This window comes from Pseudarthrobacter chlorophenolicus (genome assembly GCF_000962805.1).
Classification (GTDB): domain Bacteria; phylum Actinomycetota; class Actinomycetes; order Actinomycetales; family Micrococcaceae; genus Arthrobacter; species Arthrobacter chlorophenolicus_A.
The window spans coordinates 397,105-510,070 of record NZ_JZTW01000001.1; the positions used below are offsets into that span (position 1 = coordinate 397,105).

Annotated in this window: 117 protein-coding genes and 1 tRNA gene (2 of these 118 running past the window's edge); 70 read left to right on the forward strand and 48 right to left on the reverse strand. The window is 63.8% G+C overall.

Annotated elements, in window-relative coordinates:
• The 4 genes from UC32_RS01820 to UC32_RS01835 all read right to left on the reverse strand — a co-directional run.
• Positions 1-28 carry the 5' end (the start) of an NUDIX hydrolase gene (locus tag UC32_RS01820; RefSeq protein ID WP_045729553.1) on the reverse strand. It extends 941 nt beyond the left edge of the window, so 28 of the gene's 969 nt are visible here — the first part of the coding sequence; the start codon lies at positions 26-28; its stop codon lies off the left edge, out of view.
• A 10-nt stretch (positions 29-38) separates the two neighbouring features.
• Positions 39-2,288 (reverse strand): RNA degradosome polyphosphate kinase, encoded by a 2,250-nt coding sequence (locus UC32_RS01825; protein ID WP_015937887.1) that lies wholly within the window; start codon positions 2,286-2,288, stop codon positions 39-41.
• Between the two features lie 128 nt (positions 2,289-2,416).
• Positions 2,417-3,388 carry a mycothiol synthase gene (mshD, locus tag UC32_RS01830; RefSeq protein WP_045729554.1) on the reverse strand — a complete coding sequence of 324 codons (972 nt, stop codon included), beginning with the start codon at positions 3,386-3,388 and terminating at the stop codon, positions 2,417-2,419.
• A 32-nt stretch (positions 3,389-3,420) separates the two neighbouring features.
• Positions 3,421-4,119 carry a winged helix-turn-helix transcriptional regulator gene (locus UC32_RS01835; RefSeq protein WP_015937885.1) on the reverse strand — a complete coding sequence of 233 codons (699 nt, stop codon included), beginning with the start codon at positions 4,117-4,119 and terminating at the stop codon, positions 3,421-3,423.
• A 248-nt stretch (positions 4,120-4,367) separates the two neighbouring features.
• Between UC32_RS01835 and UC32_RS01840 the strand changes: the two genes are divergently transcribed.
• The 6 genes from UC32_RS01840 (at position 4,368) to UC32_RS01865 (ending at position 9,889) form a co-directional block, all read left to right on the forward strand.
• Complete coding sequence (locus tag UC32_RS01840) at positions 4,368-5,135, forward strand: hypothetical protein (protein WP_045729555.1); 768 nt, start codon at positions 4,368-4,370, stop codon at positions 5,133-5,135.
• 170 nt (positions 5,136-5,305) lie between these two features.
• The gene (locus UC32_RS01845) at positions 5,306-5,914 is read left to right on the forward strand and encodes a nitrobindin family protein (RefSeq protein ID WP_045729556.1); all 609 of its coding nucleotides are present in this window, start codon (positions 5,306-5,308) and stop codon (positions 5,912-5,914) included.
• 30 nt (positions 5,915-5,944) lie between these two features.
• Positions 5,945-6,667, forward strand: coding sequence for a flavodoxin family protein (locus tag UC32_RS01850; protein ID WP_045729557.1), 723 nt, complete (start codon positions 5,945-5,947; stop codon positions 6,665-6,667).
• A gap of 119 nt (positions 6,668-6,786) precedes the next feature.
• Positions 6,787-7,872, forward strand: a complete 1,086-nt coding sequence (gene ygfZ, locus UC32_RS01855; protein WP_045729558.1) for a CAF17-like 4Fe-4S cluster assembly/insertion protein YgfZ — start codon at positions 6,787-6,789, stop codon at positions 7,870-7,872.
• Positions 7,869-8,309 carry an ankyrin repeat domain-containing protein gene (locus tag UC32_RS01860; RefSeq protein WP_200896293.1) on the forward strand — a complete coding sequence of 147 codons (441 nt, stop codon included), beginning with the start codon at positions 7,869-7,871 and terminating at the stop codon, positions 8,307-8,309. The genes ygfZ and UC32_RS01860 overlap by 4 nt, the downstream gene beginning before the upstream one ends.
• A 50-nt stretch (positions 8,310-8,359) precedes the next feature.
• On the forward strand, positions 8,360-9,889 hold the full coding sequence (locus UC32_RS01865) for a DHA2 family efflux MFS transporter permease subunit (RefSeq protein ID WP_045729559.1): 1,530 nt from the start codon (positions 8,360-8,362) through the stop codon (positions 9,887-9,889).
• On the opposite strand, the gene UC32_RS01870 is transcribed toward UC32_RS01865, so the two are convergent.
• The 5 genes from UC32_RS01870 to UC32_RS01890 form a co-directional block, all read right to left on the reverse strand.
• A complete protein-coding gene (locus UC32_RS01870) occupies positions 9,851-10,567 on the reverse strand; it encodes a GNAT family N-acetyltransferase (RefSeq protein ID WP_045729560.1) in 717 nt (238 codons plus the stop codon). The two genes, UC32_RS01865 and UC32_RS01870, sit on opposite strands and share 39 nt — an antisense overlap.
• Positions 10,568-10,647: 80 nt before the next feature.
• Positions 10,648-11,673 (reverse strand): ATP-dependent 6-phosphofructokinase, encoded by a 1,026-nt coding sequence (locus UC32_RS01875; RefSeq protein WP_045729561.1) that lies wholly within the window; start codon positions 11,671-11,673, stop codon positions 10,648-10,650.
• A gap of 189 nt (positions 11,674-11,862) precedes the next feature.
• Positions 11,863-12,114: a PspC domain-containing protein gene (locus tag UC32_RS01880; RefSeq protein WP_015937875.1), complete on the reverse strand. Its 252-nt coding sequence runs from the start codon at positions 12,112-12,114 to the stop codon at positions 11,863-11,865.
• A gap of 3 nt (positions 12,115-12,117) precedes the next feature.
• The gene (locus tag UC32_RS01885; protein ID WP_045729562.1) at positions 12,118-12,417 is read right to left on the reverse strand and encodes a hypothetical protein; all 300 of its coding nucleotides are present in this window, start codon (positions 12,415-12,417) and stop codon (positions 12,118-12,120) included.
• 1 nt (position 12,418) lies between these two features.
• Positions 12,419-14,035, reverse strand: coding sequence for a PspC domain-containing protein (locus UC32_RS01890; RefSeq protein ID WP_045729563.1), 1,617 nt, complete (start codon positions 14,033-14,035; stop codon positions 12,419-12,421).
• Positions 14,036-14,160: 125 nt separating this feature from the next.
• On the opposite strand from UC32_RS01890, the gene UC32_RS01895 reads away from it, so the two are divergent.
• Together UC32_RS01895 and UC32_RS01900 are read left to right on the forward strand one after the other, a co-directional pair.
• On the forward strand, positions 14,161-15,594 hold the full coding sequence (locus tag UC32_RS01895; RefSeq protein WP_045729564.1) for an ATP-binding protein: 1,434 nt from the start codon (positions 14,161-14,163) through the stop codon (positions 15,592-15,594).
• Complete coding sequence (locus UC32_RS01900; RefSeq protein WP_200896294.1) at positions 15,591-16,271, forward strand: LuxR C-terminal-related transcriptional regulator; 681 nt, start codon at positions 15,591-15,593, stop codon at positions 16,269-16,271. The genes UC32_RS01895 and UC32_RS01900 overlap by 4 nt, the downstream gene beginning before the upstream one ends.
• Positions 16,272-16,353: 82 nt before the next feature.
• On the opposite strand, the gene UC32_RS01905 is transcribed toward UC32_RS01900, so the two are convergent.
• The gene (locus UC32_RS01905) at positions 16,354-17,571 is read right to left on the reverse strand and encodes a pyridoxal phosphate-dependent aminotransferase (protein ID WP_045729565.1); all 1,218 of its coding nucleotides are present in this window, start codon (positions 17,569-17,571) and stop codon (positions 16,354-16,356) included.
• 276 nt (positions 17,572-17,847) lie between these two features.
• Here UC32_RS01905 and UC32_RS01910 point away from each other — a divergent pair.
• From UC32_RS01910 to rplL, 9 genes are all read left to right on the forward strand, one after another.
• A tRNA-Trp gene (locus UC32_RS01910) sits at positions 17,848-17,920 on the forward strand.
• Between the two features lie 84 nt (positions 17,921-18,004).
• Positions 18,005-18,289, forward strand: a complete 285-nt coding sequence (gene secE / locus UC32_RS01915) for a preprotein translocase subunit SecE (RefSeq protein WP_043794078.1) — start codon at positions 18,005-18,007, stop codon at positions 18,287-18,289.
• Positions 18,290-18,403: 114 nt separating this feature from the next.
• Positions 18,404-19,207: a transcription termination/antitermination protein NusG gene (gene nusG, locus UC32_RS01920; RefSeq protein WP_045729566.1), complete on the forward strand. Its 804-nt coding sequence runs from the start codon at positions 18,404-18,406 to the stop codon at positions 19,205-19,207.
• Positions 19,208-19,335: 128 nt separating this feature from the next.
• Entirely contained in the window at positions 19,336-19,767 is a 432-nt protein-coding gene (gene rplK / locus UC32_RS01925) for a 50S ribosomal protein L11 (RefSeq protein ID WP_003803853.1), read from the forward strand.
• 178 nt (positions 19,768-19,945) lie between these two features.
• Positions 19,946-20,653 carry a 50S ribosomal protein L1 gene (gene rplA / locus UC32_RS01930; protein WP_015937867.1) on the forward strand — a complete coding sequence of 236 codons (708 nt, stop codon included), beginning with the start codon at positions 19,946-19,948 and terminating at the stop codon, positions 20,651-20,653.
• Positions 20,654-20,783: 130 nt separating this feature from the next.
• Positions 20,784-21,881: a GNAT family N-acetyltransferase gene (locus UC32_RS01935; RefSeq protein ID WP_045729567.1), complete on the forward strand. Its 1,098-nt coding sequence runs from the start codon at positions 20,784-20,786 to the stop codon at positions 21,879-21,881.
• Between the two features lie 8 nt (positions 21,882-21,889).
• Complete coding sequence (locus tag UC32_RS01940) at positions 21,890-23,008, forward strand: GNAT family N-acetyltransferase (RefSeq protein WP_045729568.1); 1,119 nt, start codon at positions 21,890-21,892, stop codon at positions 23,006-23,008.
• A 290-nt stretch (positions 23,009-23,298) separates the two neighbouring features.
• A complete protein-coding gene (gene rplJ, locus UC32_RS01945; RefSeq protein ID WP_015937864.1) occupies positions 23,299-23,892 on the forward strand; it encodes a 50S ribosomal protein L10 in 594 nt (197 codons plus the stop codon).
• A gap of 72 nt (positions 23,893-23,964) precedes the next feature.
• On the forward strand, positions 23,965-24,342 hold the full coding sequence (gene rplL, locus UC32_RS01950; protein ID WP_015937863.1) for a 50S ribosomal protein L7/L12: 378 nt from the start codon (positions 23,965-23,967) through the stop codon (positions 24,340-24,342).
• A 124-nt stretch (positions 24,343-24,466) separates the two neighbouring features.
• Here rplL and UC32_RS01955 read toward each other — a convergent pair whose 3' ends face one another.
• Both UC32_RS01955 and UC32_RS01960 read right to left on the reverse strand, forming a co-directional pair.
• Positions 24,467-24,964 carry an aminoacyl-tRNA deacylase gene (locus UC32_RS01955; RefSeq protein WP_045729569.1) on the reverse strand — a complete coding sequence of 166 codons (498 nt, stop codon included), beginning with the start codon at positions 24,962-24,964 and terminating at the stop codon, positions 24,467-24,469.
• Positions 24,964-26,163: an acetyl-CoA C-acetyltransferase gene (locus UC32_RS01960; protein WP_045729570.1), complete on the reverse strand. Its 1,200-nt coding sequence runs from the start codon at positions 26,161-26,163 to the stop codon at positions 24,964-24,966. Before UC32_RS01960 ends, UC32_RS01955 begins: the two co-directional genes overlap by 1 nt.
• 250 nt (positions 26,164-26,413) lie before the next feature.
• Between UC32_RS01960 and UC32_RS01965 the strand changes: the two genes are divergently transcribed.
• The 9 genes from UC32_RS01965 to UC32_RS21045 all read left to right on the forward strand — a co-directional run bounded on the left by UC32_RS01965 (position 26,414) and on the right by UC32_RS21045 (position 44,123).
• Positions 26,414-26,887 carry a hypothetical protein gene (locus UC32_RS01965; protein WP_082071859.1) on the forward strand — a complete coding sequence of 158 codons (474 nt, stop codon included), beginning with the start codon at positions 26,414-26,416 and terminating at the stop codon, positions 26,885-26,887.
• Between the two features lie 307 nt (positions 26,888-27,194).
• Positions 27,195-30,704, forward strand: coding sequence for a DNA-directed RNA polymerase subunit beta (rpoB, locus tag UC32_RS01970; RefSeq protein WP_015937859.1), 3,510 nt, complete (start codon positions 27,195-27,197; stop codon positions 30,702-30,704).
• 100 nt (positions 30,705-30,804) lie between these two features.
• On the forward strand, positions 30,805-34,704 hold the full coding sequence (locus UC32_RS01975; protein ID WP_045729571.1) for a DNA-directed RNA polymerase subunit beta': 3,900 nt from the start codon (positions 30,805-30,807) through the stop codon (positions 34,702-34,704).
• A gap of 419 nt (positions 34,705-35,123) precedes the next feature.
• Complete coding sequence (rpsL, locus tag UC32_RS01980) at positions 35,124-35,498, forward strand: 30S ribosomal protein S12 (protein WP_011692814.1); 375 nt, start codon at positions 35,124-35,126, stop codon at positions 35,496-35,498.
• 1 nt (position 35,499) lies between these two features.
• Positions 35,500-35,970: a 30S ribosomal protein S7 gene (rpsG, locus tag UC32_RS01985; protein WP_013601837.1), complete on the forward strand. Its 471-nt coding sequence runs from the start codon at positions 35,500-35,502 to the stop codon at positions 35,968-35,970.
• Positions 35,971-36,039: 69 nt separating this feature from the next.
• The gene (fusA, locus tag UC32_RS01990; RefSeq protein WP_045729572.1) at positions 36,040-38,154 is read left to right on the forward strand and encodes an elongation factor G; all 2,115 of its coding nucleotides are present in this window, start codon (positions 36,040-36,042) and stop codon (positions 38,152-38,154) included.
• A gap of 263 nt (positions 38,155-38,417) precedes the next feature.
• Positions 38,418-39,608: an elongation factor Tu gene (gene tuf / locus UC32_RS01995; protein WP_015937856.1), complete on the forward strand. Its 1,191-nt coding sequence runs from the start codon at positions 38,418-38,420 to the stop codon at positions 39,606-39,608.
• Between the two features lie 517 nt (positions 39,609-40,125).
• Positions 40,126-43,968 carry a hypothetical protein gene (locus UC32_RS02000; RefSeq protein ID WP_235423564.1) on the forward strand — a complete coding sequence of 1,281 codons (3,843 nt, stop codon included), beginning with the start codon at positions 40,126-40,128 and terminating at the stop codon, positions 43,966-43,968.
• Positions 43,969-43,997: 29 nt separating this feature from the next.
• The gene (locus tag UC32_RS21045; protein ID WP_261618682.1) at positions 43,998-44,123 is read left to right on the forward strand and encodes a hypothetical protein; all 126 of its coding nucleotides are present in this window, start codon (positions 43,998-44,000) and stop codon (positions 44,121-44,123) included.
• A 55-nt stretch (positions 44,124-44,178) separates the two neighbouring features.
• On the opposite strand, the gene UC32_RS02005 is transcribed toward UC32_RS21045, so the two are convergent.
• A complete protein-coding gene (locus UC32_RS02005; protein ID WP_045729574.1) occupies positions 44,179-45,618 on the reverse strand; it encodes a GH1 family beta-glucosidase in 1,440 nt (479 codons plus the stop codon).
• 433 nt (positions 45,619-46,051) lie between these two features.
• Between UC32_RS02005 and rpsJ the strand changes: the two genes are divergently transcribed.
• From rpsJ to map, 23 genes are all read left to right on the forward strand, one after another.
• Positions 46,052-46,360 (forward strand): 30S ribosomal protein S10, encoded by a 309-nt coding sequence (gene rpsJ / locus UC32_RS02010; RefSeq protein WP_003803825.1) that lies wholly within the window; start codon positions 46,052-46,054, stop codon positions 46,358-46,360.
• Positions 46,361-46,377: 17 nt separating this feature from the next.
• Positions 46,378-47,028 (forward strand): 50S ribosomal protein L3, encoded by a 651-nt coding sequence (gene rplC / locus UC32_RS02015; RefSeq protein ID WP_015937852.1) that lies wholly within the window; start codon positions 46,378-46,380, stop codon positions 47,026-47,028.
• Between the two features lie 4 nt (positions 47,029-47,032).
• The gene (gene rplD, locus UC32_RS02020; RefSeq protein WP_045729575.1) at positions 47,033-47,653 is read left to right on the forward strand and encodes a 50S ribosomal protein L4; all 621 of its coding nucleotides are present in this window, start codon (positions 47,033-47,035) and stop codon (positions 47,651-47,653) included.
• Positions 47,650-47,955: a 50S ribosomal protein L23 gene (gene rplW / locus UC32_RS02025; protein WP_011692807.1), complete on the forward strand. Its 306-nt coding sequence runs from the start codon at positions 47,650-47,652 to the stop codon at positions 47,953-47,955. The genes rplD and rplW overlap by 4 nt, the downstream gene beginning before the upstream one ends.
• Positions 47,956-47,984: 29 nt before the next feature.
• Entirely contained in the window at positions 47,985-48,824 is an 840-nt protein-coding gene (rplB, locus tag UC32_RS02030) for a 50S ribosomal protein L2 (protein ID WP_015937850.1), read from the forward strand.
• 12 nt (positions 48,825-48,836) lie between these two features.
• Entirely contained in the window at positions 48,837-49,118 is a 282-nt protein-coding gene (gene rpsS / locus UC32_RS02035) for a 30S ribosomal protein S19 (protein WP_003803803.1), read from the forward strand.
• A gap of 38 nt (positions 49,119-49,156) precedes the next feature.
• Positions 49,157-49,522, forward strand: a complete 366-nt coding sequence (gene rplV, locus UC32_RS02040) for a 50S ribosomal protein L22 (protein WP_009358304.1) — start codon at positions 49,157-49,159, stop codon at positions 49,520-49,522.
• The gene (gene rpsC, locus UC32_RS02045) at positions 49,523-50,353 is read left to right on the forward strand and encodes a 30S ribosomal protein S3 (protein WP_015937849.1); all 831 of its coding nucleotides are present in this window, start codon (positions 49,523-49,525) and stop codon (positions 50,351-50,353) included.
• A complete protein-coding gene (rplP, locus tag UC32_RS02050; RefSeq protein WP_015937848.1) occupies positions 50,354-50,770 on the forward strand; it encodes a 50S ribosomal protein L16 in 417 nt (138 codons plus the stop codon).
• Between the two features lie 2 nt (positions 50,771-50,772).
• Positions 50,773-51,102, forward strand: coding sequence for a 50S ribosomal protein L29 (rpmC, locus tag UC32_RS21095; RefSeq protein ID WP_015937847.1), 330 nt, complete (start codon positions 50,773-50,775; stop codon positions 51,100-51,102).
• Complete coding sequence (rpsQ, locus tag UC32_RS02060; RefSeq protein WP_015937846.1) at positions 51,099-51,404, forward strand: 30S ribosomal protein S17; 306 nt, start codon at positions 51,099-51,101, stop codon at positions 51,402-51,404. Before rpmC ends, rpsQ begins: the two co-directional genes overlap by 4 nt.
• Before the next feature lie 466 nt (positions 51,405-51,870).
• Entirely contained in the window at positions 51,871-52,239 is a 369-nt protein-coding gene (gene rplN / locus UC32_RS02065) for a 50S ribosomal protein L14 (RefSeq protein WP_003803789.1), read from the forward strand.
• 3 nt (positions 52,240-52,242) lie between these two features.
• Complete coding sequence (gene rplX / locus UC32_RS02070) at positions 52,243-52,605, forward strand: 50S ribosomal protein L24 (protein ID WP_015937845.1); 363 nt, start codon at positions 52,243-52,245, stop codon at positions 52,603-52,605.
• Entirely contained in the window at positions 52,605-53,186 is a 582-nt protein-coding gene (rplE, locus tag UC32_RS02075) for a 50S ribosomal protein L5 (protein WP_015937844.1), read from the forward strand. Before rplX ends, rplE begins: the two co-directional genes overlap by 1 nt.
• Before the next feature lie 79 nt (positions 53,187-53,265).
• A complete protein-coding gene (gene rpsH, locus UC32_RS02080) occupies positions 53,266-53,664 on the forward strand; it encodes a 30S ribosomal protein S8 (RefSeq protein ID WP_015937843.1) in 399 nt (132 codons plus the stop codon).
• Between the two features lie 18 nt (positions 53,665-53,682).
• Positions 53,683-54,219: a 50S ribosomal protein L6 gene (gene rplF, locus UC32_RS02085; protein ID WP_045729576.1), complete on the forward strand. Its 537-nt coding sequence runs from the start codon at positions 53,683-53,685 to the stop codon at positions 54,217-54,219.
• A 2-nt stretch (positions 54,220-54,221) separates the two neighbouring features.
• On the forward strand, positions 54,222-54,605 hold the full coding sequence (rplR, locus tag UC32_RS02090) for a 50S ribosomal protein L18 (protein WP_015937841.1): 384 nt from the start codon (positions 54,222-54,224) through the stop codon (positions 54,603-54,605).
• Entirely contained in the window at positions 54,602-55,318 is a 717-nt protein-coding gene (gene rpsE, locus UC32_RS02095; protein ID WP_045729577.1) for a 30S ribosomal protein S5, read from the forward strand. Before rplR ends, rpsE begins: the two co-directional genes overlap by 4 nt.
• Before the next feature lie 2 nt (positions 55,319-55,320).
• Positions 55,321-55,527 (forward strand): 50S ribosomal protein L30, encoded by a 207-nt coding sequence (rpmD, locus tag UC32_RS02100; protein WP_015937839.1) that lies wholly within the window; start codon positions 55,321-55,323, stop codon positions 55,525-55,527.
• Positions 55,528-56,013 carry a 50S ribosomal protein L15 gene (gene rplO, locus UC32_RS02105; protein ID WP_015937838.1) on the forward strand — a complete coding sequence of 162 codons (486 nt, stop codon included), beginning with the start codon at positions 55,528-55,530 and terminating at the stop codon, positions 56,011-56,013.
• 228 nt (positions 56,014-56,241) lie between these two features.
• On the forward strand, positions 56,242-57,552 hold the full coding sequence (gene secY, locus UC32_RS02110; RefSeq protein WP_045729578.1) for a preprotein translocase subunit SecY: 1,311 nt from the start codon (positions 56,242-56,244) through the stop codon (positions 57,550-57,552).
• Between the two features lie 5 nt (positions 57,553-57,557).
• Positions 57,558-58,127 carry an adenylate kinase gene (locus tag UC32_RS02115; protein WP_200896302.1) on the forward strand — a complete coding sequence of 190 codons (570 nt, stop codon included), beginning with the start codon at positions 57,558-57,560 and terminating at the stop codon, positions 58,125-58,127.
• Positions 58,128-58,199: 72 nt separating this feature from the next.
• On the forward strand, positions 58,200-59,027 hold the full coding sequence (gene map / locus UC32_RS02120) for a type I methionyl aminopeptidase (protein WP_045729580.1): 828 nt from the start codon (positions 58,200-58,202) through the stop codon (positions 59,025-59,027).
• 46 nt (positions 59,028-59,073) lie between these two features.
• On the opposite strand, the gene UC32_RS02125 is transcribed toward map, so the two are convergent.
• From UC32_RS02125 to UC32_RS02145, 5 genes are all read right to left on the reverse strand, one after another.
• The gene (locus UC32_RS02125) at positions 59,074-59,298 is read right to left on the reverse strand and encodes a helix-turn-helix domain-containing protein (protein WP_045729581.1); all 225 of its coding nucleotides are present in this window, start codon (positions 59,296-59,298) and stop codon (positions 59,074-59,076) included.
• Positions 59,298-59,789 (reverse strand): DUF2975 domain-containing protein, encoded by a 492-nt coding sequence (locus tag UC32_RS02130; protein WP_045729582.1) that lies wholly within the window; start codon positions 59,787-59,789, stop codon positions 59,298-59,300. The genes UC32_RS02125 and UC32_RS02130 overlap by 1 nt, the downstream gene beginning before the upstream one ends.
• Positions 59,790-59,882: 93 nt before the next feature.
• Entirely contained in the window at positions 59,883-61,232 is a 1,350-nt protein-coding gene (locus UC32_RS02135; protein ID WP_045729583.1) for an ABC transporter substrate-binding protein, read from the reverse strand.
• A gap of 70 nt (positions 61,233-61,302) precedes the next feature.
• Positions 61,303-62,223 (reverse strand): carbohydrate ABC transporter permease, encoded by a 921-nt coding sequence (locus UC32_RS02140; protein WP_045729584.1) that lies wholly within the window; start codon positions 62,221-62,223, stop codon positions 61,303-61,305.
• The gene (locus tag UC32_RS02145; RefSeq protein ID WP_200896295.1) at positions 62,220-63,179 is read right to left on the reverse strand and encodes a carbohydrate ABC transporter permease; all 960 of its coding nucleotides are present in this window, start codon (positions 63,177-63,179) and stop codon (positions 62,220-62,222) included. The genes UC32_RS02140 and UC32_RS02145 overlap by 4 nt, the downstream gene beginning before the upstream one ends.
• Before the next feature lie 217 nt (positions 63,180-63,396).
• Between UC32_RS02145 and UC32_RS02150 the strand changes: the two genes are divergently transcribed.
• The 8 genes from UC32_RS02150 (at position 63,397) to truA (ending at position 68,747) form a co-directional block, all read left to right on the forward strand.
• Entirely contained in the window at positions 63,397-64,452 is a 1,056-nt protein-coding gene (locus tag UC32_RS02150; RefSeq protein WP_045729586.1) for a P1 family peptidase, read from the forward strand.
• 167 nt (positions 64,453-64,619) lie between these two features.
• On the forward strand, positions 64,620-64,841 hold the full coding sequence (gene infA / locus UC32_RS02155) for a translation initiation factor IF-1 (RefSeq protein ID WP_009358723.1): 222 nt from the start codon (positions 64,620-64,622) through the stop codon (positions 64,839-64,841).
• Between the two features lie 69 nt (positions 64,842-64,910).
• A complete protein-coding gene (rpmJ, locus tag UC32_RS02160; protein ID WP_009358722.1) occupies positions 64,911-65,024 on the forward strand; it encodes a 50S ribosomal protein L36 in 114 nt (37 codons plus the stop codon).
• Between the two features lie 186 nt (positions 65,025-65,210).
• A complete protein-coding gene (gene rpsM, locus UC32_RS02165; RefSeq protein ID WP_003803743.1) occupies positions 65,211-65,585 on the forward strand; it encodes a 30S ribosomal protein S13 in 375 nt (124 codons plus the stop codon).
• A gap of 54 nt (positions 65,586-65,639) precedes the next feature.
• Entirely contained in the window at positions 65,640-66,041 is a 402-nt protein-coding gene (gene rpsK / locus UC32_RS02170) for a 30S ribosomal protein S11 (RefSeq protein ID WP_009358720.1), read from the forward strand.
• 127 nt (positions 66,042-66,168) lie between these two features.
• A complete protein-coding gene (locus UC32_RS02175; protein ID WP_013601812.1) occupies positions 66,169-67,179 on the forward strand; it encodes a DNA-directed RNA polymerase subunit alpha in 1,011 nt (336 codons plus the stop codon).
• A gap of 69 nt (positions 67,180-67,248) precedes the next feature.
• Positions 67,249-67,821 (forward strand): 50S ribosomal protein L17, encoded by a 573-nt coding sequence (rplQ, locus tag UC32_RS02180; protein WP_045729587.1) that lies wholly within the window; start codon positions 67,249-67,251, stop codon positions 67,819-67,821.
• Between the two features lie 32 nt (positions 67,822-67,853).
• Entirely contained in the window at positions 67,854-68,747 is an 894-nt protein-coding gene (gene truA, locus UC32_RS02185) for a tRNA pseudouridine(38-40) synthase TruA (protein WP_045729588.1), read from the forward strand.
• 127 nt (positions 68,748-68,874) lie between these two features.
• Here the strand turns inward: truA and UC32_RS02190 are convergent, their stop codons facing one another.
• Positions 68,875-70,542, reverse strand: a complete 1,668-nt coding sequence (locus UC32_RS02190; protein ID WP_045729589.1) for a sensor histidine kinase — start codon at positions 70,540-70,542, stop codon at positions 68,875-68,877.
• A 257-nt stretch (positions 70,543-70,799) separates the two neighbouring features.
• Between UC32_RS02190 and UC32_RS02195 the strand changes: the two genes are divergently transcribed.
• The gene (locus tag UC32_RS02195) at positions 70,800-71,594 is read left to right on the forward strand and encodes a response regulator transcription factor (RefSeq protein WP_045729590.1); all 795 of its coding nucleotides are present in this window, start codon (positions 70,800-70,802) and stop codon (positions 71,592-71,594) included.
• Here the strand turns inward: UC32_RS02195 and UC32_RS02200 are convergent.
• The 20 genes from UC32_RS02200 to UC32_RS02285 form a co-directional block, all read right to left on the reverse strand.
• Entirely contained in the window at positions 71,591-72,100 is a 510-nt protein-coding gene (locus tag UC32_RS02200) for a hypothetical protein (protein ID WP_045729591.1), read from the reverse strand. The genes UC32_RS02195 and UC32_RS02200 overlap by 4 nt on opposite strands.
• Before the next feature lie 92 nt (positions 72,101-72,192).
• A complete protein-coding gene (locus tag UC32_RS02205; protein ID WP_045729592.1) occupies positions 72,193-73,077 on the reverse strand; it encodes a type II secretion system F family protein in 885 nt (294 codons plus the stop codon).
• An 8-nt stretch (positions 73,078-73,085) separates the two neighbouring features.
• Positions 73,086-74,018: a type II secretion system F family protein gene (locus tag UC32_RS02210; RefSeq protein WP_045729593.1), complete on the reverse strand. Its 933-nt coding sequence runs from the start codon at positions 74,016-74,018 to the stop codon at positions 73,086-73,088.
• A complete protein-coding gene (locus tag UC32_RS02215) occupies positions 74,018-75,514 on the reverse strand; it encodes a CpaF family protein (protein ID WP_045729594.1) in 1,497 nt (498 codons plus the stop codon). The genes UC32_RS02210 and UC32_RS02215 overlap by 1 nt, the downstream gene beginning before the upstream one ends.
• Positions 75,514-76,710 (reverse strand): AAA family ATPase, encoded by a 1,197-nt coding sequence (locus UC32_RS02220; protein WP_045729595.1) that lies wholly within the window; start codon positions 76,708-76,710, stop codon positions 75,514-75,516. The genes UC32_RS02215 and UC32_RS02220 overlap by 1 nt, the downstream gene beginning before the upstream one ends.
• Complete coding sequence (cpaB, locus tag UC32_RS02225) at positions 76,707-77,462, reverse strand: Flp pilus assembly protein CpaB (RefSeq protein WP_045729596.1); 756 nt, start codon at positions 77,460-77,462, stop codon at positions 76,707-76,709. Before cpaB (UC32_RS02225) ends, UC32_RS02220 begins: the two co-directional genes overlap by 4 nt.
• 23 nt (positions 77,463-77,485) lie before the next feature.
• Positions 77,486-78,445 (reverse strand): TadE/TadG family type IV pilus assembly protein, encoded by a 960-nt coding sequence (locus UC32_RS02230; RefSeq protein WP_045729597.1) that lies wholly within the window; start codon positions 78,443-78,445, stop codon positions 77,486-77,488.
• On the reverse strand, positions 78,433-78,807 hold the full coding sequence (locus UC32_RS02235) for a TadE/TadG family type IV pilus assembly protein (RefSeq protein ID WP_045729864.1): 375 nt from the start codon (positions 78,805-78,807) through the stop codon (positions 78,433-78,435). Before UC32_RS02235 ends, UC32_RS02230 begins: the two co-directional genes overlap by 13 nt.
• 94 nt (positions 78,808-78,901) lie before the next feature.
• The gene (locus UC32_RS02240; RefSeq protein WP_045729598.1) at positions 78,902-79,108 is read right to left on the reverse strand and encodes a Flp family type IVb pilin; all 207 of its coding nucleotides are present in this window, start codon (positions 79,106-79,108) and stop codon (positions 78,902-78,904) included.
• 265 nt (positions 79,109-79,373) lie between these two features.
• Complete coding sequence (locus UC32_RS20195) at positions 79,374-79,586, reverse strand: Flp family type IVb pilin (protein ID WP_082071861.1); 213 nt, start codon at positions 79,584-79,586, stop codon at positions 79,374-79,376.
• Positions 79,587-79,594: 8 nt separating this feature from the next.
• Positions 79,595-80,467, reverse strand: coding sequence for a type II secretion system F family protein (locus tag UC32_RS02245; protein WP_045729599.1), 873 nt, complete (start codon positions 80,465-80,467; stop codon positions 79,595-79,597).
• A 10-nt stretch (positions 80,468-80,477) separates the two neighbouring features.
• Positions 80,478-81,428 carry a type II secretion system F family protein gene (locus tag UC32_RS02250; RefSeq protein WP_052690501.1) on the reverse strand — a complete coding sequence of 317 codons (951 nt, stop codon included), beginning with the start codon at positions 81,426-81,428 and terminating at the stop codon, positions 80,478-80,480.
• Complete coding sequence (locus tag UC32_RS02255; protein WP_045729600.1) at positions 81,428-82,882, reverse strand: CpaF family protein; 1,455 nt, start codon at positions 82,880-82,882, stop codon at positions 81,428-81,430. The genes UC32_RS02250 and UC32_RS02255 overlap by 1 nt, the downstream gene beginning before the upstream one ends.
• Positions 82,879-84,078 (reverse strand): AAA family ATPase, encoded by a 1,200-nt coding sequence (locus tag UC32_RS02260; RefSeq protein WP_045729601.1) that lies wholly within the window; start codon positions 84,076-84,078, stop codon positions 82,879-82,881. Before UC32_RS02260 ends, UC32_RS02255 begins: the two co-directional genes overlap by 4 nt.
• Positions 84,075-84,842 carry a Flp pilus assembly protein CpaB gene (cpaB, locus tag UC32_RS02265; protein WP_045729602.1) on the reverse strand — a complete coding sequence of 256 codons (768 nt, stop codon included), beginning with the start codon at positions 84,840-84,842 and terminating at the stop codon, positions 84,075-84,077. The genes UC32_RS02260 and cpaB (UC32_RS02265) overlap by 4 nt, the downstream gene beginning before the upstream one ends.
• Positions 84,843-84,862: 20 nt before the next feature.
• The gene (locus tag UC32_RS02270; RefSeq protein WP_045729603.1) at positions 84,863-85,870 is read right to left on the reverse strand and encodes a TadE/TadG family type IV pilus assembly protein; all 1,008 of its coding nucleotides are present in this window, start codon (positions 85,868-85,870) and stop codon (positions 84,863-84,865) included.
• Positions 85,858-86,256, reverse strand: a complete 399-nt coding sequence (locus tag UC32_RS20200; protein WP_082071864.1) for a TadE/TadG family type IV pilus assembly protein — start codon at positions 86,254-86,256, stop codon at positions 85,858-85,860. Before UC32_RS20200 ends, UC32_RS02270 begins: the two co-directional genes overlap by 13 nt.
• 82 nt (positions 86,257-86,338) lie before the next feature.
• Positions 86,339-86,569 carry a Flp family type IVb pilin gene (locus tag UC32_RS02275; RefSeq protein WP_327077613.1) on the reverse strand — a complete coding sequence of 77 codons (231 nt, stop codon included), beginning with the start codon at positions 86,567-86,569 and terminating at the stop codon, positions 86,339-86,341.
• Positions 86,569-86,769: a Flp family type IVb pilin gene (locus UC32_RS02280; protein ID WP_045729605.1), complete on the reverse strand. Its 201-nt coding sequence runs from the start codon at positions 86,767-86,769 to the stop codon at positions 86,569-86,571. Before UC32_RS02280 ends, UC32_RS02275 begins: the two co-directional genes overlap by 1 nt.
• A 278-nt stretch (positions 86,770-87,047) precedes the next feature.
• Complete coding sequence (locus UC32_RS02285; protein WP_082071867.1) at positions 87,048-87,713, reverse strand: prepilin peptidase; 666 nt, start codon at positions 87,711-87,713, stop codon at positions 87,048-87,050.
• 297 nt (positions 87,714-88,010) lie between these two features.
• On the opposite strand from UC32_RS02285, the gene rplM reads away from it, so the two are divergent.
• Both rplM and rpsI read left to right on the forward strand, forming a co-directional pair.
• A complete protein-coding gene (rplM, locus tag UC32_RS02290; RefSeq protein ID WP_015937805.1) occupies positions 88,011-88,454 on the forward strand; it encodes a 50S ribosomal protein L13 in 444 nt (147 codons plus the stop codon).
• Between the two features lie 39 nt (positions 88,455-88,493).
• Positions 88,494-89,000, forward strand: a complete 507-nt coding sequence (gene rpsI / locus UC32_RS02295) for a 30S ribosomal protein S9 (RefSeq protein ID WP_015937804.1) — start codon at positions 88,494-88,496, stop codon at positions 88,998-89,000.
• Between the two features lie 52 nt (positions 89,001-89,052).
• Here rpsI and UC32_RS02300 read toward each other — a convergent pair whose 3' ends face one another.
• The 3 genes from UC32_RS02300 to UC32_RS02310 are packed head-to-tail and all read right to left on the reverse strand — an operon-like array spanning position 89,053 to position 94,044.
• Positions 89,053-90,954 (reverse strand): glycosyltransferase family 39 protein, encoded by a 1,902-nt coding sequence (locus UC32_RS02300; RefSeq protein WP_082071869.1) that lies wholly within the window; start codon positions 90,952-90,954, stop codon positions 89,053-89,055.
• Positions 90,923-92,809, reverse strand: a complete 1,887-nt coding sequence (locus UC32_RS02305; protein ID WP_045729607.1) for an ArnT family glycosyltransferase — start codon at positions 92,807-92,809, stop codon at positions 90,923-90,925. Before UC32_RS02305 ends, UC32_RS02300 begins: the two co-directional genes overlap by 32 nt.
• Positions 92,806-94,044, reverse strand: coding sequence for a bifunctional glycosyltransferase family 2/GtrA family protein (locus tag UC32_RS02310; protein WP_045729608.1), 1,239 nt, complete (start codon positions 94,042-94,044; stop codon positions 92,806-92,808). Before UC32_RS02310 ends, UC32_RS02305 begins: the two co-directional genes overlap by 4 nt.
• 184 nt (positions 94,045-94,228) lie before the next feature.
• Here UC32_RS02310 and glmM point away from each other — a divergent pair, with 184 nt between their 5' ends.
• Positions 94,229-95,590 (forward strand): phosphoglucosamine mutase, encoded by a 1,362-nt coding sequence (gene glmM, locus UC32_RS02315; RefSeq protein ID WP_045729609.1) that lies wholly within the window; start codon positions 94,229-94,231, stop codon positions 95,588-95,590.
• A 59-nt stretch (positions 95,591-95,649) separates the two neighbouring features.
• Here the strand turns inward: glmM and mscL are convergent, their stop codons facing one another.
• The 3 genes from mscL to coaA form a co-directional block, all read right to left on the reverse strand.
• Positions 95,650-96,039: a large conductance mechanosensitive channel protein MscL gene (gene mscL / locus UC32_RS02320; RefSeq protein ID WP_015937798.1), complete on the reverse strand. Its 390-nt coding sequence runs from the start codon at positions 96,037-96,039 to the stop codon at positions 95,650-95,652.
• A 90-nt stretch (positions 96,040-96,129) separates the two neighbouring features.
• Entirely contained in the window at positions 96,130-97,008 is an 879-nt protein-coding gene (locus UC32_RS02325) for a M15 family metallopeptidase (protein ID WP_045729610.1), read from the reverse strand.
• Between the two features lie 5 nt (positions 97,009-97,013).
• Positions 97,014-98,009 carry a type I pantothenate kinase gene (gene coaA, locus UC32_RS02330; protein ID WP_015937796.1) on the reverse strand — a complete coding sequence of 332 codons (996 nt, stop codon included), beginning with the start codon at positions 98,007-98,009 and terminating at the stop codon, positions 97,014-97,016.
• A 104-nt stretch (positions 98,010-98,113) separates the two neighbouring features.
• Between coaA and glmS the strand changes: the two genes are divergently transcribed.
• The 8 genes from glmS (at position 98,114) to UC32_RS02370 (ending at position 111,038) form a co-directional block, all read left to right on the forward strand.
• Complete coding sequence (gene glmS, locus UC32_RS02335) at positions 98,114-100,006, forward strand: glutamine--fructose-6-phosphate transaminase (isomerizing) (protein WP_045729611.1); 1,893 nt, start codon at positions 98,114-98,116, stop codon at positions 100,004-100,006.
• A gap of 231 nt (positions 100,007-100,237) precedes the next feature.
• Complete coding sequence (locus tag UC32_RS02340) at positions 100,238-100,585, forward strand: holo-ACP synthase (RefSeq protein ID WP_013601780.1); 348 nt, start codon at positions 100,238-100,240, stop codon at positions 100,583-100,585.
• A 28-nt stretch (positions 100,586-100,613) separates the two neighbouring features.
• Positions 100,614-102,224: an NAD(P)H-hydrate epimerase gene (locus UC32_RS02345; RefSeq protein WP_045729612.1), complete on the forward strand. Its 1,611-nt coding sequence runs from the start codon at positions 100,614-100,616 to the stop codon at positions 102,222-102,224.
• Between the two features lie 69 nt (positions 102,225-102,293).
• Positions 102,294-104,552 (forward strand): glycogen debranching protein GlgX, encoded by a 2,259-nt coding sequence (gene glgX, locus UC32_RS02350; protein ID WP_045729613.1) that lies wholly within the window; start codon positions 102,294-102,296, stop codon positions 104,550-104,552.
• Positions 104,549-106,879, forward strand: coding sequence for a malto-oligosyltrehalose synthase (treY, locus tag UC32_RS02355; protein WP_045729614.1), 2,331 nt, complete (start codon positions 104,549-104,551; stop codon positions 106,877-106,879). Before glgX ends, treY begins: the two co-directional genes overlap by 4 nt.
• Positions 106,876-108,645: a malto-oligosyltrehalose trehalohydrolase gene (treZ, locus tag UC32_RS02360; RefSeq protein ID WP_045729615.1), complete on the forward strand. Its 1,770-nt coding sequence runs from the start codon at positions 106,876-106,878 to the stop codon at positions 108,643-108,645. Before treY ends, treZ begins: the two co-directional genes overlap by 4 nt.
• Before the next feature lie 106 nt (positions 108,646-108,751).
• Complete coding sequence (gene mgrA / locus UC32_RS02365; RefSeq protein WP_045729616.1) at positions 108,752-109,792, forward strand: L-glyceraldehyde 3-phosphate reductase; 1,041 nt, start codon at positions 108,752-108,754, stop codon at positions 109,790-109,792.
• A 160-nt stretch (positions 109,793-109,952) separates the two neighbouring features.
• Complete coding sequence (locus UC32_RS02370) at positions 109,953-111,038, forward strand: inositol-3-phosphate synthase (protein WP_045729617.1); 1,086 nt, start codon at positions 109,953-109,955, stop codon at positions 111,036-111,038.
• Between the two features lie 77 nt (positions 111,039-111,115).
• Here UC32_RS02370 and UC32_RS02375 read toward each other — a convergent pair whose 3' ends face one another.
• On the reverse strand, positions 111,116-111,742 hold the full coding sequence (locus UC32_RS02375; protein ID WP_045729618.1) for a MerR family transcriptional regulator: 627 nt from the start codon (positions 111,740-111,742) through the stop codon (positions 111,116-111,118).
• 79 nt (positions 111,743-111,821) lie between these two features.
• Between UC32_RS02375 and UC32_RS02380 the strand changes: the two genes are divergently transcribed.
• Positions 111,822-112,343, forward strand: a complete 522-nt coding sequence (locus tag UC32_RS02380) for a DUF2306 domain-containing protein (RefSeq protein WP_045729619.1) — start codon at positions 111,822-111,824, stop codon at positions 112,341-112,343.
• Between the two features lie 15 nt (positions 112,344-112,358).
• Here the strand turns inward: UC32_RS02380 and UC32_RS02385 are convergent, their stop codons facing one another.
• Positions 112,359-112,688, reverse strand: a complete 330-nt coding sequence (locus UC32_RS02385) for a hypothetical protein (RefSeq protein ID WP_235423565.1) — start codon at positions 112,686-112,688, stop codon at positions 112,359-112,361.
• Positions 112,689-112,736: 48 nt separating this feature from the next.
• Positions 112,737-112,966, reverse strand: partial view of a formate--tetrahydrofolate ligase gene (locus UC32_RS02390; protein ID WP_045729620.1) — the 3' end only. The gene runs 1,447 nt beyond the window's last position; 230 of the gene's 1,677 nt are visible here — the last part of the coding sequence; its start codon lies beyond the right edge, outside the window — the gene reads right to left on this strand; the stop codon is at positions 112,737-112,739.

A 112,966-nucleotide genomic window follows, 5' to 3' on the forward strand; every position in this document is an offset into this window, starting at 1 on the left:
GGTCTTCTACGAGAGCATCGCTCGACAAAGCCGGGGCCCTAACGCCGGCTCAGGCTGCGCTGCCGGGGGCGCGAGGCGAGCAGCCAGGACTGTACGTCTTCAAGCGGCTTGCCGTCCTCCCCGAGGTGGTGGCGGATCCAATGGCCGTCGTTGTCCAGGTGCCAGCTGGACGTTTCCGGTGCCAGGTAGCGCTGCAGCAGGTCGAGGACGTACGTGATGTCATCGGCGCTTGCCAGCTGCACCAGGGCCTCCACCCGCCGGTCGAGGTTGCGGTGCATCATATCGGCCGAGCCGATGTACACCACAGGGTCTCCGCCGTTGGCGAAGGCAAATACGCGGGAGTGCTCCAGGAACCGGCCCAGGATGGACCGGACGGTGATGTTCTCGCTCAGGCCCGGAACGCCGGGGCGCAGCGAGCAGATTCCGCGCACCACCACGTCGACTTTCACGCCGGCCTGGGACGCGCGGTAGAGGGAGTCGATGATGGCTTCGTCAACCATCGAGTTGACCTTGATCTGCACGCGGCCCGGCTTGCCTGCCCGGGCGTTGCGGATCTCGGTTTCGATCCTGTCGATCAGCCCGGACCGCACGGAACGCGGAGCCACCAGCAGCCGCTTGAACGTCGATTTGGGAGCGTAGCCGGACAGCTGGTTGAACAGCTTGGACAGGTCCTGGCCCACCTGCTCGTTGGACGTCAGGAGGCCGAGGTCCTCGTAGTACCGTGCGGTGCGGGGGTGGTAGTTGCCGGTGCCGATGTGGCAGTAGCGGCGCAGGCCATCCACTTCCTGGCGGACCACCAGGGACAGCTTGCAGTGCGTCTTCAGGCCCACGATGCCGTACACCACGTGAACGCCGGCCTGTTCCAGCTTGCGGGCCCAGGAGATGTTGGCCTGTTCATCGAACCGGGCCTTGATTTCCACCAGGGCCAGCACCTGTTTGCCGGCCTCCGCGGCGTCGATGAGCGCATCGACGATGGGGGAGTCGCCGGAGGTGCGGTACAGCGTCTGCTTGATGGCCTGCACCTTGGGATCCGCTGCGGCCTGCTCCAGGAAGGCCTGCACGGAGGTGGAGAACGAATCGTACGGGTGGTGAAGGAGGATGTCGCGGCGGCGCATGGCGGCAAAGACGTTGGCGGCCTTGGACGTCTCGGACTCATTCAGGTACCGGGAGGTGTGCGGTACGTGCTTGGGGTAGTGCAGGTCGGCGCGGTCGATTCCGCCAATGACGGCGAGGCCGCGGAGGTCCAGCGGAGCCGGTACCGAATAGACCTCGGACTCCTCCACGCCGAGTTCGCGGATCAGCAGCGCCCGGATGTTCGGGTTGATGTCATTGGTCAGTTCCAGCCGGACGGGCGGGCCGAACCGGCGGCGCAGCAGTTCCTTCTCGAGAGCCTGCAGGAGGTTCTCGGCGTCGTCCTCCTCAACCTCCACGTCCTCGTTGCGGGTGACGCGGAACGTGTGGTGTTCCAGGACTTCCATGCCGGGGAAGAGCTTGTCCAGATGGACGGCGATGACGTCTTCGAGGGCAATGAACCGTGCCACGCGTCCGGCCACGGCGCCTGCGCGCGGGCCGTCAATGGAGATCAGGCGCGGGAGCTGGTCCGGCACCTTGACGCGGGCGAACAGCTCCTTGTCGCTCACAGGGTTCCGGACCACCACGGCCAGGTTGAGGGACAACCCGGAAATGTAGGGGAAGGGGTGTGCCGGGTCCACCGCGAGCGGCGTGAGGATGGGGAACACCTTTTCGGCGAACATGACGCTCAGCTGCTGCTGGGCGGCGTCGTCGAGTTCGTCCCAGTGCATCAGGTGGATGTGCTCATACGCCAGGGCGGGACGGATCTGTTCGGCGTACACCTGGGCGTGGCGCTGCTGCAGCCTGTGGGCTTCGGCGCTGATCTGTTCCAGCACTTCCACCGGGCTCAGGCCGGCCGGGGAAGGAACGGCCAGTCCGGTGGCGATACGGCGCTTCAGGCCGGCCACCCGGACCATGAAGAACTCATCGAGGTTGGAGGCGAAGATGGAGAGGAAGTTGACCCGCTCCAGCAGGTGCAGGGTGGGGTCCTCAGCCAGTTCCAGCACCCGGGAGTTGAAGCTCAGCCAGCTCAGCTCGCGGTCCAGGAAACGGTCCGGGCTGATGTCCCCTTCCGGTTGCAGGTTGGGCGCGAACTCCGGGATGTCGATGCGGTCCTGCGTAGCCCGGGAGGCCGGAACCTCGGAGGACCCGAAGCGGGCACGGACCGGGGTTGCAGCATCCTGGGACGTGGCTGTTCCGGACGGTTCCGGGTTCATGGGATCTCCTTTTACCTGGCGCTTGATGCTGGCGCTTCCGGCCTGCGCGGTTCTGTTTCAACCTTACAAGCATTCACCGCGGTGGAGCCCCTGATGACCGCCCCCGCCGGGTGAATCAGCCGGCTTGCCTAACCTTGCTTCACCGGCCCGTACATGACGTCCATGTCCCAGCGGGTGAACCCCAACCTGCGGTAGAGCGAGACGGCCGGTGTGTTGTCCGCGTCCGTGTACAGCATTACGGCGTGCAGCCCAAGGTCCTGCAGGTATTTGATGCCGGCAAGCGTCAGGGCCTTCCCCAGGCCGGAACCCTGCGCTTCAGGTGCCACGCCCACTACGTAGACTTCGCCGATGGCGGGATGCGATCCGTGCCTGGGATGGACCTTCGTCCAGTGGAACCCCAGCACCTGGCCGGCGGCGTCCACGGCGAGGAGGAACCCTGCGGGGTCGAACCAGTCTTCCTCCATGCGTGCCGCCAGGTCCGCCCGGGTGAGGCTGCCCTGTTCGGGGTGGTGCGCGAAGGCCGCACTGTTGACGGCCAGCCACGCGTCCTCGTCCCGGCCGGGCACGAACGGCCGCAGCGACACACCTTCCGGAAGTACTGCCTCGGGAAGGTCCGCCTCCGCCGTCGTCATCCGCATCTTCCACAACTCCCGCACCGGGGCGTAGCCGTACCGTGCGGCGAGGTCGGCGGCGGCCTCGTGGTTGCCGTGGGACCAGGCCTTCAGGCCGTCGAAACCCCGGCGGTCCTGCAGTGCCCGCACCAGCCGGTCAGCCACTCCCTGGTTCCGGTACGAAGGGTGCACCGCAATTTCCAGCACACCGCTGTGGTCCGGTTCCTCCACTACGACGGCGAACCCTGCCAGGTCCTGGCCGGTGGCCGGATCCGAGTCCTCATCCGGGGCGTACAGGGCCAGGGTCAGCAGCGAGTGGTCTGCAGAATCGCCGGCGCGCATGGTCACCAGTGTCTGCTCGGAGATCGAGGGATTGCCGTCGGACTCTTCGGCCGCAGCCAGGAGGTCGCGGCAGTCCTTCAGGAGTTGCCGGTCAACCCCGCCTTGGACAACATGGACGGGCCATTTCTCGGGGTGCGCTGGAGTCATGAAGCTAGGCTACGGGATCAGGCGCCAGTGGCTCAGGCTTCGGTCAGTTCGTCTTCCTGCTGCCGCACCAGGGTCAGCCGGTAGCCAACGTTCCGCACGGTGCTGATCAGGTTCTCGTGGTCGGCGCCCAGCTTGGCGCGCAGGCGCCGGACGTGGACGTCAACGGTGCGGGTGCCGCCGTAGTAGTCGTAGCCCCACACCTCGGTCAGCAGCTGCTGCCGGGTGAAGACGCGGCCCGGGTGCTGGGCCAGGTACTTGAGGAGCTCGAATTCCTTGAACGTCAGGTTCAGGGGAGCGCCGTTGACCCTGGCGGTGTAGCTCGCCTCATCGATGACGACGCCGGCGGCGCGGATTTCGCTGGGAGCGTCATCCTGCTCCGGGACGGCGCGGGCCACGGAGAGCCTGATGCGCGCTTCAACCTCGGCGGGCCCGGCGGAGTCGAGGACGATGTCATCCACCGCCCAGGCCGATGAAACAGCGGCCATGCCGCCTTCAGTCAGGATCAGGACCAGCGGTGCGCTGAGGCCGGTGGCTTTCAGGAGCTGGGTGAGGGACCGGGCGCCAACAAGGTCCTTGCGCGCATCCAGCAGGACGATGTCGCAGGGGTCCGTTTCGAGGAGCGCGGTGGGCTCCGCAGGGAGGATGTGAACGCGGTGGTTCAGCAGTTCCAGGGCAGGCAGGATGTCTACCGACGAGCCGGTGCTGTTCGTTAAGAGCAGGATGTGCGACATTGTTCCTCCATGGGCTGTCCGCGCATCATCGGGCGACTGAGCTGATGCTTGAGTATACCCGGCAGGCCCTCCCGAACCAGAGATTCCAGCGCCCCGGCAGTCCATTTTGCGACATATGCCGTTCATATAGGGCAGGATTGGGCGGGGGCGGACACGCCCTTTGAAGAGGCGGTTCCACGCCTAGTGCCAATGCCAGGACGGGATGACAGCGCAGTGAGTGCAGTAACGATTCACAGGCCGGTTTCCATATGACGGCGGACCTGCAGGCGCCTGCCCGCTCTCTTGGTTCCTGGACCATCGGTGTCGTCGGCATCGCCGGCCTGGCCGCCATCATCGCCGGTGTTTACGTCTCCCGTGAAGCCTTGGCCGCCGTTGCCGTAGTAATTGCCCTCGCAGTGGGGATCGGCTGGCCGCACTTCCTCCGGATTCCGGCCAAGAAAACACTCGCGGCCGTCATCGCACTGCCCGGTGCCGGGTCTGCCCTGGCCGCCTTGTGGGCGCCTGCGCCCGGTTACCTGGACTGGACCCCCGGTTTCGTAGCGGTGGGCATGATGGCCGTCTTCGTAGTGCAGCTCATCCGCGGTACGGGCCAGGCGCAGCGGCTGGAGTCCACCCTGGGCTGCTGCGTGGGCGTGCTGCTTTCCTGCCTGGGCGCGGGATGGGTTGCCGGCGCCCGGTTCAACGGCGTCCGCGAGATGCTGCTGGTGGCCGCGATCAGCGCAGCAGTGGCCCTGCTTGCCGGGCTGATCCGCTGGCCGGACAACGTCATCGCCCCGCTGTGCATCGTGCTTGCCGGTCTGGCTGGCCCGCTTGCCGGGCTGGTGCTCTCAGACATCGCTGTCCTGCCGGCAGCCATCTTCGGCGTGGTGGTGGGTGCGGTCCTTGCAAGTTTCCGGCGCCTGGTCACCCTGCGGGGTGCGCCGTTGAACTTTGCGGCGGCCCTCGGCATGGGCCTTGCGCCGGTCTCGGCCGTCGGCTCGCTCGCTTACTTCATAGACAAACTACTCATCTTCTGACGGGTTAGGATGGCATCATGTCCGTACTTGCATTTGAAATCTTCTTCCTTGTCCTGCTCGGCATTGCGAGCCTGTCCATGGCTTGGTTCGCCGGCTTTGTGGTCTACCGCCTCTTCAAGGGCCAGAAGTAAACCAGCCTTCCGATCCCGCAGTTTCTCGAGGTAAACGCCGTGCCCATTGAGATTCCCACAGATCTGACTCCGGAACTTGTTCCCCTTTCCTGGCTCATTGGTGAGTGGGAAGGCCGTGGCCGCCTTGGCAGCGGTGACGAGGATTCCGAGCACTTCCTGCAGCACGTCTCCTTCACCCACAACGGTCTGCCGTACCTGCAGTACCGGGCGGAGAGCTGGCTGACGGACGACGACGGCACGCGCCTGCGGCCCCTTACGGTCGAGACCGGCTTCTGGGCACTGGAGCGCAAGCAGCTTGACGCCGACGGCGGCCCCGGCCTGGTGCCCGCGGACATCGTGCCTGCGCTCAAGAGCGCCGACGAAGTGGAAGCCCTGCGCAACAGCGAGGGCGGATTCGACATTTCGGTGTCCATCTCCCACCCGGGCGGCATCTCCGAGCTGTACTACGGCCAGATCAAGGGCCCGCAGATCCAGCTCACCACCGACATGGTGATGCGCGGCAGCCACTCCAAGGACTACAGTGCCGCCACGCGGATCTTCGGTCTGGTGGACGGCAACCTGTTGTGGCGGTGGGACGTTGCAACGGGAGGGGACGCGGGCAAGGGGCTTGAAGCCCATGCCTCGGCGTTCCTGGCGCGGGTTTCATAACCAGAAGGTCCACCAGCAGGGAGAAGCGCCGTGGCAATCGAAGGAACACCCGGAACCTACAGCGATCTCAAGGCTGTCTTCTTCAACGGCACGCTCAAGAAGTCGCCGCAGACCTCCAATACTGACGGCCTGATCAACATCAGCCGGCTGATCATGGAGAAACAGGGCGTAAGCACCCGGGTAATCCGCACGGTGGACCACGACATCGCCAGCGGGGTCTACCCGGACATGACACAGTACGGGTGGGCCACCGACGAATGGCCCGAGCTCTACCCCGCGGTCCAGGAAGCTGACATCATGGTGGTGGCCGGGCCAATCTGGCTGGGCGACAACTCATCGCAGACCAAGAAGCTGATTGAACGCCTCTACGCCCATTCCGGTGAACTCAACAGCAAAGGCCAGTGGGCGTTCTATCCCAAAGTGGGCGGTTGCCTGATCACGGGCAACGAGGACGGCATCAAGCACTGCGCCATGAATGTCCTCTACAGCCTGCAGCACATCGGGTTCAGCATTCCGCCGCAGGCCGACGCCGGATGGATCGGGCCGGTTGGCCCCGGCCCCAGCTACCTCGACGAAGGCTCGGGCGGGCCGGAAAGCGACTTCACCAACCGGAACACCACCTTCATGACGTGGAACCTCCTGCACCTGGCCCGGACCCTCAAGGACGCCGGCGGCTACCCGGCCTACGGAAACCTTCCCCAGGAATGGACCGCCGGGACCAGGTTCGACTTCGAAAACCCCGAGTACCGGTAGAAACTCAACCACCCCGCAATACCCCGCAGGCCAAGCAAGGGACCAGGGGCACATGGCCCGGGTCCCAGGTTCCGGCGACACCGCGGAATACAGACTGACTGAAGGACGTTCTCCCCAATATGACTACTCCCAGCCCCCTTTTGTCGCGCCCCGGAGCTGTCGAGGCGGCCGGTGCGGATGCCGGCGTCGCGGCCCACTATGGCGAGCCTCTCCGGGAGCAGCGTGCCCTCGCGGCCGGAACCGCCGTCGTCGACCTCTCCTCCCGCGGCGTTGTCACCGTCACCGGGCCGGACCGGCTGAGCTGGCTGAACACGCTGTCATCCCAGCAGGTGACGGCCCTCCAGCCGGGGGAGTCCAGCGAACTGCTGCTCCTGAGCGTGCAGGGACGCATCGAGTTTGATGCGCGCATCGTTGATGACGGCGGCACCGCCTGGCTGATCGTTGAAGGCGCCGAAGCCGCTCCGCTGGCTGAGTACCTCAACAGGATGAAGTTCATGCTGCGGGTGGAGATTGCGGACGCCTCGGCCGACTGGGCAGTGGTGGGCAGCACCGCCGCCGTGCCCGAGTGGGCCTCGCTGGTGGCCTGGCAGGACCCGTGGCCGCACGTCTCTGCCGGCGGCTACTCGTACGCCACCGTTGCCGAAGAGAGCCATCCCGGGCTGGAACGGCCGTGGTTCGAGTACCTCGTCCCCGCCGCCGAACTGGAACAGATGGTGGCGGACCGGCCGCTCGCCGGCGTCATGTCGTCCGAAGCGCTGCGCATCGCTGCCTGGCGTCCCCGGATCGGAGCCGAAACCGATGACAAGACAATTCCGCATGAACTGGACCTGCTCCGCACCGCAGTCCACCTGGCCAAGGGCTGCTACAAGGGCCAGGAAACCATCGCCCGCGTCCACAACCTGGGGCACCCGCCGCGGCGCCTCGTGTTCCTTCAGCTGGATGGTTCGCAGCACACGCTCCCGGCCGCCGGCAGCGTGGTCCTTGCCGGAGACCGCAAAGTGGGAACGGTCACATCCGTGGCGCAGCACTACGAGATGGGGCCGGTGGCGCTGGCGGTCATAAAGCGGTCCGTAGCCCCGGATGAAATACTGACGGTCCTGGACGGGGACGAGCCGTACACCGCCGGACAGGAACTCATCGTTGCCCCCGACGCCGGCCAGGTGGTGGGGCGCCAGACCGGATTCCTCAGGGGGCCACGCGCATGACAGAACACGGAAACGCCACACCGGGGCAGCACGCCGCCGCAGCCGGGGTCACAGGAGCAGGGCAGGACGACGACGCCGTCGCTTTGGCCCACAGCCTCTTCCAGGCAGCCAGGGACGGGAACACCGAACTGCTCCGCGCCTACCTCGGCGCCGGTGCGCCAGCCACCCTCACCAATGCCGCCGGAGATTCCCTCCTGATGCTGGCCGCCTACCATGGCCACGCCGACACGGTGCGCCTGGTGCTCGAACACGGTGCCGAGGCAAATACCGCCAACGACCGCGGCCAGACGCCGCTGGCCGGTGCGGCGTTCAAAGGGTATACGGACGTAGCCCGGGTCCTTCTGGACGCCGGCGCAGATCCCGACGCCGGAGCGCCGTCGGCGCGCGCGGCCGCGCAAATGTTTGCCCGCCAGGAGATCCTCGACCTCCTGGGCTGAGCCCCCCGGGTCCGCCCGGCAACCACATAATGACTTTGAAGGATGACCGGATGGAAAACGTAGAAAAGCCCTGGGCGGCACTGTGGTCGCTGGTGATCGGGTTCTTCATGATCCTGATCGACAGCACCATTGTGTCCGTGGCCAACCCGCGGATCATGGAGGGCCTGGGCGCCGATATCAACTCCGTGATCTGGGTGACCAGTGCCTATCTGCTGGCCTACGCAGTTCCCCTGCTGATCACCGGCAGGCTTGGCGACCGGTTCGGGCCCAAGAAGCTGTACCTGCTTGGCCTGGTGGTCTTTACCCTGGCTTCACTGTGGTGCGGCCTGGCCCAGGACGTGGAGACCCTCATCGCTGCCCGGGTGCTGCAGGGCCTCGGAGCTGCGGTGATGACACCACAGACCATGGCTGTCATCACCCGCATCTTCCCGCCGGACCGCCGTGGTGCCGCCATGGCCATCTGGGGTGCCACCGCCGGCATGGCCACGCTGGTGGGCCCCATCCTGGGCGGCGTCCTGGTGGACAGCCTGGGCTGGGAGTGGATCTTCTTCATCAACGTTCCCATCGGCGTCGTCGGTTTCATCCTCGCGGTGCGCAACGTGCCCGCGCTCAGTACCCACCCGCACCGGTTCGACATTCCCGGTGTGCTGCTCAGCGCAGTTGGTGTCTTCCTGCTGGTCTTCGGCATCCAAGAAGGCGAGACGTACAACTGGGGAACGATCACCGGGCCCATCAGCGTCTGGTCGCTGATCATCGCCGGGATCATAGTCCTCGCAGGATTCGTCACCTGGCAGCGCTTCAACAAGGGGGAACCGCTGCTGCCGCTGGGCCTGTTCCGGGACCGCAACTTTTCGCTCGCCAACCTTGGTATCACCATGGTGGGGTTCACCGTGACGTCCTTTGGCCTGCCCCTGATCTTCTACTACCAGATGGTCCGCGGACTGACACCGACGCAGTCCGCCCTCCTGATGGTTCCCATGGCCCTCATCTCGGGCGGCATGGCCCCCGTGGTGGGAAAGATCGTGGACCGGGTCAACCCCAAATACCTGGCGGCCGTTGGCCTGACGCTGATGGCGGTGGCCCTGGTGTGGAACGGCCTGCTGATGCAGCCGGACACGCCCATCTGGCTGTTCCTGCTTCCCAGCGCTGTCCTGGGATTCGCCAACGCCGGCATCTGGGCGCCCCTGAGCACCACCGCCACCAGGAACCTGCCGCCGCGGCAGGCCGGCGCCGGCTCCGGCGTCTACAACACCACCCGCCAGTTCGGTGCGGTGCTGGGCAGCGCGGCCATTGCCGTCCTGATTCAGTCACGGCTGGCGGCTGAGCTCCCGGCCGGCCCCGGCGGCCAGGCCGGCGGGGCGGGCGAGGGCATGGCCATGGGCGGTTCCCTGCCTGAATTCCTGCACGCAGGATTCTCGACGGCGATGGCGCAGTCCATCCTGTTGCCCGCCGCCGTGGTGCTGGCCGGGGCAGTGGTGGTGCTGTTCTTCGCCAAGCCCAAGCCCGTTCAGGGATGGGGCGCCGCTGAAGAACCTGCTCCCTCAGCCAAGGTGGACGCTGGTCTGGATTCCGCCGGCTGACAAGCCGAGCCGGCGGGCCAGCGCCAGCGATCCGGTGTTGCTGACGTCAGCCCGCCATTGCAGCGTCAGCCCGGCGGCCAAGGCCTCGTGGGACGCGATGGAAGCGGCGAGCGTCCCCAGCCCGCGGCGCCGCCACTCAGGATCCACCAGGACCCCCAGCTGGGCCAGCAGTCCTTCCCACTCTGCGTAGGCGCCGCAGGCCAGGGGAACCCGCTTGCCGTCGAGCTCGTGGACGATGGTGAAGCGGTTCTCAAGGTCGGATAGCCCCACCTCGTTGACGTCGTCCGGCGGGCAGCGGCCCTCCAGCTCGATCGCTTCGGCGTTACCGTGTGACACGGTCATCTCCTCAGAGGGCTGCTGCAGCGGCAGGTCGTCGGCGAAGAACAGTGCCGCCGCGCCCAGGCCGTGGCCGCCACGGTCCCGGGTCAGGGTCAGCAGGGTGACGTGCTGGGCCATTTCGGCATCAGGGATGTCGGCGGCCGCGTCAATGACGTCCTGCGGCCCCACCAGCACGGAACTGCCGAACAGCCTGACGAACTCCACCGTTCCGGCCGAGTCATCGGCCCGGACGATGCGCTCCCCGGAGGCAAGCGCAGAGCCGAAAGCGTCGTCGTCGAGGCCCAGGCGGCGGGCCCAGGCAAGCTGGATGATGGCGGCAGAGCCGGGATCGAGTGTCATGGTCCCAGCCTAGGGCGCCGGACGCTGTCCCGGCCGGACACCATGCCTGGAGGCTGGCCCGGCCGGGCACTGTGCTGTGCCTAGCCGAACAGGACTGCGGCTTCGTCGTACCGGTTTTGCGGCACGGTCTTGAGCTGGCCCAGGGCTTCCTCGAAGGCGACGTGCTGGATGTCGGTGCCCTTGAGCGCCACCATGGTGCCCCAGAAGCCTTCCACCACGGAGTCGATGGCGGCCATGCCCAGGCGGGTGGCGAGGACGCGGTCGAAGGCGGAGGGGACGCCGCCGCGCTGGATGTGGCCCAGGATGGTGGCGCGGGTTTCGATGCCCGTACGGGCTTCGAGCTCGGGCGCGAGCTGGTCGGCGATGCCGCCCAGGCGGGGCCGGCCGAAAGTGTCCAGGCCGCGCTCGGAGTGCGGGGATTCCATGTGTTCGGGCACGAACCCTTCGGCGACGACCACCAGCGGCGCGCGGCCGCGGGCGTGGGCTTCCTTCACCCATTCGGTGATCTGCTGGATGCTGACCTTCTGTTCCGGAATGAGGATGGCGTGGGCGCCGGCCGCCATGCCGGCGTGCAGGGCAATCCAGCCCACGTGCCGGCCCATGACCTCGGCGATCATGCAGCGGTGGTGGGATTCGCCGGTGGTCCGGAGCCGGTCGATGGCCTCGGTGGCAATCTGCACCGCGGTGTCGAAGCCGAAGGTGTAATCGGTGGCATCGAGGTCGTTGTCCACGGTCTTGGGGACGCCTACGATCTTCAGGCCGGCGTCGGTCAGGCGCTTGGCCGCGGCGAGGGTTCCCTCACCGCCGATGGCGATGATGGCGTCGATGCCCAGCCGGTCCATGTGGGCTTTGATGACCTCGGGGCCGCCGCCGTTTTCGAACGGGTTGGTGCGGGAGGTGCCCAGGATGGTGCCGCCCTGCTTGGCGATGCCGCGCACCATGGTGCGGGGGATGTCGATGATGTCGCCCTCCACCACGCCGCGCCAGCCGTCGAGGAATCCGACGAACTCGTGGCCGTGGATGGCGATGCCCTTCAGCACGGCGCCGCGGATGACCGCGTTCAGTCCGGGGCAGTCGCCACCGCTGGTGAGGATTCCAATTTTCATGTTTCGGCTCAAATCCTGGAAGAGGGTCTACTGGCAGAGCGCCACGCTGAGCTCACCTAGAAGTGTAGTGGGAGGTGTGGGGTACGACACAAACCCGTTACACGCGGGTGAACGGGGTATCACCAGGGCGGGCACGGCAAAGGCCCCCGCCGTTGTGAACGGCGGAGGCCTTTGGACGTCGTATGCAGGTCAGCTGAGGGACCGGCGTTCCAGGAATGTCTGCAGCGGAATAACGTTCCGCTGGTCCGGAAGGATGGCCCACGCCAGGAGGTAGAAGACCACTGCGGGGCCGGGGAGGAGGCAGAACACGAGGAACGCGATGCGGACAAAGGCTACGTCCACGTTCGTCTTGGCGGCGATCCCGCCCAGGACGCCACCCACCCAGCGCTGCGGGCCGCGTTGCAGGCCGAAGCCCCTGACGATGCTGAAAAACTTGTCCATGGTTCAAGACTTCCCTGTTGTCGGTTGGTTGTCACGTTTCCGGGCGGAGAGCAGGCCGCCCACCACCAGTGCGGCGCCCGCTCCAATCATGAGCCCGATCAGGACGTACGTGGCGTTGAGGGTCACGATGCCCAGCTGGGCAACAATGATCAGGGCGGCGAGGGCCAGGACGATCAAGCCCCACACCACCGTCCCCACCCTCGTGGTGGAGGGGGCGGCAGGGTCTGTGCCCGCCGTCGTCGTGCTGTCCGGGTAGTACCCGCTGCGGCCCGAAGGATCCGGTGCCTGGTTACTGGTGCTCATCTCAATTGCCTTCCTGGATGGTGACGTTGCTGAAGGTGCCGTCGATCTGGACCACCAGGTGGCTGCCGGGCCGGTCGGAGTTGTAGGTGCTTTCCCGGGTAGTGGTTCCGCCGCGCTGCCCGGATGCTTCGTTGAGGTTCCCCATGGTCATGTCCGCTTTGATATCCACGGGCACGTCTTGAGGGATCAGCACGGTCACGTTGCTCGCGGTGATGTCCAGGGGGATGACGACGTCGGCGCGCAGCGGGGTGCCGCCCGCGAGGTTTGTCAGGTCCACGGTTCCGCGCCCCGCGGTGATGTCGAAGCCGCGCGTGGCTTCCGTGATGCTGGCCGGTGCCCAGTCAACCTGCTGGAACCGCATCCTGTCGCCATTGCCCACCACGTTGTACACGCCGCCCGCTATCAGCGCCACCACGGCGAAGAAGCTCAGGATGCCGGCTGTCCTGCCGCGCAGGCCGGCGATGAGGATGCCGAGGCCCAGGACAGCTGCGGCGCTGGCCCAGACGATGGCGTTGGCTGAGTCGCCCAGGTCGATCACATTGGTGACGTCGAGGGCCTTGAGGCCGCCGCCCACCAGGAGTGCAGATCCGGCGGCGACGGCCACCGCGGGAGCGCCGGGACCGGCCGGCCGTGGTTTCGGAGTACGCTGCGGCGCGCGGGCGCCGCCGTAGGGGCCGCCGCCCTGGAACCCGCCGCCGGTGCCGGAACCGCCGCCGGAGTAGGAGCCGCTGCCGGAAGTGCTGCCGCCGCCGTAGGAGGGCATGGAGGGGGAAGCGGGGCCGGCTCCGTAGGAGGTGCCCGTGGCGGAGAACGGTGCGGTTCCGGGATTGCCTGCTGCATAGGCGGTCCCTGGGGCGCCTGCCGCGCCCGGCGTACCGTAACCGCCGGGCGTGCCGTAGGCGCCCGCTTGCGGGGCTGCCATCGCTGGCCGGCCTGCCTTGTTGCGCTGCGAGAGGTAGTAGATGAGGTAGATGGCGCCGCCCACCCAGAAGACCGTCCAGAGGAAGCCGCCGAAGCCGTTGTGCGACCAGCCCCAGAAGCCGCCGCCCAGCCCGGTCAGGCCCAGGATCGTGGCGATCAGGGATCCTGTCATCCCGGTGGTCCACCGGCCTGCGGCGGCCTCCTGGACGTGGATCCGCCCGTCGGGCTCCGGGAGCAGCGCCCACGCGAGGCCGTACACCAGCACGCCGATGCCGGCGAACAGGGTGAGGACGATGAAGACGCCGCGGATGATCAACGGGTCCACGCCCAGCTTCTGCGCGATGCCGCTGGACACGCCGCCAATCCAGCGGTCCCCGCCACGCCGGATGCCATGGCCGCGGATCCAGGAGAAGAAATCGGCCTCACCCGGGGCGGTGTGTGCGGTGCCGGGACGGCCCGTGTAATCCTTCCCGGCACCGGGAAGATCAGCACCGGGAAGATCGGCGCCGGGGACCTCAGTGCGGGGCAGTTCAGAGCCGGACTGGCCTGCAGCTGGCTGACTGGATTCGGAGGCCCGGGAGCCTTCGGACGGGTCCGGCGTAGTCGGCGCGGACGGCAGGGGTTCGGTGGGCCGCGGTGCGCCGGGCAGAGGCTCGGTGGGCTGGCCGTCGTCGGGGAGGGGGGTCTGCGAGTTCATACCTCAATCCTTCCGTTCAGCCCGCCCGGCGCTCTACTGGGGGATACCCTGAGCCGTCCCTGAGTTGCCCCCGGTTCCGGCCGGATCCGGGTCCGGGAAACCCTGATCCATGCTTGGATTGAACCATGACAACCGTCCCCGCCAGGCCCCCTTTGGCCCGCAGCAGCGACCGTGTGATTGCCGGTGTCTGCTCGGGCCTGGCCGTTCATCTCGGCTGGCCGGTGAAAAACGTCAGGGTGGGCATGGCGCTTGCAACCCTTGCGGGCGGGGCGGGCCTCGTCTTTTACGCCTGGCTGTGGATCATGGTTCCCACCGCGGATGAGGCCGCCCGGCGCAATGCCCGGCGGCCGGCGTCGCCCATTGCCCCCGCGGTGAGCCAAGCGCCCGCCGCCGCCGTGTCCGGAACTTCTCCGGCGTCGCCTCCTGCTCCACAACCCGGCCCGGTGCCCTTTGGCCAAGCACCATTGAGCCAGCCACCTTTGAGGCAGGCGTCCGACGACGACGCTTCCCTGGGCGCGGACCGCCCGGGAACGTCGGGGTCGCCAAGGCCGGCCGAGGCACCGTGGTTCCGGTGGCAGAGCATGAAATACGGCAAGGAAATCCTCCTCGGCTGCGGGTTGCTGCTGGTGGCCGGGATCATGATCGCGCAGTTGCTGGGGGTCGACGTGCCGCTGGGAACCCTCATTCCTGCCGCTGCCGTCCTGGGCGGCGCGTCCATCGCCTGGATGCAGCTGGATGAAACGCGGCGGGCCGGTCTGGTGGACAAGACGAAGGCGGACCAGGCGGGCGGCTGGGCACGGCTCGCGGCCGGCCTGGCGCTGGTGGTGGCCGGCGTGCTGGTGATGGTGTCCGGTTCCGGCTCGTGGGAGCAGACCTGGCTGGCGCTGCTGGCCTCCGTGGCGGTGCTCGGTGGCGTGGTGCTGGTCCTGTTGCCGTGGGCGCTGAAGTTCTGGCGGGACCTGGAGACCGAGCGTGCCGGCAGGATCCGGGAAACTGAACGGGCCGAGATCGCCGCGCACCTGCATGATTCGGTGCTGCAGACGCTCGCGCTGATCCAGCGCCGGGCCGGCAGCGAGCACGACGTCGTCCGGCTGGCCCGGGCGCAGGAACGCGAGCTTCGCGGCTGGCTGTTCCAGGATCCCGGCAGGGAAGCGGGGCAGCTTTCGGACCGGATCAAGGCCGTGGCAGCCGAGGTGGAGGACCTCCTTGGCAATGCCGTTGAGGTGGTCAGCGTCGGTGATGCCGCCATGACCGAGGGCCACGAGGCCATGGTCCAGGCAAGCAGGGAAGCCATGCTGAACGCCTCCCGGCACGGTGGCGGCGCTGTTTCCGTGTACCTCGAAGCATCCGACGGGCAGGCCGAAATTTTCATCAAGGACCGCGGTCCGGGGTTCGAACTGGCAGATGTGCCTGAAGACCGGCTGGGCGTACGGGAGTCCATCATCGGCAGGATGAAGCGGCACGGCGGATCCGCTGCCATCCTCAGCACCGGGGACGGCACAGAGGTCCGCCTCCGGCTGCCGGCTGCAAGCACGGACAACGTGGAAGGAAAGTCATGATCGTCACCCAAGGGGCAGCCGCGCAGGCCGCCGGCACCGTCCGTGTGGTCATCGTGGACGACCACGCCATCTTCCGTTCCGGGCTGAAGGCCGATCTCGATGCCAGCATCCACGTGGTGGGGGAGGCAGCCACCGTGGAGCAGGCGATCGCCGTCATCGCCGAACAGCGGCCCGACGTCGTGCTGCTGGATGTGCACCTTCCCGGCGGATTGGGCGGCGGCGGCCGTGAGGTCATTGCAGGATCGGTTCCGCTGCTGGGCACTACCCGTTTCCTGGCCCTCAGCGTGTCCGATGCTGCGGAGGACGTCGTGGCAGTTATCCGGGCAGGGGCCCGGGGCTATGTCACCAAGACCATCTCCGGGGCCGAGATCACCGACGCCGTGTTCCGGGTTGCCGGCGGGGACGCCGTCTTCTCGCCCCGCCTGGCAGGTTTCGTCCTGGACGCCTTCGGGACCGCACCGGCAGACATCGCCGATGACGAGCTGGACAAACTCTCCGCCCGCGAACTTGAAGTCATGCGCCTGATCGCCCGCGGGTACAGCTACAAGGAGGTGGCCAAGGAGCTCTTCATCAGCATCAAGACTGTAGAAACCCATGTTTCCGCGGTCCTGCGGAAGCTCCAGCTCTCCAGCCGGCACGAACTTACCAAATGGGCCGCGGAGCGCCGCCTCCTCTAAACCAAAGTTGCTCCATCACTTTTGGTCCCTAAAAGGGTGGTTTAGGGACCAAAAGTGATGGAGCAACGGGTGTTGGGGGAAGTTACTGGGCCTTGCCGAGGAAATCCTGCAGGCGCTGCACGCCGGTGGCGAGGTCGTCATCGCCCAGGGCGTAGGAGAGGCGCAGGAAGCCGGACGGGCCGAACGCCTCGCCCGGAACCACTGCCACCTCCACTTCGTCCAGGATCAGGGAGGCCAGCTCGGCGGAAGTCTGCGGCGTTGCGGTGCCGGCGGCAGTCGGGAATTCCTTGCCCAGCAGCCCGCGGACGTCCGCGTACACGTAGAAGGCGCCCCTCGGCGTCGGGCATTCCACGCCTTCAATGGCGTTCAGCCCGGCAACGATCGCCTTCCGGCGGCGGTCGAAGGCCACTTTCATCTCATCGACGGCGGTCAGCGGGCCGGAGACGGCGGCCAGGGCCGCGATCTGCGGAATGTTTGACACGTTGGAGGTGGCGTGCGACTGCAGGTTCGTGGCGGCCTTGATGACATCCGCCGGGCCGATCATCCAACCGACGCGCCACCCGGTCATGGCATAGGTCTTGGCCACACCGTTGAGGATGACCACCTTGTCTCCGAGTTCGGGCACGGCCGTGGCGATGGAGGTGAAGGGAACGCCGTCGTAGGTCAGGTGCTCGTAGATCTCGTCGGTCACCACCCAGATGCCCTTCGAGGCTGCCCAGTTGCCGATTTCGGCCACCTGCTCGGGGGAGTAGACGGCGCCGGTGGGGTTCGACGGCGAGACGAACAGGAGGATCTTGGTCCGGTCCGTCACGGCTGCTTCGAGCTGTTCGACGGTCACCAGGTAGCCCTGCTCCGGCCCCGCAAAAACCTCGACCGGAACGCCGCCGGCCAGGCGGATAGCTTCAGGGTAGGTGGTCCAGAACGGGGCGGGGACAATAACCTCGTCGCCCGGATCCACCAAGGTGGCGAACGTGTTGTAGACGGCCTGCTTGCCGCCGTTGGTCACCAGCACCTGGGAGGGGTCGACGGCGTATCCGGAGTCCCGGAGCGTCTTCTCGGCGATGGCCTTCTTCAGTTCGGGAAGCCCGCCGGCGGGGGAGTAGCGGTGGTACTTCGGCTGCCCCGCGGCCTCGATGGCCGCCTGGACAATGTAGTCCGGGGTGGGGAAATCCGGCTCGCCTGCGCCGAAGCCAATCACCGGACGCCCAGCAGCCTTCAGCGCTTTAGCCTTGGCATCAACGGCCAGGGTGGCGGATTCGGCAATTGCGGATATGCGCTGGGAAACGCGGGCGGCAGACATGGCAGGTCCGTTCTACGCTTGCAGCCGGATGGCTGGAATGTGGGATTCGACGTTTTCTACTCTATGCTGTTCACCGGACCCTCCGGGGTGCCGGAGGTGAAATGTGACTGGCCCGCCAGGCACGGATACCCCGGCTTGCGGAGGGGCCGAAACGGGTCGGTTTTACGAACGCGAAGATGTTGCCGTAGACTGATTCACCGGTGTTGAAACACAGATGATGGCGTGCGCCCCAGTGAAAGCTGGTGGATCTCCGTCGCTGGCTGGTTTTCACTCCATAGGGTAGTGGCGCAATTGGTAGCGCAGCGGTCTCCAAAACCGCAGGTTGCAGGTTCGAGTCCTGTCTGCCCTGCGCAAGCTGCCCCGGGCAACAAATCCGGGGCAAGCGCAGCAACCATGGTTCTGATCAGGGGCCGGGTAATCCACCATTGCAAAGATGAGCGAGGACCAGGTGACCGAAACAGCTGCCAGCAGCTCCAAGGGCCGCCCAGCTAAGAAGGATGCCAAGGCAAACATCTTCGCCCGTATTGCACTTTTCGTCCGCCAGATCATCGGCGAACTGAAGAAGGTCGTTGCCCCCACCCGCAAGGAACTGATCAACTACACGCTCGTGGTGCTGGTGTTCGTGGCCATCATGATGGTCATCGTCAGCCTGCTGGACATCGGTTTTGGAACCGCTGTCGGCTGGCTCTTCGGCGGGACAGGCCCCACGGACAACTAAGGCTGCAGGGTCCGCAGGCTGCGCGCTCCATCCGGGAAACCGGAGGGAAGCGCCGGTGTGCGGAATTGAGCCATTTAAATAGGCATGTTAGGCAATGAGGAAGCAGGAGACCAAGTGTCTGAGCAGGAGCTCGAGGTAACCGGGACTGAGCAGGAAGAGGCCGTGGACATCACCGCAGAAATCGGTGAAGAGTCTGAGGTTGAGTCCTCCGCGCCCGAATCCGATGACGCCGATGCCGACGCGGAGGCTGACAGCGAAGCAGAGTCCGGCGATGCCGACGCTGACGCCCTCGCCGCCGCGGCAGCCACCGCTGCCGTTGACCCGGCAGATGAATTCAAGGCCAAGCTGCGCCGCCAGGAGGGTGACTGGTACGTCATCCACTCCTACGCCGGTTACGAAAACCGCGTGAAGGCCAACCTTGAGACCCGCATCCAGACCCTGGACATGGAAGATTACATCTTCGAGATCCAGGTGCCCATGGAAGAGGTCGTCGAGATCAAGAATGCCCAGCGCAAGGTCATCAACCGCGTTCGCATTCCCGGCTATGTCCTGGTCCGCATGGACCTGACCGACGCCTCCTGGGGCGCCGTGCGCCACACACCCGGTGTCACCGGCTTCGTGGGCAACGCCCACAACCCCGTGCCGCTGCGCCTCGACGAGGTCTTCTCCATGCTCGCGCCGGTCTTCGAGGAAGAGCAGGCCGAGAAGGGCAAGCCGGTCAACAAGCAGCACCAGGCCCCGGTGGACGTCGACTTCGAGGTCGGCGAGTCCGTCATCGTCAAGGAAGGCCCGTTCGAGACCCTTCCCGCTACGATCTCCGAGATCAAGGTCGAATCCCAGACCCTCGTGGTGCTGGTTTCCATCTTCGAGCGCGAAACGCCCGTCACCCTGGCGTTCAACCAGGTCACCAAGATCTGATTACCCGAGAATTCGTTCCGGCGCCGCCCGCTTAGCGGTTCCGGAACGGCAGGCCGCCTTGCCATGGCGGCCAAGAACCTGGGCCACGCTCCTGTGCCCCAGGAAGTTATTGAGAGAAGGACCCTACATTGGCTCCCAAGAAGAAGGTCACCGGCCTCATCAAGCTGCAGATCCAGGCAGGTGCCGCTAACCCGGCCCCGCCGATCGGTCCCGCACTTGGCCAGCACGGCGTCAACATCATGGAATTCTGCAAGGCGTACAACGCTGCAACAGAAGCCCAGCGCGGCAACGTCATCCCCGTGGAAATCACCGTCTACGAGGACCGTTCCTTCACGTTCATCACCAAGACCCCGCCGGCTGCAGAGCTCATCAAGAAGGCTGCAGGCGTTGCCAAGGGTTCGGCTACCCCGCACACCGTCAAGGTTGCCAAGCTGACCCAGGCACAGGTCAACGAGATCGCCTCCACCAAGATGGAAGACCTCAACGCCACCAGCCTCGAAGGCGCAGCGAAGATCATCGCCGGCACCGCCCGCTCCATGGGCATCACCGTCGAGGGCTAGGACCCCTACCGCCGCATGACGCCGCGCATCAGCATGGCGCCACGTGGCACCGCCGGAATTCCGGCACCACCAACAACTGAAATGCCGGTCACCCGGGACGAGTAACCGTCCGGATTACCGGCTGTGGCAGGGCCCAGCGCGGTCCGCAGACCACAACTGCACAAGGAGAAAGAGCAGCATGGCAAAGCGCAGCAAAGCATATGAGGCAGCAGCCGCCAAGATCGACGCGGAGAAGTCCTACGCGCCGTTCGAGGCAGTGACCCTCGCCAAGGACACCAACCCGTCCAAGTTCGACGCCACCATCGAGGTTGCTTTCCGCCTCGGCGTGGATCCCCGCAAGGCTGACCAGATGGTCCGCGGTACGGTCAACCTGCCCCACGGCACCGGTAAGACCGCCCGCGTCCTGGTCTTCGCCACGGGCGACAAGGCTGAGGCCGCAATCGCAGCCGGCGCCGACTTCGTTGGCTCCGACGACCTGATCGAAAAGATCGCCGGCGGCTGGACCGACTTCGACGCCGCCGTTGCCACCCCTGACCTCATGGGCAAGGTTGGCCGCCTCGGTAAGGTCCTGGGTCCCCGTAACCTGATGCCGAACCCCAAGACCGGCACCGTGACCCCTGACGTCACCAAGGCTGTCAACGACATCAAGGGCGGCAAGATCGACTTCCGCGTCGACAAGCACTCCAACCTGCACTTCATCATCGGCAAGGTGTCCTTCGACGCCGTCAAGCTGGCTGAGAACTACGCAGCAGCACTGGAAGAGGTGCTTCGCCTGAAGCCTTCCGCTTCGAAGGGCCGCTACATCCAGAAGGCCACCGTTGCCACCACCTTCGGCCCCGGCATCTCCGTGGACCCGAACGTCACCAAGGTGCTCACCGAGGCCTAAGCCCTCAACAGCATCCGCCCCAGGGCACAGGAACGGGCCGTCCGGCATTCAGCCGGGCGGCCCGTTCCGCGTTAAACAGGTGTTATGCGCCCGTAACCCGCAGCCGCCGACAGCTGGCTAGGCTGTGGTCATGACGCCGCCAAACGCCCTGGTGATCACCGCCGTCACGGTGCCGGGCAACCTGGACGGAAGGGAAGACGCCCGGGACTTCCTCGCCTGCCAGGCCATGCGCGAGGCGCAGGAGCTTGAGACGTGGGGCAACCTGGACCGCGGCTACACCCTCGCCGAAGAACTTGAGCACTGGCGCGGTACCCCCTATGAGGCCCGGCACCTGTTCGTGGCCCGCATCGGCAACGAGACGGCGGGCATGTGCTCGGTGACCCTGCCCCTGCGGGAGAACCTCCGGACCGCGGGCATCAACGTCCTGGTGGTCCCGGCATTCAGGCGGCGCGGACTGGGCAGCCAGCTGCTGCGTTTCGGCGAAGCCTTTGCCCAGGACAACAGCCGGACATCGCTGGACGGCTACTTCGAACTTCCAGCCCGGCTGCTGGACACCACGGGTCCGCTGCTGCCAGCCAAATCAGGGGCGGGCGGACTACCGGCAAATGAGCCGTCAACCGCCTTTGCGGCGGCCTCCGGTTACGAACTCGAACAGGTTGAGACCTCCAGCAGGCTGCCGCTTCCCATACCGGCGGACCGGGCGGCGGCACTGGAAGCTGACGCTGCGGTGCACGCGGCGGACTATGAGCTGGTGGGATGGGCGGATACCTGTCCCGGCCACCTGGTGGAAGACTACGCGCTCCTGAACGCGCGGATGAGCGTTGACGTGCCCACGGCCGGCCTGGACTGGGAAGGCGAGATCTGGGATGCCGCACGGGTGCGGCGCGACGAGGAAGCACTGGCGCGGAGCGGTGTCCAGGCACTGGTTGCGGCGGCCCGGCACCGGCCTACCGGCGACCTGGTGGCCTACACCGTCCTGAACTGGCGCCCGGAGGTTCCGGCCACCGTGCTGCAACAGGACACCCTGGTGTCTGGCGAACACCGCGGCCACCGCCTGGGGATGCTGATCAAGCTCAGGAATTTGGCGGCGGCGCAGGCCAGATGGCCTTCGGCCCGCTCGGTTTTGACGTGGAACGCCAGCGAAAACCAGCATATGCTTTCGATTAATATTGCGCTTGGATTCAGGCCTGCCGGCTTTGAAGGGGAGTGGCAGAAACGGCTGGGATGATGCCCCGAATGGCAAAAGACGTGAAGATCGAGCAGCTCTGGATTCCCGACTCCCTTGAAGCGCCGGACGCTGCCGATTTCCTTGCCGCCCTCGAAGTGGGCAGGAAAGTGCGGATGGCTACCTGGGGGAGTGACGACCTTGCCTACGGTCCCCTCGAGAAGCTCCTCGAATTCGAGGATCCGTACGAGCGGCAGCTGATCCTCGTCGCCAAGGTGGACGGCGAAATCGTCGGCACCGTGGACATTGCCCTGCCCCTGACCGACCACCTGGACCTCGCGGAATTCACCCTTGACATCCTGCCTGAATTCCAGCGGCAGGGCGTGGGGCGGCGGCTCCTGGAGGCCGCCGAGCAGCTGGCCCGCGGCGAGGGCCGCACCATGATCCTGGTGGACACCAACCATCCCGGCGCATCGCTGGACGAGTTCGAGCAGGCCCTCCTGGTGCCGGGAACGGGGCCGGGCTTCGTCCCGCTGGACAGCCGTGAGGTGGAGTTCGCCCAGAAGACCGGATACACGCTTCAACACATCGAGCAGTTCAGCGCCTGCATCCTGCCACTGGATTCGAAGCTTGTGGCGGACTTGCAGGCAGAGGCTGATGACGCCAACAACGGCCGCTACCGCCTGCACCACTGGACCGACCGCTGCCCGGACCGCTGGCTTGAGGCCGTCGCGGCACTCGAGAACCAGGCCGGTGCGGACGTGGACCCTGATCTTGACGTCCCTGTGGAGCAGGAGATGGTGTTCGACGGCGGCATCCTGCGCGAAGCCGAGGACGTCGCCATCGCGCAGGGCCGGCGTACGGTGGTGACCGCCGTCGAGCACCTCGCCTCGGGCACGCTGGTGGGACTGACCACCATCACCGTGCTGGCACACCGGGCAGACGTGGTGTTCCAGGACGACACCCTGGTGCTGCAGGAGCACCGGGGCAACAAGCTGGGCCTGCTGATCAAGGTCTCCAACATGGAGCGGCTCACTGAGCAGTTCCCGGACGCACGGGTCATCTACACCTGGAACGCTCCGGACAACAGGTACCTCCTCACGGTCAACCAGCAGCTCGGCTTCCGTATCGCAGGGGTCACCGGGATTTGGCAAAAGGAGCTGCCGAAGCTCCGTACCAGCACCAGCTGAGGCCCGATTTGGCGTCCTGCCGCGGGCTCCCGTAGACTTGGAGGACCAAAGACCGTCGGTTGTTGGAAATCCACTCTTTCGAGCATTGCTCAACTCTGCAGTTGTGCGCGGGAGACCAAGTGGTTTTCTGGACGAAGGACCCTGACATAGGGCGGCCGGCGCAGGTGAACGAAGCAACGCTCCATGGAAACATGTTGAGCCAAGCCCCGTGCATCTGCGCGGGGCGTTTTTAGTTTTAGCTCACCTGAGCGGGACCCTCGAATACCGGCACTATCCCCGGAAGGAGGGTTATGGCAACGCCTACTAAGGTTTCAGCAGTAGCTGAGATCACTAACGATTTCAAGGAATCGAACGCCGCTGTCCTGACCGAATACCGCGGGCTCACCGTTGCACAGCTCAAGCAGCTGCGTGTTTCTCTCGGCCAGGACACCAAGTTCGCGGTCGTCAAGAACACCCTGACCGCAATTGCAGCCAAGGAAGCCGGCGTCGAAGCATTCGACGGCCAGCTTGCCGGCCCCACTGCAATCGCGTTCATCAAGGGTGACGCAGTTGCCGCTGCCAAGAGCCTGACGGATTTTGCCAAGGCCAACAAGCAGCTGGTCATCAAGACCGGTTACTTCGAAGGCAAGGCACTGGATGCCAGCGAGGTCGCCGCCCTGGCTGCCCTCGAGTCCCGTGAGCTGCAGCTCGCCAAGGTTGCAGGCGTCCTCAAGGCTCCTGCTGCCGCAGCTGCACGCATCATCGATGCGCTGCGACTCAAGCTTGAAGAAGAGAACGGTGCACCGGCAGCTGCCGAAGCGCCGGCCGCTGAAGAGTCTGCTGACTCTGCAGCTGAAGCAGCAGCCGAGGCACCCGCCGAGGCTCCCGCTGCCGAAGAGAACTAATTCTCTTTACCCCACCAGACTCCGGCGGTACTGCCCAGTGCGGGACTGCCAACAACAGGAAGGACGCCTACCATGGCGAAGCTCAGCAACGAAGAGCTCATTGAAGCTTTCAAGGAACTGACCATCATCGAGCTCTCCGAGTTCGTCAAGCTCTTCGAAGAGACCTTCGAAGTAACCGCTGCTGCTGTAGCCGTTGCCGGCCCCGCCGGCGGTGGCGCTGCTGAAGAGGCTGAAGAGAAGACTGACTTCGACGTCATCCTCGAATCTGCCGGCGACAAGAAGATCGCAGTGATCAAGGAAGTTCGCGCCATTACCTCCCTCGGCCTCAAGGAAGCCAAGGACCTGGTTGACAGCGCACCCAAGGCTGTTCTCGAAGGCGCCAACAAGGAAGCTGCCGAGAAGGCCAAGGAGCAGCTCGAGGCTGCAGGCGCCACCGTTACCCTCAAGTAACAACGGCTCTTCACGGAAAACCCCGTCCCACTGCCTGGCAGTGGGACGGGGTTTTTTGCGTCCGGGCCCCAACTGGGTAGCAGCAGGTGTCGTTATGAGCCCTCTTAAGGACACCTGCTGCTACTTACATGGGGTCCGAGATGTCGGCGACGACGGCGCCGAGGGCGGACGTCAGGGCGTCGGCATCGACGAAGGCGCTGTAGCCGTGCGCGCCGGCACCCATCGATATCCGCCGTCCCGTGATGGTTGCGTCGGCGTACACGGGCCACGGGCTGGTGCTCCCCAGCGGGGTGATGGTTCCACGTTCATAGCCCGTTGCCTCCAGGGCGATGTCCGCCGGCGGCAGGGACAGCTTGTTGACGCCCACCAGCTGCCGCAGCTTGGGCCAGGAGATCTGACGGTCACCGGGTATCAGGGCAAACAGGAATGTCCCGTCCTTGTGCTTCACCACCAGGGATTTGACGATGTCCGCGGGCGGGATGCCAAGGATCCCGGCCGCCTCTTCCAGGCTCCTGGCGGCCGGACGCTCCACCACATCCACCTGCAGGCCGCGGGCTTTGGCGTCGGCCAGGAACCGTTCGCGTCCGACGCCGTCCGTTCCGTTTGCTGGATGGCCCGCCATCAGTCGCGGTAGAGCAGGAGCGCTTCGCCCTGCCCTCCTCCGCCGCACAGGGACACCGCTGCCTTGCCGGTTCCGCGGCGCTTCAGCTCGTGCGCGGCGTGCGCAGCGAGGCGCGCTCCCGACGCTCCAATGGGGTGGCCCAGGGCGATGGCGCCGCCGTGGATGTTGCACTTCTCGAGCGGATAGTCGAGGTCCTTCAGGGACTGCACTGCTACGGAACCGAAGGCCTCGTTAATCTCGATGAAGTCCAGCTCGGCTGTGCTCCAGCCAGCCTTGCCCAAGGCGTTCTTGATGGCATTCGAGGGCTGCGAATGCAGCGAATTGTCAGGCCCGGCCACTTGGCCCGGCTTACCCACCACCGCAAGGTAGTCCAGCCCGTGCTCTTCGGCATAGGCCCGCGATGCAAGCACCAGGGCTGCGGCGCCATCGGAGAGGGGTGAAGAGTTGCCCGCCGTTATGGTGCCGTCGGTAACGAAGGCGGCGCGAAGTCCGGCGAGGGACTCCACCGACGAATTGGGCCGGACGCCCTCGTCCGTGTCCACTACCAGGGGCTCGCCCTTCCGCTGCTTGACGCTGATGGCGACGATCTCGTCGTCGAACGTTCCGTTCTTGGCGGCCAGCGCCGCACGCTTGTGGGACTGGGCCGCAACGTTGTCCTGTGAAGTCCTGTCGATGCCGAGGGCAAGGTTGCCTGTTTCGGTGGACAGGCCCATCGACTGGCCGTCGAAGGCGTCTGTGAGCCCGTCATGGGCGGCCACGTCAAGCGCCTGGATGGAACCGTAGGTCCAGCCCTGCCGCGATCCCGGCAGGATGTGCGGAGCCCGGGTCATCGACTCCTGGCCGCCGGCCACCACCAGTGCGGCTTCGCCGGCGCGGATCATCCGGGCCGCGTCGATGACGGCGGTGAGCCCCGACAGGCACACCTTGTTGATCGTCACAGCCGGGACATTCCAGCCGATCCCGGCGGCGATGGCGCTCTGGCGGGCAGGATTCTGGCCCGCACCCGCCTGCAGGACCTGCCCCATGATGACCGCTTCCACGTCACCCACTGCAGCTCCGCTGGCGTCCATCGCTGAGCGGATGGCGTGCGCGCCAAGGTCTACTGCTGTGAAGCTGGCCAGCTGGCCGTTGATCCGCCCCTGCGGGGTGCGGACTGCTGCAAGGATGACAACGTCGCTGTTGCCGGGGGAGTTGCCCATGGTTATCTCTTCCGATCTCATCCGGTGTAAGCCACCAAGGCTATCGTGACCCTGGTCACCCATCTATACAAACGCGGCGGTGCCCATGTGCATTCCGGGACGGTGCTGCCACCTGCAGCAGGGGCAATTGGAAGACGGCAGGGGAGAGGTCCCCATGACCCGAATGTGCGCGACGGCGGCAGCATCAGTAGGGTGGACGGCGGAAACTCATGCAGGGAGCAGCCATGCCGCACCCGGGACGGATGGAGCAATGACAGTGAAGAAGATCCTCGCCCTGGCAGCGATTGTCGGCGTCGCCGGGCTGACCGCCTGTTCGGTGTCGGCGCCCGCTCCGGCCGAAACGGCTGACGCGGGCCAGTCCGCCAGCCCGGATGCCAGCAGCACCGCCCCTGCCAGTGACGGCCCGTCGGCATCCTCCGCCATGTCCGGCGGCGCCAAAGAAGCCTGCGAACGCTTCAATGCCCTCTTTGCCGACTACGCCGCGGTCCCCGCCGGCGACGCCAACGGCTATGAAGACATCTACCTGAAGGCTGAAGACGCCAAGGACACAGTCACCGGTGACCTCCAGGGCCTCTTCGCCTCGCTCAGCCTCCTGGCCATTGACCACTCCAGCGCGGCCGAAAGCGGCGGCGAGCCCGCCCAGGCTTCCAAAGACGCCGTGCGTGACGCGGTGTTTGCCAACTCGGGGACGTGCTCCGCCGAAGGCGTGACGCTGAAGCTCTAGGCGGCCGCCGTTAGCCCGGAATATGGCTGGAAACGGGTGCTTGCAATCCTGCGCGAAGTGGGGTAGACACATAGGTTGTTTTGCCGTATCGTAGATATTTGCGTCTTCCCTGTTTACCTTCAGCCTTCATATAGCGGTGGGCTTTGCCTGGCAGCTGGCAATCAACGTGCCGTCGATACGTCACATCACAGCCAGCCGGGCCCCGGGTCATATAGCGGAACCGGATGGTAGCGCTGCGGAGTAACTTCTGCAGGGTGCACAGCGGGGGAGATCTGAAAACGCCTGAAGGTCTGTGGAAGGATCCCTCTTGGTCGCCTCGAGCACCTCTAATAACGAAACCGCTAACACCGCCGACAGCACTGATGGTGCCACTCGCCGGCTCTCATTCGCAAAGATTCACGAACCCCTTGATGTTCCGAATCTGCTTGCCCTGCAGACGGACAGCTTTGACTGGCTCGTCGGCAACGAACGCTGGCAGGCACGCGTAGCGAAGGCCGTCGAAGAAAACGATCTCAGCGTCGCTACGACGTCCGGCCTGTCGGACATCTTCGAAGAGATCTCCCCGATCGAGGATTTCCAGGGCACCATGTCCCTGAGCTTCTCCGATCCGGAGTTCGCTGACCCCAAGTACACCATGGCCGAGTGCAAGGACCGGGACGCCACCTACTCGGCTCCGCTGTACGTCAAGGCCGAGTTCATGAACAACAACACGGGCGAAATCAAGCAGCAGACCGTGTTCATGGGCGACTTCCCGCTGATGACCGAGAAGGGTACCTTCGTGGTCAACGGCACCGAGCGTGTCGTCGTCTCCCAGCTGGTCCGTTCGCCGGGCGCCTATTTTGAGCGCGCCGCTGACAAGACCAGTGACAAGGACATCTTCACTGCCAAGATCATCCCGTCCCGCGGTGCATGGTTTGAGCTCGAGATCGACAAGCGCGACCAGGTCGGTGTCCGCCTCGACCGTAAGCGCAAGCAGTCCGTCACGGTTCTGCTGAAAGCCCTCGGCTGGACCGAAGGCCAGATCCTCGAAGAGTTCGGCCAGTACGACTCCATGCGCGCAACGCTGGAGAAGGACGCCACCGAAACCCGCGAAGACGCCTTGCTGGACATCTACCGCAAGCTGCGTCCGGGCGAGCCGCCCACTGTCGAGGCTGCCCAGTCGCTGCTGGACAACCTGTACTTCAACTCCAAGCGCTACGATCTGGCCAAAGTTGGCCGCTACAAGATCAACCGCAAGCTGGGCATCGACCGCTCCCTTGGCGACAAGGAAGCCTCGGTCCTGCACGTTGAAGACATCGTTGCCATGATCAAGTTCCTCGTTGCGCTGCACGCCGGCGAGAAGACCATCAAGGGCACCCGTGACGGCCAGGAAGTGGATCTGCGCGTCGAAATCGACGACATCGACCACTTCGGCAACCGCCGCATCCGCGCCGTCGGCGAGCTCATCGAGAACCAGGTCCGCACCGGCCTGTCCCGCATGGAGCGCGTTGTCCGCGAGCGTATGACCACCCAGGACGTCGAGGCGATCACGCCGCAGACCCTGATCAACATCCGCCCCGTCGTGGCAGCCATCAAGGAGTTCTTCGGAACTTCGCAGCTGTCGCAGTTCATGGACCAGAACAACCCGCTCTCGGGCCTGACCCACAAGCGCCGCCTGTCGGCCCTTGGCCCCGGTGGTCTGTCCCGTGACCGCGCCGGCATGGAAGTCCGTGACGTGCACCCGTCCCACTACGGACGTATGTGCCCCATCGAAACTCCTGAAGGCCCGAACATTGGCCTGATCGGTTCGCTGGCATCCTACGGACGCATCAACCCGTTCGGCTTCATCGAGACGCCGTACCGCCTGGTCAAGGACGGCGTCGTGTCCGACGACGTCCAGTACCTGACGGCCGACGACGAGGCTGAGGTCCTGATCGCCCAGGCCAACGCGCCGCTGGACGAGAACAAGCGCTTCGCTGAAGAGACCGTCCTGGTCCGTGCCCGCGGTGGTGGAGGCGAGCCTGTTCTGGTTCCCGCCGCCGACGTCGAGTTCATGGACGTCTCCCCGCGCCAGATGGTGTCCGTGGCTACGGCCCTGATCCCGTTCCTCGAGCATGACGATGCCAACCGTGCACTCATGGGTGCCAACATGCAGCGCCAGGCCGTGCCGCTGGTCCGTTCCGAAGCCCCGTTCGTGGGTACCGGCATGGAGCGCGCCGCAGCCGTCGACGCCGGTGACGTCACCATCGCCAAGAAGGCAGGTGTGGTCACCGAGGTCTCCGCCGAGCTGGTCATCATGCTCAACGATGACGGTACGGAAACCAACTACCGCATCAACAAGTTCGCACGCTCCAACCAGGGCAACTGCTACAACAACCGTGTCCTGGTTAACGAAGGCCAGCGCCTGGAGGTCGGCGGCATCATCGCTGACGGCCCGGCAACGGACCAGGGCGAGCTCGCCCTTGGTAAGAACCTGCTCGTGGCATTCATGTCATGGGAAGGCCACAACTTCGAGGACGCCATCATCCTCTCGCAGCGCATCGTTGCCGAGGATGTCCTTTCCTCCATCCACATCGAGGAGCACGAGATCGATGCCCGCGACACCAAGCTTGGTGCCGAGGAAATCACCCGTGACATCCCCAACGTGTCCGAGGAAGTCCTGGCAGGCCTGGACGAGCGCGGCATCATCCACATCGGTGCCGAGGTTGAAGCCGGCGACATCCTGGTCGGAAAGGTCACCCCGAAGGGTGAAACCGAACTGACCCCGGAAGAGCGCCTGCTGCGCGCCATCTTCGGTGAGAAGTCCCGCGAAGTGCGCGACACCTCCCTCAAGGTGCCGCACGGCGAGTCCGGCACCGTCATCGGTGTCCGCGTCTTCGACCGCGACAACGACGACGAGCTGCCCCCGGGCGTGAACCAGCTGGTCCGCGTCTACGTGGCCGCCAAGCGCAAGATCACCGACGGCGACAAGCTCGCCGGCCGCCACGGCAACAAGGGTGTTATCTCCAAGATCCTCCCGATCGAGGACATGCCCTTCCTTGCCGACGGCACCCCCGTTGACATCGTCCTGAACCCGCTTGGTGTTCCGGGCCGTATGAACGTGGGCCAGGTGCTCGAAACGCACCTCGGCTGGGTTGCGAAGACCGGCTGGAAGATCGAAGGCGAGCCCGAGTGGGTCAAGCAGCTGCCGAACCTGCCCCGCGAGAGTGGTCCCACCACTGTTGCAACGCCGGTGTTCGACGGTGCCCGCGAAGAGGAAATTACGGGCCTGCTCGATTCCACCAACGTGACCCGCGACGGTGACCGCCTGATCAACTCCTCCGGCAAGACCCGCCTGTTTGACGGCCGCTCCGGCGAGCCGTTCCCGGATCCGATCTCGGTCGGCTACATGTACATCCTGAAGCTCCACCACCTGGTGGACGACAAGATCCACGCCCGCTCCACCGGCCCGTACTCCATGATCACGCAGCAGCCGCTGGGTGGTAAGGCACAGTTCGGTGGCCAGCGCTTCGGTGAAATGGAAGTGTGGGCCCTCGAAGCCTACGGCGCCGCCTACACGCTCCAGGAACTCCTCACCATCAAGTCCGATGACATCCACGGCCGCGTCAAGGTCTACGAAGCCATCGTCAAGGGCGAGAACATTCCGGAGCCGGGCGTTCCCGAATCCTTCAAGGTCTTGATCAAGGAAATGCAGTCGCTGTGCCTGAACGTGGAAGTGCTTTCCACGGACGGAACCACAATTGAAATGCGTGACTCTGATGACGCAGTCTTCACGGCTGCGGAAGAACTGGGCATCGATCTGTCTCGCGCAGAGCCCAGCTCCGTAGAAGAGGTCTAGCAGGCCCGGTCCGACGGCGGGTGCCCACCCGCCGTCGGACCTGACCTCCCTCATTCGTCAAGACTTCAGAATTTAGAGAACAAGAGAGAACAGGGACCATATGTCCAGCGAATCCTCCTTCGGCCTCATGCAGATCGGCCTCGCCACCGCGGAAGACATCCGTGGCTGGTCTTACGGCGAGGTTAAGAAGCCGGAAACCATCAACTACCGCACGCTCAAGCCCGAGAAGGACGGCCTCTTCTGCGAGAAGATCTTCGGCCCGTCCCGTGACTGGGAATGCTACTGCGGCAAGTACAAGCGCGTGCGCTTCAAGGGCATCATCTGTGAGCGCTGTGGCGTCGAGGTCACCCGCGCCAAGGTACGCCGTGAGCGCATGGGCCACATCGAGCTCGCCGCTCCCGTCACCCACATCTGGTACTTCAAGGGTGTTCCGTCCCGTCTGGGCTACCTCCTTGACCTGGCTCCGAAGGACCTTGAAAAGGTCATCTACTTCGCTGCCTACATGATCACCAGCGTTGACGAGGCTGCCCGCCACGAGGAACTGCCCAACCTGCAGGTTGAGCACGACATCGAGAAGAAGCAGCTCATCGACAACCGCGACGGCGACATCGCTGCTATCGCCCGCGACCTCGAAGGCGAAATTGCCCGCCTTGAGGGCGAAGGCGCCAAGGCTGCCGACAAGAAGAAGGCCCGCGATTCCGCCGACCGCCAGATGGCCAACGTGCGCAAGCGCGCCGACGCCGACATTGAGCGCCTCGAGCAGGTCTGGGACCGCTTCAAGAACCTCAAGGTTGCCGACCTCGAAGGCGACGAGGGCCTGTACCGCGAACTGCGTGACCGTTACGGCATGTACTTCGAAGGTTCCATGGGCGCCGAGGCCATCAAGAAGCGCCTTGAGGGCTTCGACATGCAGGCCGAATCCGACCTGCTGCGCGACATCATTGCCAACGGCAAGGGCCAGCGCAAGACCCGTGCCCTCAAGCGCCTGAAGGTGGTCAACGCATTCCTGACCACCAACAACAGCCCGCTCGGCATGGTCCTCGACGCCGTCCCGGTGATCCCGCCGGAACTGCGCCCCATGGTCCAGCTGGACGGTGGCCGCTTCGCGACCTCCGACCTCAACGACCTGTACCGCCGTGTGATCAACCGCAACAACCGCCTCAAGCGCCTGCTTGATCTGGGTGCTCCGGAGATCATCGTCAACAACGAGAAGCGCATGCTTCAGGAAGCTGTTGACAGCCTCTTCGACAACGGCCGCCGCGGCCGTCCGGTCACCGGACCGGGCAACCGTCCGCTGAAGTCCCTGAGCGACATGCTCAAGGGCAAGCAGGGCCGTTTCCGCCAGAACCTCCTCGGCAAGCGCGTCGACTACTCGGGCCGTTCGGTCATCGTCGTTGGCCCGCAGCTGAAGCTGCACCAGTGCGGCCTGCCCAAGCAGATGGCCCTGGAGCTCTTCAAGCCGTTCGTGATGAAGCGCCTGGTTGACCTCAACCACGCACAGAACATCAAGTCGGCCAAGCGGATGGTTGAGCGTTACCGCCCGCAGGTGTGGGACGTGCTCGAAGAGATCATCACCGAACACCCGGTGCTGCTCAACCGTGCACCTACCCTGCACCGCCTGGGTATCCAGGCGTTCGAACCGCAGCTTGTGGAAGGCAAGGCCATCCAGCTTCACCCGCTGGTTTGTGGTGCCTTCAACGCTGACTTCGACGGTGACCAGATGGCAGTACACCTGCCGCTGAGCCCCGAGGCGCAGGCTGAGGCGCGCATCCTGATGCTGTCCTCGAACAACATCCTGAAGCCGTCCGATGGACGCCCGGTCACCCTGCCTTCGCAGGATATGATCATCGGCCTCTACCACCTGACCACCAAGCGGAAGGGTTCAGCCGGCGAAGGCCGGATCTTCGGTTCGGTATCCGAAGCCATCATGGCGTTCGATGCCCGCGACCTGCACCTGAACTCCCAGGTCAAGATCCGCCTCGAAGGCTTCGTGCCCTACGCCGGTTGGGAAGCTCCCGAAGGCTGGGAGCAGGGCCAGCCCGCAATCGTGGAAACCTCCCTGGGCCAGGTTCTCTTCAACGAGACCCTGCCCGCGGACTACCCCTGGGTTGAGGCTGTAGCGGACAAGGGCGAACTGTCCAGGATCGTCAACGACCTCGCTGAGCGCTACCCGAAGGTTGTTACCGCGGCAACGCTGGACAACCTGAAGGATGCCGGTTTCTACTGGGCCACCCGATCGGGCGTCACGGTTGCCATCTCCGACATCGAGGTTCCGGCTGCCAAGCCTGAGATCCTCGCCGGTTACGAGGAACGCGCTGCCAAGATCCAGGGCCAGTACGACAAGGGCCTGATCGACGACGACGAGCGTCGCCAGGAACTCATCGAGATCTGGAACAAGGCCACCAACGACATCGCCGCAGTGATGCGTGAAAGCCTGTCGCCGATGAACACCATCAACCGCATGGTGTCTTCCGGTGCACGTGGTAACTGGATGCAGGTCCGTCAGATCGCGGGTATCCGTGGCCTGGTGGCCAACCCGAAGGGTGAGATCATCCCGCGCCCCATCAAGTCCTCCTACCGTGAGGGCCTGTCGGTGCTGGAATACTTCATCGCCACGCACGGTGCCCGTAAGGGCCTCGCCGATACCGCCCTGCGTACCGCCAACTCGGGTTACCTGACCCGACGCCTGGTGGACGTCTCGCAGGATGTCATCGTCCGTGAAGAGGACTGCGGCACCGAGCGTGGCCTGGTCACGCCGATCGCCGTCGCCGACTCCAACGGCGAGCTGGTCCTGGACGAGAACGTCGAGAACAGCGCTTACGCACGTACGCTGGCCGTCGACGTCGTGGACTCCGAGGGCAACGTCCTCGCAGCTGCCGGCACCGACTGCGGCGACGTCGTTATCGACGAGCTCTTCAAGGCCGGCATCACCGAGGTCAAGGTCCGTTCGGTCCTTACCTGTGAGTCCAGCGTTGGTACCTGCGCCCTGTGCTACGGCCGTTCGCTGGCCACCGGCAAGACCGTGGACATCGGCGAGGCCGTTGGCATCATCGCCGCACAGTCCATCGGTGAGCCCGGTACCCAGCTGACCATGCGTACGTTCCACACCGGTGGTGCAGTGTCCGCCGGCGGTGGCGACGACATCACCCAGGGTCTGCCCCGTATCCAGGAGCTCTTCGAAGCCCGTACTCCGAAGGGTGTTGCACCGATTGCCGAAGCAGCCGGCCGCATCACCATCGAAGAGTCCGAGCGCCAGATGCGCCTGGTCATCACCCCGGATGACGGAACGGAAGAGATCGCTTACCCGGTCCTGCGCCGTTCACGCCTGCTGATCGAAGACGGCGACCACGTCACCGTTGGCCAGAAGCTGATCAACGGTCCGGTGGATCCCAAGCAGGTCCTGCGCATCATGGGTCCGCGTGCAGCACAGAAGTTCCTGGTGGACGAAGTGCAGGGCGTGTACCGCAGCCAGGGCATCGGTATCCACGACAAGCACGTCGAGGTTATCGTTCGCCAGATGCTGCGCCGCGTCACGGTCATCGAGTCCGGCGAATCGGACCTGCTGCCCGGCGAGCTCGCCGAGCGCAGCCGTTTCGAGGATGCCAACCGCCGCGTTGTGTCCGAGGGCAAGGCGCCGGCATCCGGACGTCCGGAGCTCATGGGCATCACCAAGGCGTCGCTGGCAACCGAGTCCTGGCTGTCCGCAGCTTCCTTCCAGGAGACCACCCGCGTCCTGACGCAGGCGGCCATGGAAGGCAAGAGCGATCCGCTGCTGGGCCTCAAGGAGAATGTCATCATCGGTAAGCTGATCCCGGCCGGCACGGGTCTCCCGCGCTACACCGAGGTCACCGTGGAGCCCACTGAAGAAGCGAAGGCCAACCTGTTCACCGGCCCCAGCGCATTCAGCGACTTCTCGTACGACACCCTGGGCGGTGACGGAGCCCCCGAGTTCCACGCCATCCCGCTGGATGACTACGATCTGGGCAACGACTTCCGCTAAAACGGCAGTTAGTCCCTCCTAGGGTTTGGCCCCGCACTTTCGAGTGCGGGGCCTCTCCCGTTAACCGGGCTTTGCGCCCGGTTACCGGGGGCAGTGGAGGACGACGACGGCGGGCCGCTCCCGCCGTCGTCCGCCTTACACCCGATTAAGGCCCAGGATCAAGCCGTGCTAGACTTTTCTGTAATTGTTCTGTGTGGCAGTGGATGAAGGCCGCCGCAGCATCATTTTGGTTTTGTTCTCATGATGCTGGGTGTGAGCTTGTTTCCGGGTTGCGGGTAAGGTGCGCAACGAATGCCACCCTTTTGCACGCCTAGGCAAGATTCGAGCCGCCAGGGCTGCAGGGACAACGCCAAAACCGGAGCAGAGACGGCTGACGCCTGAATGCTCCGGTAGAGATCAAACCAACGGAGAACACGAGAGTGCCTACGATTAACCAGCTGGTCCGCAAGGGCCGCACGCCGAAGGTCAAAAAGACCAAGGCTCCTGCCCTGAACGGCAGCCCGATGCGCCGCGGTGTTTGCACCCGCGTCTACACCACCACCCCCAAGAAGCCGAACTCGGCTCTGCGTAAGGTTGCACGTGTGCGCCTCAACGGTGGCGTTGAAGTTACCGCTTACATCCCCGGTGTTGGCCACAACCTGCAGGAGCACTCCATTGTGCTCGTTCGCGGTGGTCGTGTGAAGGACCTCCCGGGTGTCCGCTACAAGATCGTCCGTGGCGCCCTCGATACCCAGGGTGTGAAGAACCGTAAGCAGGCCCGCAGCCGCTACGGCGCAAAGATGGAGAAGAAGTAATATGCCTCGCAAGGGTCCGGCCCCCAAGCGGCCGCTCGTACAGGATCCCGTTTACGGCTCCCCGCTGGTAACCCAGCTCATCAACAAGGTGCTCGTTGACGGCAAGAAGTCCACGGCAGAGCGCATTGTCTACGGTGCCCTCGAAGGTGCACGCGCCAAGTCCGGCGGCGACCCCGTGGCAGCACTGAAGAAGGCCATGGACAACGTCAAGCCCTCGCTTGAGGTCCGCTCACGCCGCGTTGGCGGCGCCACCTACCAGGTTCCGGTTGAGGTCAAGCCGGGCCGCTCCACCGCACTTGCCCTGCGGTGGCTGGTTGGCTACTCCAAGGCCCGCCGCGAAAAGACGATGACCGAGCGTCTCCAGAACGAAATCCTGGATGCGTCCAACGGTCTCGGTGCCGCTGTGAAGCGTCGCGAAGACACCCACAAGATGGCCGAGTCCAACAAGGCCTTCGCACACTACCGCTGGTAATACTCCCCGGACGCCGCCGGCTCAACCGAGCCGGCGGCGAACGTGTAGTCCATCCCAAAAGGAGACCCCGTGGCACAGGACGTGCTTACCGACCTTAGTAAGGTCCGCAACATCGGCATCATGGCCCACATTGATGCCGGCAAGACCACCACCACCGAGCGCATCCTGTTCTACACGGGTGTGAACCACAAGATTGGCGAAACGCACGACGGCGCTTCGACCACTGACTGGATGGAACAGGAAAAGGAACGCGGCATCACGATCACGTCGGCCGCCGTGACCTGCTTCTGGGAAAACAACCAGATCAACATCATCGACACCCCCGGCCACGTGGACTTCACTGTTGAGGTTGAGCGCTCCCTGCGCGTCCTCGACGGTGCCGTTGCTGTCTTCGACGGCAAGGAAGGCGTTGAGCCGCAGTCCGAGACCGTGTGGCGCCAGGCTGACAAGTACAACGTCCCGCGTATCTGCTTCGTCAACAAGATGGACAAGCTGGGTGCTGATTTCTACTTCACCGTGGACACCATCATCAGCCGCCTCGGCGCCAAGCCGCTGGTCATGCAGCTGCCCATTGGTGCTGAGAACGACTTCATCGGCGTCGTGGACCTGCTCTACATGCGCTCCCTGGTCTGGCCCGGCGATGCCAAGGGTGACGTCACCATGGGTGCCAAGTACGAGATCCGCGAGATCCCGGCTGACCTCCAGGAAAAGGCTGAAGAGTACCGCGCAGCGCTCGTTGAGACCGTTGCAGAGTCCTCCGAGGAACTCATGGAGAAGTACCTTGAAGGCGAAGAACTCACCGTAGACGAGCTCAAGGCCGGCATCCGCAAGATGACGATCAACTCCGAGCTCTACCCGATCTTCTGTGGCTCCGCGTTCAAGAACCGTGGCGTTCAGCCGATGCTCGATGCAGTTGTCGACTACCTGCCGAACCCGCTCGACGTCCCGCCGATGGTCGGTCACGACCCCCGCGACGAAGAGAAGGAACTGACCCGCGCACCTTCCGCTGACGAGCCTTTCTCCGCACTGGCCTTCAAGATCGCCGCGCACCCGTTCTTCGGCCAGCTCACCTTCATCCGCGTGTACTCCGGTCACGTGGAAGCAGGCGCCCAGGTGGTCAACTCCACCAAGGGCAAGAAAGAGCGCATCGGCAAGCTGTTCCAGATGCACGCCAACAAGGAGATGCCCGTTGAGGGCGCCACCGCCGGCCACATCTACGCTGCCATCGGCCTCAAGGACACCACCACGGGCGACACCCTGTGCGACTCTGCAAACCAGATCGTGCTTGAGTCCATGAGCTTCCCGGAGCCCGTGATCTCGGTTGCCATCGAGCCGAACACCAAGGGTGACCAGGAGAAGCTCTCCACGGCCATCCAGAAGCTCTCCGCTGAGGACCCCACCTTCCAGGTGTCCCTCAACGAAGACACCGGCCAGACCATCATCGCCGGCATGGGCGAGCTCCACCTGGACATCCTGGTGGACCGCATGCGCCGCGAATTCAAGGTCGAGGCAAACGTGGGTAAGCCCCAGGTTGCCTACCGCGAAACCATCAAGCGCGCCGTCGAACGCCACGACTACACGCACAAGAAGCAGACCGGTGGTTCGGGCCAGTTCGCAAAGATCCAGATTGCGATCGAACCGCTGGACACTGCCGAGGGCGAGCTGTACGAGTTTGAGAACAAGGTCACCGGTGGCCGCGTTCCGCGCGAATACATCCCGTCTGTCGACGCTGGTATCCAGGATGCACTGAACGACGGCGTCCTGGCCGGTTACCCGGTTGTGGGCATCAAGGCCACGCTGGTTGACGGCGCGTACCACGATGTTGACTCCTCGGAAATGGCGTTCAAGATCGCCGGCCGTATGGCTTTCAAGGAAGCCGCACGCAAGGCGAACCCTGTCCTGCTCGAACCGCTGATGGATGTCGAAGTCCGCACCCCTGAGGAATACATGGGTGAAGTTATCGGCGACATCAACTCCCGCCGTGGCCAGATGCAGTCCATGGAAGATGCACAGGGCGTCAAGGTCATCCGTGCGCACGTTCCGCTGTCCGGCATGTTCGGCTACATCGGTGACCTGCGTTCGAAGACCCAGGGCCGCGCTGTGTACTCCATGACGTTCAACAGCTACGCGGAGGTCCCGAAGGCTGTCGCCGACGAGATCATCCAGAAGAGCCGCGGCGAGTAGTCCGTACAGGGCACTTAAAGCGAATACCTCGGGTGCGCGGCCGGAAACGGACAGCGCAGCCGGTGCAGGTGGCCGGGGCCGGCGGGACCCATCCCGGTGAAGCCGGCTCCAGGCCATCTGCACGAACAGGCTCAGGGGATTAGTATTAGTTCCTGAATCTGCAATTTCACCAATCCAAAGCCCCCAAGTAGACTTGCCTGAGTTTCTGCCGCGAAAAGCGCGGTTGAAGGGCAAGCCATTTGAAATCGTTCTAGGAGGAACCTGTGGCAAAGGCAAAGTTCGAGCGGACTAAGCCGCACGTCAACATCGGCACCATCGGTCACGTTGACCACGGTAAGACGACGCTGACGGCCGCCATTTCCAAGGTGCTGTACGACAAGTACCCGGATCTCAACGAGAAGCGCGACTTCGCGTCTATCGACTCTGCTCCCGAAGAGCGTCAGCGCGGTATTACCATCAACATCTCCCACGTGGAGTACCAGACCGAGAAGCGTCACTACGCACACGTAGACGCCCCCGGTCACGCTGACTACATCAAGAACATGATCACCGGTGCTGCCCAGATGGACGGCGCAATCCTCGTGGTTGCTGCTACCGATGGCCCCATGGCTCAGACCCGCGAGCACGTTCTGCTCGCCCGCCAGGTTGGTGTTCCCTACCTGCTGGTCGCGCTGAACAAGTCCGACATGGTTGATGACGAAGAGCTCCTCGACCTCGTCGAAATGGAAGTTCGTGAGCTGCTCAGCTCGCAGGGCTTCGATGGCGATGAGGCTCCGGTTGTTCGCGTCTCCGGCCTCAAGGCCCTGGAAGGCGACCCGGTTTGGGTCAAGTCCGTTGAGGACCTGATGGCAGCTGTCGACGAGTCCGTTCCGGACCCCGTACGTGACCGCGACAAGCCGTTCCTGATGCCGATTGAAGACGTCTTCACCATCACCGGCCGTGGCACCGTTGTTACGGGTCGCGCCGAGCGTGGCACCCTCGCCATCAACTCCGAGGTCGAGATCGTTGGCATCCGCCCGGTCCAGAAGACCACGGTTACCGGTATCGAGATGTTCCACAAGCAGCTCGACGAAGCATGGGCCGGCGAGAACTGTGGCCTGCTGCTCCGTGGCCTGAAGCGCGACGATGTCGAGCGTGGCCAGGTTGTCGTCAAGCCGGGTTCCATCACCCCGCACACCGACTTCGAGGCCAACGTCTACATCCTGTCCAAGGACGAAGGCGGACGCCACAACCCGTTCTACTCGAACTACCGCCCGCAGTTCTACTTCCGCACGACGGACGTTACCGGCGTTATCACCCTGCCCGAGGGCACGGAAATGGTTATGCCCGGCGACAACACTGAGATGACCGTTGCGCTCATCCAGCCGATCGCTATGGAAGAGGGCCTCGGCTTTGCTATCCGCGAAGGCGGCCGCACCGTTGGTTCGGGACGCGTCACCAAGATCATCAAGTAACTCTTGCTGATCACCGGATAGCCGGGATTCTGTCCCGCTAATCCACAGAAGGCCCCGCTGCAGTGTGCAGCGGGGCCTTCTTTTGCTACCGTTAATCCAGTCAATGGATAAATCGCGAAACTCCTGCACTTCCTTCTTGAAAGGCCATCTCATGCCGGACGATTCGTACGAGGCAGGCTACCGGGCCGGTCACCTTCAGGGCTGGCTGGACGCCATGGCTAAGGTAGCCGGCAGCCAGGCGACAGCATCCTCAGTTGCACCGGCCGATCCGGTGCATGCCCCGGCCCCGGCTTCAGTGGCGCGGCCTACGTTCGCCCCGCCGACGGTTACGGCTGCTGCACCTCAGCAGGCTCCTGCGCCTCAGCCCGCTGCCGTTCCGCCAACCCGCCCTGCAGCACGTCCGCAGCCAATGCCCGTGGGAAGCGCTGCGACCCCACTGCCAAAGCCCACAACCCAGCCGGTTCCATACCGCGGATACGCTGATGGCCCGTCCCGGCCGGCAGAATCTGCCGAAGAGGTGGCAGCACGCCGGGAGCGGCGTGACCGCCAGAACATCAACGTCACGCTCTATGTGGCGAGCCTGCTGCTCGTTGCCGCAGCGGCCCTGTTTGTGGGAACGGCACTTCCGCCGATGATGAGGTTCGCAGGCGTCTGCTCGGTGGCTGTCCTGTTCTACGGTTCCGGATTCATCCTGCACCACCGCGTCCCGCGCCTGAAGCCTGCCGCGGTGGCCTTCGCTGGCACCGGGCTGGCGCTTGTCCCTGTCGTCGGCCTGGCCCTATACAGTTTTGTCTGGCAAAACGGGCCGGCGGCTTGGCTGGCCACTTCGCTCATTGGCACCCTCGCCTACGTTGCAGCCGCCCTTCGGTTGGAAAGCCGAGTGCTGGCCTATCTGTCGCTGACGTTCCTCGTATCCACCGCTTGGTCGGGTATGGCGGTCCTGGGTGCCGCCCTTGTCTGGTACTTCGTAATGCTCATCGCCCTGGCAGTCCTGTTCACCCTGCTGAGCCTGGTCCGGCCGGGCTGGCTTCCCCCGCTTTTCCTGCGGCCGCTGGTAACTATCCATCCCGTCGTGGTGCCGGCCGTTGCCGTGGCTGCAACTTTCCTCCTGAGCACCAGCCTGGCCGAGTACGCACTGATCATCGGGCTCAGCGGTGGATATTTCGCCACCATGGCCGCCGTACCCGGAGCAAGCTTCAGGCTCCGCCACTTCTATGCGGCCCGTGTTGCGCTGACAGTAGCCGGCGCGGTGGCTGTCCTGGAGTTCACCGACTCCGCGAGGGGCGCCCTGCTGGCCGCCGGTGCCCTGCTTGCCGTGCAGGCCATCGGCGTCGCCGTGGGCGGCGGCCGCCTGGAGGCCTGGCTCATTCCCCGTCGGCCTAAGGGGGAAGAGAAAGCATCGGCTGCGACCGCGGCCAGTCTTCGCCCAAGCGAAGCATTGGCACCTCGTTGGCGTGCTGACGTCATGCTGACCCACCTTGTGCACTGGGCGTTGACGGCCGCTTTTGCGGGCGGCACTGTGCTCAGCAGTATTGCCGGTGCGTGGATGCCCGATACCGGAGCCATTCCGCTGTGGGTGCCGGTACTGCTGCTGCTCCTGACGAGTTTTGCCATCGCGGTTCGGCTGCGCCGGGCGGCGGAGTTCCTGCCGTTTGCCGGCATTGCCCTGGCGGGAGTTGTCAGCCGGGTGATGGGGGAGTGGGAGTTCGCCCTTATGGTGCTCCTCACCGCGATGTTCTGGCTGATGCGGGGACTCCGTGAAAGCGGTACGCAGCGCCAGATCCTTCTTTTCAACACCAGGATTGCAGGCACGGTTGCCGTTCCCGCCGTGACGGCCGCCTTGACGGAGGGGCGCGTGCAGGGGCAGGCGGTGTGGTTCAGTGTTGTGGCAGTAGCCGTGGCACAGCAGTTGCTGTCCGCGTGCCTGCAGCGCTGGAGCCGCAGGGAATTTGCACCCCAAGCTACGCTGATTGGCTTCTCTGTTCTGGGGGCGGTGGGGGTGGCTGTTCTCGCCGCCGTGGACGCGTCGCAGGGACAATCGCTGACGTGGAACGGGATTCTGCTGCAGCTCGGCGCAGCCGTAGCCGTGGGCCTGCTGCTGGTACCGCGGCCGGACGGGGAGCCCGCCTGGAGCCCTCGCGCAGGGGAAGTGGTGCCGCTGGTGCTGGCAAGCGTGATGGTGGAGTTCGCTTTCAGGTGGATTACGCCGGATGCAGGGAACATCGCACTTGCTGTGCTGGTGGCATACCTCGCCGTCACAGGGATCCGGCTGCGGGCCCGGCTGCACCGTTGGGGATATTGGTGGCTTTGCCGCATCGCCGCCACATTGCTGGCGCTGACGCTGTTTGACAGGCTGGTAGGCTCCGCGGGCGCGCCACTTATAGGCGGCGAAGCTGTTGACCCCGCCACGGTGCTGGTTGCGGTGTTGGCCATCCAGATGGCCGTGGTGCTGGTGTCGTTCCGGCTTGGGCGTTCTCCGCGTGGCGCGGCCGTGGATGCGGGTGTGGTTCTGGCGGTACAGCTCATCGGGTGCACAATGCTGTGGCCGTTGACGGAGGGGAGCTGGCAGCATCTGGTCATCCCGGGGGTTGCTGCGCTGTCGTCTGCTGCTGCCGGGCTGTTGCTGCTCGGGCAAAAGGGCTCGGGGTTGTTCGCGCCAGCGTCATTGCTCGTTCTGATGGGGCTGTCCGTTGGCAACCTCAGCCTGGTCGAGGTGTTGCTGGGCATCTTTGCTGCCTTCGCCGCGGTGATGGTGGCAGCAGCTGCCCGGGCTGTGGAGAAGGGCTGCTACTTTATTGCAGCGAGGGTGCTCACCGCGGCCCTGGCCGTGGTCCTCAGCTACGACGTATCGGCCTCCCCGGACGTTGTGTCGCTGACCTTTGCCGGCGTTCTTGCCGCGCAGCACGCTGTGCGGTGGCTGATGCGCTCCCGCCTCCAGACGGTTCCCTTCCAGCAGGCGGCGGTGTGGATCACCCTCGCAGGCCAGGCTGCCCTTCCACTGGCCTACTTTGGCAGTTACGGAGCAGCCGGCACCGGCAACGAACGCTGGATCCTCCTGGTGGAGTTGGGGCTGGTTCTTGTTTCGGGCATCGTTGCCAGAACCCTGTTCGCGGCGCGCGGTGCACTCTACTTCGCAGCCTTTGCCATACTGGGCGGCGCGCTGGCACTGAGCCCGCTTGTAGCGCCTGCAGCGTCCGCTGTGCTGGGTTATACCGGAGTGGCACTTCTCCTGCTGGCGTTGGCGCTTGCAGCTGCAGCGGCTGGAGCGTTGTGGTCCCGGCGGATGCCGGTTCCCTCCGGAACTGAGCACTGGCTGTGGCTGGCTGCCGCACTGGGGTATAGCCTCAGTGCCCTGGTACTCGCTCCGCGGGCCGATGCGTGGATCGCTGGCTTCGCTGTCCTGGTGCTTGCCGCTATCCTCTTCTGCGCTTCCCACGTTGAGCGGTCTGCGGTGCTGTACGCGCCGGCGTCGGCCGCCTTCCTGGTGGGTACCTTCCTGGTGGTCCGGGAGGTGGCAGGCGGAAGTCCTGATCCGTGGGCGGCCTATGCACCCTGGCTCGGTGCCGGCGTGGCGGGAGTTGGCCTTTATGCCCTGCGCGTGGCGAGGTCCGCCAGGCTCGCAGCAGACCCCCTGCGCAGATGGTCCCTGGCCGGCGCCGCGTTGGCCGGGCTCATCCTGGCCACGGTTGTGGGGCTCCCCGCGGACGCTACGGCCTGGGTTGCCGCCACCGCTCTGGCGGTTGCGGCAGGTATCTGCATCGCGGAAGCCCCTGCGGAACTGCGCCGGGTAGTTTCCGAGGCAGGTGCTGTGGTGGTGATGGCCGGAGTGCAACGCGCGGCGATTTTTGAACTGGACGGCCGCCGGAGTTTCAGCTCCGGTTTGCCGGATCCCTTCTGGGCAGCGCAGTGGTACGTGGTGCTGGGGGCGGCACTTGCGTTTCTTCGCTACCGCGCCGGACAGCCCAAGGCCGGGCGCGGGATCACCGTGGCGGCAGCCGTCCTGCTTACCCTGACGGGGGCCGGAACCGTGTTCGGGGGCACTGCCGGGCAGCAGCTGTGGCTCCTGGTGCTGCTCGCTGTACTGCTCGTCGGAGGGCTTCTCGCCGGTGAGAAGATCTTCGTCAGGTGGGGCGCGGGCGGTGTTGCCGCCTGCATTCTTTGGGCGATGCGCGGGTACACGTTCGTACTCCTGGCGCTCATCGCCGTCGGCCTTATTGCTTTTGCCGTATGGCGGCTGAACCGAAGCACCGGTGCGGAGCCCGCGGAGAACGCTCGAAATTCAGGGCCGCCAGCGCCTCCAGTACCTTCTGAAGCGGGCAGTGATGCAGGCAACGACGCTCCGGCCAGGAAGGTGCCCTGATACTGTTGCAGCATTGAGAGGAGCTCATCATGGGATGGCTTATTTTCCTGATCGTTGCCGCTGCCGTGGTGGCCGGAGTCTTCTGGGCGAAGAAACATTTCCGCCACGAGATCGACCGGGCAAAGCGGATCAACAGGGCCAACAAGAACCAGTAACCGGTCCCGGCAGGACTTCCGCGCTGCAGAACGGTTCGCCCGGCGGACCGGCCGACTAACCGGGGGACTGTACCCTGCGGGCCCGGGAGAGGGCCTGGTACCAGTAGAACGATTGCTTGGGTGTACGCTCCTGGTTGCTGAAGTCGACGTGGACCAGGCCGAACCGCTGTGAGTAGCCGGCGGCCCACTCGAAGTTGTCCATGAGGGTCCAGACGAAATAGCCGCGCAGGTCCACTCCCGCGGCAATCCCGCCCGGGGCCGTCGCTTCGAGGGCGGCGCCCAGGTGCGAGGCCAGGTAACTGACACGCTCGCTGTCCTGCAGGGTTCCGGAAACCGTGTCCGGTTCGGGGAAGCTGGCTCCGCCTTCCGTGATGTAAACCGGCGGGAGGGCCGCACCGTACCGGTCCCTCAGTTCCTGCAGCAGGACACCCAGGTGCCCGGGGGCCACAGGCCAGCCGAAGCCCGTATTGCTGAACTCCGGGTAGCCCACCTCATGGAACGGCAGCCGGGCCACGGCTTTGTGCATGTCCGCGGGAATTGAGGTGACACCCCGCCCCATGGCCACTTTGACCGGGAAGTAATAGTTCAGCCCGTAGAAATCGAGTGGCTGATGGATGGTGCGCAGGTCGGAATCGGAGATGCGCCCGATCGAGCGCAGCCACGGCCGGGCATAGACCGGAAGGCTGGGGTAGCGGCCCAGCAGCACCGGGTCTGCGTAGATCCTGTTCATTAAGAGGTCGTACAGGTGCGCCACCACACGGTCTCCGACCTTGCGGGACGCCGGCCGGATGGGCGCGTGCAGGTTAGTGACACCGATTCCGCCCCGGACGCCCGCCGCGCGGAGTGCCTGGACGCCCAGCCCGTGGGCCAGGAGTTGGTGGTGGATGGAGGGGAGCGCATCGAACATCAGGGCCTTGCCAGGAGCATGGACGCCGAGGGCGTAGCCGTTGAGCGTCACGGAGACCGGCTCGTTGAGCGTGACCCACTGCGAGACGCGGTCGCCGTACTGTTCCCCGGCGGCAGCTGCGTACTCGCCAAAGCGTTCCGCGGTTTCCCTGGAGAGCCAGCCGCCGCGGTGTTCCAGCGGCAGCGGGGTGTCCCAGTGGTACAGGGTGGCCATTGGGGCGATCCCGGCTTCCAGCAGCTGATCGATCAGCCGGTCGTAGAAGTCGAGTCCCTCCGGATTGAGCCTGCCGCGGCCATCGGGTTGGATGCGGGGCCAGGCGAGGGAGAACCGGTAGGAGTCGACACCGAGCTCCTTCAGCAGCGTGACGTCCTCGGGCAGACGGTTGTAGTGGTCGCACGCGACGGCGGGGGAGTGGCCGTCAACGATGGCGCCGGGCTTTTGGGCAAAGGCGTCCCAGCCTGAGGGGCCCCGGCCGCCGTCGGCCAGCGCGCCTTCGATCTGGAAGGCTGCCGCAGCCACGCCAAGGGTGAACGACGGCGGCATGCGGCTGGCCAGTTCAGTGACGGATTCGGTGCTTTCCAGCGTCATGTCCCCATCATCCATTCGCCGGGCAACCGGGGCAATGGGTGGGTGGGCAACAGTCTGGAATGATCCCCGACAGACGCAGCGCGCGGGCCGATGCAGGCGATTGGCGTATGCCGCAGATATCCGGCATACTAGATGAGTTGTTCAAGCGCTTCTTCGTGTCCCGATCCGGATAATGCCGGGTGTCAGGGTCCAAGTGGAAGCCCAAACATAACCCACCCCAATGGAAAATGCGGATTTGTTTGCGTGTACAGCGCGACACGCCCGACCGCGGGGGTCGGTTGCGCCGGCAAGGTGAGGAACCCGGATTTATCCGGATTCAGTTTGTGCGGCGGATGGTGGTTACGACCTCAATTGCTTCGGCAGCCATACAACAGGTAAGTGAACAGGGCAGCCCTAACCCGGGGAAGCACAGACTGAAAGAGAGTCAGGCGACATGGCGGGACAAAAAATCCGCATCCGGCTGAAGTCATACGACCACGAGGTCATTGACGTTTCAGCACGGAAGATCGTTGAGACGGTCACGCGCGCAGGCGCAACGGTAGTTGGCCCCGTGCCGCTGCCCACGGAGAAGAACGTGTACTGCGTTATCCGCTCTCCGCACAAGTACAAAGACAGCCGCGAGCACTTTGAAATGCGCACGCACAAGCGTCTTATCGACATCATCGATCCCACGCCCAAGGCTGTCGACTCGCTCATGCGCCTCGACCTGCCGGCCGACGTGAACATCGAAATCAAGCTGTAGGGAGGTGCTGAGAAACTATGACCGCAACCCGTAACGTAAAGGGCCTGCTGGGCACGAAGCTCGGCATGACCCAGGTCTGGGACGAGAACAACAAGCTCATCCCCGTCACTGTGGTCCAGGCAGACTCGAACGTCATCACCCAGCTGCGCAACGCAGAGGTCGATGGCTACGTCGCCGTTCAGATCGGCTACGGCCAGATCGATCCCCGCAAGGTCACCAAGCCGCTGGCTGGTCACTTTGAAAAGGCAGGCGTCACGCCTCGCCGCCACGTCGTCGAACTCCGTACCGCAGATGCTGCCGAGTACGAGCTGGGCCAGGAGCTCTCCGTTGAGCTGTTCGCTGCCGGCCAGAAGATCGACGTCATCGGCACCACCAAGGGTAAGGGCTTCGCCGGTGTTATGAAGCGTCACGGCTTCCACGGCGTTGGAGCTTCCCACGGTGCCCACAAGAACCACCGTAAGCCCGGTTCAATCGGTGGCGCATCCACCCCGAGCCGCGTCTTCAAGGGCATGAAAATGGCCGGCCGCATGGGCGCCGTGCGTCACACCACGCTGAACCTCACGGTCCACGCGGTTGACGCCGAGAAGTCGCTGCTCCTGATCAAGGGTGCCGTCCCCGGCGCCCGCGGCCAGGTCGTCTTCGTACGTACCGCCGTGAAGGGAGCCTAGTTCAATGGCTAACACTGTCCAGGTTGACCTGCCTGCCGAGATCTTCGACGTCCAGACCAACGTGCCGCTGCTGCACCAGGTTGTCGTTGCCCAGCTCGCTGCTGCTCGCCAGGGTACCCACAAGACCAAGACCCGCGCTGAAGTTTCCGGTGCAGGACGCAAGCCGTTCAAGCAGAAGGGCACCGGCCGCGCCCGCCAGGGTTCAATCCGTGCTCCGCACATGACCGGCGGTGGCATTGTCCACGGTCCCACCCCGCGTGACTACAGCCAGCGGACCCCCAAGAAGATGATTGCTGCTGCACTGCGCGGCGCACTGTCTGACCGGGCCCGCAACGGACGCATCCACGTTGTCGCCGACCTGGTTGAAGGCACCAAGCCCTCCGCCAAGACTGCACTGGCAACGCTGCGCGGCGTTTCCGACCGCAAGAACCTGCTGGTCGTCATCGAGCGCGCCAACGATGTTGCTGCACTGTCCGTGCGCAACCTCGCCGGTGTCCACGTTCTGTACGCAGACCAGCTGAACACCTACGACGTTCTCGTCTCTGATGACGTTGTCTTCACCAAGGCTGCTTACGAAGCATTCGTTGCCGCTAAGGCAGCTAAGAACGAGGAGGATGCCAAGTGAGTGCAGCCACCATCAAGGATCCCCGCGACGTCGTGCTTGCACCCGTCGTGTCGGAAAAGAGCTACGGCCTGATCGACGAGGGCAAGTACACCTTCCTGGTGGACCCCCGTTCGAACAAGACCGAGATCAAGCTGGCCGTGGAGAAGATTTTCTCCGTCAAGGTCGAATCGATCAACACCATCAACCGTGCCGGTAAGCGCAAGCGCACCAAATTCGGATGGGGTACCCGCAAGAACACCAAGCGTGCGATTGTCACCCTCAAAGAAGGCACCATCGACATCTTCGGCGGTCCGCTCGCGTAGCGGAGACCACTTTAACGAGGAAATAAATTATGGGAATCCGTAAATACAAGCCGACTACCCCGGGCCGTCGTGGCTCGAGCGTAGCGGACTTCACCGAAATCACGCGGTCGACGCCGGAAAAGTCGTTGGTACGTCCGCTGCCCAAAAAGGGCGGCCGTAACAACACCGGTAAGATCACCACCCGCCACAAGGGTGGCGGACACAAGCGCCAGTACCGTCTGATCGACTTCCGTCGCCACGACAAGGACGGCGTTGACGCCCGCGTTGCTGAAATTGAGTACGATCCGAACCGTACGGCTCGCATCGCCCTCCTGCACTACGTTGATGGCACCAAGCGCTACATCATCGCCCCGAACAAGCTGTCCCAGGGCGACTTCGTAGAGGCCGGCCCCAACGCTGACATCAAGCCGGGCAACAACCTGCCCCTGCGCAACATCCCCGTGGGTACCGTTGTGCACGCAGTGGAGCTGCGCCCGGGCGGCGGTGCCAAGATGGGCCGCTCCGCCGGTGCATCCATCCAGCTCGTTGCCAGGGAAGGCCGTTTCGCCCAGCTGCGACTGCCCTCCGGTGAAATCCGCAACGTTGACGTGCGCTGCCGCGCAACCGTCGGCGAGGTCGGCAACGCCGAGCAGTCGAACATCAACTGGGGCAAGGCCGGCCGCATGCGCTGGAAGGGCGTCCGCCCGACCGTCCGTGGTGTAGCCATGAACCCGGTTGACCACCCGCACGGTGGTGGCGAGGGTAAGACGTCCGGTGGACGTAACCCCGTCAACCCGAACGGTCAGCGTGAAGGCCGCACGCGCCGCCCCAACAAAGAGAGCGACAAGCTTATTGTTCGTCGCCGTCGTACTGGCAAGAACAAGCGATAGGAGCCTGGAAACATGCCACGCAGCCTGAAAAAAGGTCCTTTCGTTGACCAGCACCTCTTTGTGAAGGTAGCCAGGGAAAACGAAAAGGGCACCAAGAACGTCATCAAGACCTGGTCCCGCCGTTCGATGATCATCCCCGACATGCTCGGACACACGATCGCCGTACACGACGGACGCAAGCACATCCCGGTGTTTGTCACTGAGTCGATGGTCGGGCACAAGCTCGGCGAATTCGCTCCCACGCGGACATTCCGCGGCCATGTCAAGGACGACCGTAAGGGCAAGCGCCGCTAGGCGCCTGCACTTACGTCAAAGACGAGAGAAGGAAAGCAATGGAAGCCAAGGCAATTGCGCGCCACATCCGCGTAACGCCTATGAAGGCCCGGCGCGTCGTCAACCTTGTTCGTGGTTTGCAAGCGAATGAGGCTCTGGCAATTCTGAAGTTTGCCCCCCAGGCAGCTTCGGAGCCGGTATTCAAGGTAGTTCAGTCGGCAATCTCCAACGCCCGGGTCCTCGCAGACCGCGACGGCGTTGCGTTTGACGAAGGCGACCTCATCATCAGCGAAGCGTTTGTTGATGAAGGCCCGACCATGAAGCGGTTCCAGCCGCGTGCCCAGGGTCGTGCATTTCAGATCAAGAAGCGCACCAGCCACATCACCGTGGTAGTCGCTACCCCGGAGAAAGAGGAGGCTCGCTAAGTGGGACAGAAAGTAAACCCGCACGGGTTCCGACTCGGCATCACCACCGATCACGTATCGCACTGGTTCGCTGACAGCACCAAGTCCGGACAGCGGTACAAGGACTTCGTTCGCGAAGACATCCGCATCCGCCAGCTCATGTCCACGGGCATGGAGCGCGCCGGCATCGCCAAGGTCGAAATCGAGCGCACCCGTGACCGTGTCCGCGTGGACATCCACACGGCCCGCCCGGGCATCGTCATCGGCCGCCGTGGAGCAGAAGCAGACCGCATCCGCGGCGAGCTCGAAAAGCTCACCGGCAAGCAGGTCCAGCTGAACATCCTCGAGGTCAAGAACCCCGAGATGGAAGCACAGCTGGTTGCCCAGGGTGTTGCAGAGCAGCTGACCTCGCGTGTGGCTTTCCGCCGCGCGATGAAGAAGGCCATGCAGTCCGCACAGCGTGCCGGTGCCAAGGGTATCCGTATCGCTTGCTCGGGCCGTCTGGGTGGCGCTGAAATGTCCCGCTCTGAGTTCTACCGCGAAGGCCGTGTGCCCCTGCACACCCTCCGCGCGAACATCGACTACGGCTTCTACGAAGCCAAGACCACCTTCGGCCGCATCGGCGTGAAGGTCTGGATCTACAAGGGCGACGTCACCGCCAAGGAACTGGCCGCACAGGCTGCTTCGGCACCGTCCCGCGGACCCCGCTCCGACCGTGGCGGACGTCCGGGTGGCGCTGACCGTGGTGACCGCCGTCGTCGCAACGACCGCCCGGCCGCTGACGCAGCTCCTGCTGCAGAGGCTCCGGCAGTTGAGGCTGCACCTGCAGCAGCAGAAGGAGGACAGGCTTAAATGCTTATCCCACGTCGAGTCAAGCACCGTAAGCAGCACCACCCGGGTCGTTCCGGCGCTGCTACGGGCGGCACCGAGGTCTCGTTCGGCGAGTGGGGTATCCAGGCTCTGAGCCCGGCATACGTCACCAACCGTCAGATCGAATCTGCCCGTATTGCGATGACCCGCCACATCAAGCGTGGCGGTAAGGTCTGGATCAACATCTACCCGGACCGTCCGCTGACCAAGAAGCCTGCCGAAACCCGCATGGGTTCCGGTAAGGGTTCACCGGAATGGTGGGTCGCCAACGTCAAGCCGGGACGGGTTCTGTTCGAACTCTCCGGTGTCAATGAAGAGGTAGCTCGCGAGGCACTGCGCCTGGCAATCCACAAGCTGCCGTTGAAGGCACGCATTGTGCGTCGCGAAGGTGGTGAGTAGAAATGGCAGTAGGATCCAAGGATCTGGCTCCCGCGCAGCTGGACGGTTTCGACAACGAGCGTCTCGTAGAAGAACTCCGTAAGGCTAAGGAAGAGCTGTTCAACCTGCGTTTCCAGTCCGCCACCGGTCAGCTGGAGAACCACGGTCGCCTGCGTGCAGTAAAGAAGGACATTGCACGCATCTATACCGTTCTCCGCGAACGCGAGCTGGGCATTCGTGCCGAGGTTGCCGCACCGGTTGTGGAAGCCAAGGAAGAAAAGAAGTCCAAGAAGGCTGCAACCAAGAAGGCCGAGAAGGCTGAAACGGCTGAGTCCGAGGAGGACGCCAAGTGAGTGAAAAGGACCAGAACGTGACCGAATCTGCTACTGCAGCCACGGCTGAGCAGCGCGGTTACCGCAAGACCCGTCGCGGCTACGTGGTCTCCGACAAGATGGAAAAGACCATCGTTGTCGAGGTTGAAGACCGCGTAAAGCACGCACTGTACGGCAAGGTCATCCGCCGCACCTCCAAGGTCAAGGCACACGACGAAGAGAACACCGCCGGCATCGGCGACCTCGTTGTCATCGCCGAGACCCGTCCGCTGTCCGCCACCAAGAACTGGCGGCTCGTGGAAATCCTCGAAAAGGCCAAGTAGCACCTGCTGCTGGCTGGAAGCCCCTGTTCCCTTTCCGGGAACGGGGGCTTCCTCGTTTAATCAACAGGTGAGGGACGACGGCGGCGGGCCGGCCACGCGGGGGAGCGGCACCCTGGGTGGGGCGAACGGCTGCCCTGCGTGACGTCGTCGTACGTCCCGCCCTGCTTGCGGGGCAGGACATACTGGTGATATGGGAACTGGCGAAAAGCATGCTAGGATATTGAGTTTGTATGGCGCCTTTTGTGCGCCGTCATCAACCTCGTAAACAAGCGTGCCACAGCACAGTGCCCCTGTGCGCCCGGGATCCGTCCCGGATTGGATGGGAGCAACTGCTTCTGGCACAGGCGTTTAGGCCTGGTCTGGCAAAATCCAGGCGGGTCAAGAGACACCCCGATCAACCGTTCCGCAAGGCTCATTCCGTAGCTAGACCACGGCCTGAGAACCGGCGCGACGCAAGGAGTAAATAGTGATTCAGCAGGAGTCGCGACTGAAGGTCGCCGACAACACGGGTGCTAAGGAAATCCTTACCATTCGCGTTCTCGGTGGATCCGGCCGTCGCTACGCAGGCATCGGCGACGTCATCGTCGCCACCGTCAAGGATGCAATCCCGGGCGGCAACGTAAAGAAGGGCGATGTTGTCAAGGCAGTCATCGTCCGTACGAAGAAGGAACGCCGCCGTGCGGATGGTTCCTACATCAAGTTTGACGAGAACGCAGCTGTGATCCTGAAGAACGACGGTGACCCCCGCGGTACCCGTATCTTCGGACCGGTTGGTCGTGAACTCCGTGACAAGAAGTTCATGAAGATCGTTTCTCTGGCTCCGGAGGTGCTCTAGTCCATGGCTGCAAAGATCAAGAAGGGTGACCTGGTTCAGGTCATCACTGGCGCCAAGGCTGAGCGCGGCGGCGACCGCGGCAAGCAGGGCAAGGTTCTGCGCGTCTTCACCGACACCAACCGCGTGCTGGTTGAGGGTATCAACCGCGTCACCAAGCACACCCGTGTTGGACAGTCGCAGCGCGGCACCAAGACCGGCGGCATCGAGGTTGTAGAGGCCCCGATCCACATTTCCAACGTGGCCCTGGTTGACCCGTCGACCAAGAAGCCGACCCGTGTGGGCTTCCGCCTCGACACTGTGGAGAAGAACGGTGTCAAGAAGACCGTCCGTATCCGCGTGTCCAAGAGCTCCGGGAAGGACATCTAATGACTGAGACTCTCGAGACTCCGGCAACGAAGATCGTTCCTCGTCTGAAGACCAAGTACGCAGAATCCATCAAGGCAACGCTCCAGGATGAATTCAAGTACGAGAACGTGAACCAGGTGCCCCGCCTGGTGAAGGTTGTTGTGAACATGGGTGTTGGAGATGCCGCCAAGGACTCCAAGCTGATCGACGGCGCTGTCCGCGACCTCACCCAGATCACCGGCCAGAAGCCGCAGGTTACCAAGGCCCGCAAGTCGATCGCACAGTTCAAGCTGCGCGAAGGCATGCCCATCGGTGCACACGCAACCCTGCGTGGCGACCGCATGTGGGAATTCGTGGACCGCCTCGTTTCGCTGGCCCTGCCCCGTATCCGCGACTTCCGCGGCCTCAGCGGCAAGCAGTTCGACGGCAACGGCAACTACACCTTCGGTCTGACCGAGCAGGTTATGTTCCACGAAATCGACCAGGACAAGATCGACCGCGTACGCGGTATGGATATCACGGTCGTCACCACCGCCAAGACCGATGACGAAGGCCGCGCGCTGCTTAAGGCGCTTGGTTTCCCGTTCAAGACCGAAGCTTAATTAGCTACGTAAAAGGTCCGGCCGCACAGCTTCCTGAAGCCTGCGGCGGAAACCGTTACGAGGAAGGGCAAGAGCCCAAATGACAATGACAGATCCTGTCGCAGACATGCTTACGCGCCTGCGTAACGCAAACTCGGCATACCACGACTCCGTGTCTATGCCTTACAGCAAGCTGAAGGCTCGCGTTGCTGACATCCTCAAGGCCGAAGGTTTCATCGCCGGCTGGAAGGAAGAAGACGCCGAGGTTGGCAAGAAGCTGACCCTCGACCTGAAGTTCGGTCCGAACCGCGAGCGTTCCATCGCTGGCGTCCGCCGCATCTCCAAGCCGGGTCTCCGCGTTTACGCGAAGTCCACCAACCTGCCGCACGTGCTGGGTGGCCTGGGTATCGCAATCCTGTCCACCTCTTCCGGCCTCCTGACTGATAAGCAGGCCGGCAAGAAGGGCGTGGGCGGCGAAGTCCTCGCGTACGTCTGGTAACGGGAAAGGAAGAGAATAATGTCACGTATTGGACGTCTCCCCATCACCGTTCCTGCCGGCGTTGAGGTCAAGGTTGACGGCTCTGTCGTCAGCGTCAAGGGTTCCAAGGGCGAGCTGAGCCACACTGTGGCCAGCCCGATCGAGGTTGCACTTGACGACGCCACCCTGACCGTCACCCGCCCGAACGACGAGCGCGCCTCCCGTTCACTCCACGGCCTGACCCGCACCCTGATCGCCAACATGATCCAGGGTGTTACCGCAGGCTACGAGAAGAAGCTCGAAATCGTTGGCACCGGTTACCGCGTGCAGGCCAAGGGCTCTGACCTTGAGTTTGCCCTCGGCTACAGCCACCCGGTCAGCGTTTCGGCTCCTGACGGCATCACCTTTGCAGTAGAGGGACCGACCAAGCTCTCTGTCTCAGGCATCAACAAGCAGCAGGTCGGCGAGGTTGCTGCCAACATTCGCAAGCTGCGGAAGCCTGACCCGTACAAGGGCAAGGGCATCCGTTACGCCGGCGAAGTCATCCGCCGCAAGGTCGGAAAGGCTGGTAAGTAACCATGGCCATCGCCATTAACAAGAAGCGTACGAACAAGAGCAAGGCTGCTGGTCGCAGCCGCCGCCAGCTTCGTATCCGCAAGCGCATTTCCGGTACGGCTGTCCGCCCCCGCTTGGTGGTCAACCGCTCCGCACGCCACGTATTTGTCCAGGTTGTCGATGACACCATTGGCCAGACCGTAGCAAGCGCGTCCACCCTGGAAGCCGACCTCCGTGCATTCGACGGTGACAAGACTGCCAAGGCCAAGCGCGTTGGCGAGCTCGTTGCCGAGCGTGCCAAGGCTGCCGGCGTCGAGGCTGTTGTGTTCGACCGTGGTGGTAACAAGTACCACGGCCGCATCGCAGCCGTCGCTGACGGTGCTCGCGAAGGTGGGCTGTCACTGTGACCGAAGCAAACAACGAAAAGGACACTGTGTCTGCAGATCAGAAGGCACCCGAGGCCGCAGCTGCTGAGACCACTGCCCCCGCCACCGACGATCGCCGTGGTGGCGCCCGTCGCGGTGAGCGTGGCGACCGTGGCCAGGGCCGTGGCGACCGCGGTGGCCGTGGCGGCCGCGATGGCGGCCGTGACGCCGAAAAGAACCAGTTCGTAGAGCGCGTTGTCACCATCAACCGCGTTTCCAAGGTCGTCAAGGGTGGTCGTCGCTTCAGCTTCACCGCACTCGTCGTCGTTGGTGACGGTAACGGCATGGTTGGCGTCGGCTACGGCAAGGCCAAGGAAGTTCCCGCAGCTATCGCCAAGGGCGTTGAAGAAGCCAAGAAGTCCTTCTTCCGCGTACCGCGCGTCGGCAACACCATCCCGCACCGCGTGCAGGGTGAAGCTGCTGCGGGCGTCGTTATGCTGCGTCCGGCTTCCGCCGGTACCGGTGTTATCGCCGGTGGCCCGGTCCGTGCAGTACTGGAGTGCGTGGGTATCCACGACATCCTCTCCAAGTCGCTCGGTTCCTCCAACGCCATCAACATCGTTCACGCGACCGTTGATGCCCTGAAGCGCCTCGAAGAGCCGGCAGCTGTGGCAGCACGCCGCAACCTGCCGCTGGACGAAGTTGCTCCGGCCGCACTGGTGAAGGCTCTCCTGGCTCCGAAGGCAGGTGTGTAACCATGGCTAAGAACCTGGTTCCCTCCGACGCAAAGTTGGAAATCACCCAGATCAAGGGCGTCATTGGCGTCAAGCAGAACCAGCGCGAGACCCTGCGGTCCCTCGGCCTGAAGCGCATCGGACACACCGTTGTCCGTTCCGCCGACGCCGTGACCGTGGGCATGCTCAACACGGTTCCGCACCTCGTGAACGTTGAGGAGGCGAAGTAAATGGCAGAGAAGACTGCTGAACAGGGTCAGGCTGCTGAGAAGCAGAACGCCCTGAAGGTTCACCACCTGCGTCCCGCCCAGGGTGCCAAGACCGCCAAGACCCGCGTGGGTCGTGGCGAGGCCTCCAAGGGTAAGACCGCCGGTCGCGGTACCAAGGGTACGAAGGCCCGCTACCAGGTAAAGGCTGGCTTTGCCGGCGGCCAGCTGCCGCTGCACATGCGCCTGCCCAAGCTGCGCGGCTTCAAGAACCCGTTCCGCGTTGAGTTCCAGGTTGTAAACCTGGACAAGCTCAACGAGCTGTTCCCCGAAGGTGGCGCTGTCACCGTGGAGAACCTGGTCGAAAAGGGTGCCGTTCGCAAGAACCAGCCCGTCAAGGTGCTGGGCACCGGCGACATCACCGTCAAGGTTGACGTCACCGTCCACGCATTCTCGGCCAGCGCCGCAGAAAAGATCGCTGCTGCCGGCGGAAGCACCACCGCCCTCTAGGGACGGTGGGGCGCGAGCCTGTAGTTGAACTCCCGGAGACCGGGGCCCTGGCCCTGGTCACCGGGAGTTTTTTCATCCGCCCAACCGTTCCACTAGGCGCATTTGCTGTGCCATCCGGCGCAGTCGCGGTACCTCGGATTGTTCGCATGGCGCATACACCCGTTAGACTCGGTTGTTGGGATTCATAGATCCCCATCACACACTCTTCTTCACACCACAGGAGGACGCTTGCTTAGCGCATTTGGCCGGGCCTTTCGCACGCCTGATCTGCGACGCAAGTTGTTGTTCACGCTGGGAATCATCACCATCTTCCGCTTGGGTGCCTTCATTCCCTCGCCTGGTGTGAACTACCAGAATGTCCAGCAATGCTTGCAGAACGGACAGACGGCAGGTGGGCTGTACCAGCTCGTGAACCTGTTCAGCGGCGGTGCCCTGCTGCAGGTGTCCATCTTCGCCCTAGGCATCATGCCGTACATTACGGCCAGCATTATTGTGCAGCTCCTCCGGGTGGTCATTCCCCGGTTCCAGCAGCTGTACGAAGAGGGCGCGTCGGGTCAGTCCAAGCTGACCCAGTACACCCGGTACCTCACCATCGCCCTGGGCCTGCTCAACGCCACCACCCTGGTGTCCCTGGCCCGCTCCGGCCAGCTTCTGCCCGGGTGTGCGCTGCCGATCATCCCGGATGAAAGCATCATCACCACCATCCTGATCATCATCACGCTCACGGCCGGCACCGGCCTGATCATGTGGATGGGCGAGCTCGTCACGGAAAAGGGCGTCGGCAACGGCATGTCCCTCCTGATCTTCACGTCCATCGCGGCAACGTTCCCCACCTCCCTTGGCGCCATCTGGACGTCGCAGGGCCCGGGAACCTTCTTCATCGTCCTGGCCGTCGGCCTGCTGACCGTGGCCCTGGTGGTCTTCGTTGAACAGTCCCAGCGCCGCGTTCCGGTCCAGTACGCCAAGCGGATGATCGGACGCCGGACCGTTGGCGGCACCAGCACCTACATTCCCATCAAGGTGAACATGGCCGGTGTTATCCCGGTAATCTTCGCTTCCTCCATGCTTTACCTGCCCGGCCTGATCTCGCAGTTCAACCAGCCGAAGCAGGGCGAGCAACTCCAGCCGTGGGTTGAATGGATCAACAACAACCTGACCCGTGGCGACCACCCGATCTACATGGCGCTCTACTTCGCCCTGATCGTGTTCTTTACCTACTTCTACGTCGCGATCACCTTCAACCCTGAAGAGGTCTCGGACAACATGAAGAAGTACGGCGGCTTCATCCCGGGCATCCGGGCTGGCAAGCCGACGGCTGATTATCTGCAGTACGTCCTCTCCAGGATCACCCTGCCCGGCGCCCTGTACCTGGGCTTCGTGGCACTGATCCCGCTGGTCGCCCTGGTCCTGATCAATGCCAACCAGAACTTCCCGTTCGGTGGCACCTCGATCCTGATCATGGTGGGCGTTGGCCTGGAGACCGTGAAGCAGATTGATGCGCAGCTACAACAACGTCACTACGAAGGGCTTTTGCGATGACGAGAATGCTGATTATTGGACCTCCCGGTTCCGGAAAAGGAACGCAGGCTGAGCGGATTTCGGAGCGCCTCGGCGTTGTGGCAATCTCCACCGGCGACATCTTCCGTGCCAATGTAAAAGGCGAAACGCCCCTTGGCATCGAGGCCAAGAAGTACATGGACAACGGAGATTTCGTTCCGGACAGCGTGACCAACAAGATGGTCCGCGACCGCCTCAGTGAGTCCGACGTCGAATCCGGCTTCTTGCTGGACGGCTACCCCCGCACCACCGCCCAGGTGGACTACCTTGACGAGATCCTCGCCACGAACGAGGAGAAGCTCGACGTCGTCCTGCAGCTCACCGCGGACGACGAGGAACTGGTGCACCGCCTCCTGGGCCGGGCCAAGGAAACGGGCCGGAGCGACGACAACGAAGCCGTCATCCGCCACCGCCTTGACCTCTACCACGAGCAGACCGAAGCCGTGGTGGCGAAGTACGCTGAGCGCCGCATCCTCACCCAGGTTGACGGCATCGGCCCCATCGACGAAGTGACCGACCGCGTCATGCAGGCCATCAAGGCCGCACAGGCGGCCTGATTCAGGCCACTGGTTATTCGAGGCTCCTCCCGGCACCCCGGGAGGAGCCTCAGCCATTTGAAAGGAAACACCATGGCCTTCGGCCAGCCCCGCATCGAATTCAAGAACAACGCCCAGATGCGCACCATGCACGAGGCCGGCCTGGTCCTGAGCCGGGCCCTGGACGCCGCCGTGGCTGCGGCAGTCCCCGGCGTGACCACCAAGCACCTGGATGACGTTTTCGCCGCGGTACTCAGCGAGGCCGGCGCAAAGTCCAACTTCCTTGGCTACCACGGCTTCCCGGCCACCATCTGCACGTCCGTGAACGACGAGGTGGTGCACGGCATCCCCGGCGGCAGGGTCCTGCAGGACGGCGACATCATCTCCATCGACGGCGGTGCGATCGTCAACGGGTGGCACTCGGACTCGGCGCGGACCGTCATTGTTGGTACTGCCGACCCGGAGGACCAGCGGCTCTCCGACGTCACGCAGGCGGCGATGTGGCGGGGGATCGCGGCGTTGGCCACCGGCTCCCACGTGGGGGACATCGGAGCCGCCATCGACGACTACGTATCGTCGGTCCCCGGGAAGCCGCTGGGCATCCTTGAGGACTATGTTGGGCACGGAATCGGCTCCGAGATGCATATGGCACCGGATGTCCTGAACTACCGCACCAACCACCGCGGTCCCAAGATCAAGCCGGGCCTCTGCCTGGCCATTGAACCCATGTTGGTCCGCGGCGGCATCGAGACCGCCGTTCTTGAGGATGACTGGACCGTGGTGACCACGGATGGAAAGCGCTCCTGCCAGTGGGAGCATTCCGTCGCGGTCCACGACAAGGGCATCTGGGTGCTCTCGGCGCCCGACGGCGGTGCGGAGCACCTTGTTCCCCTCGGCGTCACCCCCGTGCCGATTCCGTAGGGTGCGGTGATTGAGCTTGTCGAAATCTGGCGGGGTTTCGACAAGCTCAACCTCCGGCCCCAGTGCCGTCCGGTTCCCACCGCAGCAGGTCTCCCGGCTGGCACTCCAACACCTCGCACAATGCTTCAAGGGTGGTGAACCGCACGGCCTTGGCCCGGCCGTTCTTGAGTACGGCCAGGTTGGCCGGGGTGATCCCGATGCGCTCGGCCAGCGCTCCCACAGGCATCTTCCGTTTGGCCAGCATGACGTCGATGTCCACGACGATGGGCATCAGATGACCTCATCGAGTTCTGAGCGCAGGTGCTTGGCCTCCGCATCGCGGGCCACGGCCTGGGCCAGGAGCGTGCGCAGCACCAGGACGAGCAGGGCCACCCCGCCGACCATGAGCGCCGCGCCGCAGATCAGCAGGACTACGCCCGGGGCGACATCTCCCGGTGCCAGGAGCACGGCGACGCCGAACACCAGGAGGGCCGCCGCGGCGATTGCCCCGAAGATGATGTCCACGAAGCGGAACGCCGCGTTGGAGAACACTGTTCCGCGGCGCACCATGGTCAGCAGCCGCCACACGCAGAGGGCAGTGACCTGCACGCACGCGATGCCGAGGACCACGATGACGAGCAGGGCAACCCGCGGCCCGTCAGGGGCTCCGGCCGCCTGAAGGTCCGCGGACAGCAGCGGCACCATCCACACCTGCACGAATAGCGAGCCCGCAAGGACCAGCGCAATGACGATGCGCAGCGCAAGGACAGTCAGTTTTCCCACGTTAATCTCCCTTATCGAATATCAGGGAGATTCTATTGTTTATCGATAGGTTAATCCAGCGCAGCGGCCCAAGGCGCCCCCGCGGCGGAAGTCCTATGCCTTCAGCTTGGGCTTCACGTCCTTGGTGTAGATGCCTTCCAGGGTTGCCTTAAGCTCCGTCATGGTGGACTTCACGTCGCCTTGCTGCGTGAGGATCTTCGCGGCAGCCTTGGCCATCTCCTGGTCCGCCCCGGGCAGGAACACGCGGGCGTTGTCCTGCACCTTGGTCACGGCGAGCTGGTCCACGGCGGTCTGGATCTGGGGCGTTTTGGCCAGGACCGCCTTCATGTCGGCGGACTTCCGGGTGGGCATGTAGCCGGTAGCGGCCGAGAACTCGGCAGTGCTTTCGGGCTGGGTCACGAAGTCGAGGAACATTCCCGCGGCAAGTTGTTCCTCCTTGCTGATCCCGCTGGGGATCCCCAGGCCTGCGCCGCCCGTGGGGCAGACGTTGGTGGCCGCCTTGGGGCCGCCTGGCAGGAATCCAACGCCCACGTTGAACTTGGCCGACTTCAGGATTCCGAGCAGGGAGCCCGTGGAGGCGATGGTGGCCGAGGTCAATCCGGCGGAGAAGTCGTCCGCGGCTTCCTTGGAGGAGACGCCGGCCCACTTGTCCTTGTAGATCGAGTCCTGGGCCCACTGCAGTGCTGCCACGGATTCGGTGGAGTCGCAGATGATGTCCCACTCCTTGGACCAGCCACCGCCCCAGCCCCACAGCATGTTCTGCAGCGTCCAGCCCGCGTATCCTGCCAGGGCCGGGTAGATGTAGGCGTACTGGGCGCCCGATGCCGCCTTCAGCTTCGGCGCCCACTGCCCGAACTCATCCCAGGTCTTGGGGGCCCGGTCCGGCAGTCCGGCTGCGGCGAAGTGGTCCTTGTTGAAGTAGAACAACGGGGTTGAGCGGCCATAGGGCACGGCCCACTGTTTGCCGTCGTACTTGTAGTCGTTGATCAACGACTGCTGGAAGTCGTCCATCTTCATGTCCAGCTGCTTGGTGAGGCTGTCCACGGGAATGATGCTGCCGTTGGTGTAGTAGCGGAACCACCACACATCCGAGAGGACCACGACGGCCGGAAGGCCGGACTTTGCAGCCTGCGCCGTCTGGAACTTCTGGGCGATTTCCTCATAATTGGCGCCCGCCGTCACCAGGTTGACGCTGATGCCCAGATTCTTGGCCTGGAACCTTTCGATCAGGCTCTTCTCAACGTCCTGCGACTGGCCGGGATGGCTGGACCAGAAATCGATCTTGGCCGCCGGCTTCACGCCGTTGAAGTCGATGTCGGCCGCCTGCGAGGTGGCCTGACCGCCGCCCGTTGTTGAGGGTCCGCCGCATGCTGCAAGGGCGGCGGCAGAGGCGGTGACGCCTGCCAGGCCCAGGAAATGCCTCCGGTCCAGGTGAAGTGTCATGACGGTTCCTTTCGGTTGTTGCCTTTGGAAGGTGAAGGTCGGGGTGGAGGGCACGACGGCGGCCGGCAGCTTAGCCGGTGACGCTTCCTTGGGTAAGGCCTGCCACGATGTAGCGCTGCAGGGCCGCGAAAACGATCAGGATCGGGACGATGACCAGGACCGCGCCCGCCATCAGGACACCCCACCCGGCCGCGTTGCTCTCGCTGTTCTGCAGCAGCGTCAGTCCCACGGGGAGTGTCATGGTTTCTGGCCGGTCGGTGATGATGAGCGGCCAGATGTAGTCGTTCCACTCGGTCACGATCGTCACCAGCGCCACGGTGGCGATCGACGGAACCGACACGGGGACCACAATCTGCCACAGGCGCCTCCAGTGGCCCGCGCCGTCCATCTCGGCCGACTCGAGGATGGAACCCGGCAGGGTACGGAAGTGCTGGCGAAGCAGGAAGGTGCCGAAGGCCGTGCCGAGCCCGGGAAGGATGATTCCCCAAAGGGTGTTCTTGCCGCCCATCCCTGCGATCAGGATGAAGTTGGGCAGGATTGACACCTGCGGGGGAACCATGAGTGCAACCAGGATCAGCAGGAAGATGAAGTTCCGGAACGGGAACCGCACAAAGACCAGGGCGTACGCCGTCAGGACCGCCAGGATCACCTTGATGGTGGCCCCCGCCACGGTGACAATGGTGCTGTTCAGGAAGAACTGCCCGAACGGGACAGTCGTCATGGCGGTCCGGTAGTTCTCCAGGTTCAGGCCCTCCGGAAAGATCTTCAGGTCCGTAGTGACGATTTCGCCTGCCTGTTTGAAGGAGCTCAGCACCATCCACAGGAGGGGCAGGAAGACCACCAGTGTTGCGATGAGCAGCGGCACGTAGCCGCCCGCCACGGTCTTGGCCAGGTTGCGCCGTGACAGCGGGCGGTCGCGGACGGGGGCGCTTTCCGGGGGAGTGACAGCCGGTGTGGCCGGATCAGGGCTGACGGGTGAGAGGGAGGTCACGAGTAGTGCACCTTTCGTTCCACGAACCGCAGCTGGAGCACGGTGATGACCAGGAGGATGGCGAACAGCACCACGGAAATGGCTGCCGAGTATCCGGCCCTGTTGTAGGCGCCGAAGGCCTGCAGGTATGCCTCATAGATCAGGGTGCTGGTGCCGGTGCCCAGCGGCGTCATGATGCGGATGAGGTCGAACGCCTGCAGGGAGCTGAGCAGGGTGGTGATCAGGAGGAAGAATGTGGTGGGGGAGAGCAGTGGCAACGAGATGCTGATGAAGCGGCGGAATCCATTGGCGCCGTCCAGGGATGCGGCCTCCATGACTTCCTGCGGAAGGGACTGCAGGCCCGCCAGGTAGACCACGGCGCAGTAGCCCAGGTTCTTCCAGACATAGACCAGGATGACCATGACCAGCGAGAGCTGGGGATCGTTGATCCACTGCGGGCTCTGCTGCCCGAGGCCCCGGAGCAGCCAGGCCAGGACGCCGTAGCCGGGGTCGAAGATGAACAGCCACACCAGGCCTACGCCGACCCCGGACAGCACGTAGGGGGCGAAGACGGCTGAGCGGGCAAACGTGGTGCCGCGCACTTTGGCGTTCAGCGCCAATGCCACCAGCAAACCGAGCAGCATGGAACCGCCCACGGTCACCACGGTGAACACGGCTGTGGTGCCCAGGACCTTGGGCGCATCATTGCTGCTGAAAAAAGTGACGTAATTGCCAAGACCCACCACCGTGGCCGTGGGCGACCCCAGGGTCCAGTCCAGCGTCGAGTAGTAGATATTGCTGAACAGCGGGCGGTAGGTGAAGACGGCGATCAGGACCAGGTTGGGCAGCGCCATGGCAAGGAATACGAAGAAATCGCGGCGGGACCGTGCAGTCCATCGGCGCCTTGGTACGTTGCCGGAACGCCCCGGAGGCCGGTTGGTTCTGGCCGGGGGTTTCGGGGCGAGTTGACGGGTCATGCGTGTCTCTCCCGGGGTCGGGGAGCCTGCTCGTGGCCGGCCCTGGCTTGATCTAGGGACTACTACACCAGACCGTCGGGGGGCTGAAACCCGCATATGCCCTTGTCAGGGGACTGTTATCCAAGGCTTCGTCGCCCGTTAACGCTGTGTTGAGAGCAGTCTCGCACAAAGATCGCCATTGCGGCAGGGGCGCGCCAACTGGAGGGACAATAGGGGGATGGGAAGCATCTCCGACGTCCCCGGTATCCGGGTGGGCCATGTCCACAAGACCGGTGACGGTTGGCTGACGGGAGTGACGGTGGTGCTGCCGCCCCGCGGGACCGTGGGCTCGGTGGATGTCCAGGGCGGCGGCCCGGCAACCCATGAGACTGACGCTTTGGACCCCACCACCCTGGTCCAACAGGTGGATGCGGTAGTTCTGACCGGAGGCAGCGCCTACGGCCTGGCTTCCGCCGCCGGAGCGCAGCGCTGGTGCGAGGAGGACAGCCGCGGCTTCGCCGTGCCCGGGGGAGTGGTGCCCATCGTCCCGGCCGCCGCAATCTTCGATTTGGGCAGGGGAGGCGACTTTACAGCGCGTCCGACGCCGGACATGGGCTACGAGGCTGCGGCCGCCGCTGCGGCACAACCGGAAGGGCACGACGTGGGCCGCGGCAACGTCGGGGCCGGCGCCGGAGCACTCATCGGCAGGGGAAAGTTCAAGGGCGGCGTAGGAACCGCTTCAGTCACGCTGGACAACGGGGTGGTAGTCGGCGCGCTGGCCATAGTCAACGCACTCGGGCTCCCGTTTGGCACGACGGCCCAGCTGGCGGAGCCCGGCAGCGTGCGTCTAAGCAGGGGCCACGACGGCGGGGTTCCCACGCCGAGCTTGCGAGGCGAGGGGGCCGGTGGGGAGGAACGAGCTAGCACGCCGAGGGTTGCAGCCCCGGCGGCGCCGGAACCACCGGCACTCAACACCACGCTTGTCGTCGTCGCTACCAATGCGGTTTTGGACGTTGCCGAGTGCCAGCGGACGGCTGCCGCGTCCCATGCCGGGCTCGCGCGCGCCCTCAATCCTTCGCACACCCTGGCGGACGGCGACACTGTGTTCTGCCTGGCCACCGGCGCCGTGGCCCTGGACCGCACGGACGAAGCCGCCCGGCAACTAAGCCTGGTGACCCTGCAAAGTGCGGCAGCCGACGTCGTACGCCAGGCCATCCTGGACGGTGTGGCACGAGCGGAACCGGTCAGCACTCCGGCGGGCGATTATGGTGCGTACGGCGGGCAGATGCGCTAGCATGGCTGGATTTAACTTTCGCTGCCAAATGGCGTAGTGTTGCTTGTTGGTTGTCTGGACTGGTACGCCCTTTTGGGCCCGCTGAAGGCAATCGATCCAACAAAAACGTTCGTGGCCATGGCCGGTGCAATCCGGCAGGGCTGCGGCAACAACAGTTAGCGGAGGGTATGGCCAAGAAGGACGGGGTCATTGAGATCGAAGGCGTTGTGACCGAGGCGCTGCCTAACGCGATGTTTCGCGTTGAGCTCACCAACAAGCACATCGTTCTGGCACACATCTCTGGAAAGATGCGTCAGCACTACATCAGGATCCTCCCGGAGGACCGCGTAGTGGTGGAGCTGAGCCCGTACGACCTCACCCGTGGTCGTATCGTCTACCGCTACAAGTAAATTGCTGGGCGGCTTCAGTGCGAACTGATTGCCGCTCCAGTTGACCACTGCCACACGCAAAGGAATGCCATGAAGGTCAAGCCGAGCGTCAAGCAGATCTGCGAAAAGTGCAAAGTGATCCGCCGTAACGGCCGGGTCATGGTGATCTGCGAGAACCCGCGCCACAAGCAGCGCCAGGGCTAATTTCCTTCCCTGAAGGAAACCCTGGGTTGCTAACCCACGCAAGTAAATAAAGGCAGCACAAGCTGATCTGGAACATTGAGCTCTAACGAGTCCGGACAGCTAACCCCCGGTCGGAGGCTGGGGCCGTACGTAACGTGCGGGTGTACTGCCTACGACCTCCGGTTTATATCAAGGAGTACCGCCAATATGGCTCGTCTCGCTGGCGTAGACATTCCCCGCGAAAAGCGGCTGGAAATTGCGCTTACTTACATCTACGGCGTGGGCAAGACCCGTGCACACGAAACCCTGGCCGCCACTGGCATCAGCGCTGACGTTCGCGTCAAGGACCTGACCGATGCCCAGCTGGTTGAGCTGCGTGACTACATCGAAGGCAACTACAAGGTTGAGGGTGACCTTCGCCGCGAAGTAGCAGCTGATATCCGCCGCAAGGTTGAAATCGGCAGCTACGAAGGCCTGCGCCACCGCAAGGGCCTGCCCGTACGCGGTCAGCGTACGAAGACCAACGCCCGTACCCGCAAGGGCCCGAAGCGTACCGTCGCCGGCAAGAAGAAGGCCCGTTAAAATCCCCGTCGGGATTAACGGAGCTTTCCCCAATAACTTTCTGTAGGAGAAGAAATGCCCCCAAAGACTCGTGGCGCCGTCCGCAAGCCGCGTAAGAAGGACAAGAAGAATATCGCGCTCGGCCAGGCGCACATCAAGAGCACCTTTAACAACACCATCGTTTCCATCACGGATCCGACCGGCGCTGTTATTTCCTGGGCTTCCTCTGGCGAGGTTGGCTTCAAGGGCTCGCGTAAGTCCACCCCGTTCGCTGCCCAGATGGCCGCCGAAGCCGCCGCAAAGCGTGCGCAGGAGCACGGCATGCGCAAGGTAGACGTTTTCGTCAAGGGCCCGGGTTCCGGACGCGAAACCGCAATCCGTTCGCTGCAGGCCGCAGGCCTTGAGGTTGGCTCCATCCAGGACGTCACCCCCGCAGCGCACAACGGCTGCCGCCCGCCGAAGCGCCGCCGCGTCTAAGTCTTTTTGCCGCAGAGCTTGCCCGGACCAGGAATGGGCCGGGCAAGCCCAGCGCGTTAAGTCTCAGACCGAATTTCCACCACCTGTGTTGCGTCATATAGCGGATGCTCGCCGAAAGGAAACCTAAGTGCTCATTGCACAGCGCCCCACCCTCTCCGAAGAGGTAGTCTCCGAAAACCGTTCGCGTTTCATCATCGAACCGCTGGAACCGGGCTTCGGCTACACCCTCGGAAACTCCCTCCGCCGTACCCTGCTCTCCTCCATCCCCGGTGCCGCTGTAACCAGCATCCGGATCGATGGCGTGCTGCACGAGTTCACCACGGTTCCGGGTGTCAAGGAAGATGTCACTGAGATCATCCTGAACATCAAGAGCCTGTCGGTTTCCTCCGAGCACGACGAGCCTGTTGTGGCTTACCTGCGCAAGCAGGGCCCCGGAGTCGTCACCGCCGCGGACATCGCTCCGCCGGCCGGCGTCGAATTCCACAACCCGGATCTGCACATCGCCACGCTGAACTCGAAGGGCAAGTTCGAACTCGAACTGACCATCGAGCGCGGCCGCGGCTACGTTTCGGCAGCTCAGAACAAGTCCGGCGACGCAGAGATCGGCCGTATCCCGGTCGACTCCATCTACTCGCCGGTGCTGAAGGTTACTTTCCGCGTGGAAGCAACCCGTGTTGAGCAGCGCACCGACTTCGACAAGCTGATTGTCGACGTCGAGACCAAGCAGGCCATCGCCCCGCGCGATGCTGTTGCTTCCGCAGGTACCACCCTGGTGGAACTGTTCGGTCTGGCCCGTGAGCTGAACACCGCAGCTGAAGGTATCGAGATCGGCCCGTCGCCCACCGACGCTGCCCTGGCAGCCGACATGGCACTGCCGATCGAGGATCTGGACCTCACCGTCCGTTCCTACAACTGCCTCAAGCGTGAGGGCATCCACACCGTGGGTGAACTCGTTGCCCGCTCCGAGGCTGACCTGATGGACATCCGCAACTTTGGTGCCAAGTCCATTGACGAGGTCAAGGCAAAGCTGGTTGAACTGGGCCTGTCCCTCAAGGACTCGCCTCCCGGTTTTGACCTCGCAGCACGCGCCGCAGCAATCGAAGAGGACGACGCCGCCTTCGGCGACGACGAACTCTAAACCAGACCTTGGCCGGCGGGCAGCACCACGGTGTGCCGCCCAACGGCTTCCACATGAGGAGAAACAATTATGCCTACCCCCACTAAGGGTCCGCGCCTCGGCGGCGGCCCGGCTCACGAGCGCCTCATGCTCGCGAACCTGGCAGCAGCACTGTTCGAGCACAAGCGGATCACCACCACGGTGACCAAGGCCAAGCGCCTGAAGCCGTACGCAGAGCGCCTGGTCACCTTCGCCAAGCGCGGCGACCTCGCTTCCCGCCGCCGGGTTCTCGGCCTGATCAGCAACAAGGGCGTCGTCCACGAGCTGTTCACCGACATTGCCCAGGCAGTGGAGAACCGCGACGGCGGCTACACCCGCATCACCAAGATCGGCAACCGCAAGGGCGACAACGCTCCCATGGCTGTCATCGAACTGGTTCTTGAGCCGGTTTCCGCGAAGCAGGCCGTCGTAGCCGAGGCTACCCAGGCTGCTGCTAAGGCTGCTCCGGCTGCCGAGGAAGCTCCCGCTGAAGAGGCTCCCGCTGCCGAGGAAGCTGCCACCGAAGAGGCTCCGGCCGCTGAGGAAGCTGCTACCGAAGAAGCAGCTGCTGAAGAGGCTCCGGCCGCTGAAGAAGCTCCTGCCGAAGAGAAGGACGCGAAGTAATTCGCTGATTTTCTTCGCATAGACTTAGGTCTATGAACGACCAAAAACCCGCGGCCCCCGCTTTAGGGGGCGGCGGGTTTTTGCGTATCCGGCTCGATCTTTCGTACGACGGCGGCCCCTTCAGCGGGTGGGCCGTCCAGCCGGGGCGCCGCACAGTCCAGGGCACACTCGAAGATGCCCTCGAACTGCTGGTCCGGCATCCCCTTCGGGTGACCGTCGCCGGCCGGACCGATGCCGGGGTGCACGCCCGGGGCCAGGTGGTCCACCTCGACCTTGCGGAAAGCGAGTGGCACGGGATGGCCCGGGGACACGAAGTCGATCCTGCCGTCGCGATGACGCGCAGGCTCCGCGGGGCCCTGCACCGCGTGCTGGGAGACCTGACGGGCGCAGTGCAGGTCCGCGGGATCGCACCGGCACCTGACGGTTTTGATGCGCGGTTCTCCGCGATGTGGCGACGCTACAGCTACCGGATCGCTGACGGCCCGGCGCTGTGGGATCCGTTGGAACGCGCGTTCACGCTGTGGCACAAGAATCCGCTGGACGTGGAGTTGCTGAACCAGGGGGCGTCACAGCTGTTGGGCCTGCAGAACTTCCTGTCCTTCTGCAAGCCCCGCGAAGGTGCCACCACCATCAGGGAACTGCAGCGCTTCGAATTCGCCCGCGCCGAAGACGGCGCCATCGTGGCTACCGTGCAGGCCGACGCCTTCTGCCACAACATGGTCCGTGCCCTGATCGGTTCGGCCCTGTACGTGGGGGAGGGGGCCGCGGAGCCCGGGTGGCTGTATGAGCGCTTGCTGGCCCAAAAGCGTGATGCCAAGTCCGTGCTGGCTGCCCCGCATCCACTGGTGTTCGAGGAAGTCGCCTACCCTTCAGACACGGAACTGCTGGCCCGTGCTGAACTCACCCGGGCACGTCGGGAACACTGATCCCCACCCGCGCCATAACCTCGCAGGTCCATGCCGGCTCCCTGCCCTCGCAAGCTCGGGCCGGGGCCCTCGCCGACCTGGCTCCACGGCCAAGGATTCCCTCGGGCGTGGGCCCAGCCATCCACCACTAGAGCGCCGGCGTTGGTTCGTCCGCCGGCAGGGTGAGCGTGAACGTACTTCCCACGCCCTTGGTGCTCTCGCAGGAGATGGTGCCGCCGTGCCCTTCGACGATCATCTTCGTGATGGACAGGCCAAGCCCGGCGCCCGCAATGGACGCACTGCGGACGGCCTCGGTGCGGAAGAAGCGCTGGAAGACCCGCGCCGAGTCCAATGCGCTCAGGCCCATCCCGGTATCGCTGACGCTGAGCTGCACCCAGCGGCCGCAGGGCTGTGCGCCAATACTGATCCTGCCGCCGTCGGGCGAGTATTTGATGGCGTTCGACACCAGGTTGTCCAGTGCCTGGCCGATGCGCAGGGGGTCGGCGTAAGCCCACAGCGGTGACGGTACATCAGCAGCGAGTTCGATGCCGGACCGCTCGGCCAGGGCCTGGGCGGAGCCGATGCTGGTTTCCACCACGCTGGCCAGGTCTGTCCGTTTCGGGTGGACGTTCAGCGCGGTCGATGCGGTAGCGGAAAGGTCCGAAACGAGGGCGAGCAGACGCTCTGAGTTCCGTTGCACTACCTCCAGCCGGCGGATCAGGTGGGGCGGCAAAGCAGCGACTTCGTCCAGGACCAGGTCGACGTTGCCGATGATGGAGTTCAGCGGTGACTTGAACTCGTGCGACACATTGGACACCAGGTCCTGGTTCGCAGCCAGGGCCTCCACCCAGCCCGTTACGTCGTTGTACACCACCACAGCGCCGGTGAGCTGTCCGTCTTCGGCCACCAGCGGCCGGGCAGCGGTGGACATCGCCCGCTGCTCCGGACCCTCGCCGGCCCACACGAGGTAGTCGGAGAAGGATTCGCCGGCGATGGCCCTGCTGATGGGACGCCTGTCTGCCGGCAGCAGCGTGGTCTTGTCCTGGCCAAAGACCAGCTGGTTGCCCTGGCCGGCCACGGCGTCGTCCGCGCCCGTTGCCCGGCGGAAGGTCCGCTGCCGGTTGTTGGAGACCAGGAAGTTTCCTGAACGGTCGACGGCGGCAATTCCGACGTCAGTGGCGTCCAGTACCGTCTGGAGCAATTCCTCCCGTTCCCGGCTCTGGCGCAGCAGTGACCGTAGCTCAGCGTCTTTCCCGGCAAGCTCGCGTTGCTGGATCCGCAGCCCGGAACTGGCGAACCGGATGGCCAGGGACACGGCCAGCATCATCAGCGGAAAGAGGAACACCGTGGTGATGTCCGCCGCCGTCCAGTGTGGAAGCCTTTCCAGGGAAGTGGGAAGCATGATGAACACCGGTCCGGCAAAGCTCAGTACCAGCCCGCTGCGGGCCAGCATGCCAGAGGCAGACAGCCAGATCACAGGGAACACCACCAGGACCGCCAGGCCAGGCAAGAGTGGAGCGGCACCGTTGCGCAGCAAGCCTATGGCGGCAAAGTCCAGGACTGGTATCAGCAGGTACGGGCGGTGCTCGAGCCGCTCCCACGGCACCAGGAAGCAGGCGACGAAGAGAAGCGCGTGCAGGACAATCCCTGCCATGTAGAGCGTGCTGTGCAGCAGCACCGGCCAGGCGAACGGTGTGGCAACGGCGAGCGCGGCCACCAACAGCGTCAGCGGCAACTGGCACAGCGCCACCTGTGACCGGGTCCCCAATCCCCGGAAGAAGCGCGCAGGTCCGCGCTGGAACAGGGAATCAGCCATAAAGGATGCCCAAGCTCCCCTCGAATACCCTCCCGGAAAGGGCCCGGAGCGCCAACGAATTCCTTCCGTCCACTGTTACCCAAGCCCTTTCCATGCGGTAATGCACACGTGTTGTCATAATAATTGACTTTCGAATACCAGTATTGAAAGGGATGTCATCAGCTGGACTTACTAGTAGCGTATAAATGGTTGGAGCGGGTGTGGCATTGGCGCTGGGCCGATGAGGGGGGCCATCTCCGCCTGGCTCAGGGACAGTAATGGACGACGAACTAGGTGTGGCTGTAGTAATCGAAGATGACGCGGATGTGCGGAACCTCCTGGAGGGGGTTCTCAGCCAGGCCGGCTTCGAGGTGCATACGGCAAATGACGGGCGTGCCGGGGTGGAAGTGGTCCGCAGCAAGCAGGCCAGCGTTGTCACGCTGGACATCGGCCTGCCGGATATCGACGGATTTGAAGTTCTTCGGCGCATCCGGCATTTCAGCAACGCATACGTGGTCATGCTGACCGGCAGAACTGACGAACCGGACCTGCTCTCCGCCCTGAATGCCGGGGCGGATGACTACATCGCCAAGCCGTTCAGGCCCAGGGAACTGCGGGCCAGGGTCTCTGCCATGATGCGCAGGCCGCGGCAGGAGATCGGTGCACACAAATCGACCACCACCATGTGGGCAGCGCCTGTTGCTGCGCCGGTGGCACACCAGCAGAACGCCGCAGTCCTGCAGCACAACGGGCTGGTGTTGAACACCCGCACCCGCACCGTGGAAGCTGACGGTGGACCACTGGCCCTCACCCGCAGTGAATTCGACCTGCTGCACGTGCTGCTCAAGGGCGGCGGTGCCGTGTGCACGCGGCCGGACCTGGTCCGGGCGGTCCGCGGGGAGTACTACGACGAGGACGCCTACATCAGCGAATCGGACGAGCGGGCCGTCGAAGTCCACATCGGAAACCTGCGCCGGAAGCTGAAGGAAGACCAGGTGGCGCCCCGGTGGCTGCAGACAGTCCGCGGGGTTGGTTACCGGCTGGCTCCTGCCAGGCAGCCCGGGGACTCCTAGCCGGTTTCCAGGATGTAGGTGCTGCGGAGTTCCGTGACGGTCAGGCTGCCGTCCTGGGCAACCCGTTCCATCAGCACCTTGCCCTGGCTGAAGTCACCGCTGCGGATCACGGCTTCGAGCAGCTCAGCCAGCCTGGCAAGGCGCAGCCCGCCCACCATGGCTGAGCTGATCTTGAGGCTGATGGCGGCATCCAACGCGGAGTCGCCGTCGTGCTGTTGAACAGCGGAGGCAAGGCGGGAGCAGCGCTGGTCCCACATGGCGGCGTAGTCCCTGGCGAAGCGCTGGGCCATGCCGGTGCCCGCGAGTTCCTCCTCCAGTTCCTCCAGCACGGCGGCGTCAACCAGCGGCAAGAGTCCCACCGCTTCCTGGGCTGGCGCCGGCTGTCCTGGCAGGCCCATACCGGGGGAGGTACGCCCGCTGGCGGTGACCCGGTCCGCGGGGATCCCGGCGGCCAGCGGACCCGGAACCGGGCCTCCTGCGCTGGAGCCGGAATCGTGACTGTGCATTGTTCAAGGCTACTTCCTGCAATTCCTGCGGTGTCCTGACTCGCCTGATCCTGTGTAAACCTTGCGTGATCCTTCAGCAGTTCCCAAGGCAGCTATTGACCGGTGAAAGTGACCACAGTATTAATGACGGCCGGGCCAAGGATGGCGATGAAAAGAACCGGGAAAATGAAGAAGAGCAGCGGGAACAGAATCATCACCGGCAGCTTCATGGCTTTCTCCTCGGCCCGCTGGCGCCTTTTGACCCGCATGACCTTGGCCTGCACCCGCAGCACCCTGCTGATGGCAATGCCGTAGGTGTCCGCCTGCACCACTGCCTGCACGAAACTGCGGAGTTCGGGAATGCTGGTCCGCGCCGCAAGCGCCGTGTAGGACTCCCGGCGGCTGCGTCCCACCTGCATGTCCTGCAATGTGCGGACCAGCTCCTCGGCCAACGGTCCCTTCCCGTTTTCGCCGGCCCTGGCCATGGCCCCCTCGAAGCCGAGGCCCGCCTCCACCGAGATGAGCATCTGGTCCAGCGTGTTGGCCAGTTCCAGCTGCATGGCCTTCTGGCGCTCCTGGCCCTTGCTGTAGAGGAGGAGGTCCGGGATAAAGTATCCCAGGAACAGGACAAAAAGGCCGGCCAGCTTCATCAGGGGCGTGCTGCCGATGGCCGTCAGGTAGAGGCCGAGGCCCACGCCGGCCAGTCCCAGTGCGATCTTGGACCCCAGTACCTTGCCCAGCGGCATCGACGCCGGACGGCCGGCCAGCGCGAGCAGCCGGTCCAGGGCGGCCACATACGTGGGGGGCGTCAGGCGCCTGCCGATCCCTTCCAGGAGGCCGGATTTGTAATCCGTGGCAGGTGCAGTGGGCGCCGCGCCGCGGGCCAAAAGGTTGGAGACGGCGGCACGGCCCGGCCGGTCGGCCGTGAGGACGGACCAGGCGACGGTTCCGAGGGGGACACAGACCAGGAGCAGGGAGAGGATGATTGTCGGGTTCACGGCTCTCCTCAGAACTTCAGGTCGATGATCTTGCGCATCCACAGGGCGCCGACAGTCATTAGGACGAAGGAAGCGACGATCATGGCCCATCCGAGCGGGTGCGTGAACATGGAGTTCATATAGTTGGGGCTGACGGCGAGCAGCATGGCCACGATCCCGAACGGCATGGCGATCAGGATGTACGCGGAGAACTTGCCTTCGGCGGCCAGGGCCTTGATGTGGCCTTTGATCTCTGCGCGCTCGCGGATGGTTTCGTTGACCTGGTCCAAAACGTCCGCCAGGTTTCCGCCCACCTCCCGGTTGATCTGGATGGCCTGCGAGATCCAGACAAAATCCTCGTTCTTCATCCGCTCTGCGGTGTCGTTGAGGGCCGCCAGCAGGTCCCGGCCGAGGCTGGTTTCGGTGATGACCCGCCGCAATTCCTCCGACGTGGGTTTCTGGGATTCCGCAGCAGCAGCGTCGATGGCACGCAGGATGCTGTGCCCTGCCCGCAGGCCGCCGGAGAGGAGTTGGAGGGTGTCGCCCAGCTGACCGTCGAAGGCCGCCCGGCGTTTGCCGGCGAGGAAGCCGAGCACCAGCTTGCCCGCGAACGGGGCCAGCAGAGCGAGGAGAAGTCCAACCAGGGGGTTGATGGTGACGGTTCCCACCAGCATGCCAAGGCCGGAGCCGATGCCCACCAGCAGGAAGAACTCGGCCTGGCTCAGGCGCAGGCCGGCGTTCTCGAGCTGGGGGCGGGAGAACAAGGTGATGTTCCGTCTGGCAAGGAGTCGTTCAAGGGAGCGCACTGCGGAGAGCGCGAACCTGCTCAGGGCGGACGGCGGTTCGGGCTCGAACGGACGACGGCGGTCCAGCGGCACGATGGGGGCGCTCGGCAGGAGCACGGCGACACCGAGAAGGCAGATGGCTGCCAGCAGGATGGCGGCGCCTATGGCGAGGATCATCAGTGCCGTCCTTGCGTCTCAGTGCCGGTGAGCGGCCCGGCGAAAACCGCGGGGGATACGTGGATGCCGAGGTCCTCGAACCGGTCGATGAAACGGGGCCGGATGCCGGTGGCGACGGGCTTTCCGAGGAAGCGGCCCTGCGCGTCGACGCCGGCCGAGTAGTCGAAGACAAAGGCGTCCTGGAGGGTGACGATGTCGCCTTCCATGCCCTGCACCTCGGTGACGTGGGTGATGCGGCGGGACCCGTCACGCATGCGGGAGATCTGGACGATCAGGTTCACGGCGGAGGCAATCTGTTCCCGGATGGCGCGCAGGGGCAGGTCCATGCCGGCCATCAGCACCAACGTTTCCAAACGGGCCACGGCGTCACGGGGGGAGTTGGAGTGCACCGTGGAGAGGGATCCGTCGTGGCCGGTGTTCATGGCCTGGAGCATGTCCAGCGATTCGCCGCCGCGGACCTCACCCACCACGATCCGGTCCGGGCGCATGCGCAGTGAGTTGCGGAGCAGCTCGCGAATGGTGACCTCGCCCTTGCCCTCAGTATTCGGCGGCCGGCTTTCGAGGCGGACCACATGCTGCTGCTGGATCTGCAGTTCCACCGCGTCTTCGATGGTGACAATGCGCTCGTCGGCGGGCAGGAAGGAGGAAAGGACATTGAGGAGGGTGGTCTTGCCGGTGCCGGTGCCGCCGGAGACGATGATATTCAGCTTTGCCTTCACGCAGGCGTTGAGCAGTTCAGCCATTTCCGGGGTGAGGGTGCCGAAATCGATGAGGTTGCGGACCGTCAGTGGAACCTTGCTGAACTTTCGGACGGTCAGCGAGGAGCCGCCCACGGCGAGTGGTGGGATGACCGCGTTCACACGGGATCCGTCTTCCAGCCGGGCGTCCACCAGTGGGGACGATTCGTCGATGCGGCGGCCCACCCTGGACACGATCCGTTCAATGACTTTGCGCAGGTGGTCTTCCGAGCTGAACCGGTAGTCCGTAAGGGTCAGCCTGCCCCCGCGTTCCACGTAGATCTGGTCCATGCGGTTGACCATGATCTCGGTGACGGCGGAGTCGTCCAGCAGGCGCTGCAGTGGTCCGTAACCCAGGACGTCGTCGGCAACGTCCCGGACCAGGCGCGTGCGTTCCTCCGGGGTCAGCGGCACCTGCTCGGCGTCGATAATGCGGGTCAGCTCTTCCTTGGCGGTGCTGCGGAGCTCCTGCTCGGTGACGGCGGCATCATTGAACCGCGCGCCCATCCGTTCGAAAAGGGAGGTGGCCGCCCGAAGCTTCATGGCTGCGAAGACATCCACGCCCGGTGCCGTGGGCACCTGCTGCGCGCCGGCGTCCTGCGTTGAAGGCGCGACGGCGGGCTGCGCGGGAAGGTGCGCGTCCGCCGTCGGGACCGCTGGACGAACGGGTTCGGCGGCGGCGGGCCGGTCAAGCACGGCCGTGCCGGCACTGGCCTCGCTGCGGTTCTGCACCGCGCTGATGCGTTCGGAGAGCTTCATCAGATGACCACCCTTCGGTGAAGTTTGCGCTGCGTCTGCGTGCGCCAGGCCGGGTTGAACCGCTCCACCAGCTGGCGGAGGCTCTTCACGGCCGGGTCTTTCCTGGATTCCTGCAGGACGGGGATGCCGCGGTTGGTGGACAGGGCGATGGCACGGGAACGGGGGACGCTAACGTCAACGGGCGCGCCGATGGTTGATTCGACGTCCTGGACGTTGAGGCCTGCTTTGGCGTCAGCCATGTTCAGGACGACGTGGCGGGATTCGGGCATGATCTCGAGCTGGCGGAGGACGTCCAGGCCGGAGCGCAGGCCGCGGAGGCTGGGGATGTCCATGGCGCTGACCCACACCACATCGGTGCACTGCTCCATGGCGGCGAGCCCGATCTCGGGCAGGCCGGGAGCCGTGTCCAGGACGACGTACTGGAACTCCTGGGCCAGCTGTTCGAGCAGGCGGCTGATGTGGTCCGGCGTGATGTGGTCCGCGTCCACGGGGTTCGGCGGGGCGCACAGGGCGTAAATGCCGGCGGGGTGCACGGTGAGGAAGGCCTTCAGGACCAGAGAGTCCTGGGCAGCGGCCGGGGTGACAGCATCGGTGACGGTGTGCTCCGGGTTCAGGTAGAGGCCGGAGGCGACATCGCCGAACTGCAGGTCCAGGTCCACGATCACCACGCTCATCGGCGCGATCTGGCCCAGCCCGATGGCGATGTTGGTGGCCAGGGTGGTCTTGCCCACGCCGCCCTTGGGCGAGAAGACACCGATCACCAGGCCCTGGCCGCCGTTTTCTGTCTGCTGGCTTTCCGGGGTCCGGTGGCGGGTAGCGAAGGACTGGCAGGCACGCTCCAGGAGGACCCGGATCTCGGCGGGGTCCGCCTGCGGGCTGATGATGTCGCGGATGCCGGCGCGCATGGCGTGCAGGAAGGCTTCAGGCTGGACGTCGCTGACCAGGACAAGGCTGAGGCCCGGAAGCTGGACGTCGAAGACCTTGGCGAACCGCAGAGCCTCTTCGAACGGCACGTCCGGGCCGACGATGAGGACCTCGGGCCGTTCCTGGTTGAGGAGGGCGAAGAGTTCCGCGGGGCCGGCGGGGAGGATGTCGCTGGCGATGGTTTGCACGGAGCCGCGGAGGCCGTGCGCGACGGCGGCGCGCAGCTTTGCGTCGAAGTCGCCGCTGGGGGAGAGGAGGACGAAGCGGCTCACTTGTACACCGTGTCCTTCCTGGCGACGAAGCCGCCGCTGTCCTTGGCGTCGAGTGGTTCCTTGGTGAGCCAGAGCTCACCGTTGATAGAAGTGAAGATGATCTTGGTCGCGTCGACGTCACTGACGGCGACAGTGACCAGGAAAGATCCCTGCGGGAGGGTGGTGTCCTGGGGGTTGCTGCCGTCGGCGGGTTTCTCGGTGCCAGACGCTTGAGGAGCGCGTTGGACAGCCGTTACGAGGACTTTGCGGAGTGTCAATTGGCTGGTCTCGGCGCCGGCTTTAGTTTTGTCCGCGCCTTCCTTGTAGTTCAGGGCAATACCGATGTGGTCTCCGGCTTCAAGGCGGCCACCCACCACACGCTTGGGTTCCAGTTCAAAGGTGACCTCCTGCAGCCCCTCCGGGATCTCCACACCGCTCTTGGCCTTGGCGTCTTCCGGAGCGATGAGTCGTTCGGCGAGGAGTTGCTCTCCCGGCACCAGGTCCACCGCGGCGACCGTGCCGGCTCTGCTGTCCAGCGAGGTGACGGCCGTGGCTGCGATTGCCGTTGCCGGGACGTCCTGGATGACCAGGGATGCAGCCATGTCGTTGACCGGGGTCCCCGCGGGGATGGGCTTCTCCACGACCAGTACCTTTTTGGGGTTCGTGCTGGCCATCGCCCGTGCGTCAGCGCCGTTGGCGTAGACGATGATGAGCAGTGCGCCCGCAAGCGCCAAGGCGACGGCGGCCGTTCCGGCGAGCAGGCGAGACTTCACTGTGTTACTCCGTGGTGTGGTGGTTAGAGGGTGAGGCGGGCGATGGTGGTGCCGTAGTTCGGGGTGCTGCCCAGTTCAAATCCCTGGGCCAGGGACACGAACTTCACGAAGTAGCCCCTGATGGTTTTGTTGGCCACTTTCGGTCCTGCGGTCCAGCCGATGCTGGCGAACTGGTAGCCGGTCACATGGAATGCCGCGAAGCCTTTGATGTAGTACTTGCCGCTGGAGCCGGTTCCTGTTGCCAGGTCGTACATCGGCAGGAGGACGGTCTGGTTGTTCATCTGGCTGAAGTCCGCGGCGCTGCAGGTGGAGGGGACGCTGGCGCCGGTATCGCTGGCGAACCAGATGCCGGAGTTGCTTGATGCCCCTGCCGTTGCCGTGATGGCGCATTTGGCTGAGGCGGTTTGCATCCACCCGAACCCGCCCGGGATGCCTCCGCAGCCGTTCACTGACTGTTCCAGTACCTGCTCCGGTCCCTGAGTCCCGCCGGCGGGAATGTTCAGCTTGCAGTAGGCAATGGCCAACGGCAGGATGACTGGGCCCTTGGTCGGGTTTCCCCAGGTGGCGGAGGCTTTGGCGCCTACTTCCTTGCTGGGAACTCCGATTGCCTTGGCGAAAAAGAGCGAGACGGAGTTTTCCGGGCTTCCGGTTTCCTTGGCGCTGGTGGTCACCGATACGGTTCTTGCTGCCTTATCGAGCTGGATGCTGTACACGTTGCTCATGCCGTCCAGGGCGTTCTGGTTTGCGAGGCTGCCGGCGAGCGTGGACGTCGTCGAACAATCTGTGCTTGCCGTGTCCTTGGCGCACTTCTGTGCAAGCGCTATCGCGGAGGCGTCCGCCCCGCTTTGTAGCTGCGCGCGTTCGGAGTAGATGGCCCCCACGTCAACGGCGATGGCAACGAAGCCCAGCAACGTCACCAGGAGGATAGCGACGATGACCGAGACGGCGCCCTCTTCCTTGTTGTCTGCGCCTAGCCGCCGCACAGCATGACCCCCTTGCCCGTCATCGGGAACGGGCCGGCGATGCCCGTAATGGTGGACAGGTTGTAGTTGATGGTGACGGTCACCTGCTTGTCGGTGCCGCAGGTGGCGGGGCTGATGGTGATGTTTGAATCCGGGATGGCGCTACTAACGGCACCGGCTGCGGCCTTGGCGGCCGTCCTGGCTCCGGCCGGATCGTTATTGATGGCCATGACCCTGACACCGTCACGTGCTGCGTTGGTGAGCGTGATCTGGGCGTTGTAGGCCCGCCCGAATTCGATGGTTCCGAGCACCAGCATCAGGAGGAGGGGCAGCAGGATCGCGAATTCGACGGCGGCTGCACCGCTTTCCGATTCCTTCGGCACCTGCTGCACCTCCTCATGGTCTGCCTTGCTTTCAACCCGTGTAGGGGTTTGCGGTTCCGATATGGGGTCCGGAACCGGACGTTCTACGATCGTGCTAGGGCGTGGGGACCGTGGTCTTGACGGGGTGTGCGATATCGGTTGTGACGTCGGTGAACATGGTTTGAAGTTGGCCGCCCAGCGTGCTGACGGCGACGATGATGACGACTGCAATGAGGGCGACCATAATGCCGTATTCGACGGCGGTTGCGCCCTTCTCTTCGCTGCGCAGGCGGATCATGAGGTTGGTGTAGAGAGAAAGCATTTGGACTCCTGAGCGAGACGGATGGCTGGCCCTTCGCCAGCACTGGAACGAAGTTAGCAACGGGAATTGGCGGCTTGACCGGATCTTGCAGCATCCTGCGTAAAGGCTCAGCCAGGTGGGCGTTTCCTGTGCCTTCGCTGGTCCAGTCCTGCGCTCGTAGTGGGCTTAGCCGTCGTCCAAGCACGCAAAAGGACCCCCTCGGTTCTGGGTGCCGAGGGGGTCCGGTCTTCCGGGCGCCGGGGGCGCGGTTGGGGTGGTCTGGCGGCTACGGAATGCCCAGGGCCGTCTTGATTCCTGTGGTCAGGTCATTGAACGAATCGTTGAGGGCGAGCCCCAAGGCGCCCACTCCAACCACAATGACAATGGCGATGAAGCCGACGGAGATTCCGTACTCCGTGGCGGTTGCTCCCCGCTCTTCGTTCCGGACCCGGCCGGCCATACGTCCGAGGGAGACGACAAATCGATTCAGAGTATCCATGGTTCCTCCTACGAAAATGCCGCAATGATGTTCATGACTGCCGGACCCAGCAGGATGATGAACAGAGTGGGGAAGATGAAGAAGATCAGGGGAAAGAGGATTTTCACGGGGATCTTCATAGCGTGTTCTTCGGCGCGTTGGCGCCGTTTCATGCGCATCTCGTGTGCCTGGATTTTCAAGACTTTCGCTATGGCAATTCCGTAAGCGTCAGCTTGAACAATCGCCCGAATGAATGAACGGAGATCGGGTACATCGACTCGATCGGACATGGCCAAATAGGCCTCCTTGCGGGAACGCCCCACCTGCATGTCCTGCAGTGTCCGCGTCATTTCGTCAGCCAATGGGCCGCTGCCATTCTGGGCTGTGCGGGCCATGGCCGCTTCGAAGCCAAGTCCGGCCTGTACCGAGATCAGCATTTGGTCCAGCGTGTTCGGCAGTTCTTGACGGATCTTAGCCCTCCTCTTCTCGGCTGTGCTGCGGATCAGGAGGTCAGGAGCAAAGTAGCCGAAGGCAGCTGCCGCCAGCAAGATGGCGAAACGGGCCGGCTCCGGGTTTGCAAGGAGGTAGAACAAACCCAGTAGCGATGTCCCGAGGGCCAGCAGTGGTTTGACCACTAAGAGGCGATCCAGCGGCCATTCTTTGGGCCGCCCCATGGCCGCGAGTTGCTTGTCCAACCAAGAAACGTAGCCAACCGGAGTGACCTTGCGGGCCATTGCAGAGAATTCGGCTGAGAGGTTCTGCGGAGCTGCATTCCTGGCCCGCTGCCCGAGGTTAGCCTGGATATTGCGTATCGCAACCCGGTCAGTTGCAGCGACGGACCACACGAGGTAGGTGACCGGCAAGATTATGGCGAGTATTGCACCTAATGCCATTGGTGACATGTCAGGCCTCCTAGAACTTCGGTTTGATCAGTCGGCTGAGCCAGAAGCCACCGGCGGTGAGCATGACCGCAGCGGTTCCGAGCATCAGGAAGCCAGGGACTGTGCTGGTGAATGTCTTCGCATACTGGGCGTTAATCAGGATCAGGGCGAAAAAGAGGACTACTGGGAGTCCCATCAGTACTGCGGCGGACATTTTTCCTTCGGCGCTCAGCGCCTTCACCTGGCGGCGAATCTGGTTACGGTCGCGGATGGTCTCACCCACGTGGTCCAGAACTTCTGCAAGGTCGCCACCTACTTCCCGGTGGATTTCGATTGCCTGCGAGATCCATGCGAAGTCCTCGCTGCCAGTACGGATGGCGACGTCCGTCATCGACTCCCCAAGGTCCCGCCCGATCCTCGTCTCGTTGACGATCCGGGCGAGCTCTTCAGACATCGGCGCATCCGACTCGCGCGCTGATGCGTCCACGGCCCTGAGTAGGGAGTGCCCCGCACGCATGCTTCCGGTCAGCATCTGGAGTGTGTCCGGCAGCTGCTCGTCGAACTTGCTCTTTCGTCGGGCAGCGAGCACCGAGAGGTATGCGAACATGCCCGCCGGAACCGCCAGGAACACCACGACTCCAAAGAAGGGTCCACCAAGAAGGAATCCGAATACGCTGCCAGCCAGAGCGCCGGCCGCCATCATCAGAAGAAAGTTCGCGGGCTGAGTCTTGAGTCCTGCCCGTTCAAGCTTTGCCCGGCTTACGAGGAAATCGTTTCTGCCCTTCAGCTGATTGTTGATGGCACCAACGGCCGAGTCCGTGATTACCGTCAGCCTGGAAGACGTAGCAGGGACATCGGGACGACGCCGCGATAGTGGGATCACGTTAGCTGGCTTCAGTACGACTGCGAAGAGCAAAATGACAGCTGCGAAGATTGATGCCACACCGGCAACCGCCATCGATACCGGGATTTCTGCCTCCATCACCGGCCCCTTACTGCGTGGGCGCCGAAGACGGATGGCGAAATTCTGATACCCAGTTCCTCGAACCGGTCCGTAAACCGAGGCCTGACTCCGGTGGGCACCGGTTTGCCAAGGAACCTTCCGTTCGCGTCGATGCCTGCAGAGTAATCGAAGACGAACGCATCCTGGAGGGTGACTATGTCGCCTTCCATCCCTTGAACCTCGGTAATGTGCGTTACCCGTCGTGTCCCGTCGCGGAGACGCGAGATATGCACGATCAGGTTGACCGCGGAGGCGATCTGTTCCCGGATTGCGCGCAGGGGCAGGTCCATGCCCGCCATCAGGACAAGTGTCTCCAGACGGGCAATGGCGTCTCGGGGCGAATTAGCATGCACTGTTGAGATCGAGCCGTCGTGGCCGGTGTTCATGGCTTGCAGCATGTCCAAGGACTCTCCGCCTCGAACTTCACCGACGACGATGCGGTCGGGCCGCATGCGTAGGGAGTTGCGGACCAGGTCGCGAATGGACACTTCGCCTCGTCCTTCGATGTTTGCCGGCCGGCTTTCCAACCGGACAACGTGGTCCTGCTGGAGCTGAAGTTCCACGGCGTCCTCGATCGTCACGATTCTGTCCGTGGCGGGGATAAAGGACGACAGCACATTCAGCATGGTCGTCTTACCTGTGCCGGTACCGCCGGAGACGATGATGTTCATGCGGGCCAAGACACACGCCTGGAGCAACTCGGCCATCTCGGGGGAGAGACTGCCGAACTCGATGAGCTTCTGCACCGTAAGTGCCTCGCGACCGAACTTACGGATAGTCAGCGATGCCCCGTTCACGGCTAGGGGAGGGATGATGGCGTTGACTCGTGAGCCGTCTGCCAGGCGGGCATCCACCAGTGGCGACGACTCGTCGATCCTCCTACCGATCCGCGTGACGATCCTTTCGATGACCTTTCGCAGGGACTCTTCGTTGGCGAACTTCGTATCCGTCAGAAAGAGGTGGCCATTGCGTTCGACGTAGATCTGGTCTGCACGATTCACCATAATTTCCGTGACAGTGGGGTCATCCAAGTACCGTTGCATTGGGCCATGGCCAAGGACATCGTCAATAATCTCCCGAGTCAGTCGCTGGCGTTCGCCCTGCGTGAGCGGGACTTGTTCCTCGTCAACGACCGCTTTCAGTTCGTCTTTGACGAATTGATGCAACTCGGTTTCATCCAGCGTTGAATCGGTGATTCGAGAACCAAGCCGCTCGTAGAGGGCTTGGCTTGCACGGTCCTTGAGCCCGGTGAGCGCTTCACTCGAGCTGCCTGCAGTCACCTCGATGGCTGCAGGAACGAGGGCCTGCTCAGCCGCTTGGGCTTGCTGTATGGCGCCCAAAGTGGCAGGCCCCGTACTCGGCATGGGGCTCTGATCGGGCGAGCCTGCCGCTTCGTCGCCCCGGATCTTTGCAATTCGGTTCGAGAGATTCATTGCACTACCGCCCTTCTGTGAAGCTTCTTGCGGGGGCCTTCCCAATTCGGCTTGAAACGCTCAACCAGCTGCCGGAGCCCCTTCGCCACTGCATCGCGGCTGCCATCCTGCAGCAGGGGAACACCTTTATTTGTTGAAAAGGGGACGGCCCGGGAACGTGGCAGGACCACGTCCACGGGAGCCCCTATCGTTGCCTCGACGTCCTGGACAGTCAGCCCGGTCTTTCGGTCAGCCATGTTCAGCACCACGTGCCGATTGTCAGGGAGAAGGTCGAGTTCTGAAAGGATCTGGAAGCCGGTCCGGAGGCCGCGGATACTCGGGATGTCCATGCCGCAAACCCATACGGCGTCCGTCGCCTGCTCCAGCGTCGCCAGAACGTGCTCGCCTAATCCGGGTGCGGTGTCAACCACCACGTACTGAAATTCAGTCCGTAGTTGCTGCAGGAGATGACTGACGTGTTCTCCTGAAATCCTGTCCATGTCGATCGGGTTGCGAGGTGCGCATAAGGCGTAGATGTTGCCACGGTGCAGCGACAAATAGGTCTTGAGGACCATAGCGTCCTGGCTCGCTGCGCCCACTACTGCCTCTGAGATCGTAAATTCTGGTTCGATCATCAATCCGCTAGCAACGTCTCCGAACTGCAAATCCAAGTCGACCAGGACGACGCTCATCGGAGCTATTTGCCCGAGTCCGATGGCCAAATTACTTGCAACAGTTGTTTTCCCGACACCTCCCTTCGGTGACATGACGGCAACAATTCGGCCGCCGTCCGCCGCAGGGCGTTCAGCCGTGTTTGGCGCAAGCCCTCGCCTCCTGCCGGCCGCAGCCAGGCTTGCCCGCTCCACGAGGGCACGGATCTGCTCGGTGTCGGCCGTAGGCGGAAGAATGTCCCGGATTCCGGACCGCATAGCACTCAGCGCAAGTTCGCCGTCGTCATCCGCCACAAGGACGATGCTGATTTCTGGGAACTGAAGATCGAGTACTGCAGCGAATTTCAGCGCTTCTTCGCGAGGCAGGCCAGCACCGAGTATGAGAACTTCCGGAGGTTCACCAACTTGCTGTCGGAGGATGTCCTCAGGCGACTCTGGTAGGTAGTTCGCCTGAAAGGACTGCAGCGATCCGCTCAGGGGTGCTATCGACGCACGAACAGTACGTTCGTATTCGGCGGAGGGCGTAATGAGGATGAAGCGGCTCATCGGAACACCTTGGTCTGGTTCACCACTCCGTTGGTTCCCTCTGTGGCCCCTGCCGGTTCTTTCGAGAGATAGATCTTTCCGAACTCTGCCGCGTACACGAGCTTTTCCGCGTCGACAGCGTCCCGGGCAAGCGTGATTAGGTACGAATCGCTGGATGCCGGCTTGCTGCCCTCTGTGTTCAGGGCACCTGTAGAACTTGCCTGTGTCGCTTCGCCTTGAGTCTGGACGGCCTGCCCGGAGCTGAACTGAACTGCAGTGACAAGTACCTTGTGGAAGGTCAGCTGAGTGCCGTTGCCGCCGCCGGCAGAGTCTCCCAGGGAAATGAAGACTCCAACGGTGTCACCAGCCTGAACCGAACCACCAACCACGCGGTCGATGCCAAGCCGGACTGATATTTCCTGGAGTCCCGCAGGAACCTCAACCCTTGCCGGGCCGATGAAAGTGCTCGCATCGACGAGACGGCTGCTTAAAAGTTGCTCACCGGTTACCAAACCAACGGCGGTCACTTTCGTACTAACTGAGCTGAGATCCTCTACGGCGTCCGCTGCAATCGCAGTCCGCGGGACTGCTTTGGTAGTGACGTACTGGCTGAGCTGACCTGCCGGCGTTCCCGCGGGAACGTTCTGTTTAACGACCAGGACGTCTTCCGTTTCCGTGTTGGCAAGTGCGCGACGGTCCGCGCCTTGAACGTAATTGAAGAGGAGGACTGTGCCTATAACCGCTACGACCAGCGCGGCAATGCCTCCCAGTAGGCGTGCTTTCATTGCTTTCCCCTTAGTTGGTACTACTTGATGAGCCGGATCTCCGAGGTTCCGAGATCGATTCCGCCGGGAAGAGTGTTGCCGGCGCCGATGGTGTTGTACTTAATGAATTGACCGATGATGCAGCGGTCGTTGCCGCTGGAACAGGCCAGCGCGCTCGTCATTCCCGGATCGCTCGAAGTGTTTCGGAATTCGTAAACACCGTTGTTTCCGAACTTCCATCCCCAGATTTTGAAAGTTGCGTAACCTGTGATGTGAAACGATCCGCCTTGTCCGTTACCCGTTGATGTGTCGAATACGGGGAACTCGACATTCACATTCCCGCCCGCCAGAAGAGTGGTTTTCCAGGTGCTGAGAATGGTAGAGCAGCCACTCGGCGGATTATTTCCGGGGTCCGAACCCATGTTGTTGTTTCCCACTTGTGTGGTGGCCTCACAGGGAGAGGATTGGTCGAGCCATCCCCAACCTCCTGGAATTTGAGTCCCAGATGGACCTGTACACGTGCCGCCTGGCTTGTACGAGATCTTCTGCACAGTACCTGCCGAACTTGCTGTGGAGAGGTTGTAGCAGTCGTCCGACAAAGCCAGCGGGAATCCTGACCCACTTCCAGGGAAGAAGAAACCTGCCGTTGCTTGCGCGCCGACACTCACCGGACTTGCATTGATCGCGTTTGAAAACAGGTTCGTCAGGAAGCTCGATGACCCATTCTTTGTGGAGGTAGTGACAGTCACCTGCCCCGGCACGCTGTAATCAACCGCGGCCGCACTGGCAGCGTCGTTTGAGTTGGAATTCGCAAGACTGTCAGCCAGAGCCGAATTGCAGATCCCGTTCTTGCAACTTAGAGCCACTGCCAAAGCACCGGCATCAGCACCATTTTGCAGTTGAGCGCGCTCGGAATAGATTTGGCCGACATCCACCGCCACCGCACCGGCACCGATCAAGACCAGCATCATCAAGGCGACGATTACGCCGGCGGCGCCTCGCTCGTTCGGCTCACCGGACTCGTTTCCCTTGCAGGTCAGCCACCGCACTGCATTGATCCTTTGCCCTTGAGTACCAGTGAAGAGCCAAAAAACCCGGTGAGCGATGTTCCGGTGTAGGTGACAGTTACCGACGCATTGGGCGTAGGTGTTGCTGTAGGGCACGATGCCGCTGAGTAGTCAAACGCCAACAGGGCTGTGTTGATTGACGGAGCGCCAGCTTTGCCGGCTGCCGTTGCTTTCGTGGCATCCTTGGTAATCGCCATCGTCCTGGCTGCCTCACGGGACGCTTGGGTCACGGAAACTTGGATGTTGTAAGCGTTCGAGAACTCCACGATGGCGATAATTAGTGCGATGAGGATCGGTGCGACGAGCGCAAACTCGACAGCGACGGCTCCTCGCTCCCCGTCTCGTTGATTTCTTAGGCTGCGTTTCAAGTGGTCCCCCTGGACGGTTGCAGCATGGGCTTAAGTGCGGTGTGCCGCGCTGGCTGAGCGCGGCACACCGATTCCTGTTGAGCTACCAGCCGCCGACAGTTGTTGCGAGGCTGCTGAAGAACGTCTGCAGGTTGGTTCCGAAGAGGGTGACGCCGGCGACGATCACCAAGGCGATCAGTCCTACAAGGAGTGAGTACTCCGTGGCCGTAGCGCCCTTTTCGTTGGAAAAGATGGCCCGCACAGCAATGACGAGTTCCTGAAGCGATGTATTGATCCGAGACATCGTGTGGTCCTTCTGGTTGATTCGTACCATCACCACGCGCCGACTTTGCCGGCCAGACCGTTGAAGAAAGTGTTCAGGTTGCCGCCGAAGAGCGTGACGCCCGCGACGATGACAAGGGCGATGAGGCCAACGAGCAGTGAATACTCGGTTGCAGTCGCACCCTTCTCGGAGGAGAAGCGATCCTTGACGCCGGCAACGAAAGCCATCATCGAGACCATGAGAGAAGTCATTGTATTTTCCTTTAATTCGGTGAAATGGAATTGATGTGATTTCAACGAATTTCCAGCTGCCCCCATAATTCCTTAGCGGCTGGACTTCGCTAAGAAGAGATTGTCATCGGGGGATAGCGGCAACAATGCGTAGTGGTACTCGACTTTTTTCGGGCGTCTTGAAAGTACGTACTCAGAAGCAGTTGACGGTACTCAGAACCGTAATCGAGTACACCGACGACTACTTGGATTGGTTTGGTCTCAGGATCCTCTGGAGCCGCTAGAAGGTGCTGCGCCAGCTACTGAACAAGGAGACTGATGGCTAGGACCGAGCCAAGCATCGATGGCCCGTGTGCCACTTCCGTGGCGTTTTTACGGTCTTTTTTGACAACGACGGCGATGGTGACGACGCCATTCAGGATGAAGCCGAGGAGGCCGCCGTAGAGGAGATGGGTCCAATCTAGGTACCCGAGGTAGAGGCCGACCGGTGCGGCGAGCTTGACGTCGCCCATTCCGATGGCTCCTGGGGAAATTAGCGCCAGAATTAGATAGCCGGCGAACAAAATGACCATGCCGAGCAGTGCGCGAAGCATATTGTCAGCATGCTGATTAGCTGCCGATGATGCGAGGAGGAGAGCGATTCCCCCTGCCAGGAGCGCTAATACTAGTGGATTTGGCAGCAAATGAAGTAAAAAATCAATCCTGGCCAGCTGGACTCCGAGGATGGCCAGAAACAGAAACGCCGGCAACGTCCAGGAAGCCCCAAAGCGCAGCGCAAAGGCGCCGCACGCAACTCCCGTGAGTGCCGCCGTCGTAATCCTTGCCGACGGTGCGGGTGTTCCGCCCAGGCGGGGGACGAGCCTGGCAATGAGCATCTCCGCCGCAGGGGAGAGCGCGGCCCCCAAAAGAGCTGCGCCCAGCGCAAAAGCCCATCCGGCGCCAACGCCAGCACCTTCTGTAAACACCGCGACCCCCTGCGCTCATCCTGCCGGCGGCGCTGTAGTGGCCTGCGGCTACCCCATTTTGACCCTGAAGCCCTTGGCACGCTAATCTTGTAAGTCGTTGTGCGTGTCCTATTCCGATGGTGCGTGCCCGCTTGAGAATCCGGTTGCAGGATAACTACTCAACGTGCACATTCGGAACCTCAGGATGACTGGTTACATAGAGCCCTCACCTCTGTTCCGGTAGCGCGCAGGAAGTAGGTGCTCACCCCTGAGTGGCGCCTAAACAAAGAACGCCAGAACAAGAACGAGGCAAACACCGTGCGTACGTACACCCCGAAGCCCGGCGATATCAACCGCCAGTGGCACGTCATTGACGCCACCGACGTTGTCCTTGGTCGTCTTGCCAGCCAGACCGCAATCCTGCTGCGCGGCAAGCACAAGGCCACCTTTGCGTCCCACATGGACATGGGCGACTTCGTCATCATCATCAACGCTGAAAAGGTTGCCCTGACCGGCGCCAAGCTGGAGCAGAAGCGCGCATACCGCCACTCCGGCTACCCGGGCGGCCTGACCTCCGTCAACTACGCGGAACTGCTGGAATCCAACCCGGTCCGCGCCGTTGAGAAGGCCATCAAGGGCATGCTCCCCAAGAACTCCCTCGCTGCACAGCAGCTGGGCAAGCTCAAGGTGTACCGCGGTGCTGAGCACCCCCACGCCGCACAGCAGCCCAAGACTTTCGAAATCACCCAGGTCGCCCAGTAGTCCTGGCCACCAAACAACTTACTTAATACAAGGAGAATCGTGGCTCAGAACGAAGAACTGACCACCGAAGCCGTTGAGGCTGAGGAAAACCCCACCAGCTACACCTCTGAGAGCTCGGCTGCCGAAGCCGCTCCCAAGAAGGAGCGCCCGGCACTGACCGTTGCCGGCGCAGCAGTTGGCCGCCGCAAGGAAGCCGTTGCACGCGTTCGCGTTGTCCCGGGCTCCGGCAAGTGGACCATCAACGGCCGCGCGCTGGACAACTACTTCCCGAACAAGCTGCACCAGCAGGACGTCAACGAGCCCTTCAAGATCCTTGATCTCGAAGGCGCCTACGACGTCATCGCCCGCATCCACGGCGGCGGCATCTCCGGCCAGGCCGGCGCACTGCGCCTCGGCATCGCCCGTTCGCTGAACGAGATCGACGTCGAGAACAACCGCGCCACCCTGAAGAAGGCCGGTTACCTGTCCCGCGACGCCCGTGTCATTGAGCGTAAGAAGGCCGGCCTCAAGAAGGCCCGCAAGGCTCAGCAGTACTCCAAGCGCTAAATCCGCTTGCATAGAAGCCCGTCCCGCTATTTGCGGGGCGGGCTTCTCGTGCTTAATCAGTGAGTCGAATGCTCAAGTCGTATAGCCGCACGCCGTCGAGCTCCTGGTAAGAGTAATTCGCTTCGATCCACCTAACGACTTCTAAGGTATTCGGGCTGGCAGACCAATTTAGGATGCCAGGCTGATGTATGTAGAAACGTAGTTGCCCCGCGTTCACATAGTCCTCAAAGCTGGATAAGGACGGGTACGCGTCTAGTGCGGAGAAGCCACCAATCGACATGATTGGACGTTTCGTCTTGAGCTGGTATAGCGCCGCATTTTCGCTTCCAGTGGTTGCCGCTGCCCAGCGAGTAGTTTCAGGGACCTGCTCAATAATTGAAGCGATATCATCCACCACGGGTTCGCCACGAGCAAGGGCATATTTTGCCTGTTCCCCCTGTAGAAGTTGTTCAGCGTCTCTTTTGTGCCAACTTTCAACACTCGGCACCGGGCCGGATATTGGAAAGGACCCCTGTTGCGGAGTGCTAACGGAATCGATAATAAACATCGACGGAACCATCAATATAGATGCTGCAGCAAGCAGCAGCGCTGCCGCAGTGAGCCTTGGTCGTTGAAACCTAGTAGGAAGTACCAGGCAAAAAGAGGCTGCCAAGGCTGCTACTTTTACGATCATAACTGCCCACGGATTCCAATCCTGAAACCACGTGAGATATCCGGACGTCAGGACGGCGCAGACTAGCACGATAGGAGCAGCACTGCAGCGGTATCTAAGGTCGTTGCGGCTGACCCAAAAGCTTTCGAAGGCGTAGGCGGTGAGGAATGCCATCGGGAGTGCCAACATGGACGTGTAATAGGGATGGATGTCACCAGTCATGAAGCTGAGCACTGCAAAAGTCGTGAGGAACCAAACGGTGAGAAGGGCTGATGCGAAGGACCGCAGTCGACTCATCCGTCTCCGAACAATTTCAATAACAGCCATGGCCGCTCCTATGAAAGCAACGGGCAGCATCCACGCGACTTCGGGTGCGTAATTGATGGTAAACAAGCGGACAAGACTAGCGTCGTATCCCACGACGCCACTAAAATCTTTCGGATTGACTGCGCCCAAGCTGGTTTGCCCGGTAAGCCGGCCGAACCCGTTGTAGCCGAAAGTGAGTTCCAAAAAGCTGTTCGTTGAAGTACCCCCAACCCAAGGTCTCATCATGGCGGGTGTCAATTCCACAATCGCGATCCAAATAAAGGCTGGTGCGGCCATAAGAGCACCGAAAGCAAATGCTTGGCTTATCCTTGTCTTGATGCTGCCGTAACCAAAGACGAAGAAGGCGCCGATAACGGCGGGCACCAGTATCCAACTCTGGAACTGTTTGCAGAGGAAACCCAGGCCCAGGACCACGGCGGCGAGGTACATGTATTTAGCTTGTTCCCGTGCGAAACCGCGAACTGAAAAGTACACTGCCAAAGCCCAGAGAAGGAGCAGAAGCGCATCGGGATTATTGAATCGGAAGATCATGGAAGTAACAGGCGTAATTATGACAAGTAAGCCAGCAATGAATGCCTGCCGCTGGCCTCCCAAGTAGTTTGCCGTTCTATGGACAAGGAATACTGTCATAATCCCCATCAGGGCTTGGGGTATCAGAACGCTAAATGAGTTGAGACCCAACAGCTTAACTGCGATGGCGATGATCCATAGGTGCAGCGGAGGCTTATCGACTGTCAAACCATTGCCGGCATCTGAGGCGCCGAAGAACAACGCGCTCCAGTCGCCGGCACCTGCTTGTGCTGCCGCAGCATAATATGGATTGCCCCATCCATTGATGGTGAGATCCCAGCAGTAGACGGTGCCAGCGATGGCGACGAGCGCAAATTCTGCACGACGGCGTGCCCACCAATGGCTTTGTCGGCCGCCTCGGATGCGAGTCTCGTTAGTTGCTGAGGTCGTAGACAGTAACGCCATCTATTTGCTCCGTTCTAAAGTTTTCTTTAGCCCATGCCTGGATAGCAATTAGCTCACCGCTGTTTCCTGGAACCTTCAACTGTTCCACTTGCTCCACCAAGTAGCAGACCTTTCCTGATGAAACCCATTCCTTGAACTGATTGAGGTTGGGATTCGGGTCGACGCCGGCAAAGCCTCCAAGGGACATGACCGGTCGACCGATGTGCAATTGAAACTGGGAGGCCGTCTGGCCCGGATATGTGGCGGCGGCCCACGTGCAGAGTGGTGATGCATTTTGTAGAAGGTCCGTCATTCTAAGGCTGGGCTTCATGCCAATCGCTACCCCCGATGCCCATGCAGGATCTTGCTCTTTGACTCCTTTGAGGAATCTACTCAGGGTGTTCGGGCTTTTCGTGACGCCTCCTGACATGGGATTCGATCCCTCTTGAGGGGTGCTAGCAGTCATGATCGAGCAAACGACCGGCCCGGCCATGAGAGACGCGAATGCGAGACCCAAGGCAAAACGAACCATCCAGCGACTCGGTGGTGGGATTGCTAACACGGCAGACGCAAGGACTCCTGAAAAAAATGCTGCGTTGCCAAGCCACTCCGGGTAATCTGTGCTGGACTGCCACAAGGCCTTCGAAAAGATGACACTTGCGACCAGTGAGGCGGCTACCATCACACGACTGGTGGTCGTGCTCAGGTTCCGCTGGAGCAAATCGGCGCCGACGCCTATGCACAGAGCCATTGGGAAAGCAAGTGACGCCGTATAGTAGGAGTGGAAATTAGCACCCATGAAGCTAAGCATGAAGTAGGTTGTGGCCATCCACATCGCTGCAGCGCAGGCTAATATCGACTGCTTACGGGCGAGACGACGTCTGAGCAGACAGATAATTACCGCAGTGCATGAGATTAGGCCCGGTAATAGAAGCCAGCCGATTTCCTGTCCGTAGTTTAGATTGATCAGCCTAAAGAATCCTGCATCGGTATCAACACTTCGGAACTGAGCGGGTATCAACGAAGCAGACGGAGCGTCACTGTGTTGCATGACACGGTCAACCCCGTTGTAGCCGAGGATCAATTCGAGCATGCTATTCGTCGTTGAACCGCCGATGTAAGGACGATCTGATGCCGGTGTCATGTCAACGTAAAGGGGCCAGGCTAGTGAACCAACGCCGAGGAGAAAGCCCATTGCAGAAATAGACACGATGCGTTTCTGCCATCGAATCCGAGAAAGCAGCGAAAAAGTGGTGACTAGTGCCGGTAGTACTAGAAACGCCTGCAGTTGCTTTGTTAGAAAGCCCAAAGAAAGCAACGCGGCAAGGAGGGCAAGATACCTGAATTTTCCAGACTCGGTTGCTCTGATACCTGCATAGAGCGAGACGCCCATCAGAAGAACCATAAGTGGATCTGGGTTGTTGTAGCGAGCTAAGAGTACGGTGATGGGTGTGAAGGCGAAGACCGCGGTTGCTAGCAATGAAGGTGTAAAGGGGAAGCAACGCCTCATTAGGCGGTAGGACAGAATGGCGCTGGACAGCGTAATCAGGGCTTGGGGCAGCATCAACGCCCACGGATTGAGACCGAAGAGACGCACAGAAAGCCCTATCACCCAAAGACTCAGCGGGGGCTTGTCCACCGTGACCGAATTGCCCCAGTCAGCCGACCCAAATATGAATGCTTTGAGATCTTGTTGTCCGGCCTGCACGGCGGCAGAGTAGTAGGCGTTGGCAAATCCGTTTCGGTCCAAGGCCCAGATGTACACCAGTCCGGCAACGAGTAGCAGCGAAGCTACAGCAAGTTGCTGCCGCCGAGAATCGGTGGTCGCTGAACGCTGCGGCCGGGCCAGAATCCCTTCATCTGCTGTGACCGTCACGGAAGAATCTTCCCGAGGGGCGCGAGGGTAAGCCTATTTACGCGGTTCCTTACTTGTCCGGTTCTGAACACCCACAGACGCAGCAGAACAAAGCGCATCAGGGTGGCCAACACGTTGGCGGCTGTCAGGACCAGTAGCTCCGCATTGGGCGCGGCGTCGGGATGCAGCGCGTGAAGTGTCAGCAGCGACGAAGAGGTGATGCTCCAGGCGAGCAAGAAAACGATCAACCCCTGAAACTGCTGGGTGAAGAGCTTCGCCGGTCCGCTGATGCCAAAGGTGAATCGCCGGTTGGCGGCCGTGTTGCCAACCGCCGTTAGCAGAAGCGCCAGGAAGTTCGCTTCCTGCGCTCCGAATGGCCCCTGCAGCACCAAGTAGAGCAACGCGAAGGCCAAGGTTGAGGCGACTCCAACGAGTCCGAAACGAAGAACTTGGCCGAAAAAGCTTGGCCGGCCCAGGGGCACAATCGGCCGGCGTCCCAGCTCGGCATAGATGGCCTGGACAGGAATGACACCCTTAACCAGGGACCCAGCCACCCGCACCATTCCCCGCAAGTCGTCAAGGGCTGTCTGTTTGATGTCCACCCGGCTGTCCGGGTCATCAACCCAGTCAACGGGAATTTCGTGAATGCGGAGTCCGGAGCGCTCGGCAATGATCAGCAACTCTGTGTCGAAAAACCACCCGTTGTCCTCCACATGGGGGAGCAGGCGCTTGGCCACATCGGCGCGAATTGCCTTAAACCCGCACTGTGCATCCGAGAAACGCACCTGCATGGTGCGCCGCAGCAGGAAGTTATAAGAACGGGAGATGAACTCCCGCTTGGGGCCGCGGCTCACCCTCGAGCTCTGGCCCAGACGCGTTCCAATCGATATGTCGGAATGCCCGGACAACAGGGGCGCCACCAACGGTGGGAGCGCGGCCAAGTCGGTAGATAGATCAACATCAAGGTAGGCCAAGACTTTGGCTTCCGAAACGCTCCACGCGTCCCTCAGTGCCAGGCCGCGTCCTTTGGATTCCAGCCGCCGGTAACCGACGTTTTCCAATTGCTCGCTGAGTCGAGCGGCAATCACCGGCGTCCGGTCGGTGCTTGCATTATCGGCGATGGTGATTCTCCACGTCGACGGCATTTCATTCGTCAAGTATTCGGCGAGCCTTGTGATGCTGCGTTCGAGTACCGCTTCTTCGTTGTAGACCGGTACTACAATTTCGAGCGCCAAGCCCCCATAGCTAGGTGTCATGAATGGATCGTAGGGGCCGCGAAATAGGGGTGGCGAGGGTTTTGACAGAAGACAGGTAGCAGCGAAAGGAACCAAGTAGTCCCAGTAATTGCGCCTCTAGGAAGGCAGGTACTCAACAGGTAGAACTGCCTCTTCCCCGGCCGCCTACGCAGGTGCCGCCACCGCCATCCCATACACTTGACCGGTGTCTAGATTATTTGGAACTGATGGTGTCCGGGGGCTGGCCAACGGGCTGCTGACAGCGGAGCTGGCCCTGCAGCTGGCCCAGGCGGCGGCCGTGGTACTTGGCCACGACCGCAACTCCAACGGCTCCCGGCCCCGCGCCGTGGTGGCCCGTGATCCGCGTGCCAGCGGGGAATTCATCGCGGCTGCGGTGGAGGCCGGGCTGTCCAGCTCGGGCATCGACGTCTACGACGCCGGCGTCCTCCCCACCCCGGCCGCCGCGTACCTGGTGGCGGACCTGGAAGCCGATTTCGGCGTCATGATCTCCGCCTCCCACAACCCGGCGCCGGATAACGGCATCAAGTTCTTCGCCCGCGGCGGCCAGAAGCTCCCCGACGACGTGGAAGACGCCATTGAAGCCCAGATGCACAACGAGGCCGTCCGGCCCATAGGTCCCGATGTCGGACGCATCCAGCGCTTCTCCGACGCCGAGGACCGCTACGTCGTCCACCTCCTCAGCACCCTCCCGCACCGTCTCGAGGGCCTCACCGTGGTCCTGGACTGCGCCCACGGCGCCGCCAGCGGCTGCTCCCCGCAGGTCTTCAAGGACGCCGGCGCGGACGTCATCGTCATCGGCGCCGACCCGGACGGGCTCAACATCAACGACGGCGTGGGCTCCACCCACCTCGGCCCGCTCAAGGAAGCCGTCCTCCAGTACGGCGCGGACCTTGGCATCGCCCACGACGGCGACGCGGACCGCTGCCTGGCCGTGGACCACGAAGGCAACGAAGTGGACGGCGACCAGATCATGGCGGTCCTCGCCGTCGCCCTCAAGAAAGCCGGCAAGCTGAACGACGATGTCCTGGTGGCCACCGTCATGAGCAACCTCGGCCTCAAAATTGCCCTCCGCGACGCCGGCATCAGCATCCGCGAAACAGCCGTGGGAGACCGCTACGTCCTGGAAAGCATGCGGGAAGGCGGCTTCAACCTTGGCGGGGAACAGTCCGGCCACGTCATCTTCTCGGACCACGCCACCACCGGTGACGGACTCCTCACCGGCCTGCAGCTCGCCGCCCAGGTGGCCCTGACCGGGAAGTCCCTCAAGGACCTGGCCGCCGTCATGACCAAGCTCCCGCAGGTCCTCATCAACGTCAAGGGCGTGGACCGCACCAAGGTCAAGAGCAGCGACGTCCTCGCCCAGGCCGTCAAGGCCGCCGAGGCCGCCCTGGGTGAAACCGGCCGCGTCCTCCTCCGCCCCTCCGGCACCGAACCCGTGGTCCGGGTCATGGTGGAGGCCGCCGACGAGGAAACCGCGCAGTCCATCGCCGAACACCTCGCACAGGTGGTCCGCACGGAACTCGCGCTCGAACTCATCAGCGAATAGCCGCACAAACGAATGAGGCCCGCTTCCACGGATGGAAGCGGGCCTCATTCGCATATCGGCTAGGACGAGCGACTTCGCAACTCGTCGCGGATCTCGGTGAGCAGGGCGATCTGCGGATCCTCGGCAGATTCTTCCTTGACGTCCTGGTTGATGCCGAGCCGGCGGTTGCGCCGCTCGATCATGTGGTTCATGGGCATGACCACAACAAAGTAGATGGCGGCGGCAATCAGCACGAACGAGATGACGGCGGAGATGACGCGTCCGTAGAGGAAGCCCTCCCACTGCATCTCCTCGATACCCTTCGCCTGGAACAGAAGGCCGATCAGCGGTGTGAGCAGCCCTTCCACGATCGATGTGACGACGGCGCCGAACGCGGCACCCATCACGACAGCGACGGCAAGGTCTACGACGTTGCCCTTCATGATGAAATTCTTGAATCCGGTCAACATGGGTTCCAAACTAGCCCACGTCTGTTAACCCTGCGTGAACCCAGGCCCCTATTTTGGGCCGTGTTGGGAACCAGTTGGCTGCAGTATCCGTTAGGGGTACCCCGGTGCCGCCCCCACGCCGAAGTACTCCTCGAGCGTGACAATCCCGCGTACGGACATGTCCGTGGCCGCCTCCACGCCGATGTACCGCAGGTGCCACGGCTCGTAGTAGTACCCGGTGGTCTCATGGAACATCCACGGATACCGCACCACGAACCCGAACCCGTAGGCGTTGGCTTTCGCCCAGACAGCGGCAGGCTGGTCCGCGAAGCACGGCTGGAAGGCGCACGCTCCGCCGCCGTCGGCGATGTCGAAGGACCACCCCGTCTGGTGCTCCGAGTAGCCCGGCCGGGCGCTGGCCGTGTCCGCGTCCGCCTGCCCACGCGCGGCGACGTACCCGTTGTACGTAGAAACCTGCGTGGCGTAGGAGCGGTACCCGCTGGCCAGGACCATGACCACGCCGTCCCGCGCCGCAGCCGCGAACATCGCCTCGGCCGCTGCCGCCGTCGTACTGTTCAGCAGCGCGGACTCACCGGACGCGGAGATCCCGACGGCGGGACTCACCAGATCCGCCGGCGCATAGTCGGCGGGGGCCAGCGGCCGGTGCTTGTTCACCACTACCCACGGGCTGGCCGGATCCGTCAGGGAAAACTGACGGGGGAGGGCTGCGGATGGTGAAGGTGAGGGGGATGCGGAAGGTTCCGGCGGCGTGCCCGCCACCGTCGCCGCCTCCGGTGCGGCAACAGGGGTGCCCGCCGCCGTCGCGGACGGAACCGGGGAAGCAGACGGCGAGGCCGACGACGGCGGCCCGGCCTCGGGTGCTACGGGCGTGCAGGCGGTGAGTACAGTCAGCCCTGCCCCCACGGCGAGGAAGCGGGCGAAGCTCCGGCGGCTGGCCGTCACGGCTGAAGCGGCGCAGTTGTGGCACACCTGTGCTAGACCTTCCTCAGGAGCATCCGGCGGATGGTGTGGTCCGAGTCCTTGGTGAGCACCAGCTGGGCCCGGCCCCTGGTGGGAAGGACGTTCTCCTCCAGGTTGGGCTCGTTGATCCGCTTCCAGATGTCCCGGGCGGTGCTCTCCGCCTCATCATCGGACAGGCTGGCATACCTGTGGAAGTAGGACTCCGGCTGCGCGAACGCCGTGGTCCGCAGCTTCCGGAACCGGTCCACGTACCACTCCTCGATATAAGAGGTTTTGGCGTCCACATAGATGGAGAAGTCGAAGAAGTCACTCAGCGCCAGCCCCTGCCGGCCATCATGCCGCGGGCGCGCCGGAGCCAGAACGTTCAGGCCTTCCACGATGAGGACATCCGGACGGCGGACCACCACTTCCTTTTCGGGAACGATGTCATACGTGACGTGCGAGTACCAGGGAGCATGGACTTCCTCGGCCCCGCCCTTGATCTCGCTCACGAACCTCAGCAGCGCCCGCCGGTCGTAGGACTCCGGGAAGCCCTTCCGGTCCAGCAACTGCCGCCGCTTGAGCTCCGCCAGGGGGTACAGGAAGCCGTCAGTGGTGATGAGCTCTACGTTGGGCGTACCCGGCCAGCGCCGCAGCATCTCCCGCAGCACGCGCGCAATGGTGGACTTGCCCACGGCAACTGACCCGGCAACGCCGATGACGAACGGGGTGCGCTGGGTCTGTTCGCCCAGGAAGGTGGTGGTGGCCGCGTGCAGCTGCCCGGCAGCTTCCACATAGAGGTGCAGGAGCCGGGACAGCGGAAGGTAGACCTCACGGATTTCCTTCATGTCCAGGGGATCGCCAAGGCCGCGCAGGCGGACAATATCCTCTTCGTTGAGGGGTTGTTCCATCTGGGCTGCCAGCCTGGACCAGGTCTGCCGGTCCAGTTCCACGAATGGGGAAGCACCCTCCCCATTCGCCTCGTTGCGTTGCAAAGTCACGTTAGAGATTCTGCCCCGCGCTCCGCGCATAGCGAAATGGAAGCGGCTCCGGGGCGCAGCGGTCCGGGCAAGAAGGGCTCAAGATCCGGTTCCGGGTTACAGGCAACCGGTGCCCACCCGATACTCTTGAGGCTATGTGTGGAATCGTGGGTTATGTAGGCCGTTCTGTTGACGGCGCTGTTAATGGTCACAGTGCTTTGGACGTTGTCCTTGAGGGGCTTCGCCGGCTGGAGTACCGCGGTTATGACTCGGCGGGCGTGGCGGTGGTGTCTGCGGGCAGCATCGAGTCGCGGAAGAAGTCCGGGAAGCTGAGCAACCTGCTCGCTGAGCTGGAGGAGCGTCCCCTGCCGGAGACCCTGACCGGCATCGGCCACACCCGGTGGGCCACCCATGGCGGCCCCACGGACCGTAACGCGCACCCGCACTTGGCTGATGGCGGGAAGCTGGCCGTGATCCACAACGGCATCATTGAAAACTTTGCCGAGCTTAAGCTCGAGCTGGTGGAGAAGGGTGTGACTTTCCTGTCCGAGACGGACACCGAGGTTGCTGCCGCGCTGCTGGCGGACATTTTCCGGAACCAGCTGGGCGGGGACGCTGCCAACGGCGGCCTGACCAAGGCCATGGAACTTGCCTGCCAGCGCCTCGAGGGCGCCTTCACGCTGCTGGCTGTCCACGCGGACCAGCCCGACGTCGTGGTCGCTGCCCGCCGTAACTCGCCGCTGGTGGTGGGTCTGGGTGAAGGGGAGAACTTCCTGGGCTCGGACGTGTCCGGGTTCATTGACTACACCCGCCGTGCGGTGGAGCTGGGCCAGGACCAGATTGTCACTATCACCGCCGATTCGGTGGAGATCACGGACTTCTTCGGCAACCCGGCCGCGGGTAAGGAGTACCACGTTGACTGGGACCCGGCCTCGGCGAAGAAGGGCGGCTTCTCCTCGTTCATGGAGAAGGAAATCCATGACCAGCCCGATGCCGTGGCGCAGACCCTGCTGGGCCGCTCGGACCTGGAGGGCAAGCTGACCCTGAGCGAGTTGCGGATCGACCCGGAGCTGCTCAAGCAGGTCAACAAGATCGTGGTGCTGGCCTGCGGTACCGCCGCGTACGCCGGGACTGTGGCCAAGTACGCCATTGAGAACTGGTGCCGGATCCCCACCGAGGTGGAGTTGGCGCATGAGTTCCGGTACCGGGATCCGATCCTGGACGAGAACACCCTGGTGGTCTCCATCTCCCAGTCGGGCGAGACCATGGATACCCTGATGGCTGTCCGGTACGCCCGCGAGCAGGGCGCGAAGACCATTTCGATCTGCAACACCAACGGGTCCACCATCCCGCGTGAATCCGATGCTGTGCTGTACACGCACGCCGGTCCGGAGATCGCCGTCGCGTCCACCAAGGCGTTCTTGGCCCAGATCACGGCCGCGTACCTGCTGGGCCTGTACCTGGCGCAGCTGCGCGGGAACATCTTCTCGGGCCAGATCAAGGACGTCCTCGCGGACCTGGCCAAGATCCCGGAGAAGATCCAGACCATCCTGGACAACGCCGGACCCTTGCGGGAACTGGCCCGGTCCATGGCGGACGAGAAGTCCGTGCTGTTCCTGGGCCGGCACGTGGGCTATCCGGTGGCCCTCGAGGGTGCGCTGAAGCTCAAGGAAATCGCGTACATCCACGCCGAAGGGTTCGCCGCCGGCGAGCTCAAGCACGGCCCGATCGCACTGATCGATGAGGGCCAGCCGGTGTTCGTGGTGGTCCCGTCCCCGCGCGGCCGTGATTCGCTGCACGCCAAGGTAGTCTCCAACATCCAGGAAATCCGTGCCCGCGGCGCCCGGACCCTGGTGATCGCCGAGGAAGGCGACGAAGCTGTGAAGGCCTACGCCGAGCACGTCTTCTACGTCCCCGAAACGCCCACGCTGCTGATGCCGCTGCTGACCACCGTCCCGCTGCAGATCTTCGCCGCGGAACTCGCCGCCGCAAAGGGCTACGACGTGGACCAGCCGCGCAACCTCGCCAAGAGCGTCACCGTAGAGTAGTCCCATGACTGCTGAAGTCCCGGGCCCGGTGGCCCGGGACTTCCGCGTTAACGCCCCCCGCCGAACAGGTTTGCGCAACTTTCAGCCCGCCGCAGCCACGGAGGCCCCGGGAACTCGGCGTGCGCTCCGCAAAATCGCCCCAAAAGTCACGCATTTCTGCTGATGGCGGATAACACCCACGACCGGCGCGCAACGTCCTCCGCGCGTATTGCGCCGCCGTAGAGTAGTCCCATGATCGTTGGCATTGGGGTAGACGTAGTAGACATCGAGCGGTTCGGCCGCCAGCTGGAACGGACACCGGGCCTCCGGGACCGGCTCTTCGTGCCCGCCGAGCGTGAGCTCAACACCCGGTCCCTGGCCGCCCGGTTCGCCGCCAAGGAAGCCGTGGCCAAGGTCCTGGGTGCGCCGGCCGGCATGAACTGGCAGGACTGCTGGATCGGCCTGGACCACAACGGGCCCACCGTGCAGGTCAAAGGCACGGTGCTGGCAGTCGCGGAGGCCAAGGGCGTCAAGCGCTGGCACCTGTCCATCAGCCATGACGGCGGCATCGCCACGGCAACGGTCCTGGCCGAGGGCTGACCGGGCCCGCCCGCAGGGACCTTCCATAATGATCAGCGCCTACAGCGGAACACAGGTCCGTGCCGCCGAGGAGCCGCTCCTCGCCGCCGGCCTCGGTGACGTCCTGATGCAGCGCGCGGCGCACGGCCTCGCCAACGCGGTCATTACTGAGCTTCGTTCCCGCGGGCTCCGCATCTACGGCACCCGCCTGGTGGTGCTGGCCGGCAAGGGCAACAACGGCGGCGATGGCCTTTATGCCGCAGCCTTCCTCGCGGCCCGCGGGATGCGTACGACGGCGGTCCTCACCGGCGGCACGGCGCACCCGGCGGCGTTGGCTGCCTTCCGGAGCGCCGGCGGCCGTGCGGAGGAACTGACCGGAGAAGCACTTGAGCCGCTGGCCGCTGAAACCGCACATGCCGGCGTCGTCATTGACGCCATCCTGGGCACCGGTGCGAAAGGCGGACTGCGGGGGAGCGCTGCCGCCCTGGTGGAAGCCGTCCTTGAGGCGCGCCGCACTGACGGCGGCAACGGTTTCGTGGTGGCCTGCGACTTGCCCAGCGGTGTCAACGCAGATACCGGCGAGGCTGCCGGACCGGTGCTGCCCGCCGACCTGACTGTGACGTTCGGGGGAGCCAAGGCAGGGCTGCTGGCTGACCCGGGCGCGGACCATGCCGGCAGGGTGCACGTGGTTGCCATCGGCATCGAAGAACACCTTCCCGCCCCGGTCCTGCGCCGGCTCGGGGAGGCAGAGATTTCCCGCCTTTTGCCGCACCCCGCCCGCCGGGCGCATAAATACTCGCGCGGGGTCCTGGGCATCGTGGCCGGCTCCGTACAGTACCCGGGCGCTGCCGTGCTGGCCTGCCGCGGCGCACTTGCCGCCGGTGTGGGCATGGTCCGGTACCTCGGCCCGCCAGAGGTGGCAGACCTGGTGCGCCAGTCCTGCCCGGAAGTGGTGTGCAGTGACGGAGCCGTGGCGGACAACCGCGTGCAGGCCTGGCTGGTGGGCTCGGGCATGGGGCCGGAGGACCACGAACAGCTTGCGCGGGCGCGCGATGCCATCGAATCGGGGCTGCCCGTTGTGGCCGACGCCGGCGCGCTGCCGTCCCTGCCCTCAAGGCTCGCGCCGCACGTGGTGCTGACCCCGCACGCCGGCGAGCTCGCCGCACTCCTGAAGCGCTTGGAAGGCGAAGCTGATGGCCGGTTTGGCGACCGCAAGGCCGTGGAAGCCGCCACCTTCGACGCCGTGCGGAAGGCAGCCGGCCTGACCGGGGCCACCGTCCTGCTCAAAGGTCCAGCCACGTTGGTGGCCGCCCCGGGCGGCGAGGCCTTCAGCCAGGCCGACGGCACGCCGTGGCTTGCCACTGCCGGCAGCGGCGACGTGCTGGCCGGCGTCGTCGGCGCCCTGCTCGCCCAGGCGGACTCCGCCGTCGAACCTTGCCGCTCCCTGGGCATTGACGACGACGGCCGCTGGGCCGCGCTGGCCGCGCTGGGAGCTGCGCTGCACGGCATCGCCGGGAGGGCGGCGTCGGACGCTCGCTCCGGCGGTCCGATCACCGCCGGTGCGGTCGCGGAGGCCATACCCGAAATCTGGGGTAAAGTCAGCATGCTTAGTAACTCTGGAGCCTGGAAACGTAATAGTCACAGCCAACCATTACGGTAGGCATTAGTTCGCACCGGCAGTAGGGGCGTTCCGATGTCCTCTGCTGCTGACCAACAAATGAGGAGCACGATGGAAGTCTGGCCTGGAACTGCCTACCCGCTGGGAGCTACCTTTGACGGCACCGGCACCAATTTCGCACTGTTCAGCGAACAGGCCGAACGGGTGGAACTCTGCCTCCTGGCTGACGACCTCACCGAAACGCGGATCGAACTGACCGAGGTGGACGGCTACGTGTGGCACTGCTACCTGCCACACATCCAGCCCGGCCAGAAGTACGGTTACCGTGTCCACGGACCGTACGAGCCTGCGAACGGCAGCCGCTTCAACCCGAACAAGCTCCTGATGGACCCGTACGCGAAAGCTATCCAGGGCCAGATCGACTGGGATCCGGCCCTCTTCTCCTACGAGTTCGGTGACCCGGATTCGCGCAACGACGCCGACTCGGCCGCCCACACCATGCACGGCGTGGTCATCAACCCGTTCTTCGAATGGGACGGTGACCGGCAGCTCCGGGTCCCGTACCACCAGTCAGTCATCTACGAGGCGCACGTCAAGGGCCTCACCGAGCTGCACCCGGAGATCCCCGAAGAGCAGCGCGGCACGTACGCAGGCGTGGCACACCCTGCGGTCATCGAGCACCTCAAGAAGCTCGGCGTCACGGCCATCGAGCTCATGCCGGTGCACCAGTTCGTCAACGACGGCACCCTGCAGGAGAAGGGCCTCAACAACTACTGGGGCTATAACACCATCGGTTTCTTCGCACCGCAGAACACCTACAGCTCCACCGGCGACGTGGGGCACCAGGTCCAGGAATTCAAGGCCATGGTCCGCGACCTGCACCGGGCGGGCATCGAGGTCATCCTCGACGTCGTGTACAACCACACGGCCGAAGGCAACCACCTGGGCCCCACCCTGTCCTTCAAGGGCATCGACAACCAGGCGTACTACCGGCTGGTGGACAACGACCTCAAGCACTACATGGACTACACCGGCACGGGCAACTCGCTCAACGTCCGCCACCCGCACTCCCTGCAGCTGCTGATGGACTCCCTGCGCTACTGGGTTACCGAGATGCACGTCGACGGGTTCCGCTTCGACCTTGCCTCCACCCTGGCCCGCGAGTTCTACGACGTGGACAAGCTCTCCACGTTCTTCGAACTCATCCAGCAGGACCCCATCGTTTCCCAGGTCAAGCTGATTGCCGAGCCGTGGGACGTTGGCCCCGGCGGCTACCAGGTGGGCAACTTCCCGCCGCAGTGGACGGAATGGAACGGAAAGTACCGCGACACCGTACGCGACTTCTGGCGTGGCGAACCGTCCACGCTGGGGGAATTCGCTTCCCGCCTCACCGGCTCCGCCGACCTCTACGAGAGCTCCGCGCGCCGCCCTGTCGCCTCCATCAACTTCGTCACCGCCCACGACGGCTTCACCATGCGGGACCTGGTCTCCTACAACGAGAAGCACAACGACGCCAACGGCGAAGGCAACAACGACGGCGAATCGCACAACCGGTCCTGGAACTGCGGGGCCGAGGGCGATACCGACGACGAGAAGGTACTGACCCTGCGCGCACGCCAGCAGCGGAACTTCATCGCCACCCTGCTCCTCTCCCAGGGCGTGCCGATGGTCCTGCACGGCGACGAACTGGGCCGCACCCAGCAGGGCAACAACAACACCTACTGCCAGGACTCCGAGCTGAGCTGGATCCACTGGGAAGCCATGGACCAGCCCCTGGTGGAGTTCACGGCGTTCGTGTCCAAGCTCCGGCACGACCACCCCACCTTCCGCCGCAGCCGCTTCTTCGACGGCCGGCCCGTTCGCCGCGGCGAGGGCGAGAAGCTGCCCGACATCGTCTGGCTCAAGACCGACGGCACCGAAATGCTGCCCGAGGACTGGGGCAGCGGCTTCGGCCGGACCATCGGCGTCTTCTACAACGGCGACGGTATCCAGGAGCAGGATTCCCGGGGCCGCCGCATCACCGACGACAGCTTCCTGATGGCCTTCAACGCCCACGACGACGATGTGGATTTCCTGTTGCCGTCGGACGAGTACTCGCAGTACTGGGAGGTCCTGATCGACACCGCCGCCCAGGCTGACGCCTACGAGCCGCTCAAGGCCGGCGCCACGCTGACCCTGGACGCCAAGTCCATGGTGGTACTGCGCGCCTACTCCGGCCCCGAGGCCGAAGTGGACCTGTCCGCTGCCGCCTCCCTTGCTTCCATGGTGGAGCACGAGGAAGCCCAAGAGGAGATGGTGGAAGCCCAGACCAAGGCGGCCGAGGTCAGCGAGGCAAAGGCAACGGGCGCCGATAAGGAAACCCAGGCATGAGGACGCCCGCTTCCACGTACCGGCTGCAGATCAGGAAAAGCTTCACCCTGTTCGACGCCGCCGAGAAGGTCCCGTACCTGAAGTCACTCGGTGTGGACTGGGTCTACCTGTCGCCCATCCTCACGGCGGAACAGGGTTCGGACCACGGCTACGACGTGACCGATCCATCCGCCGTCGACCCCGAACGCGGCGGCCCGGAAGGGCTGCTGGCCCTCTCCAAGGCTGCCCGCGAGCACGGCATGGGTGTGCTGGTGGACATCGTGCCCAACCACGTGGGCGTCGCCACCCCGGTGCAGAACCCGTGGTGGTGGTCCCTGCTGAAGGAGGGCCGCGGGTCACGGTACGCCGAGGCCTTCGACGTCGACTGGGACCTGGGCGGCGGGAAGGTCCGGCTCCCGATGCTGGGCTCCGACGCGGACCTGGACAAGCTGGAAGTCAAGGACGGGGAACTCCGGTGCTACGACCACCGGTTCCCCCTGGCCGAAGGTACGTACTCCGACGGGGACTCCCCGCAGGAGGTGCACAGCCGCCAGCATTACCAGCTGATGGACTGGCGCCGTGCCGACGCCGAGCTCAACTACCGCCGCTTCTTCGCGGTGACCACGTTGGCCGGCATCAGGGTGGAAACCCCGGCCGTCTTCGAAGAAGCCCACGCCGAGGTTGGCCGCTGGTTCACCGAAGGCCTGGTGGATGGCCTGCGCGTGGACCACCCGGACGGACTGGCCGACCCCGCAGGCTACCTGCGGTGGCTGAAGGACCTCACCGGCGGAGCCTACGTCCTGGTGGAGAAGATCCTGGAACCCGGCGAGGTACTGCCGGGGGACTTCGCCTGCGAGGGCACCACCGGGTACGACGCGCTCGCCGACGTGGACCGGGTGTTTGTGGATCCTGCCGGAGAACAGCCCCTGGACGCGCTGGACGCTGCGTTGCGAGGCGCCCCAGAGGCCGCCGACTACGCGGAGATGATCCGCGGCACCAAGCGGATGATCGCCGATGGCATCCTCCGTTCCGAGGTGCTGCGGCTGGCCCGGCTGGTCCCGGAATCAAACGGACTTGCAGTGGAGGAAGCGGCCGACGCCCTGGCCGAGGTCATTGCCTCCTTCCCTGTGTACCGGAGCTACCTGCCCACCGGGGCCGAGGTCCTGAAGGAAGCCTGCGAGTCTGCTGCCGAACACCGTCCGGACCTCGCCGTGGCAGTGGGGACGCTCCTTCCGCTGCTGCTGGACCCGGCCAATCCCATCGCGGTCCGGTTCCAGCAGACCTCCGGCATGGTGATGGCCAAGGGCGTGGAGGACACCGCGTTCTACCGCTACACCCGCCTGGGCACGCTGACCGAGGTGGGCGCAGAACCCACCGAGTTCGCTGTGTCCCCGGAGGAGTTCCATCACCGGATGCGCCGGCGGCAGGACGAGTTGCCGCTGTCCATGACCACCATGTCCACGCACGACACCAAGCGTAGCGAGGACGCACGGGCACGGATCTCCGTAATCGCCGAGCTGCCGGGGGAGTGGGCCGCCACCCTGGACACCCTCCGGAAACTGGCTCCCATCCCGGACGGCCCCTACGAAAACCTGCTCTGGCAGGCCATCGTCGGCGCCTGGCCCGCCAGCCGGGAACGGCTCCAGGGCTACGCGGAAAAGGCTGCCCGCGAGGCCGGCAACTCAACGAAGTGGACCGACCCGGATGAGGACTTCGAGTCACGGGTGAAGGCCGCCGTGGATGCGGTGTTCGACGACGCCGGCGTAGCCAGGGTGGTGGAGGATTTCGTGGCACGCATTGATGCCTTTGCAGCCTCCAACTCGCTCTCCGCCAAGCTGGTCCAGCTGACCATGCCCGGCGTCCCCGACGTCTACCAGGGCAGCGAATTCTGGGAACGGTCCCTGACCGATCCCGATAACCGGCGCCCGGTGGACTTTGCACTCCGGGAAGCCGAACTTGCGAAGATCGACGCCGGCACCTTGCCCGAGGCGGGAACGGAGGCCAGTAAACTCCTGGCCACCACACGGGCGCTCCGCCTCAAGAGGGACCGGCCGGAGCTCTTCGAGGGCTACGTCCCGGTGACGGCCAGCGGTGCTGCAGCAGGACATGTGCTGGCCTTCTCCCGCGGCGCGGCCGCCGGCACCCCCGGCGCGGTGACCCTGGCCACCCGGCTCCCTGCCGGACTGGCAGCCGACGGCGGCTGGCGCGATACCGCCGTCGAACTTCCCGCTGCAATGCGTGACGAACTGACGGGCGCCGAATTTGGTGCGGGCACCGTGTTGGTGGCTGACGTCCTGGGTACCTACCCGGTGGCCCTGCTGGTCCCTGTGGATGGAGGAAACGCATGACCCTGGTCAATCAAGGACCCGAACGCTTCGACGTCTGGGCGCCGGACGCCTCTTCGGTGACCCTCGTGGCGGGCGGCCGTGAATATCCCATGTCGAAAAAGGACACCGCGCCCGGAACCGAGGGCTGGTGGACGGCGCCGGACGCGCCTGCCAGTGGCGAAGTGGACTACGGCTACCTGCTCGACGGCGACAGCCACCCGCTGCCGGACCCCCGGTCCCGGCGGGTGCCCGCAGGAGTCCACGAACTGTCCCGGACGTTCGATCCAGCCGCATACTCGTGGCAGGATTCCGGCTGGACGGGCAGGGAACTCACCGGCTCGGTGATTTATGAGCTGCACGTGGGCACCTTTACCCCGGAGGGAACCCTGGACGCCGCCGCCGGGAAGCTCCGCTACCTCGCGGACCTGGGCGTCGACTTTGTGGAGCTGCTGCCCGTCAACGGGTTCAACGGGACCCACAACTGGGGCTACGACGGCGTGCAGTGGTACGCCGTCCATGAGGGCTACGGCGGGCCTGCTGCCTACCAGCGGTTCGTCGACGCAGCCCACGCGGCCGGGCTCGGCGTCATCCAGGATGTTGTCTACAACCACCTCGGGCCCAGCGGCAACTACCTGCCCAAGTTCGGCCCGTACCTGAAACAGGGCGACGCCAACACGTGGGGCGACTCCGTCAACCTCGACGGAGAAGGCTCCGACGTCGTCCGCGAATACATCCTGGACAACCTCGCACTGTGGCTCCGGGACTACCACGTGGATGGGCTCCGCCTCGACGCCGTGCATGCACTGCGGGACGAACGGGCGGTGCACATCCTCGAGGAATTCGGTGCCCTGGGCGACGCCGTCTCCGCCGAGACCGGAATCCCCAAAACGCTGATTGCGGAGTCCGATCTGAACAACCCCCGCCTGATCTACCCGCGGGACGCCAACGGGTACGGCCTGGAAGGGCAGTGGAGCGACGACTTCCACCACGCCGTCCACGTCAACGTCAGCGGCGAAACCACCGGGTATTACTCCGACTTCGAGTCGTTGGCCGTGCTGGCCAAGGTACTGAAAGACGGCTTCCTGCACGACGGCAGCTACTCCAGCTTCCGCGGCCGTCACCACGGCAGGCCCATCAACGCCTCGCTGGTAACCCCGGCGGCGCTGGTGGTGTGCAACCAGAACCACGACCAGATCGGCAACCGGGCCACGGGGGACAGGCTCTCGCAGTCGCTGTCCTACGGGCAGCTTGCGGTTGCGGCGGTTCTGACGCTGACCTCGCCGTTCACGCCGATGCTGTTTATGGGAGAGGAATACGGGGCCACCACGCCCTGGCAGTTCTTCACCTCCCACCCGGAACCCGAGCTGGGCAAGGCCACCGCGGAAGGGCGCATCAAGGAATTTGAGCGCATGGGGTGGGATCCCGCCGTCGTGCCCGATCCCCAGGACCCGGAAACCTTCCGCCGGTCCAAGCTCAACTGGGACGAGGCCGCTACAGGCGACCACGCCCGCCTGCTTGAGCTGTACAAGTCCCTCACCGCGCTTCGGCGGGAGCATCCGGAGCTGGCCGGACTTGGTTTCGGCGAGACGGATGTGACGTACGACGACGACTCCGGGTGGCTGCGGTTCCGCCGCGGCAGCGTCGAGGTGCTGCTGAACTTCGCGGACGCCAAGGTCCGGTTGGACGGTGCCGGCGGCTCCCTCCTGCTGACGACGGACGAGGGAACAAGCCTGGACGGTGACTCCCTCGCCCTGGCGCCGTGGAGCGCTGCCATCGTTAAGTCCTAGCGGTTCCGGATCTGTTGCGTTACGCCGCGGGCTGGCGTTGTCAGCCCGCGGCGTAACTTTTCCCCAGCCGTCTGTTGTGCCCGTCACAGCTGGCAGGATGGAACCCATGACTTATTCAGCGGCGGAAGACCGCTACGAATCCATGCCCTACCGCCGTGTCGGCAAAAGCGGCCTGAAGCTCCCGGCGATTTCCCTGGGCCTCTGGCATAACTTCGGTGACGACAAGCGGTTCGACGAACAGCGCGCCATCCTGCGCCGGGCCTTCGACCTTGGCGTGAACCACTTCGACCTCGCCAACAACTACGGCCCGCCGGACGGATCCGCGGAGACCAACTTCGGCCGGCACCTCAAGGACGACTTCAAGCCGTACCGCGACGAGCTGGTCATCTCCACGAAGGCGGGCTACTACATGTGGCCTGGCCCCTACGGCGAGTGGGGCTCACGGAAGTACCTGCTTTCCAGCCTGGACCAGTCGCTGGAGCGCATGGGACTGGACTACGTGGACATCTTCTACAGCCACCGGCCGGACCCGGAAACCCCGCTGGAAGAAACCATGGGCGCCCTCGACCACGCGGTCCGCTCGGGCAAGGCGCTCTACGCGGGCATCTCCTCCTACACCCCGGAGCAGACCATCGAAGCTGCCCGCATCCTCAAGGACCTCGGCACGCCGCTGCTCATCCACCAGCCCAGCTACTCCATGCTCAACCGCTGGACCGAGAACGGCACCCCCAACCTCTACGAGGCGCTCGACCAGGTGGGGGCAGGATCCATCGCTTTCTCCCCGCTGGCACAGGGCATGCTCACCGACCGCTACCTCCACGGCATCCCGGACGATTCCCGCGCAGCGAAGGCCAGGTTCCTGTCCGAGGACGCCATTACGGATGAGAAGCTCGCCCGCATCCTGGGCCTGAAAGCCATCGCCGAAGGCCGCGGCCAGACGCTCGCCCAGATGGCCATCGCCTGGATCCTCAGGGACCAGCCGAAGGGCTCCCCGGTAACCTCCGCGCTGGTGGGAGCCTCCAGCGTGCGCCAGCTGGAGGACACGCTCTCCGCCGTCAACAACCTCGGATTCAGCGCTGACGAACTGACCGCCATCGATGAATTCGCTGTCGAATCGGACATCAACCTATGGAAACAGACTGTCTGACGAGAGCCCTTTTCTTACGCAGCGGGACCGGCGGAACAGTAGCCGGTCCCGCTGTGTTGGGTACTATGAATAGGCGCCGCGCGGCGCTGTCCCAGCCGGCCGCCGTCGCAATTTCCCCGACGCACTACCAGGCCGGCTGACGTTTGTCCTAAGGAGTTCCGTGTCTTCACATCCGATCCGTGTCGCAATCGTCGGCGTAGGAAACTGCGCCGCGTCGCTGGTGCAGGGCGTCCAGTACTACAAGGATGCCGACCCCGAGGCGACTATCCCGGGCCTCATGCACGTTGAGTTCGGCCAGTACCACGTGGGCGATGTCCAGTTCGTGGCCGCGTTCGACGTCGACGGCAAGAAGGTGGGCAACGACCTCGCCGATGCCATCCTCGCCAGCGAAAACAACACCATCAAGATTGCCGACGTTCCGCCCACCGGTGTGACGGTCCAGCGCGGCCACACCCTGGACGGCCTCGGCAAGTACTACCTCGAGACCATCGAGGAATCCACAGAAGAGCCCGTTGACGTGGTTCAGGCCCTCAAGGACGCCGACGTTGACGTCATGGTCTGCTACCTGCCCGTCGGCTCCCAGTCCGCTGCCGAGTTCTACGCCCAGGCCGCCATTGACGCCGGCGTTGCCTTCGTTAACGCCCTTCCCGTGTTCATCGCCGGCACCAAGGAATGGGCGGACAAGTTCACCGCCGCCGGTGTGCCGATCGTGGGCGACGACATCAAGAGCCAGATCGGTGCCACCATCACGCACCGCGTCATGGCCAAGCTGTTCGAGGACCGCGGCGTCACCCTGGACCGCACGTACCAGCTGAACGTTGGCGGCAACATGGACTTCAAGAACATGCTGGAACGCGACCGCCTCGAGTCCAAGAAGATCTCGAAGACCCAGGCTGTCACTTCCAACGTCGAGGCTGAGCTTGCTGCCAAGGACGTCCACATTGGCCCGTCCGACTACGTCCAGTGGCTTGACGACCGCAAGTGGGCCTTCGTCCGCCTGGAAGGCCGCAACTTCGGTGACGCCCCCGTGTCGCTGGAGTACAAGCTGGAAGTCTGGGACTCGCCCAACTCAGCCGGCGTGATCATCGACGCCATCCGCGCCGCCAAGATCGGCCTGGACCGCGGCATCGGCGGCCCGCTGCTCTCCGCCTCGAGCTACTTCATGAAGTCTCCGCCGGAGCAGTTCAACGACGACCTCGCCCGTGAAAAGGTCGAGGCCTTCATCCGCGGCGACCTGGAGCGCTAAGCACCTACCCGTTGCCCTATCACTTTTAGTCCCTAACATCCGTGTTTAGGGACCAAAAGTGATAGGGCAACGCGCGTTTAAGGGGGCATCTGCCGGTCGTCCAGGCGGCGGATGGCGTGGCTGGCCTGTGCGAGGGCCAGGAGCTTAAGCATCAGCTCCGAATGCATGTGCATTCCAACAGCGGCGGTCAGGATGACGCTGTCAGTGTCCTTCCCCTCGGTTGTCGCTGCCAGGTCAAACCCGGCGATGGAGTCCACCGCGCTGCTGTACTGATCCAGCAGGTCCGGCGGCAGTCCGATACCCAGCCCCTCCATGAGGGAGATGTGCCGGTTGAGCGCGTCGCGGGCGTCGCTGTCCACGTCGGGCCAGTTCCGCAGGCGTACGACGGCGTCTGCCGCGGACGTGCGCGCAACCTCGCCACCTTCTGTTCCAAGCTTCAGGACCACGCGCTGGACGTGGGCCAGCAACGTCAGGTGCGGAACGCCGTCGTCCGCCAACACCAAGATGCTGCGGATCTGCTCGATAGGAAGCTGCACAATCTGGCGCAGCGCCCGGATCAGGTTCAGCCGCTTCACATGCCTGTCGGAATAGCTGGCGCGGGTTGCGTGCACGGACTCCCCGGGTGGCAGGAGCCCCTCGCGCAGGTAGTACTTGATGCTGGCCGGGGATGTCCCGGTGGCATCGCTCAACTCCTTCAGCTGCATGCCGCCTCCGATAAGGTAGCGGACCGACGGTCCACTATCTTGATGTACTTCTACTGGATAGTGGCTCTATCTTAGAGCTATGGAGCAATGGAATGTCTTACTGGTCAGCCACGTTGTTGCGGCACTCTTTGTCCTGGCGATCGGACCCGTGCAGATCCTCCGGCGGCGGCGCGACCGCGTTCACCGCACCATGGGCTACTTGTGGGTGACCGCCATGTACTACGTGTGCTTCAGCAGTTTCTGGATCGTCAGAGACGGGCATTTCAGTTGGCTCCACGGGCTGTCCGCGTTCACCATCGTCACCGTCACCCTCGGGCTGGTCAGCGCGGTGCGGCGTAATATCCCTGCCCATTGGGGCAACATGATTGGCAGCTACATTGGCATCGCTATTGCTTTCGGGTTTGCTGTAGGGGTTCCTGGGCGCAGCATCCCGAGGCTGCTCCTGGCCGATCCCGGAACCGCCGTCTTTGTTGCAGCGCTGGTGATGCTGACCGTGGGTGCCGTGTACGTCTCACTTCTCCGAGGCGCCGATCGGCGGGTAAACCCTCAGTTGCCCCATCAGATAACGTCCCTAAACTCCCGGGTTAGCAACCACAAGTGATAGCGCAACTGCCGATCAGGAGTCGCGGAAGGCGGCCCGGACCCGGCGGACTGCCCACCGGAAATCCTGGACCAGGTCGTCAGCGTTGAACTTGAAGTAGTTCCAGTTGGCCGCTCGGAAGCATTCGTCCCGGTAGTTGTCCCTGGACTGCTGTTCCCTCGTAAGGTGGTGGCCGCCGTCGTACTGGATTGCGATCCGCTGCTGGCGGTAGCCCAAGTTCGACGCGGGGGAGTGCGGATCGTCCGGGGCGATTCGGACCTGCAGTTCCGGCTCTGGAAGGCCAGCCTCGACGAGCGCCAGGCGCAGGAAAGTCTCAGGTGCCGAGTCCGCACCGGCACGGATCATTTCGACGGCGTCGCGGGCCTTGACGAGGCAACCGGGGGAGGGGCGGGGTTAGGTGAGTCCCACCGGGTTGCCGTCGGGGTCCACGTCCATGCGGAGCGCGGCCGGGACGGCGGGGAGACCCGGCATGGTCATCACCGCGCCGGTCAGCGCCACGATGAAGCCGGCGCCGGTCTTGGGCAGAAGCTCGCGGACGTGGATGGTGAAGCCCTTGGGTGCGCCGAGCCGGGTGGCGTCGTCGGTGAAGGAGTACTGGGTCTTGGCCATGCACACCGGAAGCC

Bases quoted from the DNA above. Each gene is read 5' to 3' on its own strand.
- UC32_RS02240 (WP_045729598.1), bottom strand. From the start codon at position 79,108: ATGCTTTCTCTCTACACCAACCTCATGATCCGCCTGCGCAGCGAAGAG.
- UC32_RS01905 (WP_045729565.1), bottom strand. From the start codon at position 17,571: ATGTCTGCCGCCCGCGTTTCCCAGCGCATATCCGCAATTGCCGAATCC.
- UC32_RS02375 (WP_045729618.1), bottom strand. From the start codon at position 111,742: ATGCAGCTGAAGGAGTTGAGCGATGCCACCGGGACATCCCCGGCCAGC.
- rpsK (WP_009358720.1), top strand. From the start codon at position 65,640: ATGCCCCCAAAGACTCGTGGCGCCGTCCGCAAGCCGCGTAAGAAGGAC.
- UC32_RS02340 (WP_013601780.1), top strand. From the start codon at position 100,238: ATGATCGTTGGCATTGGGGTAGACGTAGTAGACATCGAGCGGTTCGGC.
- UC32_RS01885 (WP_045729562.1), bottom strand. From the start codon at position 12,417: ATGAGCACCAGTAACCAGGCACCGGATCCTTCGGGCCGCAGCGGGTAC.
- UC32_RS01895 (WP_045729564.1), top strand. From the start codon at position 14,161: ATGACAACCGTCCCCGCCAGGCCCCCTTTGGCCCGCAGCAGCGACCGT.
- UC32_RS02255 (WP_045729600.1), bottom strand. From the start codon at position 82,882: ATGAATCTCTCGAACCGAATTGCAAAGATCCGGGGCGACGAAGCGGCA.
- UC32_RS01865 (WP_045729559.1), top strand. From the start codon at position 8,360: ATGGAAAACGTAGAAAAGCCCTGGGCGGCACTGTGGTCGCTGGTGATC.
- rpsH (WP_015937843.1), top strand. From the start codon at position 53,266: ATGACAATGACAGATCCTGTCGCAGACATGCTTACGCGCCTGCGTAAC.
- rplB (WP_015937850.1), top strand. From the start codon at position 47,985: ATGGGAATCCGTAAATACAAGCCGACTACCCCGGGCCGTCGTGGCTCG.
- rpsS (WP_003803803.1), top strand. From the start codon at position 48,837: ATGCCACGCAGCCTGAAAAAAGGTCCTTTCGTTGACCAGCACCTCTTT.
- UC32_RS01975 (WP_045729571.1), top strand. From the start codon at position 30,805: ATGTCCAGCGAATCCTCCTTCGGCCTCATGCAGATCGGCCTCGCCACC.
- UC32_RS02005 (WP_045729574.1), bottom strand. From the start codon at position 45,618: ATGACGCTGGAAAGCACCGAATCCGTCACTGAACTGGCCAGCCGCATG.
- treY (WP_045729614.1), top strand. From the start codon at position 104,549: ATGAGGACGCCCGCTTCCACGTACCGGCTGCAGATCAGGAAAAGCTTC.
- UC32_RS02200 (WP_045729591.1), bottom strand. From the start codon at position 72,100: ATGCACAGTCACGATTCCGGCTCCAGCGCAGGAGGCCCGGTTCCGGGT.
- UC32_RS02135 (WP_045729583.1), bottom strand. From the start codon at position 61,232: ATGACACTTCACCTGGACCGGAGGCATTTCCTGGGCCTGGCAGGCGTC.
- UC32_RS02195 (WP_045729590.1), top strand. From the start codon at position 70,800: ATGGACGACGAACTAGGTGTGGCTGTAGTAATCGAAGATGACGCGGAT.
- UC32_RS02115 (WP_200896302.1), top strand. From the start codon at position 57,558: ATGCTGATTATTGGACCTCCCGGTTCCGGAAAAGGAACGCAGGCTGAG.
- rplP (WP_015937848.1), top strand. From the start codon at position 50,354: ATGCTTATCCCACGTCGAGTCAAGCACCGTAAGCAGCACCACCCGGGT.
- UC32_RS02345 (WP_045729612.1), top strand. From the start codon at position 100,614: ATGATCAGCGCCTACAGCGGAACACAGGTCCGTGCCGCCGAGGAGCCG.
- UC32_RS02190 (WP_045729589.1), bottom strand. From the start codon at position 70,542: ATGGCTGATTCCCTGTTCCAGCGCGGACCTGCGCGCTTCTTCCGGGGA.
- mshD (WP_045729554.1), bottom strand. From the start codon at position 3,388: ATGACTCCAGCGCACCCCGAGAAATGGCCCGTCCATGTTGTCCAAGGC.
- UC32_RS01840 (WP_045729555.1), top strand. From the start codon at position 4,368: ATGACGGCGGACCTGCAGGCGCCTGCCCGCTCTCTTGGTTCCTGGACC.
- rpsJ (WP_003803825.1), top strand. From the start codon at position 46,052: ATGGCGGGACAAAAAATCCGCATCCGGCTGAAGTCATACGACCACGAG.
- rplJ (WP_015937864.1), top strand. From the start codon at position 23,299: ATGGCAACGCCTACTAAGGTTTCAGCAGTAGCTGAGATCACTAACGAT.
- UC32_RS02210 (WP_045729593.1), bottom strand. From the start codon at position 74,018: ATGATCCTCGCCATAGGCGCCGCCATCCTGCTGGCAGCCATCTGCCTT.
- UC32_RS02300 (WP_082071869.1), bottom strand. From the start codon at position 90,954: ATGGCGTTACTGTCTACGACCTCAGCAACTAACGAGACTCGCATCCGA.
- rpmC (WP_015937847.1), top strand. From the start codon at position 50,773: ATGGCAGTAGGATCCAAGGATCTGGCTCCCGCGCAGCTGGACGGTTTC.
- UC32_RS02150 (WP_045729586.1), top strand. From the start codon at position 63,397: ATGGGAAGCATCTCCGACGTCCCCGGTATCCGGGTGGGCCATGTCCAC.
- truA (WP_045729588.1), top strand. From the start codon at position 67,854: ATGAACGACCAAAAACCCGCGGCCCCCGCTTTAGGGGGCGGCGGGTTT.
- treZ (WP_045729615.1), top strand. From the start codon at position 106,876: ATGACCCTGGTCAATCAAGGACCCGAACGCTTCGACGTCTGGGCGCCG.
- UC32_RS02125 (WP_045729581.1), bottom strand. From the start codon at position 59,298: ATGCCCATCGTCGTGGACATCGACGTCATGCTGGCCAAACGGAAGATG.
- UC32_RS01870 (WP_045729560.1), bottom strand. From the start codon at position 10,567: ATGACACTCGATCCCGGCTCTGCCGCCATCATCCAGCTTGCCTGGGCC.
- UC32_RS01880 (WP_015937875.1), bottom strand. From the start codon at position 12,114: ATGGACAAGTTTTTCAGCATCGTCAGGGGCTTCGGCCTGCAACGCGGC.
- rplQ (WP_045729587.1), top strand. From the start codon at position 67,249: ATGCCTACCCCCACTAAGGGTCCGCGCCTCGGCGGCGGCCCGGCTCAC.
- UC32_RS01875 (WP_045729561.1), bottom strand. From the start codon at position 11,673: ATGAAAATTGGAATCCTCACCAGCGGTGGCGACTGCCCCGGACTGAAC.
- secE (WP_043794078.1), top strand. From the start codon at position 18,005: ATGAGCGAGGACCAGGTGACCGAAACAGCTGCCAGCAGCTCCAAGGGC.
- UC32_RS01955 (WP_045729569.1), bottom strand. From the start codon at position 24,964: ATGGCGGGCCATCCAGCAAACGGAACGGACGGCGTCGGACGCGAACGG.
- UC32_RS02245 (WP_045729599.1), bottom strand. From the start codon at position 80,467: ATGTCACCAATGGCATTAGGTGCAATACTCGCCATAATCTTGCCGGTC.
- ygfZ (WP_045729558.1), top strand. From the start codon at position 6,787: ATGACTACTCCCAGCCCCCTTTTGTCGCGCCCCGGAGCTGTCGAGGCG.
- UC32_RS01890 (WP_045729563.1), bottom strand. From the start codon at position 14,035: ATGAACTCGCAGACCCCCCTCCCCGACGACGGCCAGCCCACCGAGCCT.
- UC32_RS02280 (WP_045729605.1), bottom strand. From the start codon at position 86,769: ATGACTTCTCTCATGGTCTCGATGATGGCTTTCGTTGCCGGCGTCAAG.
- UC32_RS01965 (WP_082071859.1), top strand. From the start codon at position 26,414: ATGACAGTGAAGAAGATCCTCGCCCTGGCAGCGATTGTCGGCGTCGCC.
- UC32_RS01835 (WP_015937885.1), bottom strand. From the start codon at position 4,119: ATGTCGCACATCCTGCTCTTAACGAACAGCACCGGCTCGTCGGTAGAC.
- UC32_RS01825 (WP_015937887.1), bottom strand. From the start codon at position 2,288: ATGAACCCGGAACCGTCCGGAACAGCCACGTCCCAGGATGCTGCAACC.
- infA (WP_009358723.1), top strand. From the start codon at position 64,620: ATGGCCAAGAAGGACGGGGTCATTGAGATCGAAGGCGTTGTGACCGAG.
- UC32_RS02275 (WP_327077613.1), bottom strand. From the start codon at position 86,569: ATGGTACGAATCAACCAGAAGGACCACACGATGTCTCGGATCAATACA.
- rplC (WP_015937852.1), top strand. From the start codon at position 46,378: ATGACCGCAACCCGTAACGTAAAGGGCCTGCTGGGCACGAAGCTCGGC.
- UC32_RS01935 (WP_045729567.1), top strand. From the start codon at position 20,784: ATGACGCCGCCAAACGCCCTGGTGATCACCGCCGTCACGGTGCCGGGC.
- UC32_RS02250 (WP_052690501.1), bottom strand. From the start codon at position 81,428: ATGGAGGCAGAAATCCCGGTATCGATGGCGGTTGCCGGTGTGGCATCA.
- rplO (WP_015937838.1), top strand. From the start codon at position 55,528: ATGGCAGAGAAGACTGCTGAACAGGGTCAGGCTGCTGAGAAGCAGAAC.
- rplA (WP_015937867.1), top strand. From the start codon at position 19,946: ATGGCAAAGCGCAGCAAAGCATATGAGGCAGCAGCCGCCAAGATCGAC.
- rpmD (WP_015937839.1), top strand. From the start codon at position 55,321: ATGGCTAAGAACCTGGTTCCCTCCGACGCAAAGTTGGAAATCACCCAG.
- map (WP_045729580.1), top strand. From the start codon at position 58,200: ATGGCCTTCGGCCAGCCCCGCATCGAATTCAAGAACAACGCCCAGATG.
- rplE (WP_015937844.1), top strand. From the start codon at position 52,605: ATGACTGAGACTCTCGAGACTCCGGCAACGAAGATCGTTCCTCGTCTG.
- coaA (WP_015937796.1), bottom strand. From the start codon at position 98,009: ATGCGCGGAGCGCGGGGCAGAATCTCTAACGTGACTTTGCAACGCAAC.
- UC32_RS01960 (WP_045729570.1), bottom strand. From the start codon at position 26,163: ATGGGCAACTCCCCCGGCAACAGCGACGTTGTCATCCTTGCAGCAGTC.
- rplD (WP_045729575.1), top strand. From the start codon at position 47,033: ATGGCTAACACTGTCCAGGTTGACCTGCCTGCCGAGATCTTCGACGTC.
- UC32_RS20195 (WP_082071861.1), bottom strand. From the start codon at position 79,586: ATGGATACTCTGAATCGATTTGTCGTCTCCCTCGGACGTATGGCCGGC.
- rplV (WP_009358304.1), top strand. From the start codon at position 49,157: ATGGAAGCCAAGGCAATTGCGCGCCACATCCGCGTAACGCCTATGAAG.
- glmS (WP_045729611.1), top strand. From the start codon at position 98,114: ATGTGTGGAATCGTGGGTTATGTAGGCCGTTCTGTTGACGGCGCTGTT.
- UC32_RS01860 (WP_200896293.1), top strand. From the start codon at position 7,869: ATGACAGAACACGGAAACGCCACACCGGGGCAGCACGCCGCCGCAGCC.
- UC32_RS02260 (WP_045729601.1), bottom strand. From the start codon at position 84,078: ATGAGCCGCTTCATCCTCATTACGCCCTCCGCCGAATACGAACGTACT.
- rplL (WP_015937863.1), top strand. From the start codon at position 23,965: ATGGCGAAGCTCAGCAACGAAGAGCTCATTGAAGCTTTCAAGGAACTG.
- rplX (WP_015937845.1), top strand. From the start codon at position 52,243: ATGGCTGCAAAGATCAAGAAGGGTGACCTGGTTCAGGTCATCACTGGC.
- UC32_RS02380 (WP_045729619.1), top strand. From the start codon at position 111,822: ATGGAGCAATGGAATGTCTTACTGGTCAGCCACGTTGTTGCGGCACTC.
- rpsG (WP_013601837.1), top strand. From the start codon at position 35,500: ATGCCTCGCAAGGGTCCGGCCCCCAAGCGGCCGCTCGTACAGGATCCC.
- UC32_RS21045 (WP_261618682.1), top strand. From the start codon at position 43,998: ATGGGATGGCTTATTTTCCTGATCGTTGCCGCTGCCGTGGTGGCCGGA.
- UC32_RS02145 (WP_200896295.1), bottom strand. From the start codon at position 63,179: ATGACCCGTCAACTCGCCCCGAAACCCCCGGCCAGAACCAACCGGCCT.
- mscL (WP_015937798.1), bottom strand. From the start codon at position 96,039: ATGTTGACCGGATTCAAGAATTTCATCATGAAGGGCAACGTCGTAGAC.
- cpaB (WP_045729602.1), bottom strand. From the start codon at position 84,842: ATGAAAGCACGCCTACTGGGAGGCATTGCCGCGCTGGTCGTAGCGGTT.
- rpmJ (WP_009358722.1), top strand. From the start codon at position 64,911: ATGAAGGTCAAGCCGAGCGTCAAGCAGATCTGCGAAAAGTGCAAAGTG.
- UC32_RS01940 (WP_045729568.1), top strand. From the start codon at position 21,890: ATGGCAAAAGACGTGAAGATCGAGCAGCTCTGGATTCCCGACTCCCTT.
- mgrA (WP_045729616.1), top strand. From the start codon at position 108,752: ATGACTTATTCAGCGGCGGAAGACCGCTACGAATCCATGCCCTACCGC.
- rplF (WP_045729576.1), top strand. From the start codon at position 53,683: ATGTCACGTATTGGACGTCTCCCCATCACCGTTCCTGCCGGCGTTGAG.
- UC32_RS02310 (WP_045729608.1), bottom strand. From the start codon at position 94,044: ATGACACCTAGCTATGGGGGCTTGGCGCTCGAAATTGTAGTACCGGTC.
- UC32_RS02385 (WP_235423565.1), bottom strand. From the start codon at position 112,688: ATGATCCGTGCCGGTGCGGACTCGGCACCTGAGACTTTCCTGCGCCTG.
- rpsM (WP_003803743.1), top strand. From the start codon at position 65,211: ATGGCTCGTCTCGCTGGCGTAGACATTCCCCGCGAAAAGCGGCTGGAA.
- UC32_RS01900 (WP_200896294.1), top strand. From the start codon at position 15,591: ATGATCGTCACCCAAGGGGCAGCCGCGCAGGCCGCCGGCACCGTCCGT.
- glgX (WP_045729613.1), top strand. From the start codon at position 102,294: ATGGAAGTCTGGCCTGGAACTGCCTACCCGCTGGGAGCTACCTTTGAC.
- rplR (WP_015937841.1), top strand. From the start codon at position 54,222: ATGGCCATCGCCATTAACAAGAAGCGTACGAACAAGAGCAAGGCTGCT.
- UC32_RS02215 (WP_045729594.1), bottom strand. From the start codon at position 75,514: ATGAAGCTCTCCGAACGCATCAGCGCGGTGCAGAACCGCAGCGAGGCC.